Origin of the sequence: Actinomycetospora sp. TBRC 11914, from assembly GCF_012933465.1 — a bacterium.
Taxonomy (GTDB): domain Bacteria; phylum Actinomycetota; class Actinomycetes; order Mycobacteriales; family Pseudonocardiaceae; genus Actinomycetospora.
Map to the genome: position 1 here is coordinate 1 of NZ_JABBND010000002.1, position 113,542 is coordinate 113,542.

At 74.4% G+C, this 113,542-nt stretch carries 110 protein-coding genes, 1 tRNA gene and 1 pseudogene (1 of these 112 cut by a window edge); 69 read left to right on the forward strand and 43 right to left on the reverse strand.

Going from position 1 to position 113,542, the window contains the following annotated elements; genetic code table 11:
* Window positions 1-95: 95 nt before the first annotated feature.
* The gene (locus tag HH311_RS30880) at window positions 96-1,094 is read right to left on the reverse strand and encodes a hypothetical protein (RefSeq protein ID WP_211189753.1); all 999 of its coding nucleotides are present in this window, start codon (window positions 1,092-1,094) and stop codon (window positions 96-98) included.
* Between HH311_RS30880 and HH311_RS30885 the strand changes: the two genes are divergently transcribed.
* The 11 genes from HH311_RS30885 (at window position 1,083) to xerD (ending at window position 13,347) form a co-directional block, all read left to right on the forward strand.
* On the forward strand, window positions 1,083-2,192 hold the full coding sequence (locus tag HH311_RS30885; protein WP_211189754.1) for a hypothetical protein: 1,110 nt from the start codon (window positions 1,083-1,085) through the stop codon (window positions 2,190-2,192). The genes HH311_RS30880 and HH311_RS30885 overlap by 12 nt on opposite strands.
* A complete protein-coding gene (locus tag HH311_RS05900) occupies window positions 2,189-3,223 on the forward strand; it encodes an HAD-IIA family hydrolase (RefSeq protein ID WP_169182711.1) in 1,035 nt (344 codons plus the stop codon). Before HH311_RS30885 ends, HH311_RS05900 begins: the two co-directional genes overlap by 4 nt.
* 9 nt (window positions 3,224-3,232) lie before the next feature.
* A complete protein-coding gene (locus HH311_RS05905; protein ID WP_169182712.1) occupies window positions 3,233-3,472 on the forward strand; it encodes a hypothetical protein in 240 nt (79 codons plus the stop codon).
* A 4-nt stretch (window positions 3,473-3,476) separates the two neighbouring features.
* On the forward strand, window positions 3,477-4,304 hold the full coding sequence (locus tag HH311_RS05910) for a TlyA family RNA methyltransferase (RefSeq protein ID WP_169182713.1): 828 nt from the start codon (window positions 3,477-3,479) through the stop codon (window positions 4,302-4,304).
* A complete protein-coding gene (locus HH311_RS05915) occupies window positions 4,301-5,230 on the forward strand; it encodes an NAD kinase (protein ID WP_169182714.1) in 930 nt (309 codons plus the stop codon). Before HH311_RS05910 ends, HH311_RS05915 begins: the two co-directional genes overlap by 4 nt.
* 101 nt (window positions 5,231-5,331) lie before the next feature.
* Window positions 5,332-7,272 carry a DNA repair protein RecN gene (gene recN, locus HH311_RS05925; RefSeq protein WP_312029973.1) on the forward strand — a complete coding sequence of 647 codons (1,941 nt, stop codon included), beginning with the start codon at window positions 5,332-5,334 and terminating at the stop codon, window positions 7,270-7,272.
* A gap of 137 nt (window positions 7,273-7,409) precedes the next feature.
* A complete protein-coding gene (gene steA / locus HH311_RS05930) occupies window positions 7,410-8,621 on the forward strand; it encodes a putative cytokinetic ring protein SteA (RefSeq protein WP_169182715.1) in 1,212 nt (403 codons plus the stop codon).
* Window positions 8,618-9,541: a copper transporter gene (locus tag HH311_RS05935; protein ID WP_169182716.1), complete on the forward strand. Its 924-nt coding sequence runs from the start codon at window positions 8,618-8,620 to the stop codon at window positions 9,539-9,541. Before steA ends, HH311_RS05935 begins: the two co-directional genes overlap by 4 nt.
* Window positions 9,542-9,761: 220 nt before the next feature.
* Window positions 9,762-11,552: a CTP synthase gene (locus HH311_RS05940; protein ID WP_248292247.1), complete on the forward strand. Its 1,791-nt coding sequence runs from the start codon at window positions 9,762-9,764 to the stop codon at window positions 11,550-11,552.
* Window positions 11,549-12,253: an NUDIX domain-containing protein gene (locus HH311_RS05945; protein WP_169182717.1), complete on the forward strand. Its 705-nt coding sequence runs from the start codon at window positions 11,549-11,551 to the stop codon at window positions 12,251-12,253. The genes HH311_RS05940 and HH311_RS05945 overlap by 4 nt, the downstream gene beginning before the upstream one ends.
* Before the next feature lie 173 nt (window positions 12,254-12,426).
* Window positions 12,427-13,347, forward strand: a complete 921-nt coding sequence (gene xerD, locus HH311_RS05950) for a site-specific tyrosine recombinase XerD (RefSeq protein ID WP_169183086.1) — start codon at window positions 12,427-12,429, stop codon at window positions 13,345-13,347.
* Here xerD and HH311_RS05955 read toward each other — a convergent pair.
* The 10 genes from HH311_RS05955 to HH311_RS06000 form a co-directional block, all read right to left on the reverse strand.
* Window positions 13,271-14,494: an amidase gene (locus tag HH311_RS05955; protein ID WP_211189755.1), complete on the reverse strand. Its 1,224-nt coding sequence runs from the start codon at window positions 14,492-14,494 to the stop codon at window positions 13,271-13,273. The genes xerD and HH311_RS05955 overlap by 77 nt on opposite strands.
* Window positions 14,491-15,576 carry an acetamidase/formamidase family protein gene (locus tag HH311_RS05960; protein WP_169182718.1) on the reverse strand — a complete coding sequence of 362 codons (1,086 nt, stop codon included), beginning with the start codon at window positions 15,574-15,576 and terminating at the stop codon, window positions 14,491-14,493. Before HH311_RS05960 ends, HH311_RS05955 begins: the two co-directional genes overlap by 4 nt.
* On the reverse strand, window positions 15,573-16,283 hold the full coding sequence (locus HH311_RS05965; RefSeq protein ID WP_211189756.1) for an FCD domain-containing protein: 711 nt from the start codon (window positions 16,281-16,283) through the stop codon (window positions 15,573-15,575). Before HH311_RS05965 ends, HH311_RS05960 begins: the two co-directional genes overlap by 4 nt.
* A 52-nt stretch (window positions 16,284-16,335) precedes the next feature.
* Window positions 16,336-16,887, reverse strand: coding sequence for a DUF1097 domain-containing protein (locus tag HH311_RS05970; protein ID WP_169182719.1), 552 nt, complete (start codon window positions 16,885-16,887; stop codon window positions 16,336-16,338).
* A gap of 24 nt (window positions 16,888-16,911) precedes the next feature.
* Entirely contained in the window at window positions 16,912-18,171 is a 1,260-nt protein-coding gene (locus HH311_RS05975) for an amidohydrolase family protein (protein ID WP_169182720.1), read from the reverse strand.
* On the reverse strand, window positions 18,168-19,610 hold the full coding sequence (locus HH311_RS05980; protein WP_169182721.1) for an amidase: 1,443 nt from the start codon (window positions 19,608-19,610) through the stop codon (window positions 18,168-18,170). Before HH311_RS05980 ends, HH311_RS05975 begins: the two co-directional genes overlap by 4 nt.
* Window positions 19,607-20,995, reverse strand: a complete 1,389-nt coding sequence (locus tag HH311_RS05985) for a cytosine permease (RefSeq protein ID WP_169182722.1) — start codon at window positions 20,993-20,995, stop codon at window positions 19,607-19,609. Before HH311_RS05985 ends, HH311_RS05980 begins: the two co-directional genes overlap by 4 nt.
* 170 nt (window positions 20,996-21,165) lie before the next feature.
* A complete protein-coding gene (locus HH311_RS05990) occupies window positions 21,166-22,770 on the reverse strand; it encodes a thiamine pyrophosphate-dependent enzyme (RefSeq protein WP_169182723.1) in 1,605 nt (534 codons plus the stop codon).
* A 40-nt stretch (window positions 22,771-22,810) separates the two neighbouring features.
* A complete protein-coding gene (locus HH311_RS05995) occupies window positions 22,811-24,070 on the reverse strand; it encodes an aromatic acid/H+ symport family MFS transporter (protein WP_169182724.1) in 1,260 nt (419 codons plus the stop codon).
* An 89-nt stretch (window positions 24,071-24,159) separates the two neighbouring features.
* Window positions 24,160-24,963, reverse strand: a complete 804-nt coding sequence (locus tag HH311_RS06000) for an IclR family transcriptional regulator (protein WP_169182725.1) — start codon at window positions 24,961-24,963, stop codon at window positions 24,160-24,162.
* Window positions 24,964-25,134: 171 nt separating this feature from the next.
* Between HH311_RS06000 and HH311_RS06005 the strand changes: the two genes are divergently transcribed.
* The 7 genes from HH311_RS06005 to der all read left to right on the forward strand — a co-directional run bounded on the left by HH311_RS06005 (window position 25,135) and on the right by der (window position 30,850).
* The gene (locus HH311_RS06005; RefSeq protein WP_169182726.1) at window positions 25,135-26,052 is read left to right on the forward strand and encodes a ParA family protein; all 918 of its coding nucleotides are present in this window, start codon (window positions 25,135-25,137) and stop codon (window positions 26,050-26,052) included.
* Complete coding sequence (locus HH311_RS06010; protein ID WP_169182727.1) at window positions 26,049-26,867, forward strand: ScpA family protein; 819 nt, start codon at window positions 26,049-26,051, stop codon at window positions 26,865-26,867. Before HH311_RS06005 ends, HH311_RS06010 begins: the two co-directional genes overlap by 4 nt.
* Entirely contained in the window at window positions 26,864-27,430 is a 567-nt protein-coding gene (gene scpB, locus HH311_RS06015) for an SMC-Scp complex subunit ScpB (RefSeq protein ID WP_312029974.1), read from the forward strand. The genes HH311_RS06010 and scpB overlap by 4 nt, the downstream gene beginning before the upstream one ends.
* 99 nt (window positions 27,431-27,529) lie before the next feature.
* A complete protein-coding gene (locus tag HH311_RS06020) occupies window positions 27,530-27,898 on the forward strand; it encodes a hypothetical protein (protein WP_211189757.1) in 369 nt (122 codons plus the stop codon).
* Window positions 27,885-28,631 (forward strand): pseudouridine synthase, encoded by a 747-nt coding sequence (locus HH311_RS06025; RefSeq protein ID WP_169182728.1) that lies wholly within the window; start codon window positions 27,885-27,887, stop codon window positions 28,629-28,631. The genes HH311_RS06020 and HH311_RS06025 overlap by 14 nt, the downstream gene beginning before the upstream one ends.
* 76 nt (window positions 28,632-28,707) lie before the next feature.
* A complete protein-coding gene (cmk, locus tag HH311_RS06030) occupies window positions 28,708-29,466 on the forward strand; it encodes a (d)CMP kinase (protein ID WP_169183091.1) in 759 nt (252 codons plus the stop codon).
* 4 nt (window positions 29,467-29,470) lie between these two features.
* Complete coding sequence (der, locus tag HH311_RS06035; RefSeq protein WP_312029975.1) at window positions 29,471-30,850, forward strand: ribosome biogenesis GTPase Der; 1,380 nt, start codon at window positions 29,471-29,473, stop codon at window positions 30,848-30,850.
* A 6-nt stretch (window positions 30,851-30,856) separates the two neighbouring features.
* Here the strand turns inward: der and HH311_RS06040 are convergent, their stop codons facing one another.
* On the reverse strand, window positions 30,857-31,297 hold the full coding sequence (locus tag HH311_RS06040) for a hypothetical protein (protein WP_169182729.1): 441 nt from the start codon (window positions 31,295-31,297) through the stop codon (window positions 30,857-30,859).
* A gap of 37 nt (window positions 31,298-31,334) precedes the next feature.
* Entirely contained in the window at window positions 31,335-33,965 is a 2,631-nt protein-coding gene (locus tag HH311_RS06045) for a LuxR C-terminal-related transcriptional regulator (protein WP_169182730.1), read from the reverse strand.
* Between the two features lie 154 nt (window positions 33,966-34,119).
* Here HH311_RS06045 and HH311_RS06050 point away from each other — a divergent pair, with 154 nt between their 5' ends.
* Together HH311_RS06050 and HH311_RS06055 are read left to right on the forward strand one after the other, a co-directional pair.
* Window positions 34,120-34,686 (forward strand): TIGR03086 family metal-binding protein, encoded by a 567-nt coding sequence (locus tag HH311_RS06050; RefSeq protein ID WP_169182731.1) that lies wholly within the window; start codon window positions 34,120-34,122, stop codon window positions 34,684-34,686.
* A gap of 33 nt (window positions 34,687-34,719) precedes the next feature.
* Window positions 34,720-34,793: transfer RNA gene (locus HH311_RS06055), tRNA-Pro, on the forward strand.
* 372 nt (window positions 34,794-35,165) lie between these two features.
* On the opposite strand, the gene HH311_RS06060 is transcribed toward HH311_RS06055, so the two are convergent.
* From HH311_RS06060 to HH311_RS06080, 5 genes are all read right to left on the reverse strand, one after another.
* Entirely contained in the window at window positions 35,166-35,882 is a 717-nt protein-coding gene (locus HH311_RS06060) for an acetate uptake transporter (RefSeq protein WP_169182732.1), read from the reverse strand.
* A gap of 175 nt (window positions 35,883-36,057) precedes the next feature.
* Window positions 36,058-37,518, reverse strand: a complete 1,461-nt coding sequence (fumC, locus tag HH311_RS06065; protein ID WP_169182733.1) for a class II fumarate hydratase — start codon at window positions 37,516-37,518, stop codon at window positions 36,058-36,060.
* On the reverse strand, window positions 37,515-39,200 hold the full coding sequence (locus tag HH311_RS06070) for an NAD-dependent malic enzyme (protein ID WP_248292248.1): 1,686 nt from the start codon (window positions 39,198-39,200) through the stop codon (window positions 37,515-37,517). The genes fumC and HH311_RS06070 overlap by 4 nt, the downstream gene beginning before the upstream one ends.
* Before the next feature lie 49 nt (window positions 39,201-39,249).
* Window positions 39,250-40,116, reverse strand: a complete 867-nt coding sequence (locus HH311_RS06075; RefSeq protein WP_169182734.1) for an SDR family oxidoreductase — start codon at window positions 40,114-40,116, stop codon at window positions 39,250-39,252.
* A gap of 301 nt (window positions 40,117-40,417) precedes the next feature.
* Entirely contained in the window at window positions 40,418-42,244 is a 1,827-nt protein-coding gene (locus HH311_RS06080) for a BTAD domain-containing putative transcriptional regulator (protein WP_169182735.1), read from the reverse strand.
* A 132-nt stretch (window positions 42,245-42,376) separates the two neighbouring features.
* On the opposite strand from HH311_RS06080, the gene HH311_RS06085 reads away from it, so the two are divergent.
* Complete coding sequence (locus HH311_RS06085; RefSeq protein WP_169182736.1) at window positions 42,377-43,015, forward strand: TetR/AcrR family transcriptional regulator; 639 nt, start codon at window positions 42,377-42,379, stop codon at window positions 43,013-43,015.
* Between the two features lie 114 nt (window positions 43,016-43,129).
* Here HH311_RS06085 and HH311_RS06090 read toward each other — a convergent pair whose 3' ends face one another.
* From HH311_RS06090 to HH311_RS06105, 4 genes are all read right to left on the reverse strand, one after another.
* Complete coding sequence (locus HH311_RS06090; RefSeq protein ID WP_169182737.1) at window positions 43,130-43,954, reverse strand: alpha/beta fold hydrolase; 825 nt, start codon at window positions 43,952-43,954, stop codon at window positions 43,130-43,132.
* A gap of 1,128 nt (window positions 43,955-45,082) precedes the next feature.
* Window positions 45,083-46,507 carry a CdaR family transcriptional regulator gene (locus HH311_RS06095; protein ID WP_169182738.1) on the reverse strand — a complete coding sequence of 475 codons (1,425 nt, stop codon included), beginning with the start codon at window positions 46,505-46,507 and terminating at the stop codon, window positions 45,083-45,085.
* Window positions 46,508-46,780: 273 nt separating this feature from the next.
* Complete coding sequence (locus HH311_RS06100) at window positions 46,781-47,245, reverse strand: STAS domain-containing protein (protein ID WP_169182739.1); 465 nt, start codon at window positions 47,243-47,245, stop codon at window positions 46,781-46,783.
* A 657-nt stretch (window positions 47,246-47,902) separates the two neighbouring features.
* On the reverse strand, window positions 47,903-49,210 hold the full coding sequence (locus HH311_RS06105) for a ferric reductase-like transmembrane domain-containing protein (protein WP_169182740.1): 1,308 nt from the start codon (window positions 49,208-49,210) through the stop codon (window positions 47,903-47,905).
* A gap of 364 nt (window positions 49,211-49,574) precedes the next feature.
* Between HH311_RS06105 and HH311_RS06110 the strand changes: the two genes are divergently transcribed.
* Window positions 49,575-49,757 carry a hypothetical protein gene (locus tag HH311_RS06110; RefSeq protein WP_169182741.1) on the forward strand — a complete coding sequence of 61 codons (183 nt, stop codon included), beginning with the start codon at window positions 49,575-49,577 and terminating at the stop codon, window positions 49,755-49,757.
* A 56-nt stretch (window positions 49,758-49,813) separates the two neighbouring features.
* Window positions 49,814-51,205 carry an NAD(P)/FAD-dependent oxidoreductase gene (locus HH311_RS06115; RefSeq protein ID WP_169182742.1) on the forward strand — a complete coding sequence of 464 codons (1,392 nt, stop codon included), beginning with the start codon at window positions 49,814-49,816 and terminating at the stop codon, window positions 51,203-51,205.
* 10 nt (window positions 51,206-51,215) lie between these two features.
* On the opposite strand, the gene HH311_RS06120 is transcribed toward HH311_RS06115, so the two are convergent.
* Entirely contained in the window at window positions 51,216-51,419 is a 204-nt protein-coding gene (locus tag HH311_RS06120; protein ID WP_169182743.1) for a hypothetical protein, read from the reverse strand.
* Window positions 51,420-51,612: 193 nt separating this feature from the next.
* Here HH311_RS06120 and HH311_RS06125 point away from each other — a divergent pair, with 193 nt between their 5' ends.
* Window positions 51,613-54,066 (forward strand): excinuclease ABC subunit UvrA, encoded by a 2,454-nt coding sequence (locus HH311_RS06125; protein WP_169182744.1) that lies wholly within the window; start codon window positions 51,613-51,615, stop codon window positions 54,064-54,066.
* Here the strand turns inward: HH311_RS06125 and HH311_RS06130 are convergent.
* The 3 genes from HH311_RS06130 to HH311_RS06140 are packed head-to-tail and all read right to left on the reverse strand — an operon-like array spanning window position 54,036 to window position 56,421.
* Entirely contained in the window at window positions 54,036-55,028 is a 993-nt protein-coding gene (locus HH311_RS06130) for a DUF3445 domain-containing protein (protein WP_169182745.1), read from the reverse strand. The two genes, HH311_RS06125 and HH311_RS06130, sit on opposite strands and share 31 nt — an antisense overlap.
* The gene (locus tag HH311_RS06135; RefSeq protein WP_169182746.1) at window positions 55,025-55,984 is read right to left on the reverse strand and encodes a PDR/VanB family oxidoreductase; all 960 of its coding nucleotides are present in this window, start codon (window positions 55,982-55,984) and stop codon (window positions 55,025-55,027) included. The genes HH311_RS06130 and HH311_RS06135 overlap by 4 nt, the downstream gene beginning before the upstream one ends.
* Window positions 55,984-56,421: a hypothetical protein gene (locus tag HH311_RS06140; protein WP_169182747.1), complete on the reverse strand. Its 438-nt coding sequence runs from the start codon at window positions 56,419-56,421 to the stop codon at window positions 55,984-55,986. Before HH311_RS06140 ends, HH311_RS06135 begins: the two co-directional genes overlap by 1 nt.
* A gap of 118 nt (window positions 56,422-56,539) precedes the next feature.
* Here HH311_RS06140 and serA point away from each other — a divergent pair, with 118 nt between their 5' ends.
* Window positions 56,540-57,739: a phosphoglycerate dehydrogenase gene (gene serA, locus HH311_RS06145; RefSeq protein ID WP_169182748.1), complete on the forward strand. Its 1,200-nt coding sequence runs from the start codon at window positions 56,540-56,542 to the stop codon at window positions 57,737-57,739.
* A gap of 201 nt (window positions 57,740-57,940) precedes the next feature.
* Window positions 57,941-59,173 (forward strand): hypothetical protein, encoded by a 1,233-nt coding sequence (locus HH311_RS06150; protein ID WP_169182749.1) that lies wholly within the window; start codon window positions 57,941-57,943, stop codon window positions 59,171-59,173.
* A 32-nt stretch (window positions 59,174-59,205) separates the two neighbouring features.
* Here HH311_RS06150 and HH311_RS06155 read toward each other — a convergent pair whose 3' ends face one another.
* A complete protein-coding gene (locus tag HH311_RS06155) occupies window positions 59,206-60,171 on the reverse strand; it encodes a helix-turn-helix domain-containing protein (protein WP_169182750.1) in 966 nt (321 codons plus the stop codon).
* A 161-nt stretch (window positions 60,172-60,332) separates the two neighbouring features.
* Between HH311_RS06155 and HH311_RS06160 the strand changes: the two genes are divergently transcribed.
* Window positions 60,333-61,193 (forward strand): alpha/beta hydrolase, encoded by an 861-nt coding sequence (locus HH311_RS06160; protein WP_169182751.1) that lies wholly within the window; start codon window positions 60,333-60,335, stop codon window positions 61,191-61,193.
* A 25-nt stretch (window positions 61,194-61,218) separates the two neighbouring features.
* Here the strand turns inward: HH311_RS06160 and HH311_RS06165 are convergent, their stop codons facing one another.
* On the reverse strand, window positions 61,219-61,755 hold the full coding sequence (locus HH311_RS06165) for an isochorismatase family protein (RefSeq protein ID WP_169182752.1): 537 nt from the start codon (window positions 61,753-61,755) through the stop codon (window positions 61,219-61,221).
* 18 nt (window positions 61,756-61,773) lie between these two features.
* Between HH311_RS06165 and HH311_RS06170 the strand changes: the two genes are divergently transcribed.
* From HH311_RS06170 to HH311_RS06180, 3 genes are read left to right on the forward strand one after another with little or no spacing between them, the layout of a single operon-like run.
* Entirely contained in the window at window positions 61,774-63,018 is a 1,245-nt protein-coding gene (locus HH311_RS06170) for an acyl-CoA dehydrogenase family protein (protein ID WP_169182753.1), read from the forward strand.
* The gene (locus HH311_RS06175) at window positions 63,015-63,533 is read left to right on the forward strand and encodes an adenylyltransferase/cytidyltransferase family protein (protein ID WP_169182754.1); all 519 of its coding nucleotides are present in this window, start codon (window positions 63,015-63,017) and stop codon (window positions 63,531-63,533) included. The genes HH311_RS06170 and HH311_RS06175 overlap by 4 nt, the downstream gene beginning before the upstream one ends.
* Window positions 63,530-64,984, forward strand: a complete 1,455-nt coding sequence (locus tag HH311_RS06180) for an alkaline phosphatase family protein (protein ID WP_169182755.1) — start codon at window positions 63,530-63,532, stop codon at window positions 64,982-64,984. The genes HH311_RS06175 and HH311_RS06180 overlap by 4 nt, the downstream gene beginning before the upstream one ends.
* Here HH311_RS06180 and HH311_RS06185 read toward each other — a convergent pair.
* Complete coding sequence (locus tag HH311_RS06185; protein ID WP_169182756.1) at window positions 64,947-65,306, reverse strand: DUF1330 domain-containing protein; 360 nt, start codon at window positions 65,304-65,306, stop codon at window positions 64,947-64,949. The two genes, HH311_RS06180 and HH311_RS06185, sit on opposite strands and share 38 nt — an antisense overlap.
* Window positions 65,307-65,392: 86 nt before the next feature.
* Here HH311_RS06185 and HH311_RS06190 point away from each other — a divergent pair, with 86 nt between their 5' ends.
* Window positions 65,393-67,075: a DHA2 family efflux MFS transporter permease subunit gene (locus tag HH311_RS06190; RefSeq protein ID WP_312029976.1), complete on the forward strand. Its 1,683-nt coding sequence runs from the start codon at window positions 65,393-65,395 to the stop codon at window positions 67,073-67,075.
* A gap of 16 nt (window positions 67,076-67,091) precedes the next feature.
* Here the strand turns inward: HH311_RS06190 and HH311_RS06195 are convergent, their stop codons facing one another.
* The gene (locus HH311_RS06195) at window positions 67,092-68,390 is read right to left on the reverse strand and encodes an NAD(P)/FAD-dependent oxidoreductase (protein WP_169182758.1); all 1,299 of its coding nucleotides are present in this window, start codon (window positions 68,388-68,390) and stop codon (window positions 67,092-67,094) included.
* A 100-nt stretch (window positions 68,391-68,490) separates the two neighbouring features.
* Here HH311_RS06195 and HH311_RS06200 point away from each other — a divergent pair, with 100 nt between their 5' ends.
* Window positions 68,491-69,186, forward strand: a complete 696-nt coding sequence (locus tag HH311_RS06200; protein ID WP_169182759.1) for a TetR/AcrR family transcriptional regulator — start codon at window positions 68,491-68,493, stop codon at window positions 69,184-69,186.
* 16 nt (window positions 69,187-69,202) lie between these two features.
* A pseudogene (locus tag HH311_RS33680) lies at window positions 69,203-69,481 on the forward strand (EthD family reductase); the annotation flags it as partial.
* Between the two features lie 49 nt (window positions 69,482-69,530).
* Here HH311_RS33680 and HH311_RS31425 read toward each other — a convergent pair.
* Complete coding sequence (locus tag HH311_RS31425; RefSeq protein WP_248292249.1) at window positions 69,531-70,310, reverse strand: HD domain-containing protein; 780 nt, start codon at window positions 70,308-70,310, stop codon at window positions 69,531-69,533.
* Window positions 70,307-70,669 carry a hypothetical protein gene (locus HH311_RS06215; RefSeq protein ID WP_169182761.1) on the reverse strand — a complete coding sequence of 121 codons (363 nt, stop codon included), beginning with the start codon at window positions 70,667-70,669 and terminating at the stop codon, window positions 70,307-70,309. The genes HH311_RS31425 and HH311_RS06215 overlap by 4 nt, the downstream gene beginning before the upstream one ends.
* Window positions 70,670-70,920: 251 nt before the next feature.
* Here HH311_RS06215 and HH311_RS06220 point away from each other — a divergent pair, with 251 nt between their 5' ends.
* Window positions 70,921-72,960, forward strand: a complete 2,040-nt coding sequence (locus HH311_RS06220) for an HNH endonuclease signature motif containing protein (protein WP_169182762.1) — start codon at window positions 70,921-70,923, stop codon at window positions 72,958-72,960.
* A 29-nt stretch (window positions 72,961-72,989) separates the two neighbouring features.
* Complete coding sequence (locus HH311_RS06225) at window positions 72,990-73,232, forward strand: hypothetical protein (protein WP_169182763.1); 243 nt, start codon at window positions 72,990-72,992, stop codon at window positions 73,230-73,232.
* Between the two features lie 157 nt (window positions 73,233-73,389).
* On the opposite strand, the gene HH311_RS06230 is transcribed toward HH311_RS06225, so the two are convergent.
* From HH311_RS06230 to HH311_RS06240, 3 genes are all read right to left on the reverse strand, one after another.
* On the reverse strand, window positions 73,390-73,773 hold the full coding sequence (locus HH311_RS06230; protein ID WP_169182764.1) for a cupin domain-containing protein: 384 nt from the start codon (window positions 73,771-73,773) through the stop codon (window positions 73,390-73,392).
* Window positions 73,774-73,840: 67 nt separating this feature from the next.
* Window positions 73,841-74,626, reverse strand: coding sequence for a crotonase/enoyl-CoA hydratase family protein (locus tag HH311_RS06235; RefSeq protein ID WP_169182765.1), 786 nt, complete (start codon window positions 74,624-74,626; stop codon window positions 73,841-73,843).
* The gene (locus tag HH311_RS06240; RefSeq protein WP_169182766.1) at window positions 74,619-75,749 is read right to left on the reverse strand and encodes a TIGR03617 family F420-dependent LLM class oxidoreductase; all 1,131 of its coding nucleotides are present in this window, start codon (window positions 75,747-75,749) and stop codon (window positions 74,619-74,621) included. The genes HH311_RS06235 and HH311_RS06240 overlap by 8 nt, the downstream gene beginning before the upstream one ends.
* A gap of 89 nt (window positions 75,750-75,838) precedes the next feature.
* Between HH311_RS06240 and HH311_RS06245 the strand changes: the two genes are divergently transcribed.
* The 6 genes from HH311_RS06245 to HH311_RS06270 all read left to right on the forward strand — a co-directional run bounded on the left by HH311_RS06245 (window position 75,839) and on the right by HH311_RS06270 (window position 79,587).
* Window positions 75,839-76,006: a hypothetical protein gene (locus tag HH311_RS06245; protein ID WP_169182767.1), complete on the forward strand. Its 168-nt coding sequence runs from the start codon at window positions 75,839-75,841 to the stop codon at window positions 76,004-76,006.
* A complete protein-coding gene (locus HH311_RS06250; protein ID WP_169182768.1) occupies window positions 76,003-76,851 on the forward strand; it encodes a tryptophan 2,3-dioxygenase in 849 nt (282 codons plus the stop codon). Before HH311_RS06245 ends, HH311_RS06250 begins: the two co-directional genes overlap by 4 nt.
* 121 nt (window positions 76,852-76,972) lie before the next feature.
* On the forward strand, window positions 76,973-77,149 hold the full coding sequence (locus HH311_RS06255) for a YegP family protein (RefSeq protein WP_169182769.1): 177 nt from the start codon (window positions 76,973-76,975) through the stop codon (window positions 77,147-77,149).
* 150 nt (window positions 77,150-77,299) lie between these two features.
* The gene (locus tag HH311_RS06260) at window positions 77,300-78,106 is read left to right on the forward strand and encodes a DUF1684 domain-containing protein (RefSeq protein WP_169182770.1); all 807 of its coding nucleotides are present in this window, start codon (window positions 77,300-77,302) and stop codon (window positions 78,104-78,106) included.
* 186 nt (window positions 78,107-78,292) lie between these two features.
* Window positions 78,293-78,853, forward strand: coding sequence for a hypothetical protein (locus HH311_RS06265; RefSeq protein ID WP_169182709.1), 561 nt, complete (start codon window positions 78,293-78,295; stop codon window positions 78,851-78,853).
* 110 nt (window positions 78,854-78,963) lie between these two features.
* A complete protein-coding gene (locus HH311_RS06270) occupies window positions 78,964-79,587 on the forward strand; it encodes a class F sortase (RefSeq protein WP_312029977.1) in 624 nt (207 codons plus the stop codon).
* Here HH311_RS06270 and HH311_RS06275 read toward each other — a convergent pair.
* The gene (locus HH311_RS06275; protein ID WP_312029978.1) at window positions 79,584-80,114 is read right to left on the reverse strand and encodes a GNAT family N-acetyltransferase; all 531 of its coding nucleotides are present in this window, start codon (window positions 80,112-80,114) and stop codon (window positions 79,584-79,586) included. The genes HH311_RS06270 and HH311_RS06275 overlap by 4 nt on opposite strands.
* Before the next feature lie 47 nt (window positions 80,115-80,161).
* On the opposite strand from HH311_RS06275, the gene HH311_RS06280 reads away from it, so the two are divergent.
* Window positions 80,162-80,884: an SDR family NAD(P)-dependent oxidoreductase gene (locus HH311_RS06280; RefSeq protein ID WP_169182771.1), complete on the forward strand. Its 723-nt coding sequence runs from the start codon at window positions 80,162-80,164 to the stop codon at window positions 80,882-80,884.
* Between the two features lie 296 nt (window positions 80,885-81,180).
* The gene (locus HH311_RS06285) at window positions 81,181-81,480 is read left to right on the forward strand and encodes a hypothetical protein (protein ID WP_169182772.1); all 300 of its coding nucleotides are present in this window, start codon (window positions 81,181-81,183) and stop codon (window positions 81,478-81,480) included.
* A gap of 62 nt (window positions 81,481-81,542) precedes the next feature.
* Here HH311_RS06285 and HH311_RS06290 read toward each other — a convergent pair whose 3' ends face one another.
* Window positions 81,543-82,484, reverse strand: coding sequence for an amidohydrolase family protein (locus HH311_RS06290; protein ID WP_169182773.1), 942 nt, complete (start codon window positions 82,482-82,484; stop codon window positions 81,543-81,545).
* Window positions 82,485-82,504: 20 nt separating this feature from the next.
* A complete protein-coding gene (locus HH311_RS06295) occupies window positions 82,505-83,329 on the reverse strand; it encodes an oxygenase MpaB family protein (RefSeq protein WP_169182774.1) in 825 nt (274 codons plus the stop codon).
* A 36-nt stretch (window positions 83,330-83,365) separates the two neighbouring features.
* Here HH311_RS06295 and HH311_RS06300 point away from each other — a divergent pair, with 36 nt between their 5' ends.
* Together HH311_RS06300 and HH311_RS06305 are read left to right on the forward strand one after the other, a co-directional pair.
* The gene (locus tag HH311_RS06300) at window positions 83,366-84,121 is read left to right on the forward strand and encodes a GntR family transcriptional regulator (RefSeq protein WP_169182775.1); all 756 of its coding nucleotides are present in this window, start codon (window positions 83,366-83,368) and stop codon (window positions 84,119-84,121) included.
* Between the two features lies 1 nt (window position 84,122).
* Entirely contained in the window at window positions 84,123-85,259 is a 1,137-nt protein-coding gene (locus tag HH311_RS06305) for an acyl-CoA dehydrogenase family protein (RefSeq protein WP_169182776.1), read from the forward strand.
* 16 nt (window positions 85,260-85,275) lie between these two features.
* Here HH311_RS06305 and HH311_RS06310 read toward each other — a convergent pair whose 3' ends face one another.
* Together HH311_RS06310 and HH311_RS33135 are read right to left on the reverse strand one after the other, a co-directional pair.
* Window positions 85,276-85,950 carry a response regulator transcription factor gene (locus tag HH311_RS06310; RefSeq protein WP_312029979.1) on the reverse strand — a complete coding sequence of 225 codons (675 nt, stop codon included), beginning with the start codon at window positions 85,948-85,950 and terminating at the stop codon, window positions 85,276-85,278.
* On the reverse strand, window positions 85,947-87,275 hold the full coding sequence (locus tag HH311_RS33135; protein WP_169182777.1) for a histidine kinase: 1,329 nt from the start codon (window positions 87,273-87,275) through the stop codon (window positions 85,947-85,949). The genes HH311_RS06310 and HH311_RS33135 overlap by 4 nt, the downstream gene beginning before the upstream one ends.
* A 147-nt stretch (window positions 87,276-87,422) precedes the next feature.
* On the opposite strand from HH311_RS33135, the gene HH311_RS06320 reads away from it, so the two are divergent.
* The 3 genes from HH311_RS06320 (at window position 87,423) to HH311_RS06330 (ending at window position 89,245) form a co-directional block, all read left to right on the forward strand.
* Window positions 87,423-87,917 carry a hypothetical protein gene (locus HH311_RS06320; RefSeq protein WP_169182778.1) on the forward strand — a complete coding sequence of 165 codons (495 nt, stop codon included), beginning with the start codon at window positions 87,423-87,425 and terminating at the stop codon, window positions 87,915-87,917.
* A gap of 84 nt (window positions 87,918-88,001) precedes the next feature.
* On the forward strand, window positions 88,002-88,739 hold the full coding sequence (locus tag HH311_RS06325; protein ID WP_169182779.1) for an SDR family oxidoreductase: 738 nt from the start codon (window positions 88,002-88,004) through the stop codon (window positions 88,737-88,739).
* A gap of 53 nt (window positions 88,740-88,792) precedes the next feature.
* Window positions 88,793-89,245, forward strand: coding sequence for a GatB/YqeY domain-containing protein (locus HH311_RS06330; protein WP_169182780.1), 453 nt, complete (start codon window positions 88,793-88,795; stop codon window positions 89,243-89,245).
* Window positions 89,246-89,271: 26 nt separating this feature from the next.
* Here the strand turns inward: HH311_RS06330 and HH311_RS06335 are convergent, their stop codons facing one another.
* Window positions 89,272-90,045, reverse strand: coding sequence for a sulfite exporter TauE/SafE family protein (locus tag HH311_RS06335; protein WP_169182781.1), 774 nt, complete (start codon window positions 90,043-90,045; stop codon window positions 89,272-89,274).
* 30 nt (window positions 90,046-90,075) lie between these two features.
* Here HH311_RS06335 and HH311_RS06340 point away from each other — a divergent pair, with 30 nt between their 5' ends.
* The 4 genes from HH311_RS06340 (at window position 90,076) to HH311_RS06355 (ending at window position 93,500) form a co-directional block, all read left to right on the forward strand.
* Entirely contained in the window at window positions 90,076-90,306 is a 231-nt protein-coding gene (locus tag HH311_RS06340; RefSeq protein WP_312029980.1) for an RNA-binding S4 domain-containing protein, read from the forward strand.
* Window positions 90,307-90,720: 414 nt separating this feature from the next.
* Window positions 90,721-91,488: a DUF742 domain-containing protein gene (locus HH311_RS06345; protein ID WP_211189758.1), complete on the forward strand. Its 768-nt coding sequence runs from the start codon at window positions 90,721-90,723 to the stop codon at window positions 91,486-91,488.
* A gap of 56 nt (window positions 91,489-91,544) precedes the next feature.
* Entirely contained in the window at window positions 91,545-92,549 is a 1,005-nt protein-coding gene (gene selD, locus HH311_RS06350; protein WP_211189759.1) for a selenide, water dikinase SelD, read from the forward strand.
* A gap of 36 nt (window positions 92,550-92,585) precedes the next feature.
* A complete protein-coding gene (locus HH311_RS06355; RefSeq protein ID WP_169182784.1) occupies window positions 92,586-93,500 on the forward strand; it encodes a zinc-binding dehydrogenase in 915 nt (304 codons plus the stop codon).
* On the opposite strand, the gene HH311_RS06360 is transcribed toward HH311_RS06355, so the two are convergent.
* Window positions 93,490-94,329 carry an alpha/beta fold hydrolase gene (locus HH311_RS06360; protein WP_169182785.1) on the reverse strand — a complete coding sequence of 280 codons (840 nt, stop codon included), beginning with the start codon at window positions 94,327-94,329 and terminating at the stop codon, window positions 93,490-93,492. The genes HH311_RS06355 and HH311_RS06360 overlap by 11 nt on opposite strands.
* 118 nt (window positions 94,330-94,447) lie before the next feature.
* Here HH311_RS06360 and HH311_RS33140 point away from each other — a divergent pair, with 118 nt between their 5' ends.
* The 12 genes from HH311_RS33140 to HH311_RS06420 all read left to right on the forward strand — a co-directional run bounded on the left by HH311_RS33140 (window position 94,448) and on the right by HH311_RS06420 (window position 109,542).
* Window positions 94,448-97,498 (forward strand): BTAD domain-containing putative transcriptional regulator, encoded by a 3,051-nt coding sequence (locus HH311_RS33140; RefSeq protein WP_169182786.1) that lies wholly within the window; start codon window positions 94,448-94,450, stop codon window positions 97,496-97,498.
* A 136-nt stretch (window positions 97,499-97,634) separates the two neighbouring features.
* Entirely contained in the window at window positions 97,635-99,062 is a 1,428-nt protein-coding gene (locus HH311_RS06370) for an amidohydrolase family protein (protein ID WP_169182787.1), read from the forward strand.
* 67 nt (window positions 99,063-99,129) lie between these two features.
* Window positions 99,130-100,524, forward strand: a complete 1,395-nt coding sequence (locus tag HH311_RS06375; protein WP_169182788.1) for an APC family permease — start codon at window positions 99,130-99,132, stop codon at window positions 100,522-100,524.
* A gap of 46 nt (window positions 100,525-100,570) precedes the next feature.
* The gene (locus HH311_RS06380; protein ID WP_169182789.1) at window positions 100,571-101,701 is read left to right on the forward strand and encodes an NAD(P)/FAD-dependent oxidoreductase; all 1,131 of its coding nucleotides are present in this window, start codon (window positions 100,571-100,573) and stop codon (window positions 101,699-101,701) included.
* 23 nt (window positions 101,702-101,724) lie between these two features.
* On the forward strand, window positions 101,725-102,132 hold the full coding sequence (locus HH311_RS06385) for a hypothetical protein (protein WP_169182790.1): 408 nt from the start codon (window positions 101,725-101,727) through the stop codon (window positions 102,130-102,132).
* A 43-nt stretch (window positions 102,133-102,175) separates the two neighbouring features.
* The gene (locus tag HH311_RS06390) at window positions 102,176-104,707 is read left to right on the forward strand and encodes a xanthine dehydrogenase family protein molybdopterin-binding subunit (protein ID WP_169182791.1); all 2,532 of its coding nucleotides are present in this window, start codon (window positions 102,176-102,178) and stop codon (window positions 104,705-104,707) included.
* On the forward strand, window positions 104,704-105,579 hold the full coding sequence (locus HH311_RS06395; protein ID WP_169182792.1) for a xanthine dehydrogenase family protein subunit M: 876 nt from the start codon (window positions 104,704-104,706) through the stop codon (window positions 105,577-105,579). Before HH311_RS06390 ends, HH311_RS06395 begins: the two co-directional genes overlap by 4 nt.
* On the forward strand, window positions 105,579-106,151 hold the full coding sequence (locus tag HH311_RS06400; RefSeq protein WP_169182793.1) for a (2Fe-2S)-binding protein: 573 nt from the start codon (window positions 105,579-105,581) through the stop codon (window positions 106,149-106,151). The genes HH311_RS06395 and HH311_RS06400 overlap by 1 nt, the downstream gene beginning before the upstream one ends.
* Window positions 106,144-107,061 carry a MoxR family ATPase gene (locus HH311_RS06405; protein ID WP_169182794.1) on the forward strand — a complete coding sequence of 306 codons (918 nt, stop codon included), beginning with the start codon at window positions 106,144-106,146 and terminating at the stop codon, window positions 107,059-107,061. The genes HH311_RS06400 and HH311_RS06405 overlap by 8 nt, the downstream gene beginning before the upstream one ends.
* Window positions 107,058-108,287 carry a VWA domain-containing protein gene (locus HH311_RS33145; RefSeq protein WP_169182795.1) on the forward strand — a complete coding sequence of 410 codons (1,230 nt, stop codon included), beginning with the start codon at window positions 107,058-107,060 and terminating at the stop codon, window positions 108,285-108,287. Before HH311_RS06405 ends, HH311_RS33145 begins: the two co-directional genes overlap by 4 nt.
* Window positions 108,284-108,691, forward strand: coding sequence for a RidA family protein (locus HH311_RS06415; RefSeq protein WP_169182796.1), 408 nt, complete (start codon window positions 108,284-108,286; stop codon window positions 108,689-108,691). Before HH311_RS33145 ends, HH311_RS06415 begins: the two co-directional genes overlap by 4 nt.
* Window positions 108,688-109,542 (forward strand): fumarylacetoacetate hydrolase family protein, encoded by an 855-nt coding sequence (locus HH311_RS06420; RefSeq protein WP_169182797.1) that lies wholly within the window; start codon window positions 108,688-108,690, stop codon window positions 109,540-109,542. The genes HH311_RS06415 and HH311_RS06420 overlap by 4 nt, the downstream gene beginning before the upstream one ends.
* Here HH311_RS06420 and HH311_RS31445 read toward each other — a convergent pair.
* Window positions 109,539-110,735, reverse strand: coding sequence for a glycosyltransferase family 9 protein (locus HH311_RS31445; protein WP_211189760.1), 1,197 nt, complete (start codon window positions 110,733-110,735; stop codon window positions 109,539-109,541). The genes HH311_RS06420 and HH311_RS31445 overlap by 4 nt on opposite strands.
* Window positions 110,736-110,843: 108 nt before the next feature.
* On the opposite strand from HH311_RS31445, the gene HH311_RS06430 reads away from it, so the two are divergent.
* From HH311_RS06430 to HH311_RS06450, 5 genes are all read left to right on the forward strand, one after another.
* Complete coding sequence (locus HH311_RS06430; RefSeq protein ID WP_169182798.1) at window positions 110,844-111,587, forward strand: SDR family NAD(P)-dependent oxidoreductase; 744 nt, start codon at window positions 110,844-110,846, stop codon at window positions 111,585-111,587.
* Window positions 111,588-111,622: 35 nt separating this feature from the next.
* A complete protein-coding gene (locus HH311_RS06435; protein ID WP_169182799.1) occupies window positions 111,623-112,213 on the forward strand; it encodes a CDP-alcohol phosphatidyltransferase family protein in 591 nt (196 codons plus the stop codon).
* An 85-nt stretch (window positions 112,214-112,298) separates the two neighbouring features.
* A complete protein-coding gene (gene gcvH / locus HH311_RS06440) occupies window positions 112,299-112,685 on the forward strand; it encodes a glycine cleavage system protein GcvH (protein WP_169182800.1) in 387 nt (128 codons plus the stop codon).
* Window positions 112,686-112,879: 194 nt separating this feature from the next.
* A complete protein-coding gene (garA, locus tag HH311_RS06445) occupies window positions 112,880-113,353 on the forward strand; it encodes a glycogen accumulation regulator GarA (protein WP_169182801.1) in 474 nt (157 codons plus the stop codon).
* A gap of 46 nt (window positions 113,354-113,399) precedes the next feature.
* Window positions 113,400-113,542: the 5' portion of a MerR family transcriptional regulator gene (locus HH311_RS06450; protein WP_169182802.1), read on the forward strand. 757 nt of this gene lie beyond the right edge of the window; only the first 143 of its 900 coding nucleotides appear in the window; it begins with the start codon at window positions 113,400-113,402; the stop codon falls past the right edge of the window.

Sequence of the window (113,542 nt, forward strand, 5' to 3'; positions counted from 1 at the left end):
ACCACGCGTGGAACATCTCGAGAGCGCACAGCGCGGTCGCTGACCGCGTGACACACCGGGGCAGGACGATCACCGTCCTGCCCCGTTTCGTCGTGTCAGGAGGACGATCGGTGACCGTGGACCCGCAGGACGGCCGACCCGACCGCTCGTCCTCGACGCGGCACGACTCGCGTCCTGACCAGGGACCGCGCGGAGGCGACTCCCGCGGCCGGTCCCAGGGGGCGGCGGGAGGCGGTGGCCCCCGCCGCGGCGGCGACCGCAACGGCCCGCGGGACGACCGCGGCGGCCGGCCCCGCGGCGGCCCCGATGATCGGGGGCGCGACGGTGGTCGGCGCGATGCGCCCGGCGGCGGCCGGGGTCAGGCCGGCGGTGGCCGGCCGAACCGCTTCGGCGGCGACCGTCCCCGCGACGAGGGCGGCAGTGGCGGCCCTCGTCGGGGCGGCGAGCGCGGCGGCGCGGGACGACCCGGCGGATACCGCGACGGTCCGTCCGGCGATCGCGGCCGAGGCCCGCGTGACGACGATCGGAACCGTGGGCGCGCCCCCGGAGGCCAGGGCGGCCGGCGCGACGACGGTCCCCGGGGCGAGCGGTCGCGGGACGATCGCAGCGACCGGCCACGCGGAGACCGCCCGTACGGCGATCGGTCGCGTGACGACAGGCCACGTGGCGACCGTCCCCGCGACGACCGCCCGCGGGGCGACCGTCCCCGCGACGACCGCCCGCGGGACGACCGCCCGCGTGATGACCGTCCGCGGGGCGACCGCCCGCGCGATGACCGTCCGCGGAGCGACCGTCCCCGGGAGGACCGCCCGCGCGACGATCGGCCGCGCGACGGCCGGTCCGGTGGCGGGCGGGATGATCGCCGGACCGGATCGGGTCGTGACCAGCGGCCGGGCGGACGGGCGGCGGGTCGTGACGACCGTCAGGGCGGCGGGCGATCCGGTGGGACCGGCCGCCCGTCGGATCGTGGGCGGCCGGACCGTCACGACCGTCCGGACCGACGCGGCGCCGACGACCGTCGGGACCGTCGCGTCGGAGGCGCCGAGCCGTCCGGTCAGCGACCCCGTGCCGAGGACCGCCCGGTGCGCCGGCACCAGGACGCGGCGCCGCGTCCCGTCGAGCCCGGGCTACCGGAGGACGTGACGCCGGAGCTGCTCGACCAGGAGGTCCGCCGGGATCTGCGGGGCCTCCCGAAGGACCTCGCCGACAACGTGGCGCGCCACCTCGTCGCCGTCGGGGAGCTCATCGACGACGATCCGGAGGCGGCGCTCCGGCACGCCCGGTTCGCGCGGCACCGGGCCTCGCGGGTCGCGGTCGTGCGCGAGGCGTCCGGGCTGGCCGCTTACCACGCCGGTGAGTGGGCCGAGGCCCTGTCCGAGCTGCGCGCCAGCCGGCGGATGGGGGGTGCGGCGCACGTGGCGGTGATGGCCGACGCCGAGCGCGCCCTCGGTCGCCCCGAGCGGGCGCTGGAGATCGCGCGCAGCCCGGAGTCGGGAGACCTGCCCCGCGACGAGGCCATGGAGCTGCTGATCGTCACGTCCGGGGCGCGGCGCGATCTCGGGGAGCACGCGGCCGCCGTCGTGGGTCTGCAGGTGCCCGAGCTCGACGTGCGCCGCGAGGACCCGTGGACCCCGCGGCTCTTCTACGCCTACGGCGAAGCCCTCCTCGGCGCGGGCCGCCGCGACGACGCCGTGCGGGCGTTCCTCGACGCCGCCCAGACCGACGCCGAGGGCGAGACCGACGCGGAGGAGCGGGCGGCGCTGGTCGCGGCCGGCATCGACACGCCGCCCGGCGAGCTCGACGACGCGACCGAGGCGGACGACGCGGCGGGTGCGGCCGACGGAGAGGCGGCCGCCGGCGGCGACGACCTGGCCGGCGACACCGAGCCGGGCGACGACACCGACCTGGCCGGCGACACCGAGCCGGGCGACGACACCGAGCCGGGCGACGACACCGACGTCGCCGACGACGCGGCCGAGGCCGACGACGACGTGGCCGAGGCCGAGGCCGACCACGACGTGGCCGCCCATGACGAGGTGGCCGACGCCGACCCAGCGGTGAACGTCGGCGCCGACGGCCTGGCCGGCGAGGTGGCCGACCCGACGGTGGACACCGGCGACGACCCGCCCGCCGACGCGGACGACTCGCCTACCGGCACCGCGTCCGGCGACTCGGGGGACGCGTCCCGATGACCCGGTACGACGCGCTGCTGGTCGACCTCGACGGCACCGTCTACGCCGGTCCCGACGCCATCCCCGGCGCGGTCGAGGCCCTCGAGGCCGCCCGCGACGGGGGCCTGTCCGTCTCCTACGTCACCAACAACGCCTCGCGCTCCCCGGCCGAGGTGGCCGAGCACCTCGCGCGGCTCGGGCTGACGCTCACCACCGACGACGTCGTCACCAGCGCCCAGGCCGGCGCCGCCGTCCTCGCCGAGCAGTGCGACCCGGGCGCGAAGGTGCTGATCGTCGGCACCGAGGCGCTGGCCGACGAGGTGCGCGGGGTGGGGCTGGAGCCGGTGCGCTCGGCCGACGACGACCCGGTCGCCGTCGTGCAGGGCCACAACCCGGACACCGGCTGGCGCCAGCTCGCCGAGGCCTCGCTCGCCCTCGGGCGCGGCGCGACGTGGGTGGCGACGAACATCGACCCCACCCTCCCCAGCGACCGCGGGATCATGCTCGGCAACGGGTCGATGGTCGCGGCGCTGCGCTGGGCCACCCACCGCGAGCCGCAGGTCGCGGGCAAGCCGGCCGCGCCGCTGCTGCGCCAGGCCGTCGAGCGGGCCGGCGCGTCGACGCCGCTGGTGGTCGGGGACCGGCTCGACACCGACGTCGCGGGCGGCCACGCCGTGGGGGCCGACACCCTGGTGGTCCTCACCGGTGTCTCGACCCCCGCCGACGTCCTCACCGCCCCGACCGAGCAGCGCCCGACCCACGTCGGACCCGACCTGGGCGCCCTCGCCGACGTCGAGGCGGTCCGCGTCGACGTCGAGAACGGGTGGCGGGTGACGCTCGACGACGGCGTCCTCGAGCTGACCGCTCCCGACGACGGCGCCGCCCCCGACGACCGCTCCGCCCAGATCGCGGCGCTGCGCGCGCTCTGCCGCGCGTGGTGGTCCTCCGGCGCCGACCCCGAGTCGGCCGGACCTCCCACCGTGCGCCCGTGCGACGACGGCGCCGACGCGGTGGTGGCCGCGCTCGCGCTGCCCCGCGCCCCGACGGGTTAGCGTGGGGGCGTGGATCACGAGGGCCCGGACCCGTTGACGCGGCTGCGCGCGGCCGCGGCCGCCGTCGCGGATCTGGACGCGCCCGACGAGGCCCCGGCGCACGACCCGGCCAACGACCCCGGTCGCGACCCGGCCCCCGACGCCGCCCACGGCACGGCGACGGGCTTCGACGCCACGGCCCACGCGGACCGCTTCTCCGAGCTGCACGACGCGCTGGTGTCCGTGCTCGCCGACGTCGACCGGGGCTGAGCCGGTGGCCCGCACGACGAGCCGCCGCCTGCGCCTCGACGCCGAGCTGGTGCGGCGCGGCCTGGCCCGCTCCCGGGAGCAGGCCGCGGCCCTGATCGCCGACGGCCGCGTCACGGTCGGCGGGACGGTCGCCCACAAGCCGGCGACCGCGGTCGAGACCGCGGCCGCCGTCGTCGTGGCCCCCGAGCCCGACGGCACCGTCGACGACTGGGCCAGCCGCGGCGCCCACAAGCTACTCGGCGCGCTCGAGGCGTTCGGCGACGTCGTCGTCGAGGGCAGGCGCTGCCTCGACGCGGGCGCGTCCACCGGCGGGTTCACCGATGTCCTGCTGCGCGGCGGCGCGCGGGAGGTGGTGGCGGCCGACGTCGGGTACGGGCAGCTGGTGTGGTCTCTGCGGACCGACGCGCGGGTGACCGTGCTCGACCGCACGAACGTCCGCACCCTCACCCCGGAGGCGATCGGCGGTCCGGTGGACCTCGTCGTCGCCGACCTGTCCTTCATCTCGCTGCGCCTCGTGCTCGACGCGCTCGCGGCGTGCACCACCGAGGGCGGGGAGCTGCTGCCGATGGTCAAGCCCCAGTTCGAGGTGGGCAAGGACCGGCTGGGCGTCGGCGGGGTGGTCCGCGACCCCGCGCTGCGCGCCGAGGCGGTCGAGGGCGTCGTCGCGGCCGCCCGGGAGCGCGGCCTCGGCCTCGTGGACGTGACCGCGAGCCCGCTGCCGGGACCGTCGGGCAACGTCGAGTACTTCCTGCGGTTGCGACGCGGCACCGACACCACGCCCGACGACGCCGCGCGCTGGGTAGCCCGTGCGGTGGAGGAAGGCCCCTCATGACGGGAGACACCGTGGCCCGGGACGCGCTGCTCGTCGTCCACACCGGTCGGGAGGCCACGCGGAAGGTCGCCTCGACCGTCGCGACGCGGCTGCACGCCGCCGGTTTCACGCTCCGGGTGATGCCCGACGAGTACTCCACGGACGCCCACCTGTTCGACGACCTGACGCCCGACGAGCGGCCGGTGCGCATCGACCCCGACGACGACGCCGCGAACGGCGCGGAGATCGTCATCGTGCTCGGCGGCGACGGCACGCTGCTGCGCGCGGCCGAGCTCGCCCGGGCGGCGCGGGTGCCGCTGCTCGGGATCAACCTCGGCCGGGTCGGGTTCCTCGCGGAGGCGGACCTGGACGACGTCGACGAGGTCATCGACGCCGTCGTCGCGGGCAGCTACCGCGTCGAGGAACGGATGACGGTGGACGTCCTCGCCCGGTCCGACGGGCAGGTGCTGGGGCAGACCTGGGCGCTGAACGAGGCCATCGTCGAGAAGACGAACTGGGCGAAGCTGCTCGACGTCGTCCTCGAGGTCGACGACCGCCCGGTCTCCGAGTTCGCCTGCGACGGCGTGCTCTGCGCGACGCCGACCGGCTCCACCGCCTACGCCTACTCGGCGGGCGGACCCGTGGTGTGGCCCGAGGTGCAGGCGATGCTGCTGGTCCCGTCGAACGCGCACGCCCTGTTCGCGCGGCCGCTGGTGGTGTCCCCGGAGTCGCGGGTGGCGCTCGAGGTGTCCCAGCGCGGCGACTCCGGCGTGCTGGTGTGCGACGGGCGCCGGACGATGGACCTGCCGCCCGGTTCGCGGGTGGAGATCGTGCGCGGCACGACGCCGGTGATGCTGGTGCGGCTGCGCCGGCAGCCCTTCACCGACCGGCTGGTGCGCAAGTTCGAGCTGCCGGTCCAGGGTTGGCGCGGCCGGCGCCGGGACTGACCACTCCGCTCGCCGAGCACCGACCACCGTTCGACCATGTGTTCGACTCGGATCGGCGTGTTCGGCCTCGGGTGTCGGACCTCGTCGTTACAGTGGCCGCCGTGCTCTCCGAGCTGAGAATCCAGGGCCTCGGCGTGATCGAGGACGCCACCCTGGAGCTGCACCCGGGCCTCACCGCGGTGACCGGCGAGACCGGCGCCGGGAAGACCATGGTGATCACCGGGCTGCACCTCCTGGGCGGCGGCCGCGCCGACTCGTCGCGCGTGCGGCGCGGGGCCTCCCGCGCGGTCGTCGAGGGGCGCTACGTGCTGCCCGGGGCCGCCGAGGAGGACGCCGCCCCCGACGACGAGGCGGATCCCGACGACGGGTCCGGCGAGGGATCCGGGGGCGAGGGATCCGGGGGCGAGGAATCCGGGGAGGACGCGCGCGACGCCGCCCGCGTGGCGCGCGACGCGGGTGCGGCGCTGGACGACGACGGGTCGCTCATCGCGGCCCGCACCGTCTCCGCCGACGGCCGGTCGCGCGCGCACCTCGGCGGCCGGTCGGTGCCCCTCGGCGTGCTCTCCGACGTCGCCGACGCCTCGCTCGCCGTCCACGGCCAGCACGAGGCGCTGCGGCTCCTGCGTCCCGGCGAACAGCGCGCGGTGCTCGACCGGTTCGCCGGCGCGGCCGCGGCGGAGGCGCTCGCCCGCTACCGGGACACCCGCGGGCGGTGGCGCACCGCGGTCACCGAGCTCGCCGAGCGTCGCGAGCACACGCGGGAGATGGCCCGCGAGGCCGACCTGCTGCGCCACGGGCTCACCGAGATCGAGTCCCTCGACCCGCAGCCGGCCGAGGACGCCGAGCTCGTCGCCGAGGCCCGGCGCCTGGCCGATGTGGACGACCTGCGCTCGGCCGCCCTCACCGCGCTCGCCGCCGTCGCGGGCCCGCCCGACGGCACCGGCGACGAGCCCGACGCCACCGCGATGGTCGGCGAGGCCCGCCGCTCGCTCTCCGGCACCGAGGACCCCCGCCTCACCGCGCTCGAGCCGCGGCTCGCGGAGGTGTCGACGCTGCTCACCGACGTGGCCGCCGAGCTCTCGGGCTACCTCGACGGGCTCGAGGCCGACCCGGAGCGGCTCGCCCAGGTGCTCGAGCGCCAGGCCGCGCTCAAGGGACTCACCCGCAAGTACGCCGCCGACGTCGACGGCGTGCTCGCCTGGGCCGCGACCGCGCGCGAGCGGCTCGAGTCCCTCGACGTGTCCGACGAGGCGCTGGCCGCGCTGGCCGCGGAGGCCGACCGGCTCGCGGGCGAGCTGGCCGAGCGGGCGGCCGCGCTGACCGCCGTCCGCGGCGAGGCCGCCGAGCGTCTCGCCGGGGCGGTGACCGCCGAGCTCGACGGGCTCGCCATGGCGGCCGCCGCGGTGAGCGTAGTCGTGGGGCAGAAGGGCGCCTCCGCCACCGACCCGGCGGGTCTCGACGTGCCCGGGGTCGGTCGCGTGGTCGCCGGCCCGGACGGCGTCGACGAGGTGGAGCTGCTGCTCGCCCCGCACGCCGGGGCGCCGCCGCTGCCGATCGCGAAGGGCGCGTCGGGCGGCGAGCTCTCGCGGGTGATGCTCGCGGTCGAGGTGGTCCTCGCGGGCGCCGACACGGTGCCCACCCTGGTGTTCGACGAGGTCGACGCCGGGGTCGGCGGGCACGCGGCGGTGGAGATCGGGCGGCGGCTCGCGCGGCTCGCCGAGACCCACCAGGTCGTCGTCGTCACCCACCTCGCCCAGGTCGCCGCCTACGCCGACCGGCAGCTCATGGTGGACAAGGGCGCCGTCAGCGAGGGGGTCACCCGCAGCTCGGTGCGCACCCTGGACGACTCGGAGCGGGTCGTCGAGCTCGCCCGGATGCTCGCCGGGACCGAGGAGACCGAGACGGGCCGGGCGCACGCCGAGGAGCTCCTCGCGGCGGCGGCGCAGGACAAGGGCGGCGGGCCGCCGCCCACCCCGATCACCAAGGGGGTCACCAAGGTCCGCCGGCGCGGCGAGCGCCGGTCCGGCCGCCGCGCCGGCTGAGTCCCGGGGCGCGAGCCCCCGACCGGCCGAATCCCGGTACCCGTGTGACGGATGGGGCCACCGGGCCGGGTGAGGTGCACGGGGTCCGTCGGCGTGGCGTCGTGGCGTCGACGGCCTCGGCCGCCACCATCGGGCCCATGCGATGGCCAGGTCGAGGAGCGCGCACGACGGAGGCGCCGCCCGGCGTCAGCGGCACGGCCCGCCTGAGCCGGAGCGGGGCGGGGAGCGCCGGCCCGGCGTACCTGCGCCGGCTCGGGCCGGGGGACGTCGCCGTCATCGACCAGGTCGACCTCGACCGCGCGACGGCGACGGCGCTGCTCGACGCCGGGGTGGTCGGCGTGGTCAACGCGGCCCCCTCCATCTCGGGGCGCTACCCGAACCTCGGCCCGGAGATCCTCGTCGAGGCCGGCGTCGTGCTGGTCGACGACTGCGGGACCGGGGTGTTCAGCGAGCTCGCCGACGGCGCGACGGTGCGGTTGCACGACGGCGCCGTCCACGTCGCCGACCGTGAGGTGCTGCGCGGGTTCGCCCAGGACCGTGACACCGTCGCCGACCTGCTCGACGAGGCCCGCGGCGGCATGTCCGCGCAGCTCGAGGCGTTCTCGGCGAACACCAGCGAGTTCCTGGGCCGGGAGCGGGCGCTGCTCGTCGACGGGCTGGGCGTGCCCGCGGTCGCGACGGCCATGCGCGAGAAGCACGTCGTGGTGGTGGCGGGCGGCGCCGAGGCGCTGGCCGAGCTCCGCTCGATCGCGGGCTACCTGCGCGAGCACAAGCCGGTCCTCGTCGGCGTCGGGGAGGGCGCGGTGACGCTGCGCGACGCCGGGCACACCCCGGCCGTCGTGCTGGGCACCGTCGCGGAGCTGGACCCGCGCCTCGCCCGCCGCGCGACCGACGTCGTCGTGCCCGCCGACAGCGACGGGCACATCGCGGGTCTCGCCCGGCTGCAGGACCTCGGGGTCGACCCGGCCCCGTTCGCCTCCTCGGCCAACCCCGAGGACATGGCGCTGCTGCTCGCTCACGCCCACGGCGCCTCCCTCGTGGTCGCCGTCGGGTTCGACGCGAGCCTGGGCGGCTTCCTCGACCGCGGCCGCTCCGGGTCGATCCCGTCGACGTTCCTCACCCGGCTGCGGCTGGGCACGACGTTGGTCGACGCGCCCGCGGTGGCCGCGCTGCACCGCACCCGCGGCTCGGCCACCGTGCTCGCGCTGCTGCTCGCCTCGGTGCTCGCGGCGGCCGTCGTCGCGGCCGTCGCGCTGGGGGCGGGTCCCTCGCTGCTGGTGCTGCTCGAGACCTGGGGCCGTGCGATCGGGTCCTGGGCGGCCGACGTCTTTCGGAGCGTCGTCGGGTGATCTCCTTCCGCTACCACGTGGTGTCCGTCTGCGCGGTGCTGCTGGCGCTCGGCCTCGGCGTCGTGCTCGGGGCGTCGTCGCTCTCGCAGCCCGTCCTCGGGGCCCTGCGCTCCGACCGCGCCGACCTGTCCGGCCAGGTGGGCACCCTCACCGCCGACCGGGACGCCGCCCGGGCCCAGCAGACGCAGTCCGACCGGGCGCTGGCCGCCGCGGCGCCGGCCCTCGTCGCCGGGCACCTCCAGGACCGCAGCGTCGTCCTCCTGGCCGCCCCCGACGCCGTCCCCGCCGACCTCGACGCCGTGTCCGGCCTCGTCGCACAGGCCGGCGGCCGCGTCACCGGGCACCTCGGCCTCACCGACGCCGCGCTCGCCCCCGACCGGGCCGACGCGCTGCGCACCCTGGTCACCCGCGTCCTGCCCGCCGGGGTGCAGCTCCCGCCGACCACCGACGCCGGCACCCTCGCCGGCGCGCTGCTGGGCTCCCTCGTCACGGCCGGCAAGGGCCCGGCGAGCAGCCCGGCCGAGGTCGGGACGGCCTTCACGGCGCTCGCCGACGGCGGGTTCCTCGCTCCGGGCGCGGCGCCCGCCCCCGCCCAGGTGGCGCTCGTCGTCACCGGCGACGGTCCCGGGGCGACGCCCGACGCGGCCGGCCGCGCGAGCACCCTGGCCCACCTCGCCGGCGCCGTGCACGACGGCGGCGCGGGCACCGTCGTGGCCTCCCGCGCCGTCTCGGGCGAGGTGGCCGCGGTGCGGGCCGACCACGGGCTGGCCGAGGTGTCGACGGTCGACGGGGTCGGCACGACGGCGGGCCGGATCGCGACGGTGCTGGCCGCGGGCGAGCAGCTCCAGGGCCGGTCCGGCAGCTACGGCAGCGCGCCGGGGGCGGCGCCGCTGCCGGGTGCGGTGGCGGCCCCGGCCTGACGCCTCCCCGCCCGGCGTCCGGAACGACTCGTTCCAGACGTTGAGCGTCCGGGAACCGTCGTCGATCACCGGCCCCCGGGTCCGGGGAGTCGGGCCAGGTCAGCCCGGCGGCGGTGTTACGGTGGGGTCCCGTGGACCGGTGCCCGAACGCCCGATACCCCCGGATCGATCCCCTCCCCGTGACGCGCACGGCCCGCGCGGCGACCGGAGGGACGCGCTGATGCAGCACTCGCGCACCACCAAGCACGTGTTCGTCACCGGCGGCGTCGCGTCGTCGCTGGGCAAGGGCCTCACCGCCTCGAGCCTGGGGCAGCTGCTCACCAGCCGGGGCCTGCGGGTGACGATGCAGAAGCTCGACCCGTACCTCAACGTCGACCCCGGGACGATGAACCCGTTCCAGCACGGCGAGGTCTTCGTGACCGAGGATGGCGCCGAGACCGACCTCGACATCGGGCACTACGAGCGGTTCCTCGACCGCGACCTCAACGCCCGCGCCAACGTCACCACCGGCCAGGTGTACTCCGACGTGATCGCCAAGGAACGCCGCGGCGAGTACCTCGGCGACACCGTCCAGGTCATCCCGCACATCACCGACGAGATCAAGTCGCGGGTGCTGGCGATGCGGGAGTCGGGTGCCGGCCAGTCGGGCCCCGACGTCGTCATCACCGAGATCGGCGGCACCGTCGGCGACATCGAGTCGCTGCCCTTCCTCGAGGCCGCGCGCCAGCTGCGCCACGAGATCGGCCGCGACAACTGCTTCTTCCTGCACGTCTCGCTGGTGCCGTTCCTCGCGCCCTCGGGGGAGCTGAAGACCAAGCCGACCCAGCACTCGGTGGCCGCGCTGCGCAACATCGGTATCCAGCCCGACGGGCTGGTGCTGCGCGCCGACCGGCACATCCCCGAGGAGATGACCCGGAAGATCTCCCTGATGTGCGACGTCGAGGACGACGGCGTCGTGGCCTGCCCGGACGCGCCGTCGATCTACGACATCCCGAAGGTGCTGCACTCCGAGGGACTCGACGCGTACGTGGTGCGCCGCCTCGGGCTGCCGTTCCGCGACGTCGACTGGACGGTGTGGGGCGACCTCCTCGAACGGGTGCACCAGCCCTCCGAGACGGTGACCATCGCCGTCGTCGGGAAGTACGTCGACCTGCCCGACGCGTACCTGTCGGTCAGCGAGGCGGTCCGGGCCGGCGGGTTCGCGCACCGCGCCAAGGTCGAGATCCGGTGGGTGCCCTCCGACGACTGCGCCACGCCGTCCGGCGCGGCGGCCGCCCTGGCCGGCGTGCACGGGGTCCTCGTGCCCGGCGGGTTCGGCATCCGCGGCATCGAGGGCAAGATCGGCGCGCTCGACCACGCCCGCCGTCACGGCGTCCCCGCCCTGGGCCTGTGCCTCGGCCTGCAGTGCATGGTCATCCACGCCGCCCGGGCGCTCGCGGGGATCGAGGACGCCAACTCCGCGGAGTTCGACCCCGCGACCCCCAACCCGGTGATCTCGACGATGGCCGAGCAGACCGACGTCGTCGCCGGCGAGCGCGACATGGGCGGCACGATGCGCCTCGGCGCCTACCCCGCCGTCCTCGCCCCCGACACGATCACCCGGGCCGCGTACGGCACCGGCAAGGTGTCCGAGCGCCACCGGCACCGCTACGAGGTCAACAACGCCTACCGCGAGCGGCTCGCCGAGGCCGGGCTGGTGTTCTCGGGGACCTCGCCGGAGGGCACTCTCGTCGAGTTCGTCGAGCTGCCGCGCGCGATCCACCCGTTCTTCGTCGGCACCCAGGCCCACCCGGAGCTCAAGTCGCGCCCGACCCGGGCGCACCCGCTGTTCGCCGCCTTCGTCGCGGCGGCGCTGCGCCACGACGCGTCGTCGCGGCTCTTCGGGCCCGAGCACGAGGACCGCGGCACCGCGTCCACCGCCGACCACGCTGCCGACGACGGCCTCGGGTCCCACGACGACGACGACGCGGGCGCCGACGGCGTGCGCGTGCACCAGACGGCGGCGCGGTGAGCGGGGCGGGGTCCTCGGGGAGCGGGCCGCGGGAGCCGCGCACGCCGGACACCCTCGTCGACCCGCACCACGGGCACCCGCCGCACACGTTCGAGGTCGTCTCCTCGGAGACGATCTACGAGGGCGCGATCTTCGCCCTGCGCGGCGACAAGGTCCGGATGCCCGGCGGGCGCATCGCGACCCGCGAGAAGGTCGAGCACTTCGGCGCGGTCGCGGTCGCGGCGCTCGACGACGCCGACCGGCTCGTCATGATCTACCAGTACCGCCCGGCCATCGGGCGACGGATCTGGGAGATGCCCGCCGGCCTGCTCGACGGCGGGTCGGACGAGGAGCCCGTGGAGGCGGCGAAGCGCGAGCTGGTCGAGGAGGTCGGGGTCACCGCGGACGACTGGTCGACGCTCGTCGACGTCGTCGGCTGTCCCGGCTTCGCCGACGAGTCGGTGCGGGTGTACCTCGCCCGCGGGCTGCACAGCGTCGACCGTCCCGAGGTCGCCGACGACGAGGAGGCCGACCTGGTCATCCGCCGGGTGCCGCTGCCCGACCTGGTCACGGGTGCGATGTCCGGGGACCTGGTGAACGGGCCGTGCATCGCCGGGGTGTTCGCGGCCGCCGAGGTCGCGGCCGGCCGGTTCACGCCCCGGCCGGTGGACGCGCCGTGGATCGACCGGCCGACGGACTACTCCCGGCGTCGGCAGGGCTGAGGACGCCGTTCCGCGTCCGCCCGCGTCCGCCCGCGTGGCGAGGGGCACGTGAGGCATGCGGGCGGGCCGGCCGGAATGCCTGACGTGCCCGTGATCATGGCGGTTCACCCGGAGCGTCGTGCCGACGACGCCGAGCCGGGGCGGGTTACCGTTCGAGCGTGGACCCGGCGGACGTGGTCGCGACCTACCTCGACCACCTCGACGTCGAGCGCGGCATGTCCCCCCACACGCTGTCGAACTACCGCCGGGACCTGCGTCGGTACGTCGAGCACCTCGCCCGCGCCGACCGCGACGATCTCGGCGGGGTGACCGAGGCCGACGTCGGGTCCTTCCTCGTGGCCCTGCGCCGGGGCGACGACGAGCACCCGCCGCTGGCGGCGTCGTCGGCGTCGCGCGCGGTGGTCGCGGTGCGCGGGCTGCACCGCTTCGCGCTGGCCGAGGGGCTCGTCGCGCGGGACGTCGCGGCCGAGGTCCACCCGCCCCAGGCGGCCAAGCGGCTGCCGAAGGCGCTCGACGTCACCACGGTCGAGCGGCTGCTGACCGCGCCTCCCGAGGACGATCCGCGCGGCGTCCGCGACCGGGCCCTGCTCGAGCTCCTCTACTCCACCGGCGCGCGGATCACCGAGGTCACCGACCTCGACGTCGACGACGTGGACGCCGAGCAGCGCACCGTCGTGCTCACCGGCAAGGGCGGCAAGCAGCGCCTGGTGCCGGTCGGGCGGCCGGCGCTCGCCGCGCTGGAGGCCTACCGGGTGCGGGCGCGGCCGGGGTTCGCGGTCCGGGGCCGGGGAACGCCGGCGCTCTTCCTCAACGCCCGCGGGGCCCGGCTCTCGCGGCAGAGCGCCTGGAACGTGCTGCGCGAGGCGGCCGAGCGGGCCGGGATCACGCAGGCCATCTCGCCGCACACGCTGCGGCACTCGTTCGCGACCCACCTGCTCGACGGCGGGGCCGACCTGCGCGTCGTGCAGGAGTTGCTCGGGCACGCGTCGGTGACGACGACGCAGATCTACACCCTGGTCACGGTGGACACGCTGCGCGAGGTGTTCGCGACGTCGCATCCCCGGGCCCGAGGGACCGGCACGCCAGGTCGGTGAGGGCGAGGTCGGCACCCGGCGCCGCGACCGCGGAGAGCCCCACCGGTGCCCCGTCGACGGTCAGGAGCGGCATCGACACCGCGGGCGCCCCGGCGAGCCCGGCGAGCACCGTCAGGCCGAGGGTCGCGGCGCGGGCGGCCTCGATCGTCGGGTCGCCGGGGGCGGCGGCCCGAGTCGGTGCCGGGGAGGACGTGGCGGGGAGGAGCAGCGCCACGCCGTCGCCGAGCAGGCCGCACAACCGCTCACGCGCCCGGCCCGCCACCACCCGCGCCGCGGCGGCCTGTTCGTCGGTGACCGCGGCCGCCGTCGCGAACCGGGCGGCGACGTCGGGCCCGAGCGCGTCCGGGTGGGCGGAGACCCAGGCGCCGTCGGCGGCCCACGCCTCGTGCCCCTGCACGGTGCGGAAGGCGGCGGCCCAGGACGCGAGGTCGTCCGCGGCGATGTCGACGGTGTCCACCTCGTCGAGGTCGAGGCGGGCCACGGCCCCGTCGAACGCCGCTCGCACCGCGGGATCGGCCCGGGCCACGAGAGCGGGCACGACGACGCCGCGGCGCAGCACGGCGTCCGGGGCCGCCGGCAGCAGCGCCGTCGCGACCCGGTCGAGCGTGGCGGCGGCGTGGGTCAGCCAGCCGACGGTGTCGAAGCTCGGCGCCAGGGGCAGCATCCCGGCCCGCGACACCACGCCGTGGGTGGTCCGCAGTCCGACGAGCCCGCAGTAGGAGGCGGGCACGCGGATCGAGCCCGCGGTGTCGGTCCCGAGCCCGACGTCGACCTGCCCCGTGGCCACCGCGGCGGCCGGGCCGCTGCTGGACCCGCCGGGGATCCGGTTCGGGGCGGCGGGGTTGGGCGGGGTGCCGTCGTGGGCGTTGGTGCCGGCCAGGCTGTAGGCGAACTCGTCGGTGCGGGCGATGCCGGTGACGTCGGCGCCGGCGGCGAGGAGGGCGGCGACGGCGTCGGCGTGCCGTGCTTCCGGGCCGGCCCCGGCGAGCCAGGTCGGGTTGCCGGCGCCGATCGGGTGCCCACGGACCGCGAACAGGTCCTTCACCGCGACCGTCAGACCGGCGAGCGGACCCGACGGCGCCCCGGCCACCAGCGGCGCGCCGACCTCCCGCCAGATCGTGCGGTCGACGGCCGGTGCGGGCCTCACCCGAAGTCGGCCTTGCGGATGGCGCCGTGCACACCCTTGGTGCCGTCGACGACCTGCGAGACGGCGTAGTGGGTGGCCACGGACAGGTAGCCGTAGGCCTGGCGCCGGTCCATGCCGTAGCGGTGACCGAGCAGGTCGAGCGAGCGGCGCACGGCGTTGCGCATCGCCTCGTCGAGGTCGGGGTCCAGGCCGATGGGGATCCACAGCTCCGGCGTCTCGCCCAGCGGGCCGGTCAGGGTCCCGAACCGCTCGGGGACCTCGTCGGCGGGGACGAGGTCGAGGCGGAGCGTGGCGCGCAGGGGCGCCTCGAACGCGGTGAGCGCGACCTCGCCGTCGCCCTGGGCGAAGTGCGGGTCCCCGACGCCGAGCAGCCCGCCCGGCGCCGCGACCGGCAGGTGCACCGTCGAGCCGACCCCGAGCAGCCGCACGTCGATGTTGCCGCCGTGCGGGCCGGGCGCCACCGAGTGGATCCGCTCCGGGCCGGCGACCCCGACGAATCCCAGGAACGGGGCGAGCGGGAAGCGCGCGCGGCGCTCGGGGTCGTCCCCGCGCAGCGCGATCGACCCGACACCGTCCTCGACGAGGCAGAACGCGCTGAACACCGGGTCGTCGCCGATGACCTCGCCGGGCAGGGCCCCGAGCCCGTGGCGGGTGGAGACGATGCCGTAGGGCACCCGGGGCACGAGGTCGAGCACGGTGACCGACAGGACGTCCCCGGGTCGGGCGCCGGCCACCGCGACCGGCCCGGCCACGACGTGCGGGCCGTCGACGCGCGGGTCGTGGGGCAGGTCGCCGCGGGCGATCGCGGCGGCGTCGGAGAGCACCGCCTCGGGCGGGACCCCGAAGCCGCCGAAGAACCGGACCGGGTCGCGGCCCTGGTCGCCGAGGATGCCCTCGTGGCTGACGGTGTCGACGGTGACGACGTCGCCCGGGGCCACCTCGAGCACGGCCCCGTCGCCCGCGGCGGGCATCCAGCCCCAGGAGACGGTGTCCGGGGTGGAGGCCAGGTGGGGTCCGGCGGCCTCCGCCGTGTCCAGCACGGGAACGGCGGCGAGGGCCTTCGCGATCCGGTCCGGGTTCATGCCAGGGGTGCTCCTTCGTCGGTGGCGAGCCGGGTGAGGGCGGCGACGGCGTCGAGGTGGTCGGCCATCGCCCGGCGGGCCGCCTCACCGTCGCGGGCCCGGACGGCGGCGAGGATCGCGCGGTGGCCCGCCACCGAGATGCGACGGGCCCGCCGGGTGGTGTGCGAGCGTCGTCGCACGTCGGGGGTCCACGAGCAGGCCAGGGTGTTCACCGTGGCGAGCAGCGGGTTCTGGCTCGCCCGGGCGAGCGCGGCGTGGAACTCCACGTCCAGCCGCACCGACTCGGCGGTCACCAGGCCCTCGTGGGAGCGCTCGAGGAGGTCCTCGAGCTGCAACAGGTCCGAGGCGGTGGCCCGCAGCGCCGCGAACTCGGCGATGCGGGGCTCCACCACGGCGCGCAGCTCGGCGACGTCGGAGAGCTCCTTCTCGGTCTCGTCGAGGCCGGCGTAGAGCTCACCGACCCGTGCGGGCGGGAGGCACACCACGGTCCCCCGTCCCTGCACCCGCTCGACGAGGCTCTTCGACTCCAGGTGGCCCAGCGCCTCGCGCACCGAGCCCCGCGAGACCGCGAAGGACTCGGCGAGCTCCCGTTCGGCGGGGAGCCGCGCCCCCGGGGCCAGCTCGCCGGTGGCGATGAGGCGCTCGAGGTGGGCGGCGATCTCGACCCCCACGCCAGGGCGGCGGTGGGGGAGCGGGGGCACGGGCACGCGATCTCCTGGCGGGACGGCGGGTACGACGGCGGGTGGGCGGTCCCGCGCGTCAGTGCTGCGGAGCCGTGCTCCCCGACGATGCCGCAGTCGCCGCCTCGTCGGTAGCGGACCCGCGGGCGGCCAGGGCGTGGGCGACGAGCGCGAACACCGGGCCGAGCGCGTTGCAGACGAGCACCGACACCCACGCCGCCCACGGGTTCTGCGGCGCGAAGCCGAAGCCGCCGAACACCGTCGCGAAGTAGGACGCGAATCCCAGGAACATGCCGGGGATCAGCCCGAGCACCCGGGTACGGCCGGCGTACATCAGCGCGGTGTTGACCACGAGGATGATCACGGCGAGCACGGCGTCCTGGGCGAGCGCTCCGGAGGCCGGCTTGAGCGCACCGTCGAGCAGGACGATGACGAGCGCGAACGTCGATCCGGCGGCCATCGTCGGCCAGAGCCGGCGCAGGGTGTCTCGGCGCGGGCCGCCGGCCAGGAACGTCGCGGCCCAGCCGATGAAGATGCCCCACACCGGGAGGTTCAGGGCGTTGCCGCCGATGAAGGCGGTGGTGGCGGCGAGGACGGAGGAGACGATCTCGTTCGGGAGTCGCAGTCGCATGGGGATCTCCGGCGGCGGTTCGGGTCAGCGGCCTCGGTGCAGCTGCACGGTGTGCTCGGTGGTGGCGACGACCCGGCCGCGCTTCACGACCGCGCGGCGGTGGGCCCGGGAGAGCAGCGCCTCGGTGGCGCTGGGGGCCGCGAGGACCACGAGGTCGGCCTCGGCGCCGACCCGCAGGCCGTGGCGGTCGCCGTGGCCGACGATGGCCGCGGCGTCGTCGGTGACCATCGCGACGAGGCGGGCGAGGTCGTGCGGGCTCGCGAGGTGCGAGGTCTGGGCGAGGAAGAGCGCGACGTCGAGGACGTCGGCCACCCCGTACGGGGTGAAGGCGTTCCGGACGTTGTTCGACGACAGCCCGGTCCGGACGCCGGCGTCGAGCAGGTCGGAGACCGGCGCGATCCCCCGACGGACGTTCGCCTCGTCGTGCCGCCCGCCGAGGTGCATGTCGGTCATGGGGAGGACGACGACGGCGACGCCGGCGTCGGCGAGCTCGCCCAGCACCCGCTTGCGCGTGTCGGGGGCCAGGCTCGCCAGCGAGGTCATGTGCCCGACCGTCACGTGCCCGCCCATCCCGTGGGCGCGGGTCCGGTCGGCGATGTGGCCGGCGAGGGCGAACCGCGGGTCGGCGGTGTCGTCGGCGAGGTCGGCGTGGATGTCCACGGGCACCCCGAACCGCTCGGCCAGGGCGAACACGCGGTCCACGTGCGCGCGGCAGTCCTCGGTCGTCGCCTCCTGGTAGCTGCAGCCCCCGACGACGTCGGCCCCCTGCCGCAGCGCCTCGACCAGCAGGTCCTCGGTGCCCGGGGCGCGCAGCAGACCCTCCTGCGGGAAGGCCACGATCTGCAGGTCCACGAGGTCGGCGTACGCGGCGCGCAGGTCGAGCATCGCCTCGAAGCCGGTGAGCCCGACGATCGGGTCGACGTCGGGCTGGGCGCGGATCAGCGTGGTGCCGTGGCCGACGGCCTGCTCGAGCACGCGGCCCGCGCGCGCCCGGACCGACTCGCGGGTGAACGCGGCCTTGAGACGCCCGGTCACCGCGATCGCGTCGGCGAGGGTGCCGTCCGACGGCGGGGCCTCGGCGTCGAGCATGGCCTTGTCCAGGTGCAGGTGCGGTTCGACGAGGCCGGGGATGACGGCGTCGCCCGCGCAGTCGATCACCGCGGCGGCCCCGGAGGGTCCGGCTCCCGGCCGCCCGATCGCGGCGATGCGACCGCCGGCCACGGCGATGTCGACCGGGCCGGCACCGTCGGGCAGGCGCGCGTCGCGCAGCAGCAGGTCGGTCACGGGGTCACCACCGGGAGCCGGTCGGCCCACGGCGCGGCCTGCTCGTAGGCGGCCGCGGCCCGCAGCACGTCGGCGTCGGCCAGGTGGCGGCCCACGATCTGCAGGCCCACGGGGAGCCCGTCGCGGGTGACGCCGGCGGGGACGCTGATCGCGGGCTGGCCGGTCATGTTCATCGGCTGGGTGAAGCCCAGCCAGGCCGAGGACGGCACCATCCGGCCGTCGACCTCCTCCGGTCCCTGCATCGCCACCGGGAACGGCGGCACGGTCAGGGTCGGGGTCAGCAGCAGGTCGTAGGAGCGCATGAACCGCCACATCCGGTTCACCACGTGCTTGCGCGTCACCTGGGCGTCGGTGAGCTTCTCGGCGGTCCAGGGCCGGGTGATGAGGTCCACCAGGTGCGGGGACATCCGCGCGCCGTGCTCGGCGACCATGGCCCGCATGCCGGTCAGGTCGGTGTCGCCGATGACCATGGCCCAGAACGCGCCGGAGGGGTCGTCCCAGCCGGGGTCGGCCTCGGTCACCTCGCACCCGAGGTCGCGGGCGAACACCGCGGCCGCCGTCGCCACGACCTCGCGGACCTGCGGGTCGACCGCGAGGTAGCCCCAGTCGGCGCTGTAGGCCACGCGCAGCCCCCGCACACCGCCGCGGGGGGCGTCGACCCAGGAGACGTCGCCGGCGGGGAGGGAGTGCCGGTCGCGCGGGTCCGGGCCGGCGAGCACGGACATGAGCAGGGCGGCGTCGTCGACGGTGCGGGTCATCGGCCCGATGTGCTCGAGGCTCTCCCAGCTCGAGACGCCCGGGTAGCGCTCGTCGCGGCACCCCGGGTAGGCGGGGACGCGGCCCATCGAGGCCTTGAACCCCACGATGCCGCAGTGCGCGGCCGGGATCCGCACCGAGCCGCCGCCGTCGCTGCCCAGCGCCAGCGGGGCCATCCCGGTGGCCACCGCGACGCCGGAGCCGGCACTCGAGCCGCCCGGCGTCAGGGAGGGATTCCACGGGTTGCGGGCGGTCGGGGAGATCGGGTTGTGCCCGACGGCGCTGTAGCCGAACTCGGGCACCGTGGTCTTGCCCAGGATCACCGCCCCGGCGTCGCGGACCCGCTCGACGACCACGTCGTCCTCGTCGGGCACGAAGTGCTCGTAGGCGGGGGACCCGCTGCGGGTGGGGATCCCGGCGGTCGCGATGAGGTCCTTCACCGCGATCGGCACCCCGGCGAGCGGGCCGGGATCGTCGCCCCGGGCCAGGGCGTCCGCGACCGAGCGGGCCGTCGCGCGGGCGTGCTCGGCGGTGAGCTCGCAGAAGGCGTGCAGCGTGGGGTCGAGCGCCTCGATCCGGGCGAGGGCGGCCTCGGTGGCCTCCACGGGGGAGAGCGCTCCGCCGCGGATCGCCGCCGCCATCGCGGTGGCGGTCATGCCGGTGACGTCGGTGGCGGTGGTCATCGGGCCTCCGCCCCCTCGGCGTCGTCGGCGTCCTCGGCGTCCGCGGCGTCCTCGGCGATCGTCGTGCCCGCGGCGGCCGCGCCCGGCCCCCGGGCCGGGAGCAGCGAGAGCAGTGCGGCGGCGACGGCGGCGACGGCGAGCCCGACGAGCGCCTCCGACAGGGCCGGGGCCAGCACGTGGACCAGGGCGGCCGCGACCGAGCCGAGGGCCCAGGCGACGAACGGCGCCACCCGCCAGTGGGGGATCGTCGTCGAGCGCGCGGCGAGCCGCCGCACCCCGAACTGGTCGATGATCAGCACGGCGCCGATCGGCGGCACGACGATGCCGAGGAGGTTCAGCCAGCCGGAGAAGTGCTCCCACACCCCGGCCAGGGCCGCGGCGACCCCGACGGCGCCGAGCACGATCGTCAGGACCCGCATCCGCGTGCCGGTGATCTGGCTCCAGCCGACCGCGCCGTTGTAGAGGCAGTGCGCGCAGACCGAGCCGAGGTTGACGAACACGAACACCACCGCGACGGCCGAGAGCAGCGCGCCGTGCGAGGTGAGGACGGGGAGGAAGTCGCCGCCGCTCCCCGCGGGGTCGGCGGACGCCCCGATGGCGACGACGAGCCCGCCGACGAGCAGGGACACCGCGTTCGCGACCGGGAAGGCCGAGAACGCGGCGAGGACCGCCTCCCGGCCGGTGCGCGACCACCGGGTGAAGTCCGCCGTCATCGTGCCGGAGTCCGCGAAGCCGGCGACGACGATGGTGATCGCGGCGCCGATCGAGAGCACCGACGCACCCGGTCCGCCGCCGGCGTAGGCCGACGCCGCCCCGAGTGCTCCGGGGCGGGCCGCGAGGGCCAGGGCGACGACCGCGAGGACCACGAACAGCGGCGCGGCGGCCATCCCGACGACGGTGAGCGCCCGCACGCCGACGAAGGTGATCCCGATGTAGAGGACCCCGGCGATGAGGATCACCACGGCCTCGTTCCACCCCAGCGCCTCGTGGAGGGTGGCCCCGGTCAGTCCGGTCTGGAAGGCGAACCAGCCGATCACGACGGTCGAGAGGAACCCGGCGGCGACGGTGGTGCCCCGCCGGCCGAACGTGCGGGCCGCGGTGAGGGCGAAGTTCTCGCCGGTACGCCCGGCTAGGTAGCTCAGGGCGCCGACGTAGCAGAACAGCACGAGGTTGCCGGCGAGGATCGCCGCCATGCCCGGCCAGAAGCCGAGGCCGTAGACGATCGTGCCGCCGAAGACGGCGTTCGTGAACACCATCGGGAAGCCGAACCACACCGCCGAGACCGAGCGCAGCGACCGGCGGTGCGTGGTGGGCACGGGTTCGTGCTCGAACTCCGACTCGAGCCGGTGCCGTGCGTCCGGCGCGGCGGTCGAGGTGGTCGTCATGGGTTCCCCAGGTGGTCCGAGTGGTCATGTGGTCCGACCAATGCGGGGACCGAGTCAGCCACGCGGCGAGGCGTCGGAGAAGGGCGGTACCCCGACGTTCACGAGACGGTGACACCGGCCCGGAGCCAGGACCCACGACCGTCACACGGTGGTGACGTGGCGGGCCGTGCTCAGCCGAGCAGCGAGCAGACGGCGACCAGCGGGGTGTCCCGGTCGGCGAGCCCGGGCACGACGTCGTCGAGCAGCCCGCCCAGCTCGCCCGCCGTCGCGACCCGCCGGGCCGGGCAGCCCAGGGCGGTCGCGAGCCCGGCCACGTCGACCTCGGCGAAGCCGGGCCACGGCCCCTTCCCGCCGGCCTCGGCGGCCAGCCGGTCCATGATCGCGTAGCGGCCGTTGTCGAGGACGACGACGAGCACGCCGACGCCGTAGTGCGCGGCCGACCACAGCGCCTGGACCCCGTAGAGCGTGGAGCCGTCGCCGACGACGGCCACCACGGGCCGCGTCGGGGCCCCCATCCGCACCCCGATCGCCGCGGGCACCCCGAACCCGAGCCCGCCCTGGGCGGCGGAGAGGAACCCGAGCGGCGCGCGGGCCGGGACGAGGCGGTGCAGGTCGGGCCGCGACGACGGGGTCTCCTCGACGACGACGGCGTCCGCGGGCAGGCGGGCGGCCAGCGCGCGGAAGACGGTCGGCGGGTCGAGCGGCGCGTCGTCGGCGGCGCGAGGGGAGGATCCGGTCGCTCTACCCGGCCGAGGGGTCCCCTCGCGCGGGACGGCAGGGCCCAGCGCGGCCGTCAGGGTGGCCACCGTCAGGGCCGGGTCGGCGAGCACCGCGAGGTCGGCGCGGCTGTGGTGGAGGTCCTCGGCGTCGTCGGTGACCAGCGCGATCGTCGTGCCCGGCTCGACGAGGTCGCCGGGGGAGTACTGGTACTGCCGGAACACCGGCGCGCCGACCACGAGCAGCAGGTCGTGCCCGCCCAGCGCCGCCCGCAGCGCCGCGCGCTCCGGGGGCAGGTGCCCGGCGAAGAGCGGGTGGTCCTGCGGGAACCCGGCGCGGGCCGCGAACGCCTCCTGCCACACCGGGACGCCGAGGCGCTCGGCCAGCCCGACGAGCGCCTCCCACGCGGCCGGCCCGTCGGCGTCCGCCCCGACGACGACCGCGGGGCGCCGGGCGGCCCCGACCGTCGCGGCCAGCTCGGCGACCGCGCCGGGCCCCGGGGCCCGACCGCGGCGGACGACGACCGGGCTCGGCAGCACCCGCGGATCGGCCGCGGCGTCCCAGTCGTCGCTGGGGACGGTCACGACGGCCGGCCCGCGGGCGGTCGTCGCCTCGTGGAAGGCCCGGTCGAGCGCGGCGGGCACGTCCTGCGGCCGCGCCGGCGCCGAGGTCCAGACCGGGTAGGAGCCCGCGAGTCCCTCGAGGTCGCCGGTGAGGAACGGCCGCGACGTGAGGTGGCGCCGGTCCTGCTGCCCGACGAGCACCACCAGCGGCGTCCGGTTGACCCGGGCCGTGGCCAGCGCGCCGACCGCGTTGCCCAGGCCCGCCGTCGTGTGCAGGACGACGAGGGCCGCCCGGTCGGTGGCGGTGGCGTAGCCGGTCGCGAGGCCCACGACGGCGCCCTCGTGCAGGGCGAGGACGAAGTCGAGGTCGTCGGGGAGGTCGGTGAGCAACCGGATCTCGGTGGACCCGGGATTGGCGAAGATCCGGTCGAGGCCGCGGCGACGGAGGACGTCGAAGGCCGCGTCGCGCACCGTCGGGTCGGTCCCCGGCTCCACCGGCTCCCCCTCGTGCGGTCGGGTCGGGTCGGGCGGGGCGTCAGCTCGCGGTGCCCTCGGCCGGCGCCGCCGGTACCTCGGCGTCGGCGGGTGTGGCCCCGGGACCCCGGCCGACCGCCGCCACGGCGAGGGCGCCGAGGGCGGCGACCAGCGCGAACGCGTAGAAGCCCCACGGGTAGGCCAGCCCGGCGGTGAGCAGCGCGCCCCCGAGGGCCGGGCCGGTGATGGCGCCGAGCCGCCCGACCCCGCTCGCCGCGCCGAGCGCGGTCCCACGGGCCGCCGCCGGGTAGTACCGGCCGACCCAGGCGTACACGAGGACCTGGGCGGAGAAGACGAAGATCCCCGCCAGCAGGACGATCGCGTACACACCGACGCCGGGCAGGCGGACCGAGAGCAGCGCCAGGAACACCGCGCCCAGCACGAACCAGGTGATCGTCGCGGTGCGCACCCCGATCCGGTCGGCGACCGGGCCGCCCACGAGCAGCCCGAGGACGGCGCCCACGTTGAGGGTGAGCAGCAGCGCGAGGGCCGCGCCCAGCGGGTAACCGGCGCTGCGCATGATCTCGGGCAGCCACGTGTTGAGGCCGTAGACGAGCAGCAGGCCCATGAACGAGGCCACCCAGAACGCGATCGTCGCCCGGGCGCGCCCGTCGCGGAACAGCTCCCGCACGGGGTTCGCGCCCTCCCGGGCGGCCGGCCCGGCGGGCCGGCCCCGCCCGCCGTCGCGCGGCAGGTGGGTGAGCATCAGCGGCGCGAGCAGCAGCGCGGGCACCGCGCCCAGCGCGAACATCACCGGCCAGCCGAGCCGCGGGATCAGTGCGATCCCTAGCAGCGCGGCCGCGACCGCGCCCACGTGGTAGCCGGTCATCATGATCGTCGTCGCCGCGTTCCCCCGGCGGGGCGGTGCGTGCTCGGCGACCGTCGCGAGCGCCACCGGCAGCACACCCCCGAGGCCGATCCCGGCCAGGAAGCGCAGCACGGCCAGCGACGTCGGCCCGACGGCGGCCGCGCAGGCCAGGCTCAGGACCGAGAACAGGACCACGGTCGCGACGAGGGTGCGCCGCCGCCCGACCAGGTCCGACACCGGACCGACGGACAGCGCGCCCACCATGACGCCGACCAGGCCCACGGTGGCCACGACCGAGGCGCTCGCCGGCGTCAGCCCCCACGCGGGGTCGCGCAGCAGCACGGGGAGGACCACGCCGAGCACGACGAGGTCGTAGCCCTCCAGCGCGACCGCGGACCAGCACAGTCCCCGCACCCAGCCCGAGGCCGGGGCGTCCGTCGTCGTGTTCGACATGGGCCACCTCCCGGACGGGACGTGACCTCGGCGTCACGACCCGTGCTCGGGAGTATGTGAGACCGGCGTCACGGCGTCAGCCGCTCCTCTCACCGAGCGGAAGAGGCGCCGTGTCCGTTTCCGCCCCGGAAGCCGAGGCGGCGGGACGTGGCCGTCGCCGCCATGCGCACGGCCGGCACGAACGGCGGCAGGGGAGCCGCGGCCGGGACGACGACGGCGAGGGCCGCCACGACGCGGCCCGTGCTGTCGCGGACCGGAGCGGCGACCGACGAGGCGCCCTCGGTCATCTCCTCGTGCGACAGGCAGTACCCGGTGCGCCGGATGTCGTCCAGCACCGCGCGCAGCGTGCCGGGGTCGGTGATCGTGCCCGGCGCCAGCCGGGGGAGGCCGTGGCCGATCACCTCGTCGACGAACGCGGCCGGGGCGTGGGCGAGGAGCACCTTCCCGGGCCCGCTGGCGTGCAGCGGCAGGTCGCGGCCCACCCGGGAGCGCACCGTGACGGCGTCCTCGCCGCCCGCGAGGCGCTCCACGAACAGCGCCCGGTGCCCGTCGAGGACGACCAGGTGCACGACGTGGCCGGTGGCCGCGGCGAGGTCCTGCAGCGGCGGCAGGGCCGCCTCGCGGAGGTTGCGGGCCGACGGGGCGAGCGCGCCGACGCGCCACAACCGCATCCCGATGCGGTACCGGCCGCGGCCGACCCGCTCGAGCGCGCCCCAGGCGACGAGCTCGGCGACGATGCGGTGGGCGGTGGCGGGCGGCAGCGACGTCGCGGCGACGATGTCGCCGAGGGCGAGCTCCGGGGACGCGTCGGAGAACGCGGCGAGCACGCCGAGTGCCCGGCCCAGCACCGAGCGCGGAGCATCGGCCGCGCTCGGTGTGGTGACGCTGGTCATCGCACCTGATGCCCGGGAGGCGATCTGCCCACACCCGGCGAGTCGTGATGGCTCCCGTAGGACCCGCCTCCTAGCCTGATCGGCGACGAGGGCGGCGGCATGTCCGCGACGCGGCGGGGCGAGCGGCGGCCGCGGAGCCCGAGTCGGACGGGACGGGGAGGAGGCGCGGGCATGTCGGCACCACTCTTCGACGCCGACTCCCTGCACATGGGGCCACCCGAGCCGGGGCGGCCCGAGGCGTCGACCGGTGGGGCCGCCGACCCCGTCGACCCCGCGGTGCGGCCCCGGCGCGCGGTCCCCGAGCCCACCCCGCTGGGCTCCCACGGGCCGGCGACGGTGCTCGCGATGTGCAACCAGAAGGGCGGCGTCGGCAAGACCACCTCGACGATCAACCTCGGCGCGGCGCTCGCGGAGTACGGCCGCCGGGTGCTGCTGGTGGACTTCGACCCGCAGGGCGCGCTGTCGGTGGGTCTGGGCGTGCAGCCCCACGAGCTCGACACCACGATCTACAACCTGATCATGGAGCGGTCGGTCACGATCGACGACGTCATCCGCCCGACGACCGTCGAGGGCCTCGACCTCCTGCCGTCCAACATCGACCTGTCGGCCGCCGAGGTGCAGCTGGTCACCGAGGTCGGGCGCGAGCAGACCCTCGGGCGCACCATCGCACCCGCGATCGAGCGCTACGACTACGTGCTCGTCGACTGCCAGCCGTCGCTCGGCCTGCTCACCGTCAACGCGCTGGCCTGCGCGGACGGGGTGCTCATCCCCCTCGAGTGCGAGTTCTTCTCGCTGCGCGGGGTGGCGCTGCTCATGGACACGATCGAGAAGGTGCAGGACCGGCTGAACCCCAAGCTCGAGATCACCGGCATCCTGGCCACCATGTACGACCCGCGCACCCTGCACACCCGCGAGGTGATGGCCCGCGTCGTGGAGGCCTTCGGCGAGCTCGTGTTCGACACCGTCATCAACCGCACCGTGCGGTTCCCGGAGACCACCGTGGCCGGCGAGCCGATCACCCGGTGGGCCTCGAAGTCGGCGGGGGCGGAGGCCTACCGGGCGCTGGCGCGCGAGGTCATCGCCCGGTGACGGCGCTCGAGGAGGCCCCGGAGCGCACCGGGTTCCAGGTGCGGCTGGAGAACTTCACCGGCCCGTTCGACCTGCTGCTGCAGCTGATCGGGCGCCACGAGCTCGACGTCACCGAGGTCGCGCTGCACCGGGTGACCGACGACTTCATCGCCTACACCGCCTCGCTCGGCGGAGCGACCGACCTCGAGGAGACCACCGGCTTCCTCGTCGTCGCGGCGACGCTGCTCGACCTCAAGGCCGCGCGCCTGCTGCCGGCAGCCGAGGTGGAGGACGAGGAGGACCTCGCGCTGCTCGAGGCCCGCGACGTGCTGTTCGCGCGGCTGCTGCAGTACCGGGCCTACCAGCAGGTCGCGGCGCTCTTCCGCGAGCTCGAGGGCTCCGCGCGGCGGCGCTACCCACGGGCGGTGTCGCTGCCCGAGGAGCTCACCGCGCTGCTGCCGCCGGTCGACCTCGGGGTCGACGCCGCCGGGTTCGCCGAGATCGCCGCGGCGGTGTTCCGCCCGGCGCCGCCCCCGACCGTCGGCCTGGACCACCTGCACGCCCCGTCGGTCTCGGTGCCCGAGCAGGTGGAGATCATGACCGGGCGGCTGCGCGACGCCGGGCGGCTGACGTTCGCGCAGCTGTGCGCGGACGCGACGCACGGCGTCGAGGTCGTGGGGCGGTTCCTCGGCGTGCTGGAGATGTACCGGTCGCGCCAGGTCGCGCTCGACCAGGACGAGGCGTTCGCCGAGCTCGCCGTCCGCTGGGCCCCCGACTCCGACGACCGGGGGAGCGCCGCGCTCGACCCGGCCGCTCCGGTCGACGAGGCGCCGTGAGCGCGCCCGACGAGGACCTCCCGGCGCTCACCGACGACGCCGAGCTGGACGCCGCGATCGAGTCGGTCCTCATGGTCGTCGACGCGCCGGTGCCGGCGGGCCAGCTCGCCGAGGTGCTCGAGGAGCCGGTCGCGCGGGTCACGGCCGCGCTGCAGCGCCTGGCCGCGTCCTACGCGGACCGGGGCTTCGAGCTGCGGGTCACCGACGAGGGCTGGCGCTACGCGTCGCGGGCCCGGTTCGCGCCGTGGGTCGAGCGCTTCGTGCTCGACGGCCAGCGGGCCCGGCTGACGCGCGCCGCCCTGGAGACCCTCGCCGTCGTCGCCTACCGGCAGCCGGTGACGCGCTCCCGGGTGGCGGCGGTGCGCGGGGTCAACGTCGACGGCGTGATGCGCACGCTGTCCGCGCGGGGGCTGATCGTCGAGGCGGGGCTGGACGCGTCCAGCGGTGGCACCCTGTACCGGACGACGGAGCTCTTCCTCGAGCGCCTCGGGCTGTCCTCCCTCGACGAGCTGCCGCCGATCGCCCCGCTGCTGCCCGAGGTCGACGACATCGACGAGCTGTGATCGCCTCGACGCCAGCGGAGCGTCGTTGCTTGCATCCAGTGGCAGGAAAGCCCCGTCGTCGGAGGAGCCCACGAGCCGGGTGAGCTCGACCAGGCCACGGTGTTGGAGACCTACGCGGTCAACGTCGTCGGGGCGATCACGACGGCGGCCGAGCTGCTGCCGCGCATGCCCGCCGGGACGTTCGTCGTCACCTCCGGGATGCCGACGCCGGACCCGGCGCTCACGAGCCTGTCACTCGGCAAGGTCGGGGTCCGGGGCCTCGTCGAGCTGCTCACGGCGTGGCAGGACCGGGTCCACATCGCGTCGGTGACCGTCGGCGGCCCCGTCGAGCCCGGCACCGCGTACGACCCCGACGACATCGCGGAGCACTACTGGCGCCTCCACACCGGCGAGCTCACCGACCACGAGGTCCGGCACGGCTGCGCAGCCGGGGCGACGACTACCCTGGGGCACCGTGACCGAGGGTGAGCAGGGAATCCGCCTGCAGAAGGTGCTCGCGGAGGCCGGCGTGGCCTCGCGGCGGCAGGCCGAGATCCTGATGCGCCAGGGTCGGGTGGAGGTCGACGGCGAGGTCGTCAAGGAGATGGGCCGCCGCGTCGACCCGACGGTGAACGTCATCCACGTCGACGGCAGCCGCGTCGTCACCGACGTCGAGACCGTGCACCTCGCGCTGAACAAGCCCGAGGGGATGCTCTCGACGATGTGGGACGAGCACGGCCGCCGCTGCGTCGGCGACGTCGTGCTGGAGAAGGCGGGGAGCACCAAGGGGCTCTTCCACGTCGGGCGCCTCGACGCCGCGACCGAGGGCCTGCTGCTGCTGACCAACGACGGCGAGCTCGCCAACCGGCTCATGCACCCGTCCTACGAGATCCCCAAGACCTACCTCGCCGAGATCCGCACGCCGATCGCGAAGGACCTCGGCCGCACGCTGCGGGCCGGGGTGGAGCTCGACGACGGGCCGGCGGCGGTCGACAGCTTCCGGGTGATCGACCGGTCGGGCGCGCGGGTGATGGTCGAGGTGGTCCTGCACGAGGGGCGCAACCGGATCGTGCGCCGCATCTTCGAGGCGGTCGACAAGCCCGTGGAGCGCCTCGTGCGCACCGCCGTCGGTGACGTGCACCTCGGCAACCAGCGGGCCGGGACCCTGCGCAAGCTGGGGCGCGACGAGGTGGGGTCGCTCTACAAGGCGGTCGGGCTGTAGCGCAGCCGCACCTGGCACAATGGAGTCCCGGCAGGGTGTCGATGTCGCTGGGAGGCGTGCCGTGGACCGGCCGGAGATGGTGCTCCAGGGTGTCGTGGCGGTCGACGGGCCCTCCGGCACCGGCAAGTCCACCACCGCGCGGGGCCTGGCTCTTCGCCTCGGTGCCCGCTACCTCGACACCGGGGCCATGTACCGCGCGGCCACCCTCGCGGTGATGCGGGCGGGGCTGGCGCTCGATGCCTCCCGCACCGACGCGGACGGGCACGACGAGGCCGTGGCGGTCGCCGTCCGCGCCGCGCTGGTGATGTCCACCGACCCCGCCGAGCCGCGCGTGCTGCTCGCCGGGGAGGACGTCGGCGCCGAGATCCGCGGCACCGAGGTCACCCGCAACGTCTCGGCGGTGTCCGCGCTGACCAAGGTCCGCGAGCACCTCGTGGCCGAGCAGCGCCGCATCGTCGACGAGACGGTCGCCGACGGGGCGGGGATCGTCGTCGAGGGCCGCGACATCGGCACCGTCGTCGTCCCCGACGCTCCCCTGAAGATCTACCTGGTCGCCTCGGACACCGTCCGCGCCGGCCGCCGGAACGCCGAGGACACCTCGGCCGGGCGGACCGCCGACGCGGCGAGCACCGGCGCCGACCTCGCGCGCCGCGACCGCCTGGACTCCTCGCGCTCGTCGTCGCCGCTGCGGGCGGCGCCCGACGCCGTCGAGGTCGACACCTCGGCGCTCGACGTTGACGCCGTGCTCGACCGCCTCGAGGGTCTCGCCGCCGAGCGCGGCATGCTCACCCCCGCCCTGGCGCACGCCGGGCGGGGGATCACGAACGAAGGATGATCACGTGACGCAGGAACTCCCCGCCGACCTGGGCGCGGAGGCACTGCCCGACGATGCGCGTCCGGCCCAGCCGGTGCTCGCCGTCGTCGGGCGGCCCAACGTCGGCAAGTCGACGCTGGTCAACCGCATCATCGGCCGCCGGGAGGCGGTCGTGCAGGACGTCCCCGGGGTGACCCGGGACCGCGTCACCTACGACGCGCTCTGGAACGGCCGCCGGTTCACCCTCGTCGACACCGGCGGCTGGGTGCCCGACGCCAAGGGCATGCAGGCCCGGATCTCGGCCCAGGCCGAGACCGCGATGCGCACGGCCGACGCGATCCTGCTCGTCGTCGACGGGCAGGTCGGCGCGACGACGGTCGACGAGGCCGTCGCCCGCACGCTGCGCCGCTCCGACCGCCCGGTGCTGCTCGCGGCGACCAAGGTCGACGACGAGCGCGGGATGGGCGAGATCGCCGCGCTGTGGCGGCTCGGGCTCGGCGAGCCGCACCCGGTGTCGGGCCTGCACGGCCGCGGTTCGGGCGACCTGCTCGACGCCGTGCTCGACGTGCTGCCCACCTCGCCCCGCGACGACGTCGACCTCGAGGGCGGCCCGCGGCGCGTCGCGCTGGTCGGGAAGCCGAACGTCGGCAAGTCCAGCCTGCTCAACCAGCTCACCGGCGAGGACCGCTCGGTCGTCGACGCCACCGCGGGCACGACGACCGACCCGGTCGACTCGCTCGTCGAGATCGACGGCGAGACCTGGCAGCTCGTGGACACCGCGGGCCTGCGGCGCAAGGTCAATCAGGCCTCCGGGATGGAGTACTACGCGAGCCTGCGCACGAAGGCGGCGATCGAGGCCGCCGAGGTGACGGTGCTGCTGCTCGACGCGTCCGAGCCGATCGCCGAGCAGGACCTGCGGGTGGCCTCGCAGGTCGTCGAGGCCGGCCGGGCGCTGGTGCTCGCGATGAACAAGTGGGACCTCGTCGACGAGGACCGCCGCCAGGCGATGAAGCGCGAGCTCGAGCGGGCGCTGGTCCGGTTCCCGTGGGTGGAGCGGGTCAACATCTCCGCCCACACCGGTCGTGCCGTGCAGAAGCTCGCCCCCGCGATGCGCACCGCGCTGGAGAACTGGGACCGCCGGGTGCCGACGGGGCAGCTCAACCAGTGGCTCTCCGACGTCGTCGCCGCGACCCCGCCGCCGGTCCGCGGCGGGAAGCAGCCGAAGATCCTCTACGCGACGCAGGCGCAGAACCGGCCGCCGACGTTCGTCCTGTTCACCTCGGGCTTCCTCGAGGCCGGCTACCGCCGGTTCCTGGAGCGCAAGCTGCGCGAGACGTTCCCGCTCACGGGTACGCCGGTGCAGATCAACGTGCGGGTGCGGGAGAAGCGGGGCCGCAAGCGCTGACGCTTCCTACGGGGACGCCACTGCGCCGGTGACCGACTCCGTGTGGCTGCCGTCCGGGTGGTCGGCGATCGTGTACCAGGAGCCGTCGGCCCGGCGGTAGGACTGCGTGAACGTGCCGTCGGGGGCGCGGTGGACGACGACCGACGTCCCGGTGCCGTCGTCGTGGACGCAGTCGTAGGACCCGTCGGCGTGGTTGGTCGTCACGGCGGACGTCCCGTCGGGCTCGCCGTAGCCGTCGGTGGTGGTGCCGCGGCCGTCGTCGGTGGTGAGGGTCCAGCTGCCGTCGGGCGCGGTGTCCCGCCGGGTGGTGGCGCCGTCGGGGCCCGTCCCGTGCTCGATCCGGTGCCCGTCCGGGGTCTCGATGACCGTGATGACGATGCCGTGGGCACACCCGTCCCGGCTCTGGTCCATGTCGTGCACCCCCGAGTGCTCCACGCCGGCGGCCATGGTGACAACGCCGAGGGCCCGGGGGATGCAGTAGGCGCTACTGCAATTCGCGGGCCTGGGTCCGCAGGCGTGGCGGGACCAGCGCCTCGATGAGGGCCGCGCGGTCGCTGAGCCCGAGCCGGCTGCAGGCCCGGTAGATGTGGCTCTCGACGGTGCGCACCGAGACGTGCAGCTGGTCGGCGATCTGGCGGTTGGTCAGCCCGCGGGCGGCCTGGTGGATGACCTCCCGTTCGCGGTCGCTGACCCGCAACGGCGAGACCGACGCGACGAGGGCCGGGGTGCGGGCGTTCTCGCACCGTTCCGCGAGGTCGGCCGCCCGACCGCCGGCGGTGGCGGCCTCGGCCGTGCGGCCGGCCTCGCGGGCGAGGACCGACGCCTGCGCCGCCGCCTCGGCGGCGGGGATGAGCAGCTCGGCGTCCTCGAGCCGCCGCGAGACCTCCAGGAGGCCCTCGGTGTCGCGGCGGGCGACGGCGAGGGCGTGCGCGTGGGCGAGGTCGGCGCGCCGGCCGTCGACGATCCGGGTGAGCTCGGCGAGCCGGCCCGCCTGGGTGCGGTCGCCGAAGCCGACCGCGGTGTGGCGCGCGAGCACCTCCATCGCGAACTGGCCTGCGGCACGCGCACTCGCGGCGGCCCCCGTCGCCCGGGCGATGGCCTCGGCGAGCCTGCCCTCCGCGGTGCACAGCAGGCCGCGCGCCAGCTCGAGCTCGGGATCGAAGACCACGACGCCGGGGTGCGCCGCCTTGTCCGCGTGATCCAGTGCCGTCCGCGCGCCGTCGGCGTCGCCCATCATCGCGAGGCCCTCGGCGACGATCGTGTGGAGCAGCTTCGTCCATCCACCGCCCAGCCCGGGGAAGTACGGGATGACGCTCTCCATGAGCCGGACGGCCGTGGCCGGCCGCCCGGTCTCCAGCGCGATCCGTCCCTCGTAGAGCGCGACGAAGGGCGCCGCGAACGGCCCCGGTTGTTCCCGCAGCCAGTCGACCCGTGCGCGGGCCCGGTCGAAGTCGGCGCACAGCGACGCGTCGAGCACGTCGGCGTACCCGAGGTTCATCTGCCACGTGGCCGCGTCGGCGGTCCGGCGGGCGGCATCGATGCCCATCCGGATCCGGGGAGCGACCGGGTCGCCCACCCCCGTCACGGCGCGCCGGAGGCCGTCCGCCCAGCACGCCCAGATGAGCGCGAGGGGCGGGGTGTCGGGCACGGCGAGGGCGTCCTCGGCCGCGGCGCGGCCCTCGTCGAGCCGGTTCTCGGCGACGGCCTGGGTGGCGCGCGCGGCGCGGAAGGTCGCGCGGGCGCCGACGGAGGTGGTGCTCGCCTCGGCCTCGTCGAGGACGGTCCGCGCGTCCTGCGGGCGCCCCAGCACGAAGTGCAGGAGCGAGAACCGCGTCGCGGCGGCCTGCGCCCGCTGGTCGTCGTCGACAGTGGCCGCGCTGGCGGCGGCGAGCTCGGCCTCGGCCTCGTCGGGCCGCATCAGCCAGGTCATGATCTGGGCGAGCCCGATGTGCGCCGCGAACCCGGCGCCGGCGTCGCGCGCGGCCCGGAAGAGCCGCTCGGCGAGCTCCACGTCGGCGAGCGAGGCGGCCTGCGACGCGGCCTTGAGCAGCATGTCCGGGTCGGGCGCGCCGTCGCCGCCCAGGGCGAGCACCGCCCGACGCAGCTCGTCGCCCGACCTGCGCCCGCCGGTGGCCCCCAGCGCCTCGGAGAGCTCGCTCCGCAGGCGTCGACCCCGGATGGGACTCATCCGGCCCCGGAGCACCTCGCCGTAGAGCGGGTGCGCGAGCCGGAGCTCGCTGCGGGCCCCGTCGCGCTCCAGCGTGACGAGCGAGCGTTCGGCGAGCGCCTCGAGGTCCTCGGCCGGCACCAGCCGCTCCAGCAGCGACAGCCCCAGCGGCTCGCCGAGCGCGAGCAGTTCGAGCGCGCGCCGTTCGGCGTCCGAGAGCCGTCCGAGTCGGGCGGCGACCAGCTCGTCGAGGGCCGGAGAGATCGTCGGGGGCCGGTCGAGCTTCCACGCCTCGGCATCGCGCACGAGGCGCCCCGCCGCGCGCTCGGACTCGACGAGGTGACGGAGCCACAGGACGTTGCCGCCGCTCGTGGCGTGCAGGCGGCGCTCCGTCGCGGCCTCCACGGGCCCGCCGAGGGCGGCCCGCACGAGGGCCCGCGTCTGCTCCGCGTCGAGGGGTGCGAGCTCGATGCGCTCGGCGAGGTCGTCCTTCCACAGCGCGGTGACGGCGTCCGGCGCCGGCTCGCCGGTCCGGACCGTGACCACGAGGCGGACGGCGCGGCGCAGGGCCAGCTGGTGCAGGACCGTCGCGGACACGCCGTCGAGCAGGTGGGCGTCGTCGACGCCCAGGACGTACGACGCGCCGTGGGCCTCCAGGGCCTCCGTCGCGCCCTGGATCGTCGTGACGTCGGGCGCGTGCGGCGCGTGGACGCGCAGCCACGGTGCGAACGCCCCCAGCGGCACGTCGCGGGCGGACTCCGTCGCGACCGCGATCCCGGACCCGGCGGCGTCGGCGGCCCGCGCGACGACCTCCCGGGCGAGTCGGCTCTTCCCCACGCCCGACGCCCCGGCGATCACCACGACGCCGTGTCCGCTCAGTGCGCGGGTGACTACGTTGAGTTCCGTCGTCCGGCCCGAGAACGGCCACTTCCCGGCCGAAAGGCTCATGGCGGACCTCCGCTTCGGGGAACGGACGGTCGTAGTCTTCCTCAACAGGGTTGTCGGTCAATGCCCGGGATCAGCACGGTCGGCGTACGGCAGTCGTGAGATGCGGCCGAGCAGCGCGCCTGGTGGGATGTGTGCCAGACCACAGGAGGCCCGGATGCACGACTTCTTCCCCGCCACGGCCGCGGCGGCCCGCGTCGTCGCCCTCGTGACCGACGAGCACCTGGACCTGCCGACGCCGTGCGAGGCCTGGCCGGTCCGGTCGCTGATCGAGCACATGGCGGGCTTCACGGCGCACTTCGCGGCGGTCGCCCGCCGCGAGGAGCTGACGGGGGAGCCGCCGGCCTCGGGCCTGCCGGAGGGCTGGCGGGAGCTGCTCGCCGAGTCGTTCAAGGACCTCTCCGACGCGTGGCGCAAGCCCGAGGCCTGGGAGGGTCAGGACGAGGCCGGGGGCATGACGATGCCGCGGGCGGCGCTCGGCGTCGTCGCGCTCGACGAGGTCGTGCTCCACGGCTGGGACCTCGCCACCGCCATCGGCGCCCCGTTCACGGTCACCACCGAGGACGTCGAGGTCTGCCTGCCCTTCGCCGAGCAGTTCGCCGGCATGCCCGGCGGCCCCTTCGGAGCACCGCTCCCGGACGCCGAGGAGGCCTCCGGAGTGGACCGGCTGCTGAAGCTGTCGGGGCGCGACCCGGCGAGCGGGCCGGGCGACGGCGTGGGGTAGTGTCGTCGCTGCTGCAGCGGTCGGGCAGCGGTTCGGGACGTGGCGCAGCTTGGTAGCGCACTTGACTGGGGGTCAAGGGGTCGCAGGTTCAAATCCTGTCGTCCCGACGCAGCTCACAGGCCGATGGATCTCCGTTGGCCTGTGAGCGTGACATCACACGTGGTGCGAGAGGCGCTAGCCTCCCCTCATGCCCACGGAGCAGGCTGCTCGTCGCCGCCAACGAGGCACGATCACGACGTTGCCCAGCGGGGCGCTCAGAGTCCGCGTCTACGCCGGTCTCGACCCTGTGACACAGCGGCGTCACTACCTCGCGGAGACCGTGCCTGCCGGGTCCGGCGCCGCGGCCCAGGCAGAGAAGGTCCGGACTCGCCTCCTCGCTGACGTCGAAAAGCTCCACGCCCCCGTGACCGCGTGAACTCAGCAACCCGACTCCACCAGACCCGGGGCACATCAAGCCTCTCCGGACTCGCCGGGGCGGTTCAGCCGGGCTGCTCCTCACGGGATGGGAGGTCACCGAGCGGCACGACTTGTCGCCCGTAGCTGTGCCTACTCAAGCCGGCGGCGGCCAGGTGGAGCGCTTGGACGGCGAGGAGGATGCCGGTGATTCCACCTATTCGTATGAGGACGGTGTGCGCGCCGCCGTTCCCGGCGCCGAGGACGATCAAGGTCACCACGAGATTGCCGAGCGCGAGCACCGTCGCCCGGTTGGTACGCAGGGAGGCGAGGAGGAACGTGGCGGCGACAACTGCGAACGTGTACAGCAGCAGGGCGGTGGCCTCGCCGCGTTGAGCGCTGGGAACGTCGGCTGAAAACCATTCCAGATACGCGGCCAGCAGCAGCCAGAGGCTGGCAAACGTGGAGAACATGGCGCCGTTGAGGGTGTCGCCGTTGCTTACCTGGATGAGTCCGCCGACGAGTTGGGTGAACCCGGCGAAGATCAGCCCGGTGCTGATGACCACCGGTAACACCGACTGCGAGACCCCACCGGCGTTGATGAGGCTGAACATGAAGGTCACGACGGCGAAAGCGAGCAAACACAACGGGGTCGCGTCAACAGCTCGTGCGGCGGGCGTCGAGGTCCTCGCTGCTGCAGTCGCGATTCCGGTATCGCTGGGCACCGCCGTCGGAGAATCATCGTCGGTCGGGCTTGATTCAAGAGTGCCGTGACCGACCCGCGCCTCAGGCTGAGTCTGCATCTGGCGGTCCTTCCGAGGGTTGTAGCCGCGGGTCTGGCAGGCCCGCTTGCCGGTGGGCGCCGACGACGGGCGGCCCTGCCCCCATCGACCGGGAGGCCCCGGCCCGTGTTCGCCTTCCGCGTGGGCGTCACGAGCCGAGGCCTGGCCGGCCAGGAGTCCAGCATGGGCTGTCGGTTCAGGCGCCGGCGACACCGTCGCCGATCATGGTGAGCGGGTCGACGACGGAGTCGAAGGTCTGCTCGTCGACGTGGCCGGATGCCAGGGCGGCTGCTTTGAGCGTCTGACCGTTGGCGAGCGCTGCTTCGGCGATATGGGCCGCGTTCTGGTAGCCGATCACGGGGCTGAGTGCGGTGACGAGCATGAGGCTCTCGTTGACGTACTGGTTGATCTTGTCGTGGTTGAGCTCCGTTCCGGCGACCGAGAAGGTGCGGAACTTCTGCATGCCATCGGCGAGGATGCGCGCGGAGTGCAGGAAGTTGTTGATGATCACCGGGCGCATCGCGTTGAGTTCGAAGTTCCCCTGGCTGCCGGCGACGGCGACCGCGGTGTCGAGTCCGATCACCTGGATAGCGATCATCACGATCGCTTCGCATTGAGTTGGGTTGACTTTCCCTGGCATGATCGAGGAACCTGGCTCGTTCTGGGGCAGCAGGAGTTCGGCGAACCCGGTGCGGGGCCCGGATGCGAGCCACCGCATGTCGTTCGCGATCTTGGTCAAGGCAACGGCCAGGCCGCGCAGTGCTCCGTGGGCGCGGACCATCGCGTCGAGGGAGCCTTGCGCCATGAACTTGTTCGGTGCGGTGACGAAGGACTTCCCGGTCAGGCCGGCGATCGAGGCGGCCACGTCGCGGCTGAAGCCCTTCGGGGCGTTCAGTCCGGTGCCGACCGCGGTGCCGCCGAGCGCGAGCGGCAGAAGGTCCTCGCGACAGTGCTCGATCTCGGCGATACAGGCGCGCAGTTGCGCGCCGTAGCCCGACCACTCCTGTCCGACCGTCAGGGGGACGGCGTCCTCGAGGTGCGTCCGTCCGATCTTGACGACGTTTTCCCACTGGTCGGCTTTGGCTTCGATGGCGGTGGCGAGCTCTCGGGCTTGTGGCAGGAGGTGATCGTCGATCTCCTGGACTGCGGCCAGGTGCATGGCGGTCGGGAAGCTGTCGTTGCTGGACTGGCCCATGTTGACGTCGTCGTTGGGCGCGACTGGTCTCTGGGTGCCGAGGGCACCGCCGAGGAGCTGTGAGGCGCGGTTCGCGATGACCTCGTTGACGTTCATGTTGCTCTGCGTGCCCGAACCGGTCTGCCAGACGTAGAGCGGGTACTCGGCATCGAGGGCCCCGGTGATGGTTTCCTCGGCGGCTTGGACGATCGCCTGGGTCTTTATGTCGGACAGTCGGCCGGCGGCGTTGTTGACCAGAGCTGCGGCCTTCTTCACGTACCCGTAGGCGTGGTAGACCTCTTTCGGCATGCGGTCGTTCGCGATCGAGAAGTGGATCAGCGATCGCTGGGTCTGCGCGCCCCAGTAGTGGTCCGCGGGTACCTCGATGGTCCCCATGCTGTCGAACTCGGTTCGAGTGCCGGTGGCGTCAGTGCCGATCGGCACCTGTTCAAGCCCGGCGGGGTTCTTCGTGTCCTCGCTCATCGCAGACTCGTCCCGTCGGTGGCGGGCAGTCCATCCGGATAGACCGGCCACCACATGGCGTCTTCGACGGCCTGGACGAGGTTGTCGTGCGATCGGGTGGCCACGCCGTCGTCGGCGGCGGCCTTGGCCACGGCGACGGCGACGGTCGCGGACGATGCGCGCAGGTTGGCCACCGGCGGCAAGAGTGACGCGCCGGGCTGGGAGACGTCGACCTGGCTCGCGACCGCCTCGGCGGCGGCGAGCAGCATGTGGTCGGTCACGTGCCGAGCACCGGAGACGATGGTTCCGAGGCCGAGCCCCGGGTAGAGCAGGGCGTTGTTGGCCTGGCCGATGGTGTAGGTGACGTCGCCGTACTCCACCGGTGCGACCGGAATCCCCACCGCGATCAGCGCTCGGCCCTGGGTCCAGGGCACTGCGTCGGAGGGCAGCACCTCGATCCGGCTGGTCGGGTTGGACAGCGGTAGCAGGATGGGACGGTCGACGCCTTTGGCCAGTGCCGTGACGACCTCCTCGGTGAACGCGCCGGCGGCTGTGGAGGTGCCGATGAGGATGGTCGGGCTGACGTGTTCGATGGTGGTCAGGAGGTCGATCTCGCCGTCGGCCCAGGCGCTCACCTCCGACTTCGGCCGGGCGTAGCGCTGCTGGTAATCCGGGAGCCCCGCCATGTCGTCGGTGACGAGCCCGTCGATGTCGATCATCCAGATGTTCGCCTTGGCCTGCTCCGCGGTAGCCCCGTCCCGCAGCATCGCGGCGTAGATCTGGTCGGCCATCCCGCTGCCGGCGGTCCCGGCGCCGAAGACGACCAGCCGCTGCTCGGCCCAGCGGGTCTTGGTCACCTTCAGCGCGGAGAAGACAGAGGCCATGACGATGGCCGCCGTGCCCTGGATGTCGTCGTTGAAGATGCGGTACGTGCCGGCGTTGCCTTCGAGGATTCGGCGGGCGTTGGACGGCCCGAAGTCCTCGAAGTGGAGCAGGGCGTTCGGGAAGAGCTTCGCGGCGGTCTCGAGGTAGCGCGCGACGAAGTCGTCGTATCGTTCGCCGGTGATGCGCGCGTGACGGTTGCCGAGGTAGGTCGGGCTGTTGAGCAGTTGCTCGTTGTCGGTTCCGACATCGAGGTTGACCGCGATCACGCGGTTGGGGTCGATCCCGGCGGCGGCGGTGTACACCGCGAGCTTGCCGATGGAGATGTCCGTGCCGTTCACGCCCCAGTCGCCGATCCCGAGGATCTCCTGGGCGTCGGAGACGACGATCAGGTCGACATCGTCGGCACCGAGGCCGAGCGACTGAAAGGACGCTTCCATGTCCTCGGGCCGGTCGATGGACAAATACACTGCCCGAGAGTCGCGGTAGTCGGCCGACCACTGTTCGATCGCGTCGCCGACCGTGGGGTCATAGACGACCGGAAGCAGCTCGGCGAGGTGGTCGCCGAGCACCTTGAAGTACAATACCTGGTTTCGGTCGTGAACCTGGTTGAGGTAGATGTACTTGTGCAGATCGGTGGGTTGCTGTCGCAACTGGGCGTAGGCTCGCTCGGCTTGCTGGTCGAGGGATTCGACCGCGGTCGGGAGTCGACCGATGATACCCAGCGCGGTCCGCTGCTCGAGGTCGAAAGCGGTCCCGCGATTACGGTAGCGGTCCTGCAGGATGCTGATCTTGGCAGGCACGAGATCCTCCATCGTCATGGTGTGGGTTGTTCAGCAGCCCGGCGCGCTGGCCAGGCGGACATGTCCGTTAGACAGGCAGCGGTTCCTGGTCGGAGCGCAGCACCTCGGGATGCATGTCGAAGGCGTGCTGGATGGCCTCGGGTCGGGTGCCGAGGCCGTCGGTGGTCTTCTTGTGCCACGGGGCGTCGATGAGCCTCTTGGTCTCCTCGAGCATCGAGGTGGGCTCGAGGTTGCGGTAAGTGTCGACCTCGCCGGCGGCGACAGCGGTCATGGTGGCGTAGACGGCCTCGGGGTTGAACTGCGCTCGGGGGAAGGCGAGCTTCGTGTAGTCGTAGAGCCGCTCGGTCGGATCGTCCTCCCAGCTCTCCCAGGTCTGGAAGATTCGGTCGTTGAAACCGGTCAGGAACGGACCCGGGTTGACGGTCGCGACTTCCACCCCGAACTCCTGCAGTTCATCCTTCATGCTTTCCGCGATCGCCTCGACGGCGTGCTTCGAGGCGGAGTAGATGCCGGTGAACGGGTTGACGTTGAGCCCCTCCCGCGAGGACACCCACACGATTCGACCTTGTCGGCGCTTGGCCATCTGCTTCGCGATCACCTGGGTCAGCAGCAGCGGCCCGGTGACGTTGACCTCGAACTGATGGCGGATGTTGGCGGCCGGGATATCGATCGTCGACCCGCCCTCACCGACCCCGGCGTTATTGATGAGGATTTCCACATTCCAGGCCAGCGCCTTGCGGCGGTCACCCTCATTGGTGACATCCAACTTCTCGACCTGCAGCATCACTCCCCGCTCGGCCGCCTGACGCTTGAGTGTCTGCACCTGGCCGTAGATCTCTACCGCGGCGATGACGTCGAATCCTTTCTCGGAAAGACGCATCGCGACCTCGTGCCCGAAGCCGGTGCCGGCCCCCGTGATCAGAACCTTCCGCATCCTCTGCTCCTTTGATCGACTCCTACCTGTTGTCTTCCACGCTAGGTAGGACGACTTTCAGATCAGTGGACGAACAGTGAACGGGAACGCGCGGTCGCCGATCCACGGCGAGCCCCGTCGTGCCGGGGTCGGTGCGGCGCGCGGCGGCGGCCGGGTCGGGTCGAGCAGCTGGGCGACCGGGCTGCGCTGCCGTTCGTCGGGACGGCAGGTGGGTACGGTGTCGTCACCGGCGGCCCGGTCGGGTGCGTTCCGGCGGGCCGCCCCAGGGGGTCGTGAGGTGTGGTCTCGTCAGGTGCGGACGTCAGCTGGCCGCTGCGAGCTGCGCGGCATACGCCCGGACAAGGACGTGGCATTCGAAGTGGCCCGGGTCGTGCTCCTCGAGCAGGCCGACCTCGGAGAGCTCGTCGAGCACGCCGTGGATGTCAGGCGCAGGACGAGTCATTGCGGCGGCCGTGTGATCGACAGTCGCGCGGGTTCCGGGCGTGAGGGTGGGCGCCACGGTCCGGAAGACTTCCGCGGCGCGGGCGCTGAGCTGGTGATACGAACTGGCGAAAGCCTGGTGCGCTGCGATCTCGGCGTGGTCGACAGCCTCGATCCGCACCTGAACAAGGGACTGACCGCCTGCGACGCGGGCGCCGGCGTAGGCGAGCGCGAGCGGTAGACGTCCGCATCGTTCGATCACGACGTCGAGGGTGCGCGCGTCGGTTGGGGCGGGGAGTCCACCCAGGTGCCCGATCAGGCACGCCCGTGCCTCTTGGCGGCTCGGGAGGCCCACCTTCATCAGATGCGCTCCCGCTGCTGCGCGCAGCGCCGTGAGCCGTTGCCTGCCGGTGACCAGGGCGATGCAGCCCTCGGAGGCGGGAACGAGGTCGATGACCTGCTCGGCGGTGCGCACGTTGTCGAGCATCACGAGCACCCGCTGGCCACTCAGCAGCGAGCGGTAGAGACCGGCCATCGCTTGCCGACCCTCTGGAACCGACTGTGTCGGTACGCCGAGCCCGGTGAGCAGCTCGCGGAGTGCCTGTTCTGCGGTGAGCGGGTCGGTTCCGTCGGCGAACCCGCGCAAGTCGAGGTGCAGTTGCCCGTCGGGGTAGTTCGCCGCGATGCAATGGGCCAAGTGGACCGCGACGGCACTCTTGCCCACGCCGGGCATGCCGTGGAGCGCGATGACCTTTGGTGGGTCAACCACGGCTAGCACTCGGCTCAGTTCGGCGAGGATTTCAGTACGACCGACGAAGAACGGCAGATCAGCGGGTAACTGAGCCGGCCGGGTGATGGGCCACGGACCGGCGGGCGAATGCTTCTCGGGTGCGCCGGTGGTGGTGTCGGCCGTGACCCGGCGGTAGGCCAGTGCGAGCTCTGGACCCGGCTCGATGCCGAGTTCGCGTCGAAGCCGGTCCCGCACGCCCTGGAAGGCCGCGACGGCTTCGGCGCGCTGGCCGGCGAGAGCGAGGTTTGCCACCAGCTCAGCGTGCAGTGGCTCGTGGAACGGGCCGATCTCGGCAGCAGCCCAGATCACCTCGAGGACAGACCGCGAGCGACCGTGGCGGCGCGCGAGCTGTGCCGCCGTGGTGGCCAACGCGAGATAGGACCGGTCGAGAGCGGCGAACATGGTCTGTGCTGACACGGTGTCGGCGATGCCGCTGCCGCTCGGGCCGCGCCAGAGTCGTAGGGCCGCCACGCAGTGCCGCAGGGCCGCCTCCTGGTCGCTTTCGCTCAGGGCCCGCCGGAACGATCCCTCAGCCTGGTGGTAGGCCGCGAGGTCGAGTACCGCGGGGTCGGCGATGAACCGGTAACCGTGCCCATGACCCAACAGCCACTGACCGCTGGCCCGGGGCGCCAGGTCGGGCTCCAGCACGCGGCGCAACGCTCCGATGTACTTGTGGATCGTGTTGATCGCGCTGGTCGGAGGCCGGTCCTCCCAGATCAGGTCGATCATCTCCGACATCGTCACCGGACTGCCGGCATGCGCGAGGAGAACAGCAAGGAGTTGGCGCTGCAGGCGAGGGCCGGCCGAGACCTCCGCGCCATCGCGCCAGACCCGCAGCGGGCCGAGGACCCGCAGCTCCAACGGCGCCGGCGACGACACGACAGGTCCGAATGCAGGCTCGTCCAGCACCGACGTCATGATCCACCCTCCCCGGTGCCCGGCCGGAGCAGGAGGCCCCCTCAGCTCGGGTTCGTGAACTGGAGTCCGACTCTAGCCTCCAGAGACTAGCTTGAACAAGCCAACTCTGGCTGGAGTCGGTATTGTCCAGCTATGGACAGCACCGACCACCGGCCGCGCCGCGAGGAGTACGCCGATCAGACGAAGGCGGCCGTGCTCGCCGCGGCCCGCCAGCTGTTCTCTGACAACGGTTACTTTCAGACCAAGGTCGAGCAGATCGCGAAGATGAGCCGCGTCTCGCCTGCCACCGTCTATGCGCAGTGTGGTGGCAAGCAGGGGCTGCTGCGGTCCCTGATGGACGGCTTCACCCAGTCGACCGAGGTCGACGAGTCCTTCGAGGGCTCGCTCGTCGGCGCCGAACCGGCCGTCGTGATGGTCGCGCTGACCACCGGGTACCTCGAGATCACCAAGGAATGGGGCGACGTCATCACGGTCGTCCTCGATGTCGCACCTCACGACCCGGAGTCCGGCGCCGTGCTCGCGACGGCCCAGGAGCGACACGACCACAACTTGATGGCGATCTGCCGCCACCTCGAACAGATGAACGCCCTCCGCGACGGCATCGACGCGTCGACCGCGACCCGGATCATCACGTACTTCTACGGCATCGACGGACTCCTGCGAGCCCACAAAGTGCTCGGTTGGCCACTCGAGCGCTGTAACGAATGGTTGCTGGCACGGACCGCCGCCGAGGTCCTGACGGCCCCCGAAACGCTCGCGCCCGCATCGTGAGCCCGATGCGCTCGGGGTGCGACCATCGTTGATGACCTGCCGAGCGTGGTCCGGCGCCCTCACCCGCAGGGACCTGCGCGTGAGGGCGCCGATGTCACTGGTGCGGCGCCGCCGTCACTCTCGGATGAACGCCAGTAGGTCTGCGTTGATCGTCTCGGCGTGGGTGGTCGGCATGCCGTGGGGGAATCCCGCGTAGGTCTTGAGGACTCCGTTCTTCAGCAGGGCAACGGCTCGGGGCCCGGAGCTCTCGTACGGGACGATCTGGTCGCCGTCACCGTTCATGACCAGGACCGGAACCGAGATCCGCTCAAGGTCGTCGCTGAAGTCCTCGCGGATGAAGGCGTTGACGCATTCGTACTGGCCGTGCGCCCCGCCCATCATCCCCTGGCGCCACCAATTCGCGATGACGGCCTCCGAAGCCTCCACATCCGGCTTGTTGAAGTTGTAGAACGGCCCTGCCGGCACCTCGCGGTAGAACTCGGACCTGTTGGCCGCCAGCCCCTGCTGAAGGCCTTCGAAACCAGCCAACGGCGTACCGGCCGGGTTGGCTTCGGTCTGCAGCACCGAGGGGGTCACCGCGCTCATCAACACGGCCTTCGCGACACGCTCCTCCCCGTGGCGTCCGAGGTAACGCGCAACCTCACCACCACCGGCGGAATGCCCGACGTGGACCGCTTCGCGCAGGTCGAGATGCTGCACCAGTTCGGCGAGATCGTCGGCGTAATGATCCATGTCGTTGCCCTGCGTCGGCTGGGAGGACCGCCCGTGCCCACGCCTGTCATGAGCGACAACTCGGTAACCGTGGTGCAGAAAGAACATCATCTGCGCGTCCCAGTCATCCGAGGACAGAGGCCAACCATGGCTGAAGACAATCGGCTGCCCGATGCCCCAGTCCTTGTAGAAGATCGATGTTCCATCGGTTGTCGTGAATTCGGGCATCGCAACCTCGCCTCGCTCGCTCGGGTGGACGGCAGGCCGGACGCCGTGCACGCCCGGCCCGAGTAGCTGTAAGCACTCCGACTTGACGGGCCGTGGACAGGTTGTGGAGTGAGACGCCTGCCAACCGCACGGGCGGCTCCGCGGGCAGCGCCGCCACCGGCGGCTCGCCGAGCGCGTCGCACACCTCCACGGGCACCGGACGCAACGGCGGCCGCGGCGGCACTGGGGCCACGGGGCGGACGGCGCCGGCGAGGGCGGTCTGGAGGGTCCGGCGGAACAGGGGCCGGGGATGCCCTCGAGATGGTCAGTGGCCGAGGGCGCGCAGCCTGTCCTGGGCCACCTCGACGCGCCCGGTGGACGACGTGACATGACCAGATCTCCTCAGACGGTCTGGTCTCCGGACTCGCCGGGGCGGTTCAACTCTTCCGGCCTAGGGCCGCGAGCCCGGATCAGCGGTTGAAGCGCACCCAGCTCTCAGCCCGATGCTTGCCAGGTCATCGCTCCGCAATAGGAGCGCCGGAGATGAGCCGACCTCCGTCGGGCGGACGGGCGAGGCCGGCGACGGTCGACGATGTGGAGCGGGTCGGGGACGCGCCGCCGATTAACCCTGGCAGGCGGACCGCTCCTCAGCCCACGCGACGAGGTCAAGGAGTGGCTGGGCCCGCATGCCGTGGTACGGATCGTGGTGCGAACGACCGACTACGAGCGGCTCCTGGAGGACCTTGAAGACACTCGAGCGACACCACAGGCCCTGGTAGAAGCTGTAGGACACGCCGTCCGACACTCTGGCGTCAAGGGGTCGCAGGTTCAAATCCTGTCGTCCCGACCACGACGGCGAGCCCCGTCGACATGGGTGAAAGTCCAGGTCGGCGGGGTTTTCGTGTTCGGCACTATGGTGGACGTTCTCTGCTCGATCTCAGAAGTCAGAGAACAGTGGAATGTCGGCGAGATTCAGATGGTCCGGGGCTGCGAGAGACGAAATTCTCTCCAGCTCGATGTCGACAACACACAGTCCATCGGTGTCCGCACACGCAGGACCACTTGTCCGCCCTCCCGGAGTTCGAGGCGTCGTCGGCACGAGCCCGACAACCGGCCGAACACCCAGCGACGAAGTCCTCACGGCGGCGGCTACTCCGTGGCGGGCAGGACGAGCGGCTCGGCGACGACGGCGGCACGAACCGCGGCGTGCAGGTTCAGCCGGGTGTCGGCGTTCGCGAGGTCGTGTCCCGAGAGTTCCCGGATGCGTTGCAGTCGGTACCGCAGCGTGGAGCGGTGGATGTGCAGTGCGGCGGCGGTGGCGTCGTAGTCGCCGCCCCGGTCGAGGTAGACCCCCAGGGTGTGCACCAGGCCGGTCTGCCGACGCGCGTCGTAGGCGAGCAGGCTGCCCAGCCAGTCCTCAACGAACGCACGTGCCTCTCGGCGGCTCTCGTTCGTGGCGTGGCGCCGGTGGAGACCGAGATCCTCGAACGTGATCAGACCCTGGGGCTCGGCCTGACCGGTGCTCACCGTCAGGGCCTGCATCGCCTCGCGGTAGGAGCGGGGGAGGTGTTCGGGCCGCTCGACGAAGCCGCCGACCCCGATCGCGGGGGCGCCTTGCAAGACATCGGTGAACGCGTCGTGGACGACCCGCCACGCCGCCTTGGAGCGCACGTGGCGTCCGCGACCGTCCTCGGACCCGTTGCGCCCGGCGGCACGGTCCGACCACGGGGCCATCGCGGAGCCGTCCCCGTCCAGCCACAGGCTGGGGGTCCCGCACACGAGGACGGCGGTCTGCCCCCGCAGGGTGCCCAGGAAGGACATGTCCAGGGTGCGCGCGGCGTGCTCCAACAGATCGCCCACGGCCTCGCCGTCGGGCCAGGGCCCGGGCCGGGGTCGGACGGCCAGCACGCGGTGGGGGCCGGTGAGGTCGTGACTGAGGGCCGACGCCCAGGCGACCTGGCGCTCGACCTCCGCCTCGAGGTCATCGGGGTGGCACTCGACCAGCACCGTCTCCACGAGGTCGTGGCGCAGCCGCAGTTCGGTCCTGGCCAGGATGCGGCGGTGACGCAAGTGCAGGGTGAGCGCGCTGGTCGTCAGACTGATCGCGTGGAGGGCCCCGGCCCGGGGGTTTCCGGGTTGGTCGCCGGATTCCGGATCGGACTCGTCGGAGGGTTCGAGGATGTCCTCCGGATCGAGGACGACGATCACGCCGAGGACGGTGCCGCGGGAGGCGGCCACGCTGGCCAGCCGTTCCCCGGCCCGCAGCGGCCCCGACGCGCGCAGCGCCGCGTCGAGAAGGTGGTCGCGCTGCGCGCGGGTCACCCGCGGGTACGGTGCGCCTTCGTCATCGCCGGCCCGGGCCAGCACGCGCCCGGAGGAATCCTCCACGACCACGGCCAGGCCGAGGCGCTCGTGGAGTACCTCGGCGAGACCCTGCTCCGGCACGTCGGTGCGCAGCGCCTGGCCGAGCGCATCCTGGAACCGGTACTCGCGGGCCAAGGCGGCCTCGACCTCGGCCCGGGCCTGCCGTTCGCGCACGAGCTGCGGGTCGGGCGACGCGCGGTCGTTCGCCATCGGATTGCTCCACTACTTTTTGAGTGTCGGGATAGACCGGACCGCGACGCCCTCTCCGTGTCAAGGGCCCGGGTCCGACTGCTCGTTAGCCGGACCCTGGATCGGGGGAACGAATGCGCCGACGCCGGTCGAAGGGCTCGCAGCGGCCGTCGCGGCGCCTTCCCCGATGAGGGGCGCGCCTCGAGCGACGAGCCATGAGGCGACATCGTAGAGCCCGATGTCGGTGGTCTTCAGAGGCGCATCGCAGGCGCGCGAACGCATCGGTCGGGTCGGTCACCTGCCCCCGGAGGCGGGAGGGTGACCGGGGTGGCGACGCGATGGTGGCCCGCCCCCGTCGGGTCGTAGGGCTGCGTCGAGGCTGGGAAAGATCTCGAACAGGCTCTCGTCGTCGAGGACGGCCCGGATCACCTCGGGGGCTCCCGGAGCACGGACGATGCGGAGGTCGACGTCCGCGTCGCCGGCCTCGTAGGCCAGTTCGCGCAGCACGCTGGAGGCGGCGGCAGGCTCGGCCGCGCGGACGGCGGTGAGGTCGACCACGACCGGGTCGGCGGAGCGTGCGAGCAGGGCCCTGGCCTCGCGCCGCAGCTCAGCCGCGGCTGCTGAGTCGAGGGTGGCGCCGGCCCTGAGCAGGCGGGCGCCCGGCGGCGAGTCCGGGGTGGACGTCCTCGGTCGGTCGGGCCCTGGGTCGGGGTCCTCGCCGATGGGAGGAGGGTTCAACTGGTCGTCATCGGTCTGCATCGAACAGGCCCCCCGTCATACCGCCATCGAGGGCCCGTCGTCGGGGATGGTCGTGCCGCGGTCGGTGGTCATGGCTCGCTCTCGGTGCCGTCGAGAGCCGCGGCCAACGGGCTCCCGACCTGGATGCTCGGTGGACGCCATGAGACATACCGGGCGCGAGTTCCGCCGTCCACCCACCGATGGAAACTCTCGCCTCGACGGCGCGACGCACCGGCGTCCGGCTCCGGCACCGCGACGCGCGTCCCAGCGTGTCCCGCCACCGGTGGTCGGTGGCCTGGACGAAACCGGCGATCACGTCTCCTGCAGCGGCGCGGCGATCATCGGAGGGGACAGCACGCTCGGCGTGGTGCGGGCCGGGTCGCACAGCACGAGAAACAATGACGGCGATGCGAATCCGCAAGAATTGACAGTTGCCGACTCCGTGCGTTCGCGACCACGTGGGGCAAAGCTGTTCCATGTGCTCGATCCAACCGACCCTAGTAGACCTGCTCGGAGGCGAGCCGGTAGCCCTCGCCGCTCCTGACAGCAGCCCCGCCGACCAGCTCCTCGGCACGCCAAGCCCACGCCTCGGATGGGAGGGCGATTCTGCTGTCCTGGTGCTGCTCGGCGATCTCCTCATCCGTCGTCGGATGGTCAGTGCTTCACGCCGAGCGCAGATCAGAACGCGAACACCTCCTCGTGCAGGTGCCGGCGCGGGAGCCCGGCGGCCCGCAGGCCCGAGCGGACCGCCGCCGAGAGCCCGGGCGACGCGCACAGGTAGACGTCGCGGCCGGCCACGTCGGGGACGAGCCGGCGCAGGGTGTCGCCCGTCATCTGCAGGTCCGGCCGTGACGACGGTCCGACCAGCCACAGGATCTCGGCCCCACGGTGACGGGCGATCTGCTCGAGCTCGTGGCGGAAGACGACGTCCTCCGGACGGGAGGCGCGGTAGAGCAAGGTCACCCGACCGCCTCGCGCGTCGAGGGACTCGAACAGGGCCCGCATCGGCGTGATGCCCACACCCCCGGCGATCAGCAGCACCGAGCGACGGGTGCGCCGAGCTGCCGTCAACGCCCCTGAGGGACCCTCGGCGAGCACGAGGGTTCCCGGGCTGACCGCGTGAATCAGGCGGCTCCCGTTCCCGAGCGCCTTCACCGTGATCCGCAGCAGGTCCCCCTGCGGCACCGCCGACAGCGAGAACGGGTGGGCGCTCGCCCACGTCGCGGGCGTGAGGAACCGCCAGCGGAAGAACTGTCCGGCCTGGATGCCGAGCTCGTCGACGTGGCGACCTCGCATGATCACGCTGACGACGCCGTGGGCTTCGGGGACGACGGCCTGCACGCGGAGGCGGTGGCGCCACACGATCTCCAGCGGCCCGAGGACGCGATAGCGCAGGACCAGCGCGAAGGCCCAGGCGTGCAGCAGCGTCCACGCCACCTGGAGCAGGGGTCGCCCGGCGAGGTTCGGGCCGGCGAGCTCGTGGACGAACGACAACGCAATGGCGCCGTAGGTCAGGAGGTGGACGAGGTGCCAGGCCTCGTAGGAGATCCGCCGTCGGGCGATCCAGAGGGAGACCCCCACGACGGCCACGAAGAGGGCGGTCCCGACCGTGGCCTCGAGCAGGCCGGGAAGTCCGAGCACGTTGACGGTCGCCGTGACGGGATCCTGGCCTCGCGTCGTGGCCCAGGCCGCGACCGCGGCACCCGCGTGGACGAGGACGAGGGCCACGAACAGGCGCCCTCCGAACGCGTGCCACCGGGCGAGGACGTCGGACCCGACCCGACGTTCGATCACCGGCCAGCGGGACATGAGCCCCACCATCACCGTCGAGGAGTAGCCGGCGAGCATCCCCGCGACGTGGGCGATGAACCCGGCGTCGATCAGCGGGGCCCCGGGCGGGCTGCCGACCAGCGCCACCGCCGCCGCCGCGAGGGCGCCGAGCCACAGCGCGAGCAGCACGGGCCGGGACGAGGACGGCGCGGTCATCGGTGACGATGCCCGTGTCCGTGGGGACCGTCGGCAGGCGCGGGCACGTCGACCGGCGCCGGCACATCGGCGGCCGCGGCTGGCGTGGCGACGGGGGAGGTCTGGGCCCCCTGCACACCGATCACGACCCCGACCGCGGTCGCCGTCAGGAAGACGCCCGTCGTGACGGCACGGCGGACGCGCTGCCATGTCGACCGTGCCATCGGAGGCGGCGGGACGGGGTGGGCGCGGTGGCGCCCGGTGTCGCGTCCGGGACCCTCGTCGTCGATCACGCCCCCACGCTGTCCCCGCCGGGTGAAGCCCCGACGTGACCGGCACCGGAGACGGGTAAGAAGCGGTCCCACGCGGCAGTACCGTCGTCGGGGTGACGACGACGGGCGGCGTGGGCGCCCACGAGTGGCAGGTGAGCGGGACGCTCGAGGCCTGGTACGTCTGGCTGTGCCGCTGTGGCGAGCGGTCCGGGCTCCCGCACCGCTCGGAGCAGGCGGCGGCCGCCGAGGCGACCGCGCACGTCCGGGACCGCGAGCGCGGTCCGAGCAGGGCCTGAGCGGCGGCCGGGGGGACCGTCGTTTCACCGCCCGCACCGGTGGGGGACAGGTGCCCATGACGGGCGCGCAGCGGGACGTCGGGACGGGCGCGGGCGCGGGCTCCCGTCCCCGGGTGGTCGTGGTCGGCAGCGGGTTCGCCGGGTACCACGCGTGCCGGTCGTTGGCCCGGAGGATGGGCGACGCGGTCGACATCGTGCTGGTCAGCCCGACCAACTACTTCCTCTACCTGCCGCTGCTGCCCGAGGTCGCCGGCGGAGTGCTGGAGCCCCGACGCATCTCGGTGTCGCTGACCACCACGCTGCCGCCGAACGTGCGGCACGCCCACGGCGAGGTGGACGAGCTCGACCTCGCCCGGCGGACGGCCCGGTGGATGGACCCGGAGGGCCGGCACCACACCTCGTCCTACGACCGGCTCGTGCTCGCCGTGGGCAGCGTCCACAAGCTGATGCCGGTCCCCGGCCTCAGCGAGTTCGCCCATGGGTTCCGCGGCATCCCCGAAGCCCTCTACCTGCGGGACCACCTGATCCGCCAGATCGAGCTCGCCGCCGGGACCGACGACCCCGACGAGCGCCGCGCCCGCTGCACGTTCGTCGTGGTCGGCGCCGGCTACACCGGCACCGAGGTCGTCGCGCAGGGCCAGCTCCTCACCCGGGAGCTGGCCCGGTCCGCGCGGCTGGGCGAGGACGCCGTGCGCTGGCTGCTGGTCAGCCGCAGCGAGGTCCTCCACGGCCTCGACGAGCACCTCGGGCAGACCGCCGACCGGGTCCTGCGCGAGCGCGGGGTCGAGGTGCGCACCGGCGACACCGTCGACGAGGTGACGGCGGACGGGGTCCGGCTGCACAGCGGCGAGCAGGTGCCGACCCGCACCCTCGTCTGGTGCGTCGGCGTCCGGCCCGACCCGCTGATCGAGAGCGTCGGGCTCGAGCTCGCCGAGGGCCGCCTCGTGGTCGACCGGACCCTGACGGTGCCCGGCCACCCCGAGGTGTTCGCGTGCGGCGACGCGGCCGCCGTGCCCGACCCGGCGAAGCCCGGCCGGTACACGGCGATGACCGCCCAGCACGCCGAGCGGCAGGGCAGGCTCGCCGGCCGCAACGTGGCGGCGTCACTGGGGCGCGGCCGCACGCGTCGCTACCGCCACCGCGACCTCGGGTTCCTCGTCGACCTCGGCGGCACCGACGCCGCGGCGAACCCGCTGCACCTGCACCTGTCCGGTCTGCCGGCCAAGACGATCACCCGCGGCTACCACCTGCTCTCCATGCCCGGCAACCGGCTGCGCACCGCCACCGACTGGCTCCTCGTCGCCGTCCTCACGCGCCAGACGACCCAGCTCGGCCTGGTCCGCTCGGCGTCGGTGCCCCTCGACACCTCCTCGCCCGAGGTGCCGCACCACCCGCGGATGGCGTTCCCGCCCGAACGGTCACCGGGGGACCCGGAGGGAGCAGGCTGACGCGCCCCGCTCAGCCGTCGTCGTCCCCGTCCTTCGGCTGTGGAGCAGCCGGGGCCACCGGGACGTGCGCCGGCGCCTGGACCTGACCGGCGGGCGGAGGCGCCGCGGGCGTGTCACCGGTGTCGCCGTGCCCGGCACCGCTGAACACCAGCACGAGCCCGACGACGGCGGCCGCCACCGCCAGCGCGTTCCCGATGCGGTTCTTCGTCACCATCAAGCAGTCGCCTCCCGCCGGCGGCCCCACCCCGAGTGATGCCGACCACAGCGTCGGGGTCCGGGCGGAGATCCGTCAACCGATCAGGAATCGAGAAGCACCGCGCGACCCGGTCCTCCTAGCGTGGTCGCGCACCGTGACCACACCCGGAACCCCGACATACTGGACGGGGCCGCGACGGAGGGGGACGCGCATGAGCACCGCGACGGGGACCGGCACGGCGAGGGGGACCGGCGCCGCGGCGCCCGACGCCGCGGCGCCCGAAGCCACGGCCGCGAGCGGGCACGCCGCCGACGGGCACGACCTCATCCGCGTGATCGGCGCCCGCGAGAACAACCTGCGCGACATCAACGTCGAGCTGCCCAAGCGCCGGCTCACGGTCTTCACCGGCGTCTCCGGGTCGGGCAAGAGCTCCCTGGTGTTCTCGACGATCGCCGCCGAGTCGCAGCGGCTGATCAACGAGACCTACAGCGCCTTCGTGCAGGGCTTCATGCCGACGCTGGGCCGCCCCGACGTCGACGTCCTCGACGGGCTGACGACGGCGATCATCGTCGGCCAGGAGCGGATGGGCGGCGACCGGCGGTCCACCGTCGGCACCGCCACCGACGCCGGGGCGCTGCTCCGGATCCTCTTCAGCCGGCTCGGCGACCCGCACATCGGCTCGCCGCAGGCGTTCTCGTTCAACGTCGCCTCGATCAGCGGCGCCGGCGCGGTGACCCTCGAGAAGGGCGGGCGTCAGGTCAAGGAACGCCGCGAGTTCTCGATCACCGGCGGGATGTGCCCCCGCTGCGAGGGCCGCGGGTCGGTGTCGGACTTCGACCTGACCGCCCTCTACGACGAGGACAAGTCCCTCGACGAGGGCGCCCTCACGATCCCCGGCTACAGCATGGACGGCTGGTTCGGCCGCATCTTCAAGGGCTCCGGCTACTTCGACCCGGCCAAGCCGATCCGCGAGTACACCCGGCGGGAGCTCGACGACCTCCTCCACCGCGAACCCACGAAGATCAAGGTCGACGGGATCAACCTCACCTACGAGGGGCTGATCCCGAAGATTCAGAAGTCGATGCTGTCGAAGGACGTCGACTCGATGCAGCCGCACATCCGGGCGTTCGTCGACCGCGCGGTCGTGTTCGCGACGTGCCCGGAGTGCGACGGCACCCGCCTCACCGAGGCGGCGCGGTCGTCCCGGATCGGCGGGGTGAACATCGCCGACGCCTCGGCCATGCAGATCAGCGACCTCGCCGACTGGGTCGGCGCCCTGGACGAGCCGTCCCTCGCGCCGCTGCTCACGACGCTGCGCGACACCCTCGACTCCTTCGTCGAGATCGGCCTGGGCTACCTGGCGCTCGACCGGCCGGCGGGCACGCTGTCCGGCGGCGAGGCCCAGCGCGTGAAGATGGTCGGCCACCTCGGCTCCTCGCTCACCGACGTCACCTACGTCTTCGACGAGCCCACCATCGGCCTGCACCCCCACGACATCGCGCGGATGAACGGCCTGCTCCTGCGGCTGCGCGACAAGGGCAACACCGTGCTCGTCGTCGAGCACAAGCCCGAGACGATCGCGATCGCCGACCACGTCGTCGATCTCGGTCCCGGCGCGGGCACCGAGGGCGGGACGGTGCAGTTCGAGGGCGACGTCGAGGGCCTGCGGCGCAGCGGTACGACCACCGGGCGCCACCTCGACGACCGCGCGAGCACCAAGCCGGGCGTGCGGACGCCGTCGGGAGCGCTCGAGGTCCGTGGCGCCACGACGCACAACCTGCAGGGCGTCGACGTCGACATCCCGCTCGGCGTGCTCGTCGCGATCACCGGCGTGGCCGGCTCGGGCAAGAGCTCGCTGGTCATGGGCTCGGTGGCCGGGCGCGACGGCGTCGTGGTCGTCGACCAGGCCCCGATCAAGGGTTCTCGGCGCAGCAACCCCGCGACCTACACCGGGCTCCTCGACCCGGTCCGCAAGGCGTTCGCCAAGGCCAACGGCGTGAAGCCCGCCCTGTTCAGCGCCAACTCCGAGGGGGCGTGCCCGAACTGCCACGGCGCCGGCGTCGTCTACACCGACCTCGCGATCATGGCGGGCGTCGCGACGACGTGCGAGGTCTGCGACGGGAAGCGCTTCTCCGCCGACGTGCTCGAGTACACCTTCGGTGGCCGCGACATCAGCGAGGTGCTCGCGATGCCGGTGGCCGAGGCGGCGGAGTTCTTCGGGGCGGGGGAGGCGAAGACACCGGCAGCGGCCACGATCCTGCGCCGGCTCGTCGACGTCGGGCTCGGCTACGTCCGGCTCGGCCAGCCGCTCACCACGCTCTCGGGCGGCGAGCGCCAGCGGCTCAAGCTCGCCACCCACCTCTCGGAGAAGGCCGGCACCTACGTCCTCGACGAACCCACCACCGGCCTGCACCTGGCCGACGTCGAACAGCTCCTCGGCCTGCTCGACCGACTCGTCGACGCGGGGAGGTCGGTGATCGTCATCGAGCACCACCAGGCGGTGATGGCGCACGCCGACTGGATCGTCGACCTCGGGCCCGGCGCGGGTCACGACGGCGGGCGGGTCGTCTTCGAGGGCACCCCCGCCGACCTCGTCGCGGCCCGGTCGACCCTGACCGGCGAGCACCTCGCGGACTACGTCGCGGCGGCCCCCGCCGGCGCGTGAGCCTGACGCCGGAGCCACTCCGCGGCGAGCGGGCCCAGCGTGTCGAGCTCCTTGTAGGCCGAGGTCCCGGGCGCCAAGGTCTCCAGCACCGACGCCAGGCGCCCGGCCCACCCCGGCACCGTCGCGACCCGCCCGAGGGACAGTGGCCGGACCCCGATGAGGAACAGCACGCTGCCGGTGAGGGGGAGCTTCACCAGGTGCTGCACCTCGGTGCGCAGGAACACCTCGCGCCCGGGGTCGACGACGTCGAGGGCGGCCCGCCGCGGTCCCCACGCCGGGAAGGCGTCCAGGGACAGGTCCGCCTCGTCGTCGAGCTGCAGCCCCCAGTTGAGCCGCCGCCACGCCTCGCCCGGGTGCAACCGCAGCAGGAACCGCTCCGCCCGCTCGAACACCCGGCGGGCCTCGTCGCCGGGCACCGGGCGGTGCAGCTCGGCGAAGCTCATCCCGGCGTCGAACGCCAGCGACCAGACCGACGCGGCGGTCACCAGGCCGGCGTCGAGCCACAGCGCGTCGCCGCGGTCGCCGAGGACGACGACGTCCTCCTCGACCTGCGCGGCCGCGAACGCCAGCGGGTGCTCGGGCAGCGACGCGTCGTCGCCGACGACGAACTCCGCCTCGACGCCGAGGCGGTGGTTGCGCCAGCGGCGGCGGGCGCCGTCGCCCTCGAGCTGCGCCTCGCCCGGGCGCTCGCGGGCCATCCGCTCGAGCAGCCAGAGCATCGCGTCCCACGACGCGGCGCGGGCGTGGGGCGCGGCGACGAAGCGACGCGGTTCCCGGCCGAAGATCGTCCGACGTCGGACGATCGCCTCGGCGTGGTCCGGCCCCACGTGCAGCATCGTCGAGCCCCACGCGCCGGCCTCCGTGGCCCGCTCGACGCCGGCCTCCTCGACGTTCGCGCTGATCCGGTAGGTGTCGTGGGGGAGCGGGAACGGATAGCTCGCGACGTCTTCCGGGACGGTCACAGCTGCAGCTCCACGGTCTCCCCGACGGCGGCCCGGGAGACGCACAGCGCCATGTGCCCGTCCCGTTCGTCGTCGCCGAGCACGGTGTCGCGGTGCTCGACCCGCCCCGCGGCCACCTCCGTCACGCACTCGCCGCACACCCCCTGCCGGCAGAGCCGGGGAGCGGCGACGCCGGCGCGGTCGAGCGCGTCGAGCAGCGACTCGCCGGCGCCGACCGCGACCTCCCGCCCGCTGCGGCGCAGCACCGCGGTGAACGGCGTGCCCGTCGCGGGAGCGTGGACGAACGGCTCGGCGTGGACGCGGTCGGCCACCCAGTGCGCCCGCCTCGCCGTCGCCGCCACCGCGGCGATCAGCCCGGGTGGCCCGCAGGTGTAGACGTGGCTGTTCCACGGGGCACCGCGCAGCGCCTCGTCGAGGAGCGCCGGCACCGCGGTGCGGTCCGTCGCCCGTGCGAGCCGATCCCCGGCGAGCGCGCGCAGGTCCGCCGCGTGCGGGGTCACCCCGGGACGCTGCACCAGCAGCACCTCGAAGGAGTTCCCCCAGAACGCGTGCCAGGCCGCGTGGGCGAGCACCGGGGTGACCCCGATGCCGCCCGCGACGAGCACGTGGTGCGCCGCGGTCCCGACCGGCGGGAACGACGAGCGGGGCGGGGTCGCCCGCACCCGGTCGCCGGGCGCGAGGGCGTGCACCCGGCGGGACCCGCCCTCGCCGTCGGGACGCAGCGCGATGGAGAGGTGGTACTCCTCGGGGTCGAGGCCCGGCGGGAGGTCGCGGGGGGTCGGGCCGCGCGGGCTCGGCGTCGGCGTGAGCGAGTAGGGGTTGAGCCGCCCCGGCGCCCACTCGAGCCCGACGTGCGCGCCGGGTGGGTACGACGGGAGCGGCCCGTCGCCGACGAGGGTCACCGACCGCACCCCCGCGCACGGCGTGGCGACGTCGGCGACGCGCAGCTCGAGCATCACGCGCGCGGCACCCCGAGGACGGCGCCGTGCACCCGCGACTCCTGGTCGGAGACCGCGAGTGCGGTCCCGCACGCGGGGCAGGCCGCCAGGGCGTCGCGGCGGCTCTCCCCTTGGTGGTGGCAGACGCCGCAGTGGACCCGGACCCGCCAGGAGTCGTCGAGCGGCCACACCGTGACCTCCTCGCCGAGGGCGCCCCGCGCGAGCGCGGCGGCGCGCACGGCCGCGGCGTCCGCGGTGGTCCCGACACCGACGATCCGCCACCCGGTGGTCAGCCGGGGGAGCTCGGCGTCGAGGACGGTCGCGGCGTCGTCCGCGGACACGACGACGCGGACCCGGTCGCGGGCGGCGCAGCGCTCGGCCGCAGCGGCTCCGGCCCGCTCGCCGACGGCGAGCACGAGCCGTGGAGGCGGTCCGGAAACGTCCGGTCCCGGCATCCGTGCGCTCCCTCCCGACCGATGGTGGTCCCGGTCATAGTGGCGTTCACCTGCACGAACCCCGCTCGCGACCGTCGAGGGCGGTCCGGGAGGCCCTGCTCGACAGTAGGCTCGCCGTGTGAAGGTCCTACTGCTGGAGAACATTCACCCGACCGCCGCCGACGCCTTCCGCCGGGCCGGCCTCGAGGTCGAGGAGCGGCCCGGCTCCCTCGCCGGCGACGAGCTGACCGAGGCCCTGGCGGGCGTGTCCCTGCTCGGCATCCGGTCCAACACCAAGATCACGGCCGAGGTGCTCGACGCGGGCAAGGACCTCCTGGCCGTCGGGTGCTTCTGCATCGGCACCAACCAGGTCGACCTGACCGGCGCCGCCGAACGCGGCATCGCCGTCTTCAACGCCCCCTTCTCCAACACCCGCAGCGTGGTCGAGCTGGTGCTCGGCGAGATCATCGCGCTGACCCGCCGGCTGGTCGAGAAGACCCAGCGGATGCACGAGGGCATCTGGGACAAGTCGGCCCGGGGCAGCCACGAGTTCCGCGGCCGCACCCTCGGCATCGTCGGCTACGGGAACATCGGCACGCAGCTGTCGAACATGGCCGAGGCGGTCGGGCTGCACGTCATCTTCTACGACACCGCCGACCGCCTGGCCCACGGCAACGCCCGCAAGGTCGACTCGCTCGACGAGCTGCTCGCCGAGGCCGACGTCGTCACCCTCCACGTGGACGGCCGGCCCGGGAACGCCGGACTGTTCGGCGCCGAGCAGTTCGCCAAGATGAAACCGCGGTCGATCTTCATCAACGCCTCGCGCGGGATGGTCATCGACGACGACGCGCTGCGCGAGAACATCCTGTCCGGCCACATCGCCGGCGCGGCCATCGACGTGTTCCCGATCGAGCCGAAGGCCCAGGGCGACCCGTTCGAGTCCCCGCTGCGCGGCCTCGACAATGTCATCCTCACCCCGCACGTCGGTGGCTCCACCCAGGAGGCGCAGGAGGAGATCGGCGGGTTCGTCTCGACGAAGCTGCTGTCCTTCGTGGCCACCGGCGGCACCGCGCTGTCGGTGAACCTGCCCGAGGTCGCCACGCCGCTGGCACCGGACTCGCACCGCCTGGCCTACCTGCACACCAACCAGCCGGGCGTGCTCGCGCACATCAACCAGCTGCTGCACGAGATCGGCGTCAACGTCGTCGGGCAGGCGCTGTCCACCCGGGGCGACCTCGGCTACGTCGTCGTCGACACCGACGCGCCGATCCCGGACGAGGCGCTGTCCGACCTGCGCCGCTCCCCGCAGACGGTCTGGCTGCGCACCTGGGCGCCCTGAGGCGCCGAGCTCCCGAGCACGTCCGACGACCACCCACCTCCGGGTCGCGACCCGGAGGCGGGTGGTCGTCGTCGTTCTGGACGGTCGGTGATCGTCGGGTGGCGGACGGTGAGCAGAGTGCTGTCCAACTATGGTATCGATCACATACATTCTGTATTCTGAATTCGATCACCGTGCCCGAGAGAACGCCGAGGTTCGCTCATGTCGACGATCCACGAGTCCGATCCAGGGACCGCGACGCAGGGGAGGAAGGGCCTGCCGTGGTGGGCGTTCGGGATCGCGAACGTCGTCATCGTGCTGGTCGTCTCGGTCCTGCTGTGGTGGCTGCTGGTCGACCCGCAGTGGAGCCCGGTCGGCTCCTACCCGCAGCCCTTCGAGGCCGCGCTCTTCTGGTCGGTCATCGCGACGGTCTGGATCGCGTTCAACTGCGGCTGGACGGGGCCGGCGTCGTTGCCCCAGCCGACGCGCGGCCTCGTCGGCATCGTCGTGGTGCTCGTGGTCGCGGCGCTGGTGACGGTGCTGCTGGCCTTCGGGTGGGGTGCGATCGACCCGAGCTTCGCGGCGTCCCGCGCCGAGGGCGCGGGATTCACCATGGGCCAGCTCATCGTGCTGTTCGCGTTCTTCTTCTACGTGACGGCAGCGATCAACTGGATGCACTGGCCGTGGGCGGGGCGTCTCGAGCAGCCCTGGCTCGGCCTCGCCGAGATCGGCGCGCTCGTCCTGCCGACGCTCGTCGTCTACGGGGTGCTCGCCGTCCCGAACGTCGCGACCTGGGCCGACAAGGGCACCGCGCTCATCGAGACGACCACGCTCATCGGCTGGTTCTACTCGCTGATCGTGAGTGTCGTCATCACCGGTCTGCTGTGGGAGAACCGGCCGTGGTCGCTCGCCGGCACGCCCGGGCGGGTCGCGGCCCTCTCCTTCGTCGGCAACATCGTGTTCGGCACGGTCCTGTACTTCGTCGTCGGCGGGCTCGCGCGGCTGCTCATGGGACCGGCCAACGTCGCCGCCCTCGGTGACGGGGTCACCGAGTACGCGGCCGAGCTCGGGGTCTGCTGGGTGTTCTGGATGATCGCCTGGGGCAACGTCTTCGGCAACAAGCCCACCCACCTCGGGGCGGTCGCGAACGACGCGGTGCGCTTCGTCGTCACCCTCGTGCTCGGCGCGCTGACGTTCCTCGCGTACTACTTCTCCTTCGCCGGCACGGTGCTGCACGAGCCGGCGGCCGGGACGTCGCTGCACGGGGACGCGCTGGGCTTCATGGACCTCGCCGTGCTGATCACGCTCTTCTACGTGTTGTTCCTCGGGTCGGCCGGCCTCCCCGCCCCGGACGCTGACGCCGCGGAGGCCGACGCCGAGACGATCGCCGTCGAGACCGGGGAGGCCGCGAAGGCCGACGCGCGGGCCGAGGCCCGCCACCGGACGGTCACGTAATCAGCGCAGCTGCGCACCTGGGCGCCCTGAGCTCAGCCGGTGTCGGGACGGGTGCGACGCCACTCGTTGGGCGTCATTCCGTAGGCCCGTTTGAAGGCCCGCCCGAAGTGGGACGGGTCGACGAAGCCCCAGCGGCTCCCGATGATCGCGACGGCGAGGTGGGCCTGCGTCGGGTCCCGGAGCGCCCGTGCGCACCCGTCGAGGCGCTGCTCCTGGATCGTCGCGTGCAGGCCCACCCCCTCCCGGGCCAGGACCGCGTACAGGTGGCGCAGCGATACGTGGTGGGCGGCGGCGATCCGCCCGGGCGTGAGGTCGCGCTCGGTGAGGTGATCGGCCACGTACCGGCGCACCCGCGCCACGAGTGAGCCCTCCAGCGCGGCCGGGGCCGTGTCGTCGTCGCCCGCCTGGACCGCGAGGAGCGCCCGGACGAGGTCGATGCCGGGGCCCGCGACCGCCCGGGCGGCGTCCGGCCGGTCGAGGGCGGAGGTCGCCGCGAGCGTGGTGAAGAACGACCCGACGGCGGCGGCGAGCGGGTTGGTGTCGGGGCCCATCCGGACGCCGAGCAGCGGCTCGAGCCGTCGGGACGGGAGCGCGAGGGCGTCGCGCGGGATCCGCACGTAGTGCAGTTCGGTGAGCTCGCGGTTCTCGACCGAGTAGGGGCGCGTGCTGTCGTAGACCACCATGTCCCCGGGGCGGAGGACGGCCTGGCTCCCGGCCTGGCTCACGACGGTCGTCCCGGTGGTCTGGACCGCGAGGAAGAGCTGGGGCACGTGGTCGCGGCGCACCAGGGCCGGGGTCCGGTACAGCGCGTTGGCGCTCGACCGGGCCGACGACAGGTTGATCGGACCTGCCTCGGTGACCCGGAACTCGACGTCGATGTCCACGGGATCCGGGGTGAACGTCATCTCGACCGGGAGGACGTTGTTCCAGACGGTGTCGTACAGGAAATCGACGCGATCACGCGCGGCGACGTCGGCGATGCTCAGCGTCAGGGCCACGGCGTCGTCTCCTCACGGTGCGCACCCGAATACGTACGAAACGTCGATGGGTGGCGAGATCGGCACGATCCGCACAGCGCCGTGCAGGGACAGTCCACCCGGAAAGGGCCGCTCTGTCCATGGTCGGGGCACTGATCCCGATTCCTCCGGAGGAGCGACCGATGAGCGAGCCGTACACGGCCCCCACCACCGGCGAACAGCAGGAGATCGACCGCGCCAACGCATCCGGCAAGCAGCCCGTCGTGTTCGTGCACGGGCTCTGGCTGCTCGACAGCAGCTGGGACCGGTGGGCGGCGTTGTTCGAGGACGCCGGCTACGTCGCGGTCACCCCGGGATGGCCCGACGACCCGGGCTCGGTGGAGGAGGCCCACGCGAACCCGGAGGTCTTCGCGGGCAAGAGCGTCGGTGACGTCGCCGCCTACCAGCAGATGATCATCGAGCGCCTCGACCGGAAGCCGGCCCTCGTCGGCCACTCCTTCGGCGGGGTCCTGGTCCAGATCCTCGCCGGCCGTGGGCTGTCCGCGGCGACCTGTTCGGTCGACCCCGCACCCTCCCGGGGGGTGCTGCCGCTCCCGGTGGCGGCGCTGAAGGCCGGGGCACCGGTGCTGGCCAATCCCGCCAACCGTCACCGCGCGGTGACGCTCACGTTCGACCAGTTCCGCTACGGGTTCGCCAACGCGGTGAGCGAGGAGGAGGCCCGGGAACTGTACGAGCAGTACCACGTCGCGGGTTCCGGGATCCCGCTCTTCCAGGCCGCGTTCGCCAATCTCAACCCGGCCACGGAGGTCCGGGCCGAGAAGACCGGGAGCGACCGGGGCCCCATGCTCGTGGTCTCCGGGGAGCTGGACCACCAGGCGCCGCACGCGATCGCGTGGGCCACCTACGAGGCGCAGAAGCGCAACACGCACGTCGAGACGGAGTTCACCGAGATTCCCGGTCGCGGCCATTCCCTGACGATCGACTCCGGGTGGGAGGAGGTCGCCCGCACCTGCCTCGAGTTCATCTCGCGCTTCGTGAAGTGACCGGCCGGACCCGGCCTCCGCGCTCTCACTTGATCAGCTTCTGCACCTCGCGGAAGGCCGGGTTCCGGCTGGTCCCCAGCCACTCGAACACGACCATCTCCGTGGTCACCACGTCGACGCCGTGGTCGCGCATCCGCGCCACGGCGGCGTCGCGGTCCGCCGGCGAGCGACTGCCGACCGCGTCGGCGACCACGGCCACGCCGTGACCCGAGGCGCGCAGCGCGAGCACCGTGGACTGCACGCAGACGTGGGCCTCGCAGCCGCAGACGACCACCGTCGTTGGGGTCGTCGTCGGGGTCGCCGTCGGGAAGGACAGGTCCGCGGCGAACGTCGACTTCGCGACGGCGGGTGCCGGCAGCAGGGCCGCCAGCGGTCCGACGGTGGGTCCGAGCTTGTCCGGGTCCTGCTCGGTGGTCGTCACGGGGACCTCGAGGCGCGTCGCGGCGCGGATCAGCCGTGAGCACTGCTCGACGACGTCGGCCGCGCCCGCGATGGCCGGCATGAGGCGTTCCTGCAGGTCGATCACCAGCAGGACCGAGGACCCGGCGGAGAGCAGCGGCACGGGCCTAGGTTACGAACCATGACGAGCGTAGCGGGGCTCACCGACCGCGTCGAGCACTACCGGGAGCGGTTCGCCACCTTCCTGACCGTCGAGGTGGGTCCCGCGGAGGAGGAACTGGCGCGCCTCGACGTCGGGACGCCGTACAACCCGCGCCTCGACGAGGACGGGCGGATGCACCCGGCCGTGTGGGAGGCGCGCCGCGAGGTCCAGCGGCGCTCGGCCAAGGCCGGGCTCTACGCCCCGCACGTCTCCGAGGCGTGCGGCGGCGGGGGGTTCACCCGCGCGGAGATGCAGCACGTCGAGGAGTTCGTCTACCACCGCAGCGGCCTGGGGCTCGGGCTCGCCGCGCTGGGCTGGACCGAGGGCCCCAACGCGGCGATCGAGCACTGCTCACCCGCCGCCCGGCAGCACTGGCTCGAGCCCCTGGTGGCCGGCGAGATCACGGCGGCGTTCGCGAACACCGAGATCTCGGTGGGCACCGACGTGCTGGCGATGGAGACGCACGCGCGCCGCGACGGGGACTCGTGGGTGCTCGACGGCCGCAAGGCGTGGATCACCAACGCCCACTTCGCCGACGTCCTGCAGGTCACCGCCGTGACCGAGCCCGGCGCGGGCACCCGCTCGCTGACGATGTTCCTGGTCGACGCGGACGCCCCCGGCGTCACCCGCGGCCGCGACATCCCGACGATGCTCGACGACGGCCTCACCGGCGAGCTGCACTTCGACGGGGTGCGGATCCCGGCCGAGGACGTCGTCGGCGAGCCCGGGGACGGGTTCGCGCTGGCCATGGCGTGGATCAACTGGCGGCGGATGTGCCGGGGCGGGATGTGCGCGGGGTGGGGGGCGTGGCTCCTGGAGCGCGCGCTCGACCGCGCGGCCACCCGGACCTCGGGCGGGAAGCCGATCGCGGAGCTGCAGGCGGTGCAGCACATGCTCGCCGACATGGACGCCGACGTGTACACCGCGCGGGCCGCGTCGCTGCGGGCGCAGGTCGAGCTCGACGAGCTGCCCGGGGGGCCCTACGGGATGCCGCTGCACCCGGAGGCCCCCCGCCTGATGAGCCTCATCAAGGTGATCAACGACGAGGCGTTCTTCCGGGTCGCCGACCGGGCGGTCCAGGTGCACGGCGGCACCGGCCTGCGGCTCGGCTCCCCGGAGGAGAAGCTCTTCCGGCTCGCGCGCAACCTCAGGATCCCCGCGGGCACCGTCGAGATCCAGCGCAACGCGATCGCGCGGGGACTGTTGCGCCGGGACCACCGATGAGCCTGGCGGCGGTCACCGGGCGCTTCCAGCCGGTGCACGGCCAGCACCTCGAGCTGTTCGCGCACGCCCTGCGCCACCACGACGAGCTCGTCGTCGCCGTCACCAACCCCGACACCGGCGCCCGCCGCGAGGAGGCGACGTCCGCGCACCGCCACACCGACGCCGCCAACCCCTTCACCTACTTCGAGCGGCTGCGCCTGCTCACCGCCGCGCTCACCGGCGCGGGGATGGCCGACCGCGCCGTCGTCGTCCCCTTCGACCTCACCCGCCCGCACCTCTGGCCGGAGTACGTCCCGCGCCACGCGCGCCACTACGTGCGCGCCTACTCGCCCTGGGAGAAGGACAAGGCGGCACGGCTCGAGGCGGGCGGGTACGCGGTCACGGTGCTCGACGGCGACCCGGCGGCCAAGCTCGACGCCGCCGCGATCCGGGCCGGGTTCGACGACGGGTCCTGGGTCACCATGGTCCCGACGACGACCGTGCCGGTGCTGCGGGCGCTGCTGGCGGAGCGGTGAGCGCGCCGGGATCGCGGCCCCCGGGATGGGGGGAGACGCAGCCCCGCCTGGTCGACGACCGGCTGCCGGTCGTGCTCGTCGTGCTCGACGGCCTGGGGGACCGGCCGGTGCCGGAGCTCGGCGGCCGGACCCCGGCCGAGGCGGCGCACACCCCGGCGCTCGACGCGCTCGCCGCCCGCGGCTGCTCGGGCTGGCACCTGCCGTTCGGGTGGGGCCGGGCGCCGGCGTCGGAGCTGGCGCACTGGGCGATGTTCGGGTTCGCCGAGGTGCCCTTCCCCGGGCGGGCGGTGCTCGAGGCGCTGGGGGCCGGGGTCGACGTGCCGCGGGGGACGGCGGTGACGCACGCGGCGCTGCGGTCGTCGACGGTCGGCGACGACGGGCGGGTGTGGATCACCGGGCGGGTCGCGTCGGACGCCCGGGACGCGGCCGACGCGGCGGCGCTGCTCGAGGTGCTCGCGCCGGTGGTCGCCCGCCACGGCGCGGAGCTGGTGCCACTCGGCGGCCGGGGTGAGGCGCTGCTCGTCCTGCACGGGCACGCCGACGGCGCCGTCACCGACTCCGACCCGTTCTTCGAGGACCGTCATCCGTGGTTGCGGGTGCTGGCCTGCTCCCCGGAGTCGGGGCCCGGTGGCGGCGCCGGCGGCGGTGCCGATTCGAGCGCCGAGGTGCTGAACGCGCTGCTCCACGACACCCGCGACGCCCTGCGGGACCACCCGGTGAACCGGGCCCGGTGGGCGCGCCCGCCGCTGGACGTCCTGACGACGAAGTGGTCGGGCACGCGCGCGGAGGTCCCGGGCTTCGTCGACCGGAGCGGGGTCGCGGGTGCGGCGGTGACGAGCACCCGGCTCTACCGGGGCCTGGCGCGACTCCTCGGGATGGCGGCCCGGCACCTCGCGCCGGTCGCCGACGCGGGGGAGGACCTGGCCGCGCGACTGGCGAGCGCCGAGGACCTGATCGCGGCCGGCGCGCGGTTCGTCCACGTCCACACCAAGGCCACCGACGACGCCGGCCACACCAAGGAGCCCCGCGCCAAGCTGGAGGTCCTCGAGGCGGCCGACCCGGGGCTCGCCGGGCTGCTCGACCTCGCCGACCGCGCCGTCGTCGCCGTCACCGGGGACCACGCCACGCCGTCGACGGGCGGCGTGCTGCACACCGGCGATCCGACCCCGCTCGTCGTCGCCGGCCCGACCGTGCGCCCGGACCCGGTGACGGCGTTCGGCGAGGGTCCGGCCGCGTCGGGCTGGTACGGCACGGTGCGCGCGGCCGAGCTGCTGCCGCTCCTGTTCGGCCACGCCAACCGGCCGGTCTTCCTCGGTCACCGCGCGACCGCCCGGCGGACGCTCGCGCTGCCCGACGACCCCGAGCCGATGCTCGGAGCCGATGTTCCGGGGGCGGTGACCGGAGCGCCGGGGACTAGCGCGGGATCGTCGGCTGGAGCACCGCCTCGGTGAGCGCCTCGGTGCGCAGGTGCGTGCCCTCCTGGTAGCCGGGGTCGCGCACCATGTCCGAGAAGGCCCGGCGGCTCGGGTAGGAGACGAGCAGCACCGCGTCCCACTCCTGGCCGGGCTCGGCGACGACCGCCCGGGCCCCGTGCCCGAAGTAGACGATGCTGGCGCCGACTTTCTCCGCGAATGTCCGGAAATGGGCGATGTACTCGTCGTAGCGTTCGGCGCCGCGGTCGGCGAACCGCAGCAGGTTCAGCATGACGATCGGCTGGTCCGGATTCTCGGCGAGAAATGCCTTCATGTCCGGTCCGGAGGGGTTCACGGCCATACCCCGGGACCTTACGGAGGTGTGCGAGGGCTCGACCGGGCCCGCGCTCGGGTTTGGTCCGGGTGAATCGGTGTCACAATTCTCTGGTGACGACCACACCGACGGCTCCGGGTACCACCCTCACCGAGCCGGCCGAGCAGGACGTCAGGACCGCGCCCCCGCAGGCGCCCGCCCCTCCGGCCCCGCCGCCGACCCCGTCGGGATCGCCGGTCCGGTCCCGGGCCGCGTCGACGCCGTGGATCATCTCGCTGCTCGTCCTGGTCACCGGGATGTTCATGTCGGTGCTGGACGTCAGCATCGTCAACGTCGCGATCCCGTCCATGCAGAAGGACTTCGGGGTCACCACCGACGACATCCAGTGGGTCTCGACGGCGTACTCGCTCGCCCTGGGCGTCATCGTGCCGGTCAGCGCATGGCTGGGGGAGCGGCTCGGGCTCGGCCGGGCCTACGTGATGTCGCTGATCGGGTTCGGGCTCGGGTCCGCGCTGTGCGGGCTCGCCTGGGACCTCAACTCGATGATCGTGTTCCGCATCCTGCAGGCGATCCCGGGCGGGATCATCCCGGTCGTCGCGCTCTCGATGGTGTACCAGCTCGTCCCGCGGGAGCGGATCGGCGCGGCGATGGGGCTCTACGGGCTGGGCATCGTGTTCGCCCCGGCCGTCGGGCCCACCCTGGGTGGCTACCTCGTCGAGTACGTCGACTGGCGGCTGATCTTCTTCATCAACGTCCCGGTCGGCATCGTCGGCGCGATCGCGGCGCTCTTCCTCCTGCCGTTGCCGAAGGGCACCAAGGGCAAGAAGTTCGACGTCCTCGGCTTCGTCGCGATCGCCAGCGGGCTCTTCTCGCTGCTCCTGGCGCTCTCCGAGGGCGAGTCCTGGGGCTGGACGTCCTACCGCGTGATGATCCTCTTCACCTACGGGGCGCTCGCGCTCGCCACGTTCGTCGTCATCGAGCTCGAGGTCGACCAGCCGCTGCTCAACGTCCGGGTGTTCAAGTACTGGGCGTTCACCAACTCGCTGCTGCTGATCACCGTCCTCTCGGTGGGCCTGTTCGGCGTGCTGTTCTTCATCCCGCTGTTCCTGCAGCAGACCCAGGACCTGGGCGCGTTCGACACCGGTCTGCTGTTGCTCCCGCAGGCGCTCGTCATGGGCGTCCTCATGCCGATCGCCGGCCGGATCTACGACCGCTTCGGCCCACGGATACCGGCGGTGGTCGGGCTGACCATCCTCGCCATCGGGACCTGGATGCTGCACGACCTGTCCACGACGACCCCGTGGAGCGACCTGCGGTGGATCCTCATGTTCCGCGCCTGCGGCATGGGGCTCGCGATGATGCCGATCATGACCGGGGGGATCTCCGCGGTCCCGCCCGAGCACGTCACCGGGGCGTCGGCGTTCAACAACGTCACGCAGCGGACCGCGTCCGCGATGGGGCTCGCGGCGCTCACCGCCCTGCTGAGCAGCAAGGAGGCCCAGCAGGCCGCCGACGTCGGCGGCATGATGGGGCTGCGCTCGCCGTCGTCGGGGGCGGCGTCCTCCACGGCGTCCGCGGCGTCCTCGGCGGCCTCGGGGGCGTCCAGCGGCGGGATGTCGCCGATGCTCCAGCAGTACATGTCCTACACGCAGGTGCAGTCGGACGCGTTCGTGACGGGGCTGGACAACCTCATGATCGTGACCGCCGCGCTCACCGCGGTCGGTGTCGTGCTGGCCCTGTTCCTGCGCAACGGACCCGCGAAGTCGAGCGGAGGGCCGGCCGTCGTCGAGGCCTGAGTGCGGCGTGCCCCGCTCAGGCCGCCCGCGGCGGCCGGAGGTGGCGGACCTCGTCGACGACGGCGGCGCGCGCCTCCCGCAGGAGCCGGCGCCGCTCGCCGGGCCGGTGCAGCAGCGCTCCACCGAGGGCGCCGAGGGCGAGCGGCGCGGTGAGGAGATCGCCCGGCGGCACGTCGTGGTTGAGCACCCGGAGCAGGGTCCGGCAGCGGCGGGGATCGGCGGCCACCCGTCGCATCACCTCACGGGTGAGCAGCGGGACCGGGCCCGCGGCACCGAGGTCGCGGGCGAACCAGTACATCGCCCAGGCGTCGCGATCGCGCCACGTCCACCAGCGGCGGAGTCCGGCGTCGAGGTCGGCGTCGTCGTCGCCGTCCGCGAGGCCGGCGACGACGGCGGGGGCGAGCGCCGTGGTCTGGCGCAGCGCGTCGGCGATGCCCTGGCCCGGCGTCGGGTCCTTGACGTGCCCGGCGTCCCCGACCAGCACCCAGCCGGGTCCCGCCGAGCGGCGGAAGAACCCGTCGCGGTCCGGGACGGTGTGCAGGGGGCCCGTCCGGCGTCCCCCGGCGACCACGGCCTCGAGCTCCGGCCAGCTCCGGAGCCCTTCGGCGAACGCCCCGGGTCGGTCGGAGAGCACCTCGGCCCGACGCCGGCGCGAGGCGGCGACGACGGCCAGGAACGCGCCGCCGTCGGTCGGGCTGGCCAGGTAGCCGTGGTCGCCGATCCGCCCGAGCCACACGTGGCCGGGCGGGTGGTCGGTGTCCTCGAAGTAGCCCCAGAGGAAGACCCGCTCGGCGGGCGTGCGGCAGTACTCCCCGGCGCCCACGAGCCGCGCGACCGTCGAGCCGGCCCCGTCGGCGCCAACCACCAACCGGGCGGGCACCGGGCCGTCGGGCGTCACGACTCCGGCGACCCGCCCGCGCTCGTGGCGCAGCCCTGTCACCACGGTGCGGGTCCGGACCTCCGCGCCGGCCGCCCGGGCCGCGTCGAGGAGCACCGCGTCGAGGACGCCGCGGCGCACGTTCAGCATCGGCGCACCGAGGAGCTCGTCGCCGCGGTCGAACTCGATGCGGGCGTCGTCGACGACGACGGTTCCCCGCACGATCGGGTCGGTGCGCGCCGCCAGGGTGTCGAAGCACCCGAGCTCGCGCAGGATCGTCGCTCCGGCCGGCTGGATGCCGTGGGTCGAGGGGACGTCGCTGGGGAAGCGGGCGCGGTCGAGCACACAGACCCGGAGGCCCGCGCGGGCCAGCCGGATCGCCAGAGAGGCGCCCGCGCACCGGCCGCCCACGATCGCCACGTCGTACTCGTCCTGCACGACTGTCCTCCTCTGGACTGCTAAAACACTGTTATGACGGCATCATGGCGGTGCCGTCCCGGTAGGGCAAGGGTCGGCGCAACGCTGCTATAACGACGTCATGACCAGGAGCGCGGTCCAGGCCGAGCTACGGGAGCGGCTCGTGGCGGTGGCAGTGCGGTCGGTGGCGGACCACGGGGTGGAGGCGTTGCGGGCGCGCGAGGTCTGCGCGGAGGTCGGGACGTCGACCCAGGCCCTCTACACCCTGTTCGGCGGGATGCCCGGCCTCATCGAGGCGGCGGTCGCGGCGGGCTTCGTCGGGCTGGCGGGCCACGTCGACGCCGTCCCCGAGAGCGACGACCCGGTCGCCGACCACCTGGTCAAGGGGTGGGCCTACACGGACTGGGCGCTCGCCCGGCCGTCGCTCTACCGCGCGATGTTCGGGGTCACCGATCCGTCGCTGCGCCACCACGTGCCGGTGGAGACGACAATGGCCGCCACCCACCTCGCCGTCGGGGACGGGCGCACGGCGCTCGACGTCCTCGTGCGCTCGGTGTCGCGGATGGTGGACGCGGGCCGGCTGCGGCCGGCGGAGCCGCTCCCCGTGGCCCGGCAGTTCCTCAGCGCGACCCACGGCTACGTCCTGCTCGAGCTCGCGGGCGCGTTCGGGGAGCCGGGCGGCGGGCTCGCGACGATGGCGGAGCTCGCCGTCACGCTGCTCGTCGGGCTGGGGGACGCCCGGGAGGACGCCGAGCGGTCGCTGCTCGCCGCCGTCGCGGCGCACCAGCGGCTCGTGGCCGGGGAACCGTCGTCATGAGGGGTATCCACTCGGCATGTTCGAGGTCATCGGCATCCTGAAGCGCCCCGAGGGCACGTCCTTCGAGGACTTCCGCCGGTGGTGGTTCGAGGAGCACGCGCCGAAGGTGAAGCGGTGGCCCGGTGTGGTCGGCTACCACATCACCATGGCTGTCTCCGAGGACGAGGAGTTCGACGGGGTCGCCGAGGTCTGGTTCGACTCCGAGCGTTCGGCGCGGGACGTGTTCTCGACGGCGGAGGGCGCGACCGCCCGCGAGTCCGCGATCGGCGGAGCGGGCCGCAGCGTCATCTTCGTCGCCGAGGAGACGGTGATGGTGCCGCTGACGGAGCCGCCGAGGTGGAGCGCTAGCGGGCCGCGTCCGGGGCTGTTGCGTCCGGGCCGGCCGCGTCCGGGGCTGTTGCGTCCGGGCCGGCCGCGTCCGGAGCTGCTGCGTCCGGACCGGCCGGGGCCAGGCCGGCCGCGACCAGGCGCGCGCCGGTGCGGGCGACCGCGGCGCGCAGCTGCGGCTCGGCCCCGTCGAGGAACCGCGTGACGGCGTGGTCCGGCCCGTAGCGGCGACGGATCTCGGTCCACCGGTCGTCCGGCGTCGTCGGGTCGCCGGTGGGTCCGCACACCGCGGCGCACCACCAGAGGGCGTCGCGGGTCGGGGTGGCCTCGTCGTCGTACCGTCTGAGCTCGTGGTCGAGCCCCCGTACGCGGGCCTCGACGGCGGCGGCGCTGTGGTGGGCGACGACGGCGGTGCAGCGCGCGTCGTAGCCCCGCGTCCGCAGGAACCGGGCACCGTCGAGCGGGTGGAAGCCGGTGCGGGCGACGACCGGGGAGTATCCGACGTCGTGCAGCACGGCGGCCACGAGCAGCGGCTCCCGGTCGACCTCCGGGAGTGCGCTGAGCCGCACCGCCTCCCGGACGACCGCCTGCGTGTGCCGCCACCGGTCCGGGAGGTGCTCGGCGAGCGTCAGCTCGGCCAGTGCCCTGGCCTCGGCGAACGACGGCACGGCGTCGACGGTAGGTGACCGGTCGACCGCCGGCAGGTCCGCGGTGTGCTCCTCGAGCAGTCGGCCGAGCTCGACCCGGACGCGCTCGCGGCTCGTCGTGACGTCCACCCGGGCCTCGGGGCTCGTCAATCCCGGCTCGACGCCGCGCGGCGTCGGCGTTCGGCGACGGCGGTGTCGAGGGCGCTCACCGTGAAGAAGAGCGTCATCGTCAGGACGACGCCGCCGACCCAGGCACCCCAACCGGCGGCGCCGACGCCGATCGCGGTCCAGCCGGCGTGGTCGACGGCGTGGTGGGCGACCCACGCGCCGAGGAGCACGGAGGCTGCCAGTCCGCCGAGTCCCGCGAGCTGCAGGACGCCGTGGCGCAACAGCGGGCCGCACCGGGGATCGTCGTTGGCCATCGCGAAGGGGATGAGCGCGTAGAGCGTGAACAGTCCGCCGACGCCGAGCAGGGCAACGACGTTGATCCAGGTCAGGACGGTGGCCACGGTCTGGGACCTTGCCGGGACGTGCCCGGGCTCGGGAGCGGGGAACTACTCAGCTCCGGGCCGGGATGGCGTCGTCGTCCCGCGAGGCGCCTCGTGGGCGGCAGGACGTGATCTTGGATCTCCTGCTGCGATCGACGACTCCGACGTGGATCGCCGTGGTCGTGCCCGGGTCGAGGATGATCCATTCGCCGAGATCGAATTGCGCCGTCTGTCGGCTTCCCTCGTTCGAACACGTGTTCGATACTGGGTGCGTGGCCGCTCCTGCTGAGCCTCCCGGATGGGAGGACGACATCCCGGACTCGGTGCTCGACGCCGAGCTCGCGGCCTTCGACGCCTCGCTGCGCGGCCCGCTGCCCGAAGAGGAATGGGGTGGCTGGATCGACGACGAGCTCTCCGCGTTGATCGACGCCGAGCTCGACCGCTCCGAAGGCCCCGACCCCGATCCCGGGTGGGTGGTGCCGGGGGTGTCCGCGGCCGACGACGATGACGGCGGGGTGTCGGCGGCGTCGCGGGCGGTGCTCGCCGAGCTGTCGGCGGCGTGGACGGTGCTGCGGCACGCCCACGCCCGCTGCTACCGGGCGCTGACGGCGCTGGCGGCGTCGGACGCGCTGGCCGAGTCCGGCTACCGGTACGCCTCCCGGCTGCTGGAGGACCAGCTGCGCATCGACCCAGCCGAAGCCACCCGCCTGGCCCGCCACGCCCGGGTGTTGACGGCGTCGGTGTCACCGTCCGGGGCGGTGGTGGCGGCGGAGCTGCCCGCGACCGCCGAACAGGTGGGGGCCGGGGTGATCGGGCCCGGCCACGTCGAGGTGATCCGCCGGAGCATGGACCGCCTCGGGCTCGTGCAACCCGCCCTGCCCGCCGAGGTGCTGGCCACCACCGAGACCGAGCTCGCGGCGCTGGCGGCCACCCACAGCCCCGCCGCGCTGGCCCAGGCCGCGACCGCGATCCTGGCGTTGCTCGACCCCGATGGCACCGCCCCCACCGACACCCCGGCCCCGGACAACGAGCTGCACTACCTGCGGCGGCGCAACGGCAGTCTGGTCGGCCGGTTCACCTACCGCGACCCCGCCGCCGCCGAAGCCCTGCACACCGCGCTGACCGCGGCGACCCCACCACCGGACCAGGTCCCCGACGACCACCCCGCCCCCAACACCGCAATCAGCGGCGGCACCGGCACGGGCACCGGCGCCGGGCCGCGGGGCTACAGCGCCGACGAGGCCGCGCTGCGCACCCTGCCCGCCCGCCGCGCCCACGCCCTGCTCGACCTCGCCACCGAAGCCCTCACCCGCGGCCTCAACACCCCCGACCAGCCCGACCAGCCCGGCCAGCCCGGCCAGCCCGGCCAGCCCGGCCAGCCCGGCCAGCCCGGCCAGCCCGGCCAGCCCGGCCAGCCCGGCCAGCCCGGCCAGCCCGGCCAGCCCGGCCAGCCCGGCCAGCCCGGCCAGCCCAACTATGGCGAGCCGGAGGGCACCACCGACGCCGGGATCTTCCCCGACCTCGACGCCGACCCCGGTGAGCGCGAGGACCCCGACGAGGCAGCCGCCGACATCGACGACAGCGCCGTCGAAGGCTCCGCCGACGAAGGCTGCGCCGGCCAAGGCTGCGCCGACGACAGCGAGGACACCGATGCGGCAGGCGCCGACGACGTCCCCGCTGCCCCGCGCGCCGGCGGGGACGCCACGCCACCTGGTGAGGGGGCGCCGCCAGGTCAGGGCCCGCCGCGCTGGACCCGCGCCGACGTCGAAGGTGGGGAACGGGTCGCGCTCACCCTCACCCTGAACTACCAAACCCTGCGCCAGGCCCTGTCGAGCCTGCCCGAGGCCACCACCAGCCCCGGCGACGGCCACACCGGCCGACTCGCCCTGCTCGGCGAGAACACCTGGATCCGCCCCGACACCGCCCGACGACTGGCCTGCGACGCCGAACTGATCCCCCTCGTCCTGGGCACCCAGGGCGAACCCCTCGATCTGGGCCGCAGCCACCGCCTGGTCACCCGCGCCCTGCGCCGCGCCGTAATCGCCCGCGACCGCCACTGCGCCCACCCCGGCTGCCGCCGCCGCGCCCGCCGCTGCCAGGTCCACCACATCCGCCACTGGGCCGACGACGGCGACACCAGCCTCGACAACTGCGTGCTGCTCTGCAGCTACCACCACAGCCTGATCCACCACTCCGGCTGGCACGTCGACATGGTCGACGGGCTGCCCTGGTTCACCCCACCCGCCTACATCGACCCCCAGCAAAGACCACGCCACAACCGCCCCTGGCAGACCGTCAGCGACGCGGCCTGATGTCGCTCGGCGGGTGCAGACTGCGCGCCATGGACGTGCTCGATCCCCGTCGGGAGCTGCGCAGGGCGGTGGCGCGAGGCGACGGGCCCGCGGTCGTCGTCGTGCTCCGGGAGTTCCCACCGGGCGGCTGGCTACAGGTCGCTGGCGACGGCCTGCTCCTCGCGCTCCACCAGGGCTCGTCGGGAGCGGTGGAGGTGGCCCGCCCCCGGGTCGTGGAGCTTCGCGAACGCGGTTGGATGGGGGACGCCGAATCGGCCGAGCTGGGGCTCTGACCGGGCCCGGGGCGCCACCGAGTGGGCGTCCACGGCTGCTCTGGCAACCCTCAGGGCCCACTCGGTCACCACGACAGCCGCCCGGGCCTGGCTCGCGGATGCTCCGGCTACCGCCCGGCCCCGCGGGGCGAGCAGCCGACGTCCTGAGCGGTCCGCCTCACTCCGTGGGGTGGAGGTGGTGGATGTCGAAGGGCTTGTTGGTGATGAACAGGAAGGTGCAGTCGGCGTCGTCGGTGGCGCCGTGCTCCATCGAGCCGCCCTCGGGGAACCACACGAAGCTGCCCGGGCCGTAGGTGCCCTGGTGGGTGTTCAGCGTCCCCGAGAGCACGTAGATCCCGTGGCCGCAGGGATGGGTGTGCCAGGGGTTCGTGAACCCGGCCCGGTACACCATCTTGATCACCTGCATGCCGGTGTCCGGGTCGTCGAGGAGCGGCACGTGCTCGAGCACCGCCCCGATCGCCGGCACGGGGAAGTCCTGCCACTCGGCGGTGGTCGTGTCGGTGACGGCGAGCTGGACGGGATCGGGTGCGGTACTGGTCATGGCGCCGAAGCGTCGGTCACCGGCGTTGCCGTCCGGTGTCGACCGGACGACGACGAGGTCACCGTGATCAGCGGCCGGTCCAGACGGGCGAACGCTTCTCGGCGAACGCCCGAGGGCCCTCCTTCGCGTCCTCGCTGGAGAAGATCCGGCCCATGACGGCGGCGTTGTCGTCCCAGATGGCGTCGTCGTCCTCGTCGGCGTGCACGGCGCGCAGCATCAGCGCCCGCGACTCCCGCACGGCCAGGGGTGCGTTGGCGGCGATCGTGGCGGCCATGGCCCGCGCCCCGTCGAGGGCGGTCCCGGCCGGCGCGACCCGGTTCACGAGGCCCAGCTCGTAGGCCCGCGCCGCGCTGATCGGCGCGCCCGTCATCGCGATCTCCAGCGCGACCACCCGCGGGATGCGCTGCGGCAGGCGCACCAGCCCGCCCGCGCCCGCGGCCAGCCCGCGGGTCACCTCGGGGAGGCCGAACCGGGCGTCCTCGTCGGCGATCGCGAGGTCGCAGAAGAGCATGAGCTCCAGGCCGCCGCCGAAGGCCAGGCCGTTGACGGCGGCGATCGTCGGCGTCGAGAGCGGGTGCCGGGTGAACCCGCCGAAGCCCCACTCCGGGTGGTCGGGGTCGGTGAGCGAGTCGCCCTGCGCGACGGCCTTGAGGTCGGCGCCGGCGCTGAAGGCCCGGCCCGTCCCGGTCACGACGATCGCCCGCACCGCCTCGTCCTGCTCCGCGGCCTCCAGCGCCCCGCCGAGCGCGACGGCGACCGCCGAGTTCAGGGCGTTGAGCGCCTGCGGGCGGTCGAGGGTGATGACCGTGACCCCGCCGTCCGTCTCGACGTGCACCGATTCGTCGTCAGACACCCGCTGTCTCCCCTCGGACACCCGTGATCTCCGCGCGTGCGGCCTCGTCGTCGGCACCCTGCACCACCGCGGCCAGGGTCCGCAGGGTCTTCCGGTCGGCCTCGTGGTGCTCCGGGTCGGGGCTGACCGCGATCGAGAACTCGACGTCGGTCACCACGCCCGAGTACCGCTCCAGCAGCCGCTCGCCGATGTCGTCGTAGGTGCCGATGACGGCGAACCGGTCGAGGGTCGCGTCGTCGATCATCGCGGGCAGCTCCTCCCAGCGCTGGGCCCTGGAGAGCTCCTTGGCGTCGGTGGCGAGGTCGCCCAGGCCCAGGTGGTCGAACGCCGCGCGGTAGCCCGGGGTGGAGGCGTAGAAGGCGATCCGGGCGCGGGCGTCGCGGATCTTGACCTGCAGCTCCTCCTCGGTCCGGGCGGACGCCACGAGGGGTTTCATGGCGACGCGGAACCCGTCGAGTGACCGGCCCGAGCGGGCGGCGCCGCGCCGGACCGCCGGGAGCATGACCTCGGCGATGTAGCTCGGCGTGCACACCGGGTGGGGCCGGATGCCGTCCGCGACCTCCCCGGCCACGGCGCACATGTTGGTGTTCACCGCGGCCAGGTGCACCGGGATCCCCGGGTGCTCGATCGGGCCGGCGTCGAAGAGCGGCACCATGAGGTCGAGGTCGTAGTGCTCGCCGTGGTGGTCGAGCCGCTCCCCGGTCTGCCAGGTGTGCCACACGGCCCGCACCGCCCGGACGTAGTCGCGCATCCACGGGGCCGGCGGGTGCCACTCCAGGCCGTAGCGCCGCCGGATGTGCCCGCGGACCTGGGTGCCGAGCCCGAGGGTGAACCGGCCGCCGGAGAGCTTCTGCTGGGTCCAGGCGTGCAGGGCCGTCGTCGTGGGGCTGCGGGGGAAGGCGATGGCGACGGCGGTGGTGAGCCGCAGGCGCCGCGTCGCCGCGGCCGCGAGGGCGAGCACGACGAACGGGTCGTCCTTGGTCTCCTCGACGGCGAGCCCGCCGTAGCCGATCTCCTCGAGGAACGCCGCGGTCGCCGCGACGCCGCCGAGGTCCAGGGGCGCCTCCGGGGCCCGCAGCCCCGGGTCGACCTTCCCCAGCGGCAGCAGGGTCTCCAGACGCATCGTCCGCCTCCTCGTCGCGTGCAGCGCCACCGGGACCGCGGCGGATCGAGTCTGGCAGCCGACCCGTCCGGGCGCGCAGGATCGTCGTCGTGAGCGTGGAGCGGACCGAGTACGAGCCCGAGGGCGGCGACCCCGTCTGCTGGATGCACCTGCTCTGCCCGTCCTGCGGGGCGATGCCGGATCCCGACGACGACGGGGCCGCGCCGGACCGGTGCCCCCGCTGCGGCGAGGAGCGGGAGGAGGTGGGCGGGGGATGAGCACCGAGCGAGGCACCCGGCCCCTGGAGTCCGGGATCGTCCGGGACTTCACCGGGAACCTGTCGTACGGCCGCTACCTGCACCTCGACGAGCTGCTGGCGGCCCAGCACCCGCTCTCGCGCCCGGAGCACCACGACGAGCTGCTGTTCGTCATCCAGCACCAGACCTCGGAGCTCTGGCTCAAGCTCGCCCTGCACGAGCTGACCACCGCCTGCGACGACCTCGCCCGCGACGACCTGCCGCTCGCGCTCAAGCGGCTGGCCCGGGTCAAGCACGTGCAGCGCCAGCTCATCGAGCAGTGGTCGGTGCTCGCCACGCTGACGCCGAGCGAGTACGGGCAGTTCCGGGGGTTCCTCGGGACGTCGTCGGGGTTCCAGAGCTACCAGTACCGCGCGGTGGAGTTCGTGCTCGGCAACAAGAACGAGGCCATGCTCGAGCTGTTCGCCGACGACGAGACGGCTCGCCGGATCCTCACCGAGGCCCTCGACCGCCCCAGCCTGTACGACGAGTTCCTCCGGCTGCTCGCACGTCGCGGCCACCCCGTGCCCGACGAGCTGCTGCAGCGCGACGTGCGCGCGGCCCACGTCGAGCACCCCGGCCTCGTCGAGGTGTTCCGCGCGATCTACGCCGACCCCGACCGGTACTGGGACGTCTACGAGACCTGCGAGGAGCTCGTCGACATCGAGGAGAACATCCAGCTCTGGCGCTTCCGGCACCTCAAGACCGTCGAGCGGACGATCGGGTTCCGCACCGGCACCGGCGGCTCGAGCGGAGCGGACTTCCTGCGCCGGGCCCTCGAGCTCACCTTCTTCCCGGAGCTCTACTCCGTCCGGACGGCGCTCTGAGGCTTCCCGACAGTTTCCGACGGTTCCCGACGCGCCGGGTGAGAGGAGTTCCGGCCCGGTGCCCTCGGCGCTAGCGTCCGTCCTGACCAGCACGTTGACGACACAGCGGGGAGGCAGGCGCATGTCTGGGAAGTTCGAGGTCTACGAGGACCGCTCCGGGAAGTTCCGGTTCCGCCTCAAGGCGAGCAACGGGCAGATCGTCGCGTCGGGCGAGGCCTACGAGTCCAAGGCCGCCGCCAAGAAGGGCTGCGAGTCGGTCCAGAAGGCCGCCGAGGGCGCGCCGGTCGTCGACGCCTGAGCCGCGGGCGGACCCGGTGGGGCGCCTCCGGGTCGCCCCGCCGGGTCGTGCCCCGTGCGCGGCGGCCCGTAGGTGGCGGCGACGGTCGGAATCCCCGGGAGGTGCGGGCGGTTGTGCCGGAGAGCACACCCGAGACCCGGAGGACGCCCGATGACCGTCACCGAGGACCACCGGACGCTGCAGGCGGACTGGCAGCGCTGGCACGACGAGCGCGAGGCTACGCTGCGCGAGCCCCACGGCTGGCTCTCCCTCACCGCGCTCGAGTGGCTCGACGAGACCCCGCGGGCCATCGCCGACCTGCCGGGCACGTGGCGCGCGCCCGGCGACGGCACCGTCGAGATCACGGCGTCGGCCGACGACGGCGTCTCGGTCGACGGCGAGCCGGTCGACGGCACCCGCAGCGTGTCGCCCGTCGACGGCGCGCCCGGGGTCCTCGTCGCGGTGGGGGAGCGGGTGGTCGAGCTCGCCCGGCGCACCGACTCCTACGCGCTGCGCGTCCGTGACCCGCGCGCCACCACGCGCGCCGCGTTCGACGGCGTCCCGCACTTCCCCGTCGACCCGCGATGGGTGGTCACCGGTCGCTTCGAGGCCTACGACACGCCGCAGCGGATCACGGTCGGGGCCGTGGTCGACGGCCTGCAGCACTTCCCGACGGCGATCGGGACGGTGACCTTCGACGTGGCCGGCTCCCCACGCCGCCTCGTGGCCCTCGCCGGCAAGGGCGGCGGGCTCTCGCTGCACTTCCGCGACGCGACCAACGGCTCCACGACCTACGGCGGCGGCCGCATCCTGCGCACGGACGACCCGGCGCCCGACGGCACGGTGGTGGTCGACCTCAACCGCACCGTCAACCTGCCGTGCGCCCTCACCGCGTACGCGACCTGCCCGCTGCCGCCGGCGGACAACGTGCTCGACGTCGCCGTGGAGGCCGGCGAGAAGCTCCCCGGAGCGGCCTGACCCGGCTGTCCCGCCGCTGCGCCCGGCGAACGCTGAACGACGGATGAGAGAACACGCCGGGGCCTTGTGGTCGGGCGGCGTGCGTGCTGTGTGAGCCCCCGCGGAGCGGGTAAGAACTCCTCGACTCGTGACCTGGACGAGACCTGGCCCCATGAGAACGGGCCGGACGAGACGGGGAGGACTGTCATGACGCGAGGGACCGTGACCCGCGCCGGGATGGTGGTCGCGGCGGCGACGCTGTCGGTCGGCGCGCTCGCTGCGTGCTCGAGCGGGGCGACGCCGCCACCGCCGCCCAGCAGCACCGCGGGCACCAGCACCGCGGGGGGTGGGACGGCCGGCGGCAGCACCGCCGCGACCGCGGGCGGCAGCACCGCCGGTGGTGCGACCGCTGGTGGCGCGACGGCGGGTGGCAGCACGGCCGGTGGCGCGACCGCTGGTGGCGCGACGGCGGGTGGCAGCACGGCGGGTGGCGCGACGGCGGGCGGCAGCACGGCCGGTGGCGCGACCGCCGGCGGCAGCACGTCCGGGACGTCCGGGACGTCCGGCGGCAGCACGTCCGGGACGTCGGGCTCCGGCTCGACCACCGGCGGTGCCCCCAGCCAGACGCCATCCGGTGGCGTGCAGACCGGTGCGGGCAGCACCGCGGGCGTCGAGCACGGCGAGCTGCTCGGCGTCGGCGGGGTGGCGCTGGTGGCCGCGGGCGGCATCGCGGTCGTCGCGACCCGCCGTCGTCGCACGCAGGACTGAGCACGGGAACGACCCCGGACGGCGCCGAGGCCCCGGCCCCGGCGCCGTCCGACCCCCCACCGGGCGAGCCCGCCGCCCGGCCCTCCGGCCGGACCCGTCGGGCGCTCCTGGTGCTCGCGGGGGTGCTGGCCCTGGTCGGGATCGGCGCGATCGTGGCCGCGCTGCTCGGCCAGCAGCACGCGCCCGCCGAGCACGACGCGGGCGCGCTGCCCGCGCCGGCCCCCGCCACGACCGCGCCCCCGCACCCGACCACTCCCGCCGGGCCGCCGCCGTCCCCGCCCGCGCGCATCGTCATCGGGAAGATCGGCGTCGACTCGCGGGTGGCCTCCGTCGGGCTGAACCCGGACCACACCATGGAGGTCCCGGCCAAGGGCCCGCTCTACGACCTGGCCGCCTGGTACCGCTACTCGGTCACCCCGGGGCAGCAGGGGCCGTCGGTGATCATCGGGCACATCGACTCGGCCGAGAACGGCCCCTCGGTGTTCTTCCGGCTCGGCGCCCTCGCCCCCGGCGACACCGTCACCGTCACCCGCGACGACGGCCGGACCGTACCGTTCATCGTCTACGCCACGCGCTCGTTCCCGAAGGACGCGTTCCCGACCGCCGACGTCTACGCCGGCACCGCCGGCCCGGAACTGCGGCTGATCACCTGCAGCGGGTCGTTCGACGCGAGCGTGCGGTCCTACCGCGACAACACCGTCGTCTTCCTCCGGGAGAGCGGGCCACCGACCTAGCGGTCGCGCGCGGCCAGGGCAGCCAGCGCGTCGCCATCGACGCGGTGGGTGGTCCAGCCGTCCTGCGGGGTCGAGGAGAGGGTGGCGTAGAAGTCGAGCGCCGGGGTGTTCCAGTCGAGCACCGCCCACTCCAGCCGGGCCCACCCGCGGGCGGCGCAGGTCGCGGCGAGGCGGGCCAGCAGCGCCCGGGCGATGCCGAAGCGCCGGTGCGAGGGCGAGACGTAGAGGTCCTCGAGGTGCATCCCGTGCACCCCGGTCCACGTCGAGAACGTCATGAACCACAGGGCCGTGCCGGCGACGACGCCGTCGACCTCGGCGACGTGCCCGAAGACCGCCGGCCGGTCGCCGAACAGCGCGGCGTGCAGCTGCTGCTCGGTCAGCAGGCACGACTCCGGCTCACGCTCGTACTCGGCGAGCTCGTGGACGAACCGGACCAGCGTGGGCACGTCCTCGGGGCGGACGTCGCGGACGGTCACGGCGGGGCGGGCGTCGGCGTTCACCGCGGTCGCGGCGGGTCGGGGATCCACGGGACCATCATCGTCGTCCGGTCGACGACGACGGTGCGGAGGACCTCATGACGGCGCTGGTGACGGGGGGCGGAACGGGCATCGGGCGGGCCGTCGCGGAAGCGCTCGCCGGGCTCGGCCACCCGGTGGCCGTCGTCTACAGCCGCTCGGCCGACGACGCCGCCGCCACCGTCGACGGCATCCGCGCCGCGGGCGGCACCGCCGGGGCGTTCCGGGCCGACGTCACCGACGACACCGCGGTGCGCGGCCTGCTCGACGACGTCCGCGCGGACCTCGGGCCGGTGTCGGTGCTGGTCAACAACGCGGGCGGGACCGAGCACATCGCGCTGGACGACCTCGAGGGCGCCACCGACGAGGTCTTCGAGCGGCTCTTCCGGCTGAACACGCTCTCGGCCTGGCACTGCGCGCGGGCCGCGGCGGAGGACCTGCGCGCCGCCGACGACGGCTGCGTGGTCAACGTGGGCAGCGCGTCGGTCTCGTCGGGGCGCGGCTCGTCGGTGCCCTACGTCGTGTCCAAGGCGGCCCTGTCGGGGCTCACGCGCGCGCTCGCCAACGCGCTCGCGCCGGTCCGGGTCAACGAGGTGTGGCCGGGCCTGGTCATGACGCGCTGGTGGGCCGGCAAGGAGGAGCAGGGGCACCGGCTCGCCGCGAACGCGATCGTCGGGCGGGAGACGACGGTCGACGACGTCGCCGCGGCCGTCGTCGGGCTGGTGACGTCCCGGGCGATCACCGGCCAGACGATCACCATCGACGGCGGCCAGACGCTGTGATGATCTCGTGAAACCCGGACGCAGGAAGATCACGCCTTCGGGTGGCGTCGGACCGGCGCCGTCCGGTCGCGCAGTGCTCCGTCGCGGGCCCGGCGCTCGACCGTTCGGGGACCCGCCGTCACCGGCGACGGCGTGGCGGACGAGGACCCGCCGCGCGGGCCGGGCCGGGCCGCGACGCCGCGTGAGCCGATCAGCGGCGTGATCGGCGACCGGGGGAGCGCTGCGCCACGGTCGGCCCTTCCACCGCGTCCGGGGGCAGGCTCAAGACCGCGCGCGGCGCCGCCGTCGATGGACCCGTGACCATCTCCGACGATCTCCGCCCCGCCGTCGCCCTCGTCCCGGCGCAGGCCACCGCCGTCCCCGCTCCAGCCTCGATCCCGGCCCCGGCCGGCTCGCCCGAGGTCGACGTCGCGGCCCGCGTCCGCGACGCCGTCCAGTCGCTGCGCCGGGCCCTGGCCGACGGCACGGTCCACCAGCACCGGTGCGCCGGCGTCCCGGAGAGCTGGACGGCGCTCGGCGTGGAGGTCGTGCGCGCGTGGACGTCCGGTCTCGACCTCGACGCCCAGCGCCGCGTCTGCCGGACCTGCGCGCCCTGACCCCACGAGCCGGCTCAGCGTCGAGCCGGCTCAGAGACCGACCAGCTCACAGGAGGCTCGGCTCAGAGGCCGAGCAGCGCCTCGGCGTTGCCGTGGGCGATGCGCTCGCGATCGGCCTCGTCGAGGGCGGCGTCGGTCAGGAACGACGTCGCCTCCCGCGAGTCGGCGAACGGGTGGTCGACCGAGAACAGGATCCGCTCCGGGCCGAACGTCGCGAGCGCGCACACCAGCGGCGGCGCGGTGGTGTAGCCCGCCGTCGTGATCACCACCTGGTCGAGGACGGTGCGCCACACCGACCGCTCGCCCCGGCTGGCGTGGTTCAGCCGCTCGTCGGCCCGGGCGAGGGAGAACGGCAGGTTCTCGCCCATGTGCCCGACGACGATCCGCAGGTCCGGGTGGGCGTCGAACGTGCCGGTCACCACGAGGCGCAGCACGTGCATCCCGGTCTCGGCGTGCCAGCCCCAGCCGGCCGTCGCCAGCGTCGGTCCGGCGCCCTCCGGGAGCCGGGCGTAGTACACGTCGGCGACGGCGGGCGGGGGCGGCGCCGGGTGCAGGTAGAGGGGCACGCCGAGCTCGGCGCAGGCAGCGAGGACGGGCGCGAACTCGGGGTCGTCGAGGAAGCGCCCGTGGGTCTGGCCGAACAGCATCGTCCCGACGAAGCCGGCCTCGCCGACGGTGCGCCGCAGTTCCTCGACGGCGGCCGCCGGGTCGCCCAGGGGCAGCGTGGCGAAGGCGGCGAACCGGCCGGGGTGCTCGCGCACGGCGGCCGCGAGCCGGTCGTTCGCCGCCCGGGCGAATCCGACCCCCGCCGCGCCGGCTTCCTGGATGCCGTGGCCGAGCACCGAGAGGACCTGGACGTCGACCCCCGCCGCGTCCATCACCGCGACCCGGCCCTCGCCGAGGTCGTCGAGCTCGTCGAGCACGCCGGGCATGCCCGAGCCCATCCCGCCGGGGAGGTCCAGGTCCTTCGGGAAGGCGTGCTCCTCGATCGCGATGATCCGCATGCCCCCAGCCTGACCCCGCGTCAGACCAGCGGCATGCCGAGCCGGCGACGCAGGCGCACGTCGGCAAGGTAGGCGTTGTACGGGAAGCGACGCAACGCGCCGGGCGTCCGGTTCAGCACGGCGCCGATCCGGCGCATCACCGTCTCGAACCGCTGCTGGTCGTCCGCGGACCAGTCGAAGCCCATCAGCGAGCGGAACGGCTCGCGCAGGAAGCCGGCGGTGAGGAACCGGCTCACCGGGGACAGGGCGGGGCGCAGCGGGGCCGGCAGGAACTCCTGGTCGACCAGCCCCCAGAGGTAGCCCCGCACGGTGTCGTCCAGCCCGACGTGCCCGAGCTGGGCGTCCCACCAGCGCTCGAACGCCGCGCGGTCCTCCGGCCACTGCTCGGGGCGGACCTGCAGCCCGGTGCCCAGCGGGGCGCAGGCGCGGTAGACGTCGTCGGGCAGCCACGCGCCGGGCCGGCCGGCCAGCAGCGCCCAGGTGTCCTCGAAGGCGCGGACGAGGCAGCCGGCGACCCACATCTGCAGCTCGCGGTCGAAGGCGTCGTAGGCGACCGGGCTGGCGTCGGTGGAGCGCACCTGCGCGTGCGAGCGCCCGACGGCGCGGCGGTAGGCCCGCACGTCGCGCTCGTCGCCGAGCATCGTGACGGCGAGGTAGGTGCTCGTCGTCCGGAGCCGGTGCCACGGGTGGAGCATGAGGTTGCCGCTGTCGACCCGGCTCTCCACCACGCCGTACCCGACGCCCGGCCGGGCCAGCTGCATGATCACGTTGGCGGTGGCGCCCAGCGCGACGGCGCCGCTCACGGTGTCCGCGGGCTGGTGCGGCCGGTCCGTCGCCTCGACCATGTGTCGATCCTATATCCGATAGGATAACGTGGCGCCATGACCTCCGGGACGGGACGCGCCGCGGCCCCGCTCGGGGACGGGGTGGCGCTGCCGGACCGCGTCGCCCTGCTGCTGCGCGACCGGATCCTCTCCGGGGAGCTGGCGCCCGGGACGTTCCTGCGGGTCGACCGGCTGGGCGAGGAGCTCGGCGTCAGCCAGACCCCGGTGCGCGAGGCGCTGCAGTCGCTGCGCGCGGACGACATGGTGCGGGCGCTGCCGCGCCGCGGCTACGTCGTCGCCGAGATGACCCGCGGCGACGTCGCGGACCTGTTCGCCGCCCAGGCCCACCTCACCGGCGAGCTCGCCGCCCGCGCGGCGGTCGCGGTCGGGTCCACCGCTCCGGGGCACCTCGCGACGCTGCGGGAGCACGACGCCGAGGTCGGCCGGCTCCTCGCGGTCTGCGACGGCCAGGACGGGGGGCCGCTCGAGACCGGCCTGGCCCTCGCGCACGCCGAGCACGGGTTCCACGCGGCGGTGAACCGTGCGGCCGGCTCCCGCAAGCTGGCCTGGCTCGCCGGGTGCGCCGAGCGCTACCTCCCGCCGCGCTTCTACACGGCCAGCGCCGCGTGGCGCTCGGCCACGCGGCGCTCCCACGCCACCCTGCTCGACGCGCTCGCGGCCGGCGACGCCGAGGCGGCCCGCGAAGCCATGTCCCGCCACGTCCTCGACGGCCGGGACCTGCTCCTGGCCCACCTCGACACCATCGCCTTCTGGCCAGGTGACAGTTCCACCGACCCGACCGAGGAGTCCTGACATGCCCGTCACGCTCACCGAGGAGCAGGACGCCCTCGCGGGCGCCATCGCCGAGTTCGCCCGCCGTGAGATCCCGGACAAGGCGGCCCGCGACCGGCTCACCGCCGACGGCCCGCACTCCGACGAGATCTACCGGAAGATGGCCGACCTCGGCTGGCTCGGCATCGCGCTGCCGGAGGCCTACGGCGGCGCCGACGGCTCCATGACCGATCTGCTGGTCTTCCTCGAGGAGACCGCCTACCAGCAGGCGCCGATCGGCGGGTTCGGCACGACGATCATCACCGCGGAGGCGATCAAGAAGTTCGGGTCCGAGGAGCAGAAGACCGCGCTGCTCGGCGGGATGATCCGCGGCGACGTCCTGTCGATCTCGATGTCCGAGCCGGGCGCGGGCTCCGACGTGGGCGGGCTGACCTGCAAGGCGGTCAAGACCGAGGACGGCTGGGTGGTCGACGGCCAGAAGACCTGGTGCTCGAACGCCCACATCGCCTCCCACATCCTGCTCGTGGCGCGCACCTCGACCGCGGGCGGCAAGCACGACGGCCTGACGATGTTCGTCGTCCCCACCGACGCCGACGGCCTCGAGATCCGCGGCATCGAGACGATGGGCGGCAAGGAGGTCAACGACCTCTACTTCACCGACTGCCACCTGCCCGCGGACGCCGTCGTCGGCACCGAGGGGCAGGGCTGGCGCCAGCTCATGGCCGGGCTGAACCTGGAGCGGATGATCCTCGCCGGGCTGATGCTCGGCCTCGGGCGCCGGGCGTTCGACGACACGCTGGCCTACGTCAAGGAGCGGCAGCAGTTCGGTCGGCCGGTCGGCAGCTTCCAGGCGATGCGCCACCGGATCGCCGACAACGCCACCGAGCTCGCCGCGACGAAGCTGCTCGTGCACGACACCGCGCGCACCATCGACGCGCACCCGGAGGCGCTGTTCCCGAAGGAGGCGTCGATGGCGAAGCTCAAGGCCACCGAGCTCGCCAAGCACCTCTCGCTCGAGGGCATGCAGATGCTGGGCGGCTACGGCTACGCCACCGAGTACGGGATGGAGCGGCTGCTGCGGCAGTCGGTCGTCTCGACGGTGTACGGCGGCACCAGCGAGATCCAGCGCGACATCATCGGGAAGACGCTGGGCCTGTAGCGGGAGCGGGGTCAGGTCAACCCTGCGCGACCCCGTGGCGCCAGGCCCACGCCACCAGCGCGGGCCGGCCGTCCACGCCGAGCTTCGAGATCAGGTGGTTGACGTGGGTCTTCACGGTGGCCTCGCTGACGAAGAGCTTGGAGGCGACCTGCTGGTTGGAGAGCCCCTCGGCCACCAGGCGCAGCGTGTCGACCTCCCGGGCGGTGAGGCCCTCGGGGATCTCCGGCCCCATGGCTGATGACCGGGCCGGGGCCGGGGCCGGGGCCCCGGCGAGGTCGACCAGGCGGCGCTGCACGGCCGCGTCGAGGACCGACCCGCCGGCCGCCACGGTGCGGATCGCCGAGACCAGCGCCTCCCCGGTGGTGTCCTTGGTGAGGTAGCCGGCGGCGCCCGCGCGCAGGGCGGGCAGGACGGCGTCGTCGTCGGCGAAGGTCGTGAGGATCAGGACCCGGACCTCGGGCGCGGCGCGGCGCACGGCCGCCGTCACCTCGGCGCCGTCGAGGCCGGGCATGCGCAGGTCCACCAGGGCCACGTCGGGACGCCGCGCGAGCACGACCTCGACGGCGGCGGTGCCGTCGGCGGCGGTGCCGACGACCTCGAGGTCGTCGGCGGCCGAGAGCAGCATGCCGAGGCCGTCGCGGACCACGGCCTGGTCGTCGGCGAGCACGACGCGCACGGGCGGGGTGGTCACCCGGTCACCCTGCCCGACACCGGGTCGCCCGCGGGCAGCGGGACGTGCAGGGCCACGCGCCAGCCCCCGTCGTGAGGGCCGCACCACAGCGTCCCGCCGACGAGGGCCGCCCGTTCGCGCAGCCCGACGAGGCCCTGGCCGCCGCCGACGTCGCCGCGGGCGCCGGCCGGGGCGGCGTCGGGGCCGGGCCCGTCGTCGGTCACCCGGACCGCCACGGCGTCGGTGACCGTCACCGACACGGCGGCGGCGGCGCCCGGCGCGTGCCGGCCGACGTTCGTGAGCGCCTCGCGCACCGTCGCGAACACCGTCTCCCGCACCCGCGGGGACAGGGCGTCGACGTCGCCGGACACGTCCAGAGCGGCCCCGTGCTCCGCCGCGAGCGCCCGGAGGTCGGGGAGCCCGGGAGCGGACGCGCCGGCGTCCTCGCGCAGCGCGGCGACGGCCTCCTTCGCCTCGGCGAGCCCGGTGCGGGCGAGCTCGGCGGCCCGGTCGACGGACGTGATGACCGGGTCGTCGGCACCCAGCCGCTTCGCCGCCACCGCCCGGATCCCCTGCAGGTGCAGCGAGAGCCCCGAGAGGGTGTGGGCGAGGACGTCGTGCAGGTCGCGGGCGATCCGGGCGCGCTCCTGCCCGGCCGCCGCCGCGAGCTCGACCTCGCGCAGCGCGTCCCGCTCGGTGAGCAGCGCGAGGACCCGGGCGTGCTCGCGGTGCAGCCGCGCCCGGTCGAGCGACCGCGACGCGAGGGCCGGCACGGCCAGCCCGATCAGCAGGGCCCACGGCGACCCCAGCCGCAGCGCCATCGCCACGCCGACGGCGATCCCGGCGCCGGCGGAGAACCCCCAGACGAGCCGGGGATCGATGACGATGCGCCCGATCAGCGCGCCGCTCGCGAGCGCGCACGCGTAGCCGGCCCCGCGCGGCTCGAGGACGATCGCGGCGAGCCCGGCGACGGTGCAGAGCGAGAGCAGGAGCGTGCGCCACCGCGCGCCCTCGCCGGTGACCGAGGGGATGCGCGGGTCGCGCGCCGCGATCACCGCACACACCGCCCCGGCCATGGTGAGGACGGCCGCGACGATCGCGGCGGGGGTCAGCGGCCACACCGTCCCGACGGCCACCGCCAGCCAGAGCGCCGGGCGCCCGGCCTGGACCAGCGAGGCCCACGGCGAGGCGCTGCGCGGCGGCGGCACCCCGGCGGTCTGGAACGCGGGCCGGGGAGCAGGTTCGCGCCGGGCGGGGCCGGGCACGGCGGTCTCCGGGCCCGCCGTCGGGCCTGCCCCCTCGTCCCGCGCCCCCTCGTCCCACGCCGCGTCGCTCCGCACCGTCACGTCACGAGTCTGGACCCCCGCCCGCCGTCGCACACCCGTTCTCCACCCGGCCTCCACCCGCGGGTGGAGGCCCGCAGCCCCGCCCCGTGACGACGCTGATCACCACGCCGGGCCGCACGGGCCGGGCACGCGGGGAGGGCGGGTCGGATGAGCGGGCCGGTGCAGGTCGTCGTCGGGGTCCTGGTGCTGGGGTGGATCCTGTGGAACCAGCTGCGGGTGCGGCAGTTCTCGCCGCGCCGGCTGCGGGTGGCGGCGGTCCTCGGGGTCGTCGGCGTCGTCGAGGTCGTCTCGACCGCCGGGGCGCACCCGGTGTCGGTGACCGGGTGGGCACTGCTGGTCGTCGGGCTCCTGATCGGCGCGGCGCTCGGGCTGGTCCGGGCCGCGACGGTGCGGCTCTGGGTCCGCGACGGCGCGGTCTGGACGCAGGGACACGCGCTGACGGCGGCGCTGTGGATCGTCGGGATCGCCGCGCACCTCGGCCTCGACCTGCTGGCCCGGGCGGTCGCGCCCTCGGCCGACGCGGTGAACGCGTCCAGCGTGCTGCTGTTCATCGCGGTCAGCCTGGGCGTGCAGGGCCTGATGACGCTGCGGCGGGCGCAGTCGCTGCCGGGGGCGCCGGACCTGACCGGGGTGCGGTCGTGAGCGGCGGGGGAGGGGTCGGATTCGTCCGAGCCCGGGCCGGCCGCCGTCGGGGAGGCTCGAGGCGGCCGATGATCTGATGGAGCCGTGCGGACACTGATCACGGGAGCCAGCTCGGGACTCGGCGCGGGCATGGCCCGGGAGCTCGCCGGGCGGGGCCACGACCTCGCGCTCGTCGCGCGGCGGACCGACCGCCTGGAGGCCCTGGCCGCGGAGCTGACCGCCCGGCCCGGGGCGCCGGCGGTGCACACGGCCGCCCTCGACGTCACCGACGACGAGGCCGTCGCCCGGGTGGTCCCGGCGATGCGGGACGCGCTGGGCGGGCTGGACCGGGTGGTCGTCAACGCGGGCGCCGGCGGAGGACGCCCGATCGGCAGTGGGCGACCGGGCGCCAACCTCGCGACCGCGCGGACCAACTTCGTCGGCGCGATCGCGACGTGCGAGGCGGCCATGGAGATCTTCCGGGCGCAGGGCTCGGGACACCTGGTGGTCGTCACCTCGGTGGCCGCCGACCGCGGGCTGCGCGGGGCCTCGACCGTGTACGCCGCGACGAAGGCCGGCCTGCACACGTTCGTGGAGGGCCTGCAGGCCGACGTCGTCGGCACCCCGATCGCGGTCACCGAGCTCGCGCCGGGATTCATCCGGACCGACCTCAACGAGGGCATGACGATGCCGTTCGCGGTGGACCTGACCCCGGGTGTGGTGGCGATGGTCGAGGCGATCGAGCGCCGGCCGGCCCACGCCTACGTACCCCGGTGGCCGTGGGCGGTGCTCGGGCGGGCGCTGCGGGTCATGCCGATGCCGCTGCTGCGTCGGATCACCTGAGGGCGCCCTGGCGTGACCGTCCTGACCCGGCCGATCTGACCTAGGGTGGGGGCGTGCTCAAGGAGAGGCTGCGCAGCGACCTGACCGCCGCCATGAAGGCCCGCGACGAGGTCCGGGTCGCGACGCTGCGGATGGCGCTGACCGCGGTGACCACCGCCGAGACCTCCGGCGACACGCACCACGACCTGTCCGACGACGACGTCCTGGGCGTCCTCTCACGCGAGACCAAGAAGCGCCGGGAGTCCGCCGAGGCGTTCGACGGGGCGGGCCGCTCCGAACTGGCCGAGCGCGAGCGGGCCGAGGAGAAGGTCCTCGCCGAGTACCTCCCGCAGCCGCTCTCCGACGACGAGCTCGCCGCCCTGGTGGCGGCGGCGATCGCCGAGACCGGGGCGGACTCGCCGCGGCAGATGGGGCAGGTCATGAAGGTGGTCCAGCCGCAGGTGGGGCAGCGCGCGGACGGCAAGCGGGTGTCGACCGAGGTGAAGCGGCAGCTGTCCGAAGCCTGACCGCCCGGGTTCTGACGCTTCGGGGCTCAGCCCCGCACGGCGTCGACGAAGAGCACCACCGCGAGGACGAGTCCGGCGACGGCGATGCCGACCCGCAGCACCGTCGGCGGCAGCCGTCGGGCGATCGCCGGGCCGGTGTAGTTCCCGACGAGCAGGCCGGCCGTCAGCGGGAGCGCCGCGCTCCACGCCACGTGCCCGAGCACGATGAACCCGATCGCCGCCACCGCGTTCGACGCGCCCAGCAGCACGTTCTTCACCGCGTTGACGCGGACCAGGGTGTCGGCGAGCAGGCGCGAGAGCAGCGCGAGCATGAGCACGCCGGCTGCCGCGCCGAAGTAGCCGGAGTAGACCCCGATCGCGATGGCGCCGAGCACCGTCGCGGGACCCGGGCGGCCGGGGGACCGGGCCGCGCGCGCCGTGCCCGGCTCCGCGGGCCGCGGTGGGCGCAGGAGCACGAGCGAGGCCCCGCCGACGAGGAAGGGGACGATCAGCGCGAACGTCTCGGACGGGGTGACGAGCACCAGCGCGCCGCCGATCACCCCGCCGAGCACCGTCAGCGGGAGCAGTCGGAGCACGCGGGCCCGCTGACCGCGCAGCTCCGGGCGGGAGCTGACGATGGAGCCGATGCTGGAGGTCGCGAGCGCGATCGTGTTGGTCTGGTTCGCGACCGTGGGTGGGAGACCGACGGCGAGCAGGGCGGGGTAGGAGAAGAGCGACGCGAGGCCGGCCATGGAGCCCGAGAGCCCGGCGCCCACGCCGGCGAGGACGAGCAGGACGGGCGCCGGGAGCACGACCGTCATCCGAGCAGACCGCCACAGGAGGGAGCACCGGTGGGTGCAGGGACGCCGATCCGGGACGTGGACGTCCGGGGGACGATCCGCCTCGGCCAGTTCCTCAAGCTGTCGGGCCTGGTCGAGCAGGGCGCCGACGCCAAGGACGTGGTGGCCGCGGGGGAGGTGACGGTCAACGGGCGGGCCGAGACGCGCCGCGGACGCCAGCTCGCGCCCGGCGACGTCGTCGCCTGCGGCGGGGAGCGCGCCCGGGTGGCCGCGGAGACGTGAGCAGGGCTCGTCAGACCGGCTCGTCGGACGGGATCGTGAGCAGGCGCAACGAAACCCGGAGTCGCCGTCCCGGCGGACCGGGTGGAACGACGACGACCCCGGGTTCCGCCGAGATGAGCCCTGCCGAGAGGTCAGAGGCAGAGCCACGGTCAGCTTAGTCCGAGGGCTCGTGCAGCGGTGGTGAGGGCCACTCCCATCACCGGAACGGCGCACTCCCGGAGTCCTGTCTCATCGACCAGGGAGCCGAAGGCCCGGCTGTCGCAGCGTCGTCGCCCGTTCGGCCCTGGCCGGTGCTGCGACACGTGACCCGCTCCACGGAGGGTGATGCTCGTCGCGGTCGACCCCGTACGGTGATCCTGCCCGTTCGTGTTCGGGCGACCGATGTCACTCGCGGATGGGAAGCAGACACACAGCGTGACTGACGACGACGGCGAGCGCCCGGAGCGCGGGCGCCCGCGCCGCCGACAGGGTGTCGGCCGCACGGGTGCACGGTTTCCCCGACCCGCCGAGGACGTCGTGGTGGTCGGGCACGAGCCGCCGGAGTTGCCGGACCTGCCCGACCTGCCCGCCGCCGATCCGCTGGTCGGGCGGACGGGGGCCCGCTTCGCCTCCCACGCGCGGCGCGCCCGGCGCGAGGCCGCGCGGCGCGCCGCGGAGGACGCCGTCGTCCCGGAGCAGGCCGGCCCGGTGGTCCGCCGCGGACGGCCCGCGGCCGACGACCCCGACCTCCGCGCTCTCACCGCGGCCGACCCGTGGCCGCGCCCGGCCCTGACCGACGACGCCGACGACGCGCCGACCGCCCCGCTGCACCTCGCGGAGCTGCGCAACCGCGCGGAGGGGATCGAGTCCCGGGTCTCGGTGCGGCCCTACGTCCGCACGCGGGGGCGCACCCACGCGCGGGCGGACCTGCGCGTCGAGACCCTGGTGTCGGTGCCGTCGCCGCGCCGGCCGCTGGAGGACCCGGAGCACCGCGCGATCAGCGACCTCTGCGACGGCCCGCGCTCGGTCGCCGAGCTCGCCGCGCTGCTGCGCCTCCCGCTCGGCGTCGCGCGCATCCTCATCGACGACATGGCCGAGGACGGGACGCTCACCGTGCACCCGACGGCCGACCGGCTCAGCCCCGGACGCGGTCCGGACCGCGAGGTCATGGCCCGCGTGCTCCGGGGCCTGCACCGCCTGTAGAGCCGCACCGCCGGGAGAGCTGCACCAGCGGCGGACCGGGGCGCAGGATGGTCGGCATGAGCACCGCCACCCCGACCCGACTGACCGGCTACGCCCACGGCGGGGGGTGCGCCTGCAAGATCCCGCCCGGCGAGCTCGAGTCGGTGGTCCGGGGGCTGGCGCCGTCGCCGTCCACGCCGCGCACCGGGGAGCTCCTCGTCGGTCTCGAGGACGGTGACGACGCGGCAGCGGTGACCCTCCGCGACGGCCTCGCGCTCATCGCGACCACCGACTTCTTCACGCCGGTGGTCGACGACCCCTACGACTGGGGCCGCATCGCCGCCGCCAACGCCCTCTCCGACGTCTACGCGATGGGCGGGCGGCCCGTGGTGGCGCTCAACCTGCTCTGCTGGCCGCGGGACCTGCTGCCCCTCGAGCTCGCCGCCGAGGTGCTCCGCGGCGGGCTCGCCGTCGCCGACACCGCGGGCTGCCACGTCGCCGGGGGGCACTCGGTGGACGACCCCGAGCCCAAGTACGGCATGGCGGTCACCGGCACCGCGGACCCGTCGCAGCTCATCCGCAACGACGCCGGGCGCGCGGGCCTGCCGCTCTCGCTCACCAAGCCGCTGGGCCTCGGCGTCCTCAACAACCGGCACAAGGTCACCGGCGAGGTCTTCGGCCACGCCGTCGAGACCATGGCGACGCTCAACGCCGAGGCTTCGGCCGCCGCGGTGGCGGCGGGCATCGTCGCGGGCACCGACGTGACCGGGTTCGGGCTGCTCGGGCACGCCTTCAAGCTGGCCCGCGCGTCGGGGGTGACCGCGGTGATCGACAGCGCGGCCGTGCCCTACCTCGACGGTGCCCGCGAGGCGGTGCGGGACGGGTTCGTCTCCGGCGGCACGCGCCGCAACCTCGACTGGGTCGCGCCGGAGACCGACGCCGGGTCGGTGGGGGAGGAGGACCGGCTGCTGCTCGCGGACGCGCAGACCTCGGGCGGGCTGCTGCTCGTCGGGGAGATCCCCGGCGCCCCGGTGATCGGCGAACTGGTCCCGGCGGAGGGGAAGAGCCTTCGGCTCAGGTGAACGATCCTGGTCGCCCGGGCGACCACAATCGTTCACATGCGCAGCTACATCACCGACCCCGACGCGCCCCGCGGGCTCCGGCTCGACGAGGACGCGCCCGAGCCGCAGCCGGCCCCCGACGAGGCCGTGCTCGCCGTCGAGGCGTTCGGGGTGAACCGGGGCGAGCTCGCCCTCCTCGCGGTCCGTGACCGCGACTGGCGCCCGGGCCAGGACGTGGCGGGCACGGTGGTGACCGCCGCCGCCGACGGGACCGGGCCGGGCGTCGGGACCCGCGTCGTCGCGATCGTCGACGGCGGCGGCTGGTCGGAGCGCGTCGCGTGCCCCACGAACCGGCTCGCCCCGCTCGACGACGCCGTGTCCGCCACCGACGCCGCCGCCCTGCCCATCGCCGGGCTCACCGCGCTGCGCGCGCTGCGCGAGGGCGGGTCGCTGCTGGGCGAGCGGGTGCTGGTGACGGCGGCGACGGGGGCGGTGGGCCAGTTCGCGATCCAGCTCGCCCGGGCCGCCGGCGCGCAGGTCACCGCGCTGGTGAGCCGCCCGGAGTCGACGGACGAGGCCCGGGCGGTGGGCGCCGACGTCGTCGTCGCCGACCTCGAGGACGGCCCGGGCGGCTACCGGCTGGTGACCGACGGCGCCGGCGGGGACGTGCTGCGGCAGGCGCTGCACCACCTCGCGCCGCACGGGGTGATCGCGACCTACGGTGCGATGGCCGGGAGGACCGAGCTCGGGCTGCGCGACCTGCTGTCGGTCGCCAACCCGCGCATCGTCGGGCTCGTGCACTCCGAACCGCCGGGCACCCGCGGCGCCGACCTCGGCGTGCTCGCCGGGCTCGTGGCGTCCGGGGCGCTGCGCCCGCGGATCGGGCTCACCGGTGACTGGACCGAGGTCCGCGACGCCCTCGACGCGATGGCCGACCACCGGGTGCGGGGGAAGGTCGTCCTCACGACGTGACGGCGGTCGGGGCCTCCCGGCGGGCGTGGGCGGTCAGGAAGGGGTCGAGCGCCGCGTTGAGCTCGTCGGGGCGCTCCAGCCACACCAGGTGCCCGGCGTCCGTGATCGTCTCGAGCCGCGCCCCGGGGACCGCCTCGGCGACCGCGCGGTTGTACCAGGGCAGCGTGATGAGGTCCTGGTCGCCGTGCACCACCAGGCACGGCGTGGTGATCGACGCCAGCCGGTCGCGGGTCTCGTGGGACAGGTCGGCCCGGAAGTGGGCGGCCGTCCCGGCGGTGTCCCGCGAGGTGTGGGCGGCGAGCAGCGACTCGACGCGGGCCTGCCGGTCCGGCTCGCGGTCGACCACCGCGGGCGCGGACATCCAGAAGGCGAACTGCGCGAACACATCGAGCGGACCGTGCTCCAGCGCGTAGACCCGCGAGGCGAAGTGGCGGCGGATGTGGTGCTCGCGCGCGGTGGACGACCAGGTCGCGACGAGGCCGAGCGCGGCGACGAGGTCCGGCCGGGCCAGGGCGAGCTCCTGCGCGACGGCCGACCCCAGCGAGAGACCGACCACGGCGGCCGGCCCGACGCCCAGGTCGTCCATCCACCCCGCGACGTCGGCGGCGAGCCGGGCGACGGTCAGGCCGGCGAGGTCCCCGGTGGATCCGGCGCCGCGCAGGTCCACGGTGAGGCAGCGGAAGCGGTCGGCGAAGTGGGCCACCTGCGGGGCCCAGCTGCTGCCGCGCAGCCCGGTCCCGGGGATCCAGACGATCGGCGGCCCGTCCCCGGTCTCCTCGTGGTGGACCGTGACCGGGTCCGACTGCGCGCCGCAGGATGTGGTGGGCACGACGTCCTCCGTCCGTCTCGGGGACGGTGACGGTAACGCGGGCGTTGCACGTCGCCGGGAGACTGCGTGAACGTCGGCGAAACGGGGGCCAGCGGGGGCGGGACCGGGAGGAGCCGTGGTGGACAGTCCGGAGTGGGTCATCCAGCGCAAGATCGTGCCCCCGCGCCCGGACACGACGGCGACACCCCGGCCGCGGGTGTCCGCGCTGCTGGCCCGGCTGCTCGAGGCCCACCGGCTGGTGTTCGTCTACGCCTCGGCCGGCGCGGGCAAGACGACCGCGGTGCTGCACGCCGCGGCGCAGATCGGGCGGCCGCTCGCCTGGCTGGACCTCGACACCACCGACGTCGCCACCGGGCGCCTGCTGGTCTACCTCGAGGCCGCGCTGGCGCGGCAGGTGCCGACGGTGCGCGGCATCGCGAGCGGCGCGCTCGCCGCGAACCTCGCCCACCCCGAGGTGGCCGGCCTGCTCGCCGAGGCGGTCGGCGACAGCGAGGTCATGGTCGTGGTCGACGACGCCGAGCGGCTCGCCGACTCCCCGGCGGCGCTCGCCGTCCTCGGGGCGTTCGCCCGCTACCTCCCCGAGTCCGCGCGGCTCGTGCTGCTCAGCCGTGTCGAGCTGCGCTTCTCCACCGTGCTCGACACCTCCCCGTGGGTCGCCGCGGTGGGGGAGGAGGACCTGGCCCTCACCGTCGGGGAGGCGACGGCGGCCCTCGCCCGCACCGGACGCACCGACGTCGACCCGGTCGAGGCCCTCATCGAGACCGGCGGCTGGCTCACCGGGGTGCTGTTCGAGGCGTGGCGCTCGCAGGACCACGTCATCGGGCTCGGCGGCGAGGCCGACCCGCTGCACGGCTACCTGTCGACCCAGATCCTCGGCCAGCTCGACGAGGCGGACCGGGAGTTCCTGGTGACCACCGCCGTGCTGGAGGAGGTCACCGCGGCCCACGCCGAGGCGCTGGGCCTCGCCGCGGCGTCGTCGCGTCTGCACGCGCTGCGCGGTCGGCGCCTGCCGGTGAGCTGGGACGGGGCGGGCACCCGGCTGCGCTGCCACCCGCGGTTCCGGGAGTTCCTCCTGCGCCGGCTGGCGTGGCGCGGGGAGGACGAGCTGCGCCGGCTGCGTCGGGCCCACGCGGAGCTCCTGCTGGCCGCCGGCCACGACGAGGAGGCGGTCGAGGAGCTGCTCGCCGCGCAGTGCCTCGAGCGGGCCGTCGCGGTCGTCTCCCCGGTCCTCGAGCGCCTCATCGAGCGCACCGACTTCCGGCTGGCCGAGCGGTGGCTGGCCCGGCTCGACCCGGTGCGCCGCGAGCACCACGGGGAGCTGGCGGGCGCCGAGCTCATGCTGGCCGTGGTCCGCGAGGACTTCGCGGCCGGGGTGCGCCTGGCCGACCGGCTCGCCGCGAGCGGGCACCGCGACGAGCTGGCGAAGAGCTCCGGCCGGGCCGCGGCGCTGATGGCGTGGTGCTACCTGCACGCGGGCCGCCCGGCCGACATGCAGGCGGTCATCGAGTCCGCCGTCCCCGGGCCGGACGTCGACGCGGCGCGCTACGCGATGCGCCTGGTCGACACCGAGCGCAGCTCCTCGGACGAGGTCGATCCCTCCCTCGGCGCGCTGACCGGTGGCCCGATGGACGCGCTGGTGATGCGGGCGCACTTCGACCTCGGACGGCTGGGGGACATGGGCAGCCGGCCCGCCTCGCCCTGGGCGGTCCGGGCCGCCGAGTCCTGGCGGGTCAGCGGGCTGCTCGCGACCGGCCGGACCGCCGAGGCCTTCGAGCTCTACCACCGCCTCGTCGACACCGGTGCCGGCGGCTCGGGGGAGCACAGCGTCTGGCTCGAGGGGCTCGTCGGGCCGCGGTTGATGGCCGAGATCGGCGAGCCCGACGCGGCGTGGCGGCTGCTGCGCGAGGGCCGCGCCCGCATCGCCGCGACCGGCTCGGCGCTGTTCGAGGTCTACAGCCGGGGCATCGAGGTCGAGCTCGAGCTGCGGCTGCACGACGACCCGGCGGCGGCGCGGCGGGCGCTGCACCAGGTCGCCGAGCACCCGATCGGGCGGGGCTACGCGCTCGTGGCCGAGCACGTGGAGATGCTGCGCGGCCGGATCGCGCTGGCCGAGCGGGAGCCGGCCGCCGCGGCGGTCCGCCTGCGCCGTGCGGTGGCGGGGATGCGGCACGGCGGGCGGCTGCTCTACCTCCCCGCGGCCGCGGTCTACCTCGCCGAGGCCGCCTGGCGCAGCGGCGACGAGGACGGCGCCGACGCCGCGGCCGACGTCGCGCTCGCCGCCGCCCGCGGGCAGGGGTCGGTGCACGGGCTGCTGTCGGCCCTCGCCGAGTTCCCCGACGTCCTCGCCCGCCGTCTCGACCTCGAGGTCGACGCGGACTCGCCCTGGCACGAGCTCGGCCGCGCCCTGCGCACCCGGGTCGAGGGACTGGACGACCTCATCGGGTCGGCGGTGCACGTCGCCGAGTTCGGGCGGACGGCGATCACCCTCGACGGCCGCGAGGTCAAGCCGCGGCTGGCCAAGAGCGTCGAGCTGCTCGCCCACCTCGCCACCCGGGGCGACGCCGAAGCCGTCGGCCGGCCCGAGCTGCTCGGCGCCCTGTTCGAGGGAAGGCGCGACGAGTCGGCCACCTCCTACCTGCGCCAGGCGATCCTGCACCTGCGCAAGGTGCTCCCGGACGTCGTCGGGACGGTGGACGGCTCGCCCGGGGCGCTGCGCCTGTGTCCCGGGGTCCGGGTCACCACGGAGTCCCGCCGCGTCGTCGCCCTCGTCGCCCAGGCCACCACGCGACGCGGCGAGGAGCGGCTGCGCCTGCTGCTCGACGCGCTGGAGCTGGTGGACCGCGGCCCGTACCTGCCGGGCCTGCGCTCGGCGTGGGTGGAGGAGCGGCGGCTGCAGCTGGCCGAGATCACCAAGGACGTGCGCTTCGAGGCCGCCGAGGCGGCCTTCGCGACCGGGGGGCTGCGCCGGGCCGAGGAGCTGCTCGACGAGGTCCTGCGGGCCGACCCCGCCCGGGAGGCCGGCTGGCGGCTGCGGATGCGGCTGGCCCACGCCCACGGCGACCCGGACCGGGTGCTCGCGGCCTACCGCTCCTGCGAGCGGGCCCTCGGGGAGCTCGGGGCGCAGCCCTCGGCCACCACCGTCGCCCTCCTGCGGGACCTGCGACGCTGATCACGCCCCCGGCGGGTTTCGGTGGTTTCGGCGCCGTTCACGGCCGTCCTTCCGGCGCCCGGCCCCGGCCGGTCAGTCTCCTCGGCGACATCCGCGACCGACCGGAGCCGCGGACCGATCCCGGGGAGCACCGCGCATGCCGTCCACCTGGCTGCTCATCGCGAACGGCACCGTCGTCGACGGCGCCGGCAACCCGCCCGTGCCGAACGCCTCGGTGCTGGTGCGCGACGGACGCATCCACGACGTCGGCCCCCACGTCACCCGCGACGCGGTGCCGCGGGGCGAGACCCTCCGCGAGCTCGACGCCACCGGGAAGACCGTGATGCCCGGCCTCGTCGACGCCCACTGCCACATGACCTACGGCGAGAGCCGGTCCGAGGAGGAGATCGACCTCTACACCAGCCCCGAGTCGCGCACCCTCAAGGCGGCGTTCCACGCCCAGAAGGTGCTGCGCTCCGGCGTCACCGGCATCTCCCAGCCCGGCGGCAGCTACTACATCGGGGTGGCGCTGCGCGAGGCGATCGCCGACGGCATCGTCCAAGGCCCGCGCATGACCTCGGCCGGGCGCTACCTCTCGACGAGCAACGGCCTCACCGACTGGTACCCCGACGGGGTCGGCGTCCCCGAGGGCTCGATCGGGATCGTCCACAACCGGCTCGACGACATGATCGACGAGGTCCGCCACCAGGCCAAGAACGGCGTCGACCTCATCAAGCTGGCCGACAGCCCCTACGGCGACTTCCAGGCGTTCACCACCCACGAGATGACGGTGCTCGCCGACCTCGCCCACCAGCTCGGCAAGAAGATCACCATCCACGCCCGCGGCTCGGCGGAGGTCGACGCCGCCGTCACCGCCGGCATGGACTGGATCATGCACGGCAACATCATGGACGAGGCCACCGTCGACCACCTGGCCGCGTCGGGCATCCCGCTGGTGCCGACCCTGCTGCTGCTGGCCAACGCCGGCGACTGGGGCCACCTCGTCGGCGCGCCCGTGCCGCTGCGCGACGGGATGAAGCGCATGCTCGAGGTCTCGGCGGACTCGCTGCACCGGGCCCACGCGGCCGGCGTCCCGATGGTGCTCGGCACCGACAGCGGCTTCTCCCTCAGCCCGTACGGCGTCTGGCACGCCCGCGAGCTGGACCTGCTCATGCGCTACGCCGGGCTCACCGCGCTCGAGGCCATCCAGGCCGGGACGAGCAACGGCGCGCAGATGCTGGGGCTCGCCGGCGAGATCGGCACCGTCGCGCCGGGCATGATCGCCGACCTGCTGGTGGTCGACGGCGACCCGGTCGCCGACATCACCGTCCTGCAGCGGCGCGAGGCCATCGAGACCGTGATCCAGGACGGCGCGGTGGTGACCTTCGACGAGGAGGCCATCGCCCGCTCCTGGCCCCACGAGCGCGGCATCGGCTACTCGGTCACCGACCTCACCTACGACGTCGTGCACGGCGCCGATCCCCGCGATCTCCCCGCCCCGGACCAGTTCCGCTACTCCGCCGAGCAGGCCGGAGACCTCGTCTCCGACATGCGCCGCCGCGAGCGCTCCGTCCAGACCTCCTGACCCTCCCCGAACAGCGCCGTTCCCCGCTCGTCCCACCACCCCTGCGCGACCACGAGAGAGGTACGACATGTCCACCAGCGAGGAACTGTCGGAGGAGGGGCTCGAGGACATCGAGCTCGTCGACGAGAAACCGTTGTCGTGGTTCGACGTCTCGGCCATCGGCACCGGCGAGATGCTGTTCACCGCGGGGTGGGCGTGGATCGTCTACACCGCGTCGTCCTACGGGATCCTCTGGACGCTGCTGGGCTTCCTCGGCGGCGTCGTGGTCATCCACACCGCCTGGTGGCTCTACCGCGAGATGATCACCGCGGTGCCCGAGCCCGGCTCGCTCCAGTCCTACGCCCGCGAGGCGGGCGTGTTCTCCCTCGGGACGTCCTACCTCATCCTCTACGCCCCGGTGTACGGCGCGTTCATGTGGCTCGAGCTGCTGATCGCCGACGAGCTGCTGGCGCTGCTGTTCCCGGCGGTGCCCTCCGGGATCTGGCCCTACGTCGTGCTCGTGCCGGTCATGGCGCTCAACCTGCTCGGCCACCAGATCACCGGCAAGGTGCAGTCGGCGCTCGTCGTCATCACCCTCGTCGCCGACATCGTGCTCGCGGTCGCCGTCGGCGTCCTCATCGCCAACACCGACTCGTTCGCGCTGAACTGGCCCTCGCCGACCCCCATCGACTTCTGGACGTTCTTCACCGTCACCGGGCTCTGGCTCGGGATCATGGCCGGGATCATGGAGGTGCAGCAGGTCCTCGTCGACGAGTGGCGGGACTTCGGCCGCTCCCGCGACGTCGGGCTGCTCTCGGCCGCCTGGCAGCTGTGGATCCGCCAGATCCCGCTCGCGGTCGGGGTGCTCTCCAGCCTCCCGCTCGCCGCGCTCGCCGTCATGCCGGTCCCGACCATCGGCGTCGTCGAGGCCAAGTTCGGCCACAGCGCGCTGTTCTACCTGGCGCTGTTCGCGATGCTCGTCGCCACCTACACCACGCTGTCGGTCTACTTCATGGGCATGGGTCGGATCCTGGCCCTCTACTCCCAGCAGGGCGCGCTGCCGCGGGCCGTCGGGCGGTACTCCCGGCGCTCGGTGCCCTGGGTGGCGATCATCGTCCTGGGTCTCTTCGCCCTCATCGGTGCCTACGTCTCGGACTTCACCTTCGTGTCCCACGTGCTGTCGACCTGGTCGACGACGCTCTACTTCGTGGTCGCGCTGGTCTACCTCCTCCTGCGGCGGCGCACCGACCTCGACCGGCCGCTGGTCGCCCGCTTCGGCACTCCGCTGGCCGTGTTCCTCCTGGTGCTCACCGCGCTCATCGGGATCGCCATCGCCATGACCGACTGGGCCGCCGCGCTCACCTGGGTGGCGCTGGTGGTGGTCCTCGTCCTCTACGACCGGTTCGTCGTGCCCCGGACCAAGCGCGGCTCCTTCTACCGCGAGCAGGTGCTGCGCCGCCGCACCTCGGCCGCCCGGCTCTGACCGGCGCCACCCCACGACGACCCCCACACGCACCGGAAGGGAACCCATGGGCAAGGCCAGGCACGCGGAGATCGCGGGCGCCGGGCTCGGCGGGCTGGCCGTCGCGATCGCGCTCGCCCAGCACGGGTGGAGCGTCCGCGTCCACGAGCGGTCGGACCAGCTGCGCATGTTCGGCGCCGGCATCTGGCTCTGGGAGAACGGGCTCCGCTCGCTGGACGCCCTCGGCGTCGAGGCCGCGGCGACCAAGCGGGCGCAGCGCATCGAGTCGATGGTCGCCCGCGACCAGGAGGGCCGCCCGCTGCTGCACCGCTCGTTCGCCACGGGCGACCGGCTGCTCCTCCCGCCGCGGGCCGACCTGTACGACGCGCTGATCGCCCGGGCCGAGGAGCTGCACGTCGAGGTCGCCCTGCGGTCCACGGCCGTGGCGGCCACGGCGCACGGGGAGCTCGAGCTCGAGGACGGCACCCGCCACCGCGGCGACCTCGTGGTGGCCGCCGACGGGGTCTTCTCCCGGCTGCGGGAGACGCTGCTGCTGACCCGCCGGGTGGACTACCTCGAGGAGGGCTACACCCGGCTGCTCATCCCGCGCCTCCCGGAGGACTCGCCGACCGAGATCACCGAGTACTGGAGCGGCTCGCGGCGGCTGCTCTACGACCCGTGCACCGACGAGGTCAACTACGTCTGCCTCTGCTGCCCGGTCGGCGACGAGGCCGGCCGCCGCGTGCCGGTGGACAAGGCCGGCTGGCTGGAGTCCTTCCCGACGCTCGGCGGGATCATCGAGCGGATCGCCGACGGCGGCCGCTGGGACCGGGGGATGCGGGTCACGACCCGGGCGTGGTCGTCGGGCGTCGCCGCCGTCGTGGGCGACGCCGCCCACGCCCAGCCGCCCAACCTCGGCCAGGGCGCCAACCTCACCTTCCAGAACGCGCTCTCGCTGGCCGAGTACCTCGAGCGCGCACCCGACGTGGCCGCGGGCCTCGCCCGCTGGGAGCGGGCCGAGCGCCCGCTGACCGACCACATCCAGCGCTGGACCGACCTCTACGGCCGGGTCGCGAGCGCCTGGCCCGACCGCTTCGCCCACCGGCGCAGCCAGGTCCTGGAGACCGTCACCCGCATCCCGTGGGTGGACCGGCAGATGAACAAGGCGGCCCGGCACCGGCCGGTCGGCGCCCGGTGACCCACGACGTGCAGGAGGCAGCGATGACCGATCAGCGGGACCGGGCGACGGGGTATCTGCCGCGCCCGGAGACGATCACCCCGGAGTACATGCGCGACGTGCTCGACGAGTACTACGCGACGAAGTGGAACGCCAACCCGGACACCGTGGCCGCCGTCGCGAGCTGGCGGAACTGGCCGCTGGTCGTGCGCATGCCCGACCTCAAGCAGGACTTCACCGTGCTCATCGACGCGGGCGTGGTCCAGCAGGTCTCGATCGGTCTCCCGGAACGTCCCCGCATCCTCACCGTGATGCTGGCCGACACGATGCAGCGGATCTACTACGACGAGACGACGTCGGCGATCGAGTCGATCTCCGGTCGCATCAAGATCCGTGGCAACGAGGTGGAGCGACGCCGGCTCCTCGCCGCCATCTCCTTCCTCACCTGGTGATCCGCGGACACCGCCCGCCCGCTCCCGCGCGAAAGGCACGCCCGTGACCGAAGCCCCACCCCGCACCGCCGGTCCCGGACCGGCGGCGACCGGCCCCCGCCTCGTCGGCACCTCGGTGCCGCGCAAGGAGGACCTCGCGCTGCTGACCGGCACCGCCCGGTTCATCGACGACATCCGGCTCCCCGGGATGGTCCACGCGACGATCCTGCGCAGCACCGTCGCCCACGCGCGCGTCCGCTCGATCGACACCGCTCCCGCGCGTGCCGTCCCCGGCGTGCTCGACGTCCTGGCCGGCGCCGAGCTCGTCGGCAAGGTCAAGCCGTGGGGCGACCTCATGCAGGACCTGCTGGTCGGCGACCACTTCCCGTTCGCCACCGACAAGGTCCTCTACGAGGGCCAGGAACTGGCGGCGGTGGTCGCGGGGACGCGCTACCAGGCGCTGGACGGCTGCGAGGCCGTCGCGGTGGACCTGGAGGAGCTGCCCGCCGTCGTCGATCCCGAGCAGGCGCTGCGCCCGGACGCCCCGCTCGTCCAGGAACGGATCGTCTACGAGTTCGGCGAGGGCAACGTCTTCGACCGCTACCGGGTCCGGGTCGGGGACTTCGCGGCGGCGGAGCGGGACGCGGCCGTGGTGGTCCGCCAGCGGTTCACCACCAACAAGCAGGCCGGCGCGGCCCTGGATCCGCACGGGTGCGTGGCGAGCCACGACCCGTTCACCGGGGTGCTGACCCTCTGGTCCTCCACCCAGTCGGTGTACATGGTCCGCGACGTGCTGGCCGACGTCCTCCAGATCCCGCGCACCAAGGTGCGGGTGATGGTGCCCGAGGTCGGTGCCGGGTTCGGCTCCAAGGCCCAGATGTTCGGCCACGAGGTGATCGCGGCTCTGTTCTCGATGCGGCTGGGGCGCCCGGTGAAGCTGGTGCTGCGCCGGGACGAGATCTTCCGGGCGGGCACCACGCGCAACTCGCAGGTGCGCTACGCCGAGCTGGCCATGGCGGCGGACGGCGAGATCACCGGCTACCGCGACTACGTGGTGCACAACACCGGCGCCATGTCGGTGTGGGGCAACCAGGTGGTCCACATCGGCACCAACGTCGGGATGCTGCCCTACCCGATCCCGAACGTGCACGTGGACTCGGACATCGTGCACACCACGACCGCCCCGGGCGGCCCGCTGCGCGGCTTCGGCATCCCGCAGACGGTGTGGGCCAAGGAGCAGCTCGTCGACATGGCCGCGCGCGAGCTCGGTCTCGACCCGCTGGCGGTCCGCGAGCGCAACGTCGTCGACCCCGCGACCTTCCCCTACCGGACCCCCATGGGGCAGGTCATCGACTCGACGTCGATCAAGCAGTGCCTGACCGCCTGCGCCGAGGCCATCGACTGGGCCGCCAAGCGCGCGGCGCCGGTGCCCCACGAGGGTCTGGGGCTGGCGGTGTCGATGAAGTACACGAGCTGTCGCCACCCCTCGTTGGACACCGACCTGTCCGCGGTGCGGCTGCGCCTCGAGACCGACGGCACGGTGACGATCTACTCCAGCGACGTCTCCCACGGCCAGAGCCACGCCACGATGCTGTCCCAGATCGTCGCCGACGGGCTCGGCGTCGGCATCGAGAAGGTCACCCTGGCGCCGCCGGACAGCATGACCGCGCCGTTCGGGCTGGGCACCTACGCCAGCCGCGGCGCCGCCGTGCTGGGGACCGCCTGCCGGCTGGCCACCGAGCGGCTGCGCGACAAGGTCCTCGCGATCGCCGCCCACGTGCTCGAGGTCGGACCGGGCGACCTCGACACCGGCAACGACCGCGTGTTCGTCAAGGGCCTCCCGGACAGCGGCATCTACCTGGAGATCCTCGCGGCCACCGCGGCCTACCGCACCCACCAGCTGCCGCCGGACTTCGAGCCGACGCTGGAGACCGTCGCGACCTACGACACGCCCACCGAGCGGGAGGCCTCCGACGGCTCGGGGAACCTCAGCGTCACCTACTCCGGCGCCGCCCACGCCGCCCACGTGCGGGTGGACCCGGAGACCGGGCGGGTCACCGTCGTCGACTACGCGATGGTCCACGACACCGGCACGGTGATCAATCCGCTCGTCGTCGAGGGCCAGCACCAGGGCGGCTTCCTCATGGGCATGGGGATGGCGCTCTCCGAGGACTACGTCTACGACGAGAACGGCCACCAGCTCAACGCGAGCTTCAAGGACTACCTCGCGGTCACCGCCCCCGAGGTCCCGGAGCTGACCAGGATGTCGGAGATCCCGGCGCCGTCGACGACGATCCCGGGCGGCCAGAAGGGCGCGGGGGAGTCGGGCACCGGGCCGGTGCCCGCCGCCATCGGCAACGCGGTCCTCGACGCGACCGGGATCCGGTTCACCGCCCTGCCCATCACCCCGCAGCGGATGCTGACGGCGCTGCGGGAGAAGGAGCGCCGGGGCGTCGAGACGCTGCGCTACCCCGACGACATGCCCGACTTCACCGGACCGCGCTGCCCCGACGAGTGGCCGTCGCCGACCGCCGCCGAGGCGGACGACTTCGACTTCGACTTCGACTTCGACCTCGACCCGGAGGAGGGCGCGTGAGGGCGTTCACCTGGCTCGAGCCGGGGACCACCACCGACGCCGTCGCGCTCCTGCGCGAGCACGCGCCCGGGGCCCGGCTGATCGCCGGCGGGCAGAGCCTGCTGCTGGCGATGAAGGACCGCACGGCGGGCCCGACGCACCTGGTGTCGCTGGCCGGCGTCGAGGGCCTCGCGGGGGTGCGGACCGCCGACGACGGCTCCCTGGTCGTCGGCGCCGCCACGACCTACACGGCCCTGACCCGGCTCGACGCCACCGCCCTGGGCGGCTGGCACGGCGTGCTGGGCGCGGTGGCCGGTGACCTCGCGGACCGGCCGGTGCGCAACCGCGGCACCGTCGGCGGCTCGCTGTGCACCGGCGACCCGCGCTACGACGTCCCCGTCCTCGCCGCCGGCGTCGACGCCACCCTGCGCATCACCGGCGCCGGCGGCGACCGGGAGGTGCCCGCCACCGGGTTCGCCCAGGGCCCCGGCCTCGTCGCGCTGCGCCCTGACGAGGTGCTCACCGCGCTGGTGCTGCCGCCGCGGCCGCGGTGGGACGCCGTGGCCTTCGAGAAGTTCCGCCACCGGGTGTTCGACGCCGCCATCGTGTCGGTGACCTGCGCCCTGCGCGCGGGTGCGGACGGAGTGGCCGAGGCCCGGCTCACCGTCGGCGGGGCCACCCCGGCACCCACCCCCGTGCCCGGCGCCGCCGCGCGGCTCGTCGGGCCGCTGCCCGACCCCGACGCCGTCGCGGCCGCAGCCGACGCGGCCGCCGAGGAGGTCCTGCCCGGCGGCGCCACCGCCGGCGAGGCCGTCCGGTACCGCCACGAGCTCGTCCGCACCCTCGTCCGCCGCGCGGTCACCCGCGCCGCCGCCGACCTCCGGAGGTCGTGATGCAGCAGGTCACCCTGACCGTCAACGGCCGCGAGGTCACCGCCGAGATCGACGAGCGGACCCTGTTGCTGGAGTTCGTGCGCGAGGTCGCGGGCTTCACCGGCGCCCACAACGGCTGCCTCGAGGCGCGCTGCGGCTGCTGCGCGATCGAGGTCGACGGCGAGATCACCAAGTCCTGCAACGTGCTCGCGGTGCAGGTCGACGGGGCCGAGGTCACGACCGTCGAGGGCCTCGCGCCGCAGCGGCTCGCCCCCGTCGAGCACGTGACCACGCAGAGCCTGGCGGGCATGTACGCGCCGCTGGAGGCGGTGCGGACCCGCGCCGAGGACCTGCACCCGCTGCAGGAGGCGTTCCACCGCTGCCACGCCCTGCAGTGCGGGTTCTGCACGCCCGGGATGCTGATGGTGCTCAAGGGCCACCTCGAGGAGAACCCGGAGCCGACGCGCGACGGCGTGCGGCACGCCATCGCCGGCAACCTCTGCCGCTGCACCGGCTACCAGCACATCGTCGACGCGGCCATGGAGGCCGCCGAGGTGATGCGGGGCGACGCCCCGGTCCCCGCCGATGGCTGAGGCGGGCCATCCGGTCACCGACCCGGACCCGGTCGCCGCCCTGGTGGCGGACCTGGCGGCCACCGGGTACGTCGCGGACCGGTCGCTGGCGACGGTGCTGCGGCTGGCCGGGGCGCTCGAGCTGCCGGTGCTGCTCGAGGGCGAGCCGGGGGTGGGCAAGACCGCCGTCGCCGAGGCGCTCGCCGAGGCCACCGGGGCCCGGCTGGTGCGGCTGCAGTGCTACGAGGGGCTGGCCGCCCACCACGCGCTCTACGAGTGGGACTACCCCCGTCAGCTGCTGGCGATCCGGCTGGCGGAGGCCCGGGGTGCGGCGGGGGAGGATCTGGAGCGCACGATCTTCTCCGAGGCCTTCCTGCTGCGTCGTCCGCTGCTCGAGGCGATCAGCCCGAGCCACGACGACCGCCCCGTCGTGCTGCTGGTCGACGAGGTCGACCGGGCCGACGAGGAGTTCGAGGCGCTGCTGCTCGAGGTGCTCGGGCAGTTCCAGGTGACGGTGCCCGAGCTCGGCACGATCACCGCGACCCGCCGGCCCCGGATCGTGCTCACCGCGAACCGGTCCCGCCCGCTGTCGGACGCGCTGCGGCGCCGCTGCCTCTATCATTGGCTGCCCTACCCGGACACCGGGCGCGAGACCGAGATCGTGGCGGCGCGCGTGCCCGGCGCCCCGGAGGCCCTGGTCCGCCGGGTGTGCGAGCTCGTCGCCCGGGTGCGGGCGGGGTCCTACCGCAAGACGCCCGGCGTCTCGGAGACCGTCGACTGGGTCCGTGCCCTCGCGCTCAGCGGCGACGGCGGGCTCGACGCGACCACCGTCGACGAGACCCTGGGCTGCCTGCTCAAGGACGGCACCGACCTCGCCCGGTTCCGCGGCGAGGACGGCCGCCGCGCCCTGCGCGAGGCGGGCGTGGCGTGACCGCCGGCGATCTGCGGCGCCCGGTCGACCGGGCCGGCGCCCGCGACGCGCTCCTCGCGCGGGCCCGGGCGGCCCGCCGCCGGCGGACCGGGCACCCGGCGCAGGACGTGGTGCTCTTCGCCGAGCTGCTGCGCGACTGCGGAGCCACGGTGCCCGGCGGTGCCCCGGTGCGCGCGGTCCGGGCCCTCGGCCTCGTCGACGTGGCCCGCCGCGACGACGTCCGCGACGCGCTGCGCGCCACGCTCGCCGGTGACCGGGCCGCCCAGCGCCTGGTCGACCTGCTGTTCGGGGTCTTCTGGAGCGCGCGCGACGACGCCACCACCCGCACCGGTGCCGACGCGGCGCCCGCGCCCGACGCCCCGGGCACGACCGGAGGGGCAGCGCGCGAGTCTCCCGGGCCCGACGACGAGGCCCGGTCCGGTCAGCGGCGCAGCCCCCGGGCGACCCGCGGCCGCGGCGCCGGACGCCGGGTGCCCGTCGACGACCTCGGCGCCCTCGACGCCCGCGAGGTCGACGAGCTGGCCCGCCGCGTCGTCGTCGCCCTGCGCCGGGACCCGGGCCGGCGGCGCCGGACCGCGGCGCACGGTGACGCCGTCGACGCCCGGGCCGGGCTGCGCCACGCGCTCGCCACCGGCGGGGAGCCGCTGGTGCTCCCTCGCACCGCGCCCCGCCCCCGCCGCACGCGCGTGGTGGTGCTCTGCGACGTCAGCTCGTCGATGGCCGCGGTGACCCCGTTGTTCCTCACCTTCGTCCACGCCCTGGCGCGGCACGCCCGGCTGGTCGAGCTCGGCGTGTTCAACGTCGAGCTCACCCTGGTCGGGGAGCCGTTCCGTCGCCGTGACCGCGCCGCGGCGCTGCGCTGGCTGCACGCCCAGGAGCACGCGCTCGCCGGCGGCACCCGCATCGGTCACTGCCTGCGCGCCTTCCTCGACGCCGCCGGGGACCGGATCACCGCCGATACCGTCGCGTTCGTCCTCAGCGACGGGTGGGACGTCGGCGAGCCCGACCTGCTGACCGAGCAGATGCACCGGCTGCGCGACCGCGTGCGCCGGATCGTCTGGTGCGACCCGCACGCCGCCGCGTCCGGCCACGACCCGCAGGTGCGCGGGATGCGTGACGTCGTCCCCCTCGTCGACGACCACGTCGACCTGTCCGGCCCGCCGGCGCTGCGGGCCCTGGCCGACCACCTCGAACACCACCCCACGACCCCCCGGAGGTCCGCATGACCGCCCCTGCCCGCCCGGTCCGTGAGGAGCTCGACGTCCCGGGGCTCCCGCCCGCGGTGTCGCACTACACCGACGCCGTCCGCTTCGGCGACCTGCTGTTCGTCTCCGGCATGGTCGCGTTCGACGAGGACGGCGGCGTCGTCGGCGCGGGCGACGTCGCCGCCCAGGCCCGCCGGGTGCACGAGCACCTGGCGGCGGTCTTCGCCCACGTCGGGGCCTCGTTCGCCGACGTGCTCAAGGTGACCGTCTTCCTCCGCGACGTCCGCGACCGGGCCGCGGTCAACGAGGTGCGCCGGGAGTTCTTCGGGCCGGCGCTGCCGGCGAGCACGCTCGTCGAGGTGAGCGCGCTCGTGCACCCCGAGCTCCTCGTCGAGGTCGAGGCCGTCGTGGGGGTGCCGGCGTGACCGGCTTCTGCCGGCTGGGGGAGCCCGGCCGGGAACGCCCCGCCGTCGTCGTCGACGACGTCACCTACGACCTCTCCGACCTGACCGACGACATCGACGGCGCGTTCCTCGCCGCCGGCGGCCTCGAGCGCGCCCGGGACGCGGCCCGCGCCGGGCGCCTGCCGGTGCTCGACGGCGCCGACCGGCTGCGGACCGGGCCACCGGTCGCCCGGCCCGCCGCGGTGCTGTGCATCGGCCAGAACTACGCCGCGCACGCGGCCGAGTCCGGAAGCGCCGTCCCGGAGCACCCGATCCTCTTCCTCAAGCACCCCAACACCGTCGTCGGCCCGGACGACGACGTGCACCTGCCCGCCGGCTCGGAGCGCGGCGACTGGGAGGTCGAGCTCGTGGCGGTGATCGGTCGCCGCGCGTGGGCGCTGGACTCGGACGAGGACGCGCTCGCCCACGTCGCCGGCTACGCGGTCGGCAACGACGTCTCCGAGCGCACCCACCAGTTCGACCTCTCCGGCGGGCAGTGGTCGACCGGGAAGACGTTCCCCACCTTCGCCCCGCTGGGACCCCTGCTGGTGCCCGCCGACGAGGTCGACCCGCAGGGGCTGCGGCTGCGGTCGCACGTCAACGGCGAGCCCCGGCAGGACTCCTCCACGAAGGACATGGTGTTCGGGGTGGGCGCGCTGGTCCGCGTGCTCTCGCGGCGGATGGTGCTCGAGGCGGGCGACCTGGTGTTCACGGGCACCCCCGAGGGCGTCGCGCTCTCCGGGCGCTTCCCCTACCTGCGGGACGCCGACGTCGTCGAGCTCGAGATCGACGGGCTCGGCCGGCAGCGCCAGCGGGTGGTGGCCGGCGGCTAGACCCCGACCTGGGCCCACAGCTCGGTCGCGGCCTCGACGACGTCCTCGACCGGTACGTCGTGGGTGGCCGAGGCGCCGTGCCCGCACCAGCCCTCGAGCACCCGCAGCCCGCACACCTGGCAGCCGCCGTGCCACGACACCAGCACCCGGTGCCAGACGCGGGTGAGCGGCGCGACGTCGGCGAGGTTGGCGTAGGTGAAGACGGCGACGGTCGGCGTCCCCACCGCGCCGGCGAGGTGGCGCGGGCCGGAGTCGTTGCCGACCACCATGTCCGCGCGGGCGAGCAGCCCGACGAGGCCGGGCAGCGACAGCGTGCCGACCGCGGTCTCGGGGTCGCGCCCGGTCGCGGCGCGGTAGCCCTCGGCGACCCGCCCGACCCGGTCGGCCTCGTCCGGCCCGCCCACGACGACGACGCGGGCTCCGGACAGGGCGGCCGCGACCGTCCCGAGCCGGTCCTCCGGGTAGCAGCGGCGGGCGTCGGTGGCGCCCGGGTGCACGACCACGAGGGGCTCGTCGGCGGCGGGGACGACGTCGAGGGAGGCGGCGAGGTCGTCGGCGGTCACCGCGAGGCGCGGCTCGACGCGGTCCGCGCGGGCCCCGACGGCGGCCGCGAGCTCGTTCCAGCGCAGCGTGTCGTGCTGGTAGGGGGTGTAGGGCACCCAGCGGTCGGGCCGCGGGGCGTCCGGGGCCGCGGTGCCCGCCGTCACGCGCGCGCCCAGGCGGTCGATGAGCCGGTTCGAGTTGCCGCCACCGCCGTGCATCTGGATCGCGAGGTCGTAGCCGTACTCCCGCAGCGGCGCGACCCACGCCTCGAGCTCGGCCTCGGAGACGTCCGGGACCGAGTGCGGGTAGGCCCGGACCCCGTGCACCGGAGGCACCACGACGACCCGGTCGACCGGGAACGGGCGCCCCGCCAGCAGCGCCTCGTGGTGCGGGGCGCCCAGCAGCGTGATCTCCGCGTCCGGGTAGGCGGCGCGCACGGCCGAGAGCGCCGGCTCGGCGACGACCAGGTCGCCCAGGCCGTTGGCGCGCAGCACCGCGAGGCGCCGGACGTCGGGCACCGTCGGGACCGGGTCCGCGGGGACGCCGAGCGCGGGGGCGGATGGTGCCGGGGTGGCCGGTGCGGGGGCGGCTGAGGTGGGGGCGGCTGGGGTGCGGGTGGCAGGGGTGCCGGTCGCGGGCGGGGCGTCCACGTCGCGTGATGCTGGCAGCTCCGCGGTGACCTCGCCGCCCGGCGGCCGCCCGGCCGGGAGTGGGGGCGCTCTTCCGCCCGGCGTCCCCGCGACCTACGGTCGGCGACCGTGAGTGAACGCGCCGCCCTCGTCACCGGCTCGGCCAGCGGCATCGGCCGCGCCGTCGTCGAACGCCTCGTCTCCGACGGCTGGCAGGTCCTCGGGGTGGACCTCGAGGAACCGGACCTCAAGGGCGCGGAGGGCCTGGGCGCCGACCTCACGACGCGCGAGGGCAACCGCGCCGCCGTCGACACCGCGCTCGGGCGCTTCGGCCGCCTCGACCTCGTCGTGCCCAACGCCGGGTTCCAGCACGTCTCGCCGATCGAGGACTTCCCCGAGGAGCGCTGGGACGCGCTGCTCGCCATCCTGCTGACCAGCCCGTTCCTGCTCGCGAAGTACGCGTGGGACGCGCTGCGTGCCGCCCCGGAGGGTGGCCGGTTCATCCCGATCGCCTCGGCCCACGCCCTCGCGGCGAGCCCGTACAAGGCGGGCTACGTGTCGGCGAAGCACGGCGTGCTGGGCCTGGTGAAGACCCTCGCGCTCGAGGGCGCGACCGACGGCATCACCGCCGCCGCCGTCTGCCCCGGCTACGTGCGCACGCCGCTGGTGGAGAAGCAGATCGCCGACCAGGCGAAGGCCCACGGCATCAGCGAGGACCGGGTGCTCGAGGAGGTCATCCTCACCCCGCACGTCCGCAAGGCCCTCATCGAGCCGAGCGACGTGGCCGACGTCGTCGCGTTCCTCACCACCCCGGCGGGCCGCACCTTCACCGGGGGCCCGGTGACGATGGACATGGGGTGGACCGCGCGCTGAGCGCGCGAGGGCCACCCTGGTCCACACTCCCCGCCGTGACGATCCGCGAGATCGCCGCCGAGCGGTGGCTGACGGTGCCCAACCTGCTGTCGGTGATCCGGCTCGCGGGCGTGCCGGTGTTCCTGTGGCTGCTGCTCGGCCCGCGCGCCGACGGGTGGGCGCTGATCGTGCTGGTGATCTCCGGGATCACCGACTGGCTCGACGGCAAGATCGCCCGCTGGCTCGACCAGTACAGCCGGCTCGGCGAGGCCCTGGACCCGCTCGCCGACCGGATGTACACCCTCGCGGCGCTGGTGGCCTTCGTCGTGCGCGACATCGTGCCGTGGTGGGTGGTGGTGCTCATCGTCGGCCGCGACGTCGTCGTCTCCGCCGCCCTGCCGCTGCTCCGGCGCAAGGGCTACCTCGCCTTCCCCGTGCTCTACATCGGCAAGGCCGCCACGCTCTGCCTGCTCTACGCCTTCCCGCTGCTGCTGCTCGCCCAGATGGACTGGCCCGGCGCCGACGCCGCGCGGCCGTTCGCCTACGCGTTCACGGTGTGGGGCATCGCGCTGCACCTCTACTCCGGAGCGTTGTACGTCACGCAGCTGGTCCGGACCCCGGCCCGGACGCTCGATTGCCCGTCCTGAACGGGGCCCTCTACGCTCGCCGCCGCCGTTCGACGATCACCGTCGGGCGCCGTGAGCACCGCACCGAGAGACGAGGGAGTCGAGCGTGGTCCCCGAGGGTCTGCACTACACCGCCGAGCACGAGTGGGTCGCGACGGCGGAGGACGAGGGGACGGTGCGGGTCGGCATCACCGACTACGCCCAGGAGCAGCTCGGCGACGTGGTCTTCGTGCAGCTGCCGACGGTCGGCGACACCGTCTCGGGCGGCGACTCGATCGCCGAGGTGGAGTCCACCAAGTCGGTCTCCGAGATCTACGCGCCGCTCGCCGGGGAGATCACCGCGGTGAACGACTCGCTCGGCGACACCCCGGAGCAGCTCAACTCCGACCCGTACGGCTCGGGGTGGATGTTCGAGCTGCGGCTCTCCGACCCGGGAGCGCGCTCGGAGCTCCTGGACGCCTCGGCGTACCAGGCGCTGATCGACGGGGAGTAGATCCCCGGCCCGGCCTGCGCGGGAACGTCGAGTCGGGACCGCAACACGGGCCGGTGGTGACGCACGGTACCGTGACCACCACCTCGTCGCGGCGCCCCGAGCGGGGCGTATCGCGGGACGCGGCACCCGCTCCCGGGCTCGGCTCGGTGAGGCCCCGAACGGCAGTGGCAGGCGAGCATCGACGGAGGAGCACGGTGAGCACAGGCGGTCCGGTCCCCCCCGAGCGTCAGGGCGAGACGACGTCGGTCTTCCGGGCCGACTTCCTCGCCGAGTCCGATGCGGACACCCGCGGCGGCGGGGGCGTCTCCGGCGTCGACTCGCTGCCCGCCGGGTCCGCGCTGCTGGTGGTCAAGCGGGGCCCGAACGCGGGGTCGCGCTTCCTGCTCGACCGCGACACCACGAGCGCGGGCCGGCACCCCGACAGCGACATCTTCCTCGACGACGTGACGGTGTCGCGCCGCCACGCCGAGTTCCGGCGGGACGGGGCGGAGTTCGTCGTCGTCGACGTCGGCAGCCTCAACGGCACCTACGTGAACCGGGAGCCGGTGGACACCGCCGTGCTCGCCAACGGCGACGAGGTGCAGATCGGCAAGTTCCGCCTGGTCTTCCTGACCGGGCCGCGCGACGCCGGCTCCGCCGGTCAGGGGGCCGGACTGGAGTACTCGTGAGCCCGGCGAGTGCACAGACGGGTCCGACGACGGCGAGGGGGGATCGGTGACGGCGGCCGGGCTCTCGCACGGTGACCGCGCCGGTCGGGGCGCGCTCTCCATCGGCTCGGTCCTCGACGCCCTGCGCGAGGACTTCCCCGAGATCACGATCTCCAAGATTCGGTTTCTCGAGTCGGAGGGCCTGATCTC

Bases quoted from the DNA above. Each gene is read 5' to 3' on its own strand.
- HH311_RS05900 (WP_169182711.1), top strand. From the start codon at position 2,189: ATGACCCGGTACGACGCGCTGCTGGTCGACCTCGACGGCACCGTCTAC.
- HH311_RS05915 (WP_169182714.1), top strand. From the start codon at position 4,301: ATGACGGGAGACACCGTGGCCCGGGACGCGCTGCTCGTCGTCCACACC.
- steA (WP_169182715.1), top strand. From the start codon at position 7,410: ATGCGATGGCCAGGTCGAGGAGCGCGCACGACGGAGGCGCCGCCCGGC.
- HH311_RS05940 (WP_248292247.1), top strand. From the start codon at position 9,762: ATGCAGCACTCGCGCACCACCAAGCACGTGTTCGTCACCGGCGGCGTC.
- HH311_RS05960 (WP_169182718.1), bottom strand. From the start codon at position 15,576: ATGAACCCGGACCGGATCGCGAAGGCCCTCGCCGCCGTTCCCGTGCTG.
- HH311_RS05970 (WP_169182719.1), bottom strand. From the start codon at position 16,887: ATGCGACTGCGACTCCCGAACGAGATCGTCTCCTCCGTCCTCGCCGCC.
- HH311_RS05980 (WP_169182721.1), bottom strand. From the start codon at position 19,610: ATGACCACCGCCACCGACGTCACCGGCATGACCGCCACCGCGATGGCG.
- HH311_RS05985 (WP_169182722.1), bottom strand. From the start codon at position 20,995: ATGACGACCACCTCGACCGCCGCGCCGGACGCACGGCACCGGCTCGAG.
- HH311_RS05995 (WP_169182724.1), bottom strand. From the start codon at position 24,070: ATGTCGAACACGACGACGGACGCCCCGGCCTCGGGCTGGGTGCGGGGA.
- HH311_RS06000 (WP_169182725.1), bottom strand. From the start codon at position 24,963: ATGACCAGCGTCACCACACCGAGCGCGGCCGATGCTCCGCGCTCGGTG.
- HH311_RS06005 (WP_169182726.1), top strand. From the start codon at position 25,135: ATGTCGGCACCACTCTTCGACGCCGACTCCCTGCACATGGGGCCACCC.
- cmk (WP_169183091.1), top strand. From the start codon at position 28,708: ATGGTGCTCCAGGGTGTCGTGGCGGTCGACGGGCCCTCCGGCACCGGC.
- HH311_RS06040 (WP_169182729.1), bottom strand. From the start codon at position 31,297: ATGGCCGCCGGCGTGGAGCACTCGGGGGTGCACGACATGGACCAGAGC.
- HH311_RS06045 (WP_169182730.1), bottom strand. From the start codon at position 33,965: ATGAGCCTTTCGGCCGGGAAGTGGCCGTTCTCGGGCCGGACGACGGAA.
- HH311_RS06050 (WP_169182731.1), top strand. From the start codon at position 34,120: ATGCACGACTTCTTCCCCGCCACGGCCGCGGCGGCCCGCGTCGTCGCC.
- HH311_RS06060 (WP_169182732.1), bottom strand. From the start codon at position 35,882: ATGCAGACTCAGCCTGAGGCGCGGGTCGGTCACGGCACTCTTGAATCA.
- fumC (WP_169182733.1), bottom strand. From the start codon at position 37,518: ATGAGCGAGGACACGAAGAACCCCGCCGGGCTTGAACAGGTGCCGATC.
- HH311_RS06070 (WP_248292248.1), bottom strand. From the start codon at position 39,200: ATGACGATGGAGGATCTCGTGCCTGCCAAGATCAGCATCCTGCAGGAC.
- HH311_RS06075 (WP_169182734.1), bottom strand. From the start codon at position 40,116: ATGCGGAAGGTTCTGATCACGGGGGCCGGCACCGGCTTCGGGCACGAG.
- HH311_RS06080 (WP_169182735.1), bottom strand. From the start codon at position 42,244: ATGACGTCGGTGCTGGACGAGCCTGCATTCGGACCTGTCGTGTCGTCG.
- HH311_RS06085 (WP_169182736.1), top strand. From the start codon at position 42,377: ATGGACAGCACCGACCACCGGCCGCGCCGCGAGGAGTACGCCGATCAG.
- HH311_RS06090 (WP_169182737.1), bottom strand. From the start codon at position 43,954: ATGCCCGAATTCACGACAACCGATGGAACATCGATCTTCTACAAGGAC.
- HH311_RS06095 (WP_169182738.1), bottom strand. From the start codon at position 46,507: ATGGCGAACGACCGCGCGTCGCCCGACCCGCAGCTCGTGCGCGAACGG.
- HH311_RS06100 (WP_169182739.1), bottom strand. From the start codon at position 47,245: ATGCAGACCGATGACGACCAGTTGAACCCTCCTCCCATCGGCGAGGAC.
- HH311_RS06105 (WP_169182740.1), bottom strand. From the start codon at position 49,210: ATGACCGCGCCGTCCTCGTCCCGGCCCGTGCTGCTCGCGCTGTGGCTC.
- HH311_RS06115 (WP_169182742.1), top strand. From the start codon at position 49,814: ATGACGGGCGCGCAGCGGGACGTCGGGACGGGCGCGGGCGCGGGCTCC.
- HH311_RS06120 (WP_169182743.1), bottom strand. From the start codon at position 51,419: ATGGTGACGAAGAACCGCATCGGGAACGCGCTGGCGGTGGCGGCCGCC.
- HH311_RS06125 (WP_169182744.1), top strand. From the start codon at position 51,613: ATGAGCACCGCGACGGGGACCGGCACGGCGAGGGGGACCGGCGCCGCG.
- HH311_RS06135 (WP_169182746.1), bottom strand. From the start codon at position 55,984: ATGCTCGAGCTGCGCGTCGCCGACGTCGCCACGCCGTGCGCGGGGGTG.
- HH311_RS06140 (WP_169182747.1), bottom strand. From the start codon at position 56,421: ATGCCGGGACCGGACGTTTCCGGACCGCCTCCACGGCTCGTGCTCGCC.
- HH311_RS06150 (WP_169182749.1), top strand. From the start codon at position 57,941: ATGTCGACGATCCACGAGTCCGATCCAGGGACCGCGACGCAGGGGAGG.
- HH311_RS06160 (WP_169182751.1), top strand. From the start codon at position 60,333: ATGAGCGAGCCGTACACGGCCCCCACCACCGGCGAACAGCAGGAGATC.
- HH311_RS06170 (WP_169182753.1), top strand. From the start codon at position 61,774: ATGACGAGCGTAGCGGGGCTCACCGACCGCGTCGAGCACTACCGGGAG.
- HH311_RS06175 (WP_169182754.1), top strand. From the start codon at position 63,015: ATGAGCCTGGCGGCGGTCACCGGGCGCTTCCAGCCGGTGCACGGCCAG.
- HH311_RS06185 (WP_169182756.1), bottom strand. From the start codon at position 65,306: ATGGCCGTGAACCCCTCCGGACCGGACATGAAGGCATTTCTCGCCGAG.
- HH311_RS06200 (WP_169182759.1), top strand. From the start codon at position 68,491: ATGACCAGGAGCGCGGTCCAGGCCGAGCTACGGGAGCGGCTCGTGGCG.
- HH311_RS06225 (WP_169182763.1), top strand. From the start codon at position 72,990: ATGGACGTGCTCGATCCCCGTCGGGAGCTGCGCAGGGCGGTGGCGCGA.
- HH311_RS06230 (WP_169182764.1), bottom strand. From the start codon at position 73,773: ATGACCAGTACCGCACCCGATCCCGTCCAGCTCGCCGTCACCGACACG.
- HH311_RS06240 (WP_169182766.1), bottom strand. From the start codon at position 75,749: ATGCGTCTGGAGACCCTGCTGCCGCTGGGGAAGGTCGACCCGGGGCTG.
- HH311_RS06250 (WP_169182768.1), top strand. From the start codon at position 76,003: ATGAGCACCGAGCGAGGCACCCGGCCCCTGGAGTCCGGGATCGTCCGG.
- HH311_RS06255 (WP_169182769.1), top strand. From the start codon at position 76,973: ATGTCTGGGAAGTTCGAGGTCTACGAGGACCGCTCCGGGAAGTTCCGG.
- HH311_RS06260 (WP_169182770.1), top strand. From the start codon at position 77,300: ATGACCGTCACCGAGGACCACCGGACGCTGCAGGCGGACTGGCAGCGC.
- HH311_RS06265 (WP_169182709.1), top strand. From the start codon at position 78,293: ATGACGCGAGGGACCGTGACCCGCGCCGGGATGGTGGTCGCGGCGGCG.
- HH311_RS06280 (WP_169182771.1), top strand. From the start codon at position 80,162: ATGACGGCGCTGGTGACGGGGGGCGGAACGGGCATCGGGCGGGCCGTC.
- HH311_RS06290 (WP_169182773.1), bottom strand. From the start codon at position 82,484: ATGCGGATCATCGCGATCGAGGAGCACGCCTTCCCGAAGGACCTGGAC.
- HH311_RS06295 (WP_169182774.1), bottom strand. From the start codon at position 83,329: ATGGTCGAGGCGACGGACCGGCCGCACCAGCCCGCGGACACCGTGAGC.
- HH311_RS06300 (WP_169182775.1), top strand. From the start codon at position 83,366: ATGACCTCCGGGACGGGACGCGCCGCGGCCCCGCTCGGGGACGGGGTG.
- HH311_RS06305 (WP_169182776.1), top strand. From the start codon at position 84,123: ATGCCCGTCACGCTCACCGAGGAGCAGGACGCCCTCGCGGGCGCCATC.
- HH311_RS06320 (WP_169182778.1), top strand. From the start codon at position 87,423: ATGAGCGGGCCGGTGCAGGTCGTCGTCGGGGTCCTGGTGCTGGGGTGG.
- HH311_RS06335 (WP_169182781.1), bottom strand. From the start codon at position 90,045: ATGACGGTCGTGCTCCCGGCGCCCGTCCTGCTCGTCCTCGCCGGCGTG.
- selD (WP_211189759.1), top strand. From the start codon at position 91,545: ATGAGCACCGCCACCCCGACCCGACTGACCGGCTACGCCCACGGCGGG.
- HH311_RS06355 (WP_169182784.1), top strand. From the start codon at position 92,586: ATGCGCAGCTACATCACCGACCCCGACGCGCCCCGCGGGCTCCGGCTC.
- HH311_RS06370 (WP_169182787.1), top strand. From the start codon at position 97,635: ATGCCGTCCACCTGGCTGCTCATCGCGAACGGCACCGTCGTCGACGGC.
- HH311_RS06375 (WP_169182788.1), top strand. From the start codon at position 99,130: ATGTCCACCAGCGAGGAACTGTCGGAGGAGGGGCTCGAGGACATCGAG.
- HH311_RS06380 (WP_169182789.1), top strand. From the start codon at position 100,571: ATGGGCAAGGCCAGGCACGCGGAGATCGCGGGCGCCGGGCTCGGCGGG.
- HH311_RS06385 (WP_169182790.1), top strand. From the start codon at position 101,725: ATGACCGATCAGCGGGACCGGGCGACGGGGTATCTGCCGCGCCCGGAG.
- HH311_RS06400 (WP_169182793.1), top strand. From the start codon at position 105,579: ATGCAGCAGGTCACCCTGACCGTCAACGGCCGCGAGGTCACCGCCGAG.
- HH311_RS06405 (WP_169182794.1), top strand. From the start codon at position 106,144: ATGGCTGAGGCGGGCCATCCGGTCACCGACCCGGACCCGGTCGCCGCC.
- HH311_RS06415 (WP_169182796.1), top strand. From the start codon at position 108,284: ATGACCGCCCCTGCCCGCCCGGTCCGTGAGGAGCTCGACGTCCCGGGG.